This is a genomic window from Parvularcula marina (assembly GCF_003399445.1).
GTDB lineage: Bacteria > Pseudomonadota > Alphaproteobacteria > Caulobacterales > Parvularculaceae > Parvularcula > Parvularcula marina.
Genome location: NZ_QUQO01000001.1, coordinates 746,706 through 860,000 on the forward strand (window position 1 = coordinate 746,706; position 113,295 = coordinate 860,000).

The 113,295-nt window shown below is 59.5% G+C and carries 94 protein-coding genes, 2 tRNA genes and 2 rRNA genes (2 of these 98 running past the window's edge); 47 read left to right on the forward strand and 51 right to left on the reverse strand.

The features are described from left to right. The 8 genes from rpoB to DX908_RS03475 all read right to left on the reverse strand — a co-directional run. On the reverse strand, positions 1 to 2,657 hold the 5' portion of the coding sequence (gene rpoB / locus DX908_RS03440) for a DNA-directed RNA polymerase subunit beta (RefSeq protein ID WP_116391055.1). 1,432 nt of this gene lie to the left of the window's left edge; the window shows 2,657 of its 4,089 coding nt (coding positions 1-2,657); its start codon is at positions 2,655 to 2,657; the stop codon falls past the left edge of the window. 255 nt (positions 2,658 to 2,912) lie between these two features. Then, entirely contained in the window at positions 2,913 to 4,598 is a 1,686-nt protein-coding gene (locus DX908_RS03445; protein ID WP_158548453.1) for an ATP-binding protein, read from the reverse strand. Positions 4,599 to 4,892: 294 nt separating this feature from the next. Further along, a complete protein-coding gene (gene rplL, locus DX908_RS03450) occupies positions 4,893 to 5,276 on the reverse strand; it encodes a 50S ribosomal protein L7/L12 (protein WP_116391057.1) in 384 nt (127 codons plus the stop codon). 37 nt (positions 5,277 to 5,313) lie between these two features. Next, complete coding sequence (rplJ, locus tag DX908_RS03455) at positions 5,314 to 5,832, reverse strand: 50S ribosomal protein L10 (protein ID WP_438943329.1); 519 nt, start codon at positions 5,830 to 5,832, stop codon at positions 5,314 to 5,316. 523 nt (positions 5,833 to 6,355) lie between these two features. After that, positions 6,356 to 7,336, reverse strand: coding sequence for a M23 family metallopeptidase (locus tag DX908_RS03460; RefSeq protein WP_116391059.1), 981 nt, complete (start codon positions 7,334 to 7,336; stop codon positions 6,356 to 6,358). Positions 7,337 to 7,377: 41 nt separating this feature from the next. Beyond that, entirely contained in the window at positions 7,378 to 8,538 is a 1,161-nt protein-coding gene (locus DX908_RS03465; RefSeq protein WP_116391060.1) for a hypothetical protein, read from the reverse strand. A 107-nt stretch (positions 8,539 to 8,645) separates the two neighbouring features. Next, entirely contained in the window at positions 8,646 to 9,959 is a 1,314-nt protein-coding gene (locus DX908_RS03470; protein ID WP_116391061.1) for a metal-dependent hydrolase family protein, read from the reverse strand. 365 nt (positions 9,960 to 10,324) lie between these two features. Next, positions 10,325 to 10,858 carry a DUF3833 family protein gene (locus tag DX908_RS03475; RefSeq protein ID WP_158548454.1) on the reverse strand — a complete coding sequence of 178 codons (534 nt, stop codon included), beginning with the start codon at positions 10,856 to 10,858 and terminating at the stop codon, positions 10,325 to 10,327. A 260-nt stretch (positions 10,859 to 11,118) separates the two neighbouring features. Here DX908_RS03475 and DX908_RS03480 point away from each other — a divergent pair, with 260 nt between their 5' ends. The 3 genes from DX908_RS03480 to rpmG all read left to right on the forward strand — a co-directional run bounded on the left by DX908_RS03480 (position 11,119) and on the right by rpmG (position 13,654). After that, positions 11,119 to 12,150, forward strand: coding sequence for an inorganic phosphate transporter (locus DX908_RS03480; protein ID WP_116391063.1), 1,032 nt, complete (start codon positions 11,119 to 11,121; stop codon positions 12,148 to 12,150). A gap of 68 nt (positions 12,151 to 12,218) precedes the next feature. After that, entirely contained in the window at positions 12,219 to 13,388 is a 1,170-nt protein-coding gene (locus tag DX908_RS03485) for an MFS transporter (protein ID WP_116391064.1), read from the forward strand. A gap of 98 nt (positions 13,389 to 13,486) precedes the next feature. After that, on the forward strand, positions 13,487 to 13,654 hold the full coding sequence (gene rpmG / locus DX908_RS03490) for a 50S ribosomal protein L33 (RefSeq protein WP_116391065.1): 168 nt from the start codon (positions 13,487 to 13,489) through the stop codon (positions 13,652 to 13,654). 71 nt (positions 13,655 to 13,725) lie between these two features. On the opposite strand, the gene DX908_RS03495 is transcribed toward rpmG, so the two are convergent. After that, entirely contained in the window at positions 13,726 to 14,310 is a 585-nt protein-coding gene (locus DX908_RS03495; protein WP_116391066.1) for a flavodoxin family protein, read from the reverse strand. 144 nt (positions 14,311 to 14,454) lie between these two features. Here DX908_RS03495 and purQ point away from each other — a divergent pair, with 144 nt between their 5' ends. From purQ to DX908_RS03535, 6 genes are all read left to right on the forward strand, one after another. Next, positions 14,455 to 15,117 carry a phosphoribosylformylglycinamidine synthase subunit PurQ gene (purQ, locus tag DX908_RS03500; RefSeq protein WP_116391067.1) on the forward strand — a complete coding sequence of 221 codons (663 nt, stop codon included), beginning with the start codon at positions 14,455 to 14,457 and terminating at the stop codon, positions 15,115 to 15,117. Beyond that, positions 15,114 to 15,725: a hypothetical protein gene (locus DX908_RS03505; RefSeq protein ID WP_116391068.1), complete on the forward strand. Its 612-nt coding sequence runs from the start codon at positions 15,114 to 15,116 to the stop codon at positions 15,723 to 15,725. The genes purQ and DX908_RS03505 overlap by 4 nt, the downstream gene beginning before the upstream one ends. 213 nt (positions 15,726 to 15,938) lie before the next feature. Further along, positions 15,939 to 18,062 carry a M13 family metallopeptidase gene (locus DX908_RS03510; protein WP_438943312.1) on the forward strand — a complete coding sequence of 708 codons (2,124 nt, stop codon included), beginning with the start codon at positions 15,939 to 15,941 and terminating at the stop codon, positions 18,060 to 18,062. A 60-nt stretch (positions 18,063 to 18,122) separates the two neighbouring features. Beyond that, positions 18,123 to 18,887, forward strand: a complete 765-nt coding sequence (locus tag DX908_RS03515) for a glycosyltransferase family A protein (protein ID WP_116391070.1) — start codon at positions 18,123 to 18,125, stop codon at positions 18,885 to 18,887. 45 nt (positions 18,888 to 18,932) lie between these two features. Continuing rightward, positions 18,933 to 21,659 (forward strand): phosphoribosylformylglycinamidine synthase subunit PurL, encoded by a 2,727-nt coding sequence (gene purL / locus DX908_RS16705; RefSeq protein ID WP_325047966.1) that lies wholly within the window; start codon positions 18,933 to 18,935, stop codon positions 21,657 to 21,659. 8 nt (positions 21,660 to 21,667) lie between these two features. Then, positions 21,668 to 22,555, forward strand: coding sequence for an aldo/keto reductase (locus DX908_RS03535; protein WP_116391071.1), 888 nt, complete (start codon positions 21,668 to 21,670; stop codon positions 22,553 to 22,555). Positions 22,556 to 22,583: 28 nt separating this feature from the next. On the opposite strand, the gene DX908_RS03540 is transcribed toward DX908_RS03535, so the two are convergent. The 3 genes from DX908_RS03540 to hflK form a co-directional block, all read right to left on the reverse strand. Beyond that, positions 22,584 to 23,915 carry a trypsin-like peptidase domain-containing protein gene (locus tag DX908_RS03540; protein ID WP_116391072.1) on the reverse strand — a complete coding sequence of 444 codons (1,332 nt, stop codon included), beginning with the start codon at positions 23,913 to 23,915 and terminating at the stop codon, positions 22,584 to 22,586. A gap of 145 nt (positions 23,916 to 24,060) precedes the next feature. Beyond that, positions 24,061 to 25,185: a protease modulator HflC gene (gene hflC / locus DX908_RS03545; protein WP_116391073.1), complete on the reverse strand. Its 1,125-nt coding sequence runs from the start codon at positions 25,183 to 25,185 to the stop codon at positions 24,061 to 24,063. A 3-nt stretch (positions 25,186 to 25,188) separates the two neighbouring features. After that, positions 25,189 to 26,376 carry an FtsH protease activity modulator HflK gene (gene hflK, locus DX908_RS03550; protein ID WP_116391074.1) on the reverse strand — a complete coding sequence of 396 codons (1,188 nt, stop codon included), beginning with the start codon at positions 26,374 to 26,376 and terminating at the stop codon, positions 25,189 to 25,191. A 161-nt stretch (positions 26,377 to 26,537) separates the two neighbouring features. Between hflK and DX908_RS03555 the strand changes: the two genes are divergently transcribed. After that, entirely contained in the window at positions 26,538 to 27,662 is a 1,125-nt protein-coding gene (locus DX908_RS03555) for a P-loop NTPase (RefSeq protein ID WP_116391075.1), read from the forward strand. Between the two features lie 9 nt (positions 27,663 to 27,671). Then, complete coding sequence (locus DX908_RS03560) at positions 27,672 to 28,211, forward strand: SspB family protein (RefSeq protein ID WP_116391076.1); 540 nt, start codon at positions 27,672 to 27,674, stop codon at positions 28,209 to 28,211. A gap of 9 nt (positions 28,212 to 28,220) precedes the next feature. Here DX908_RS03560 and DX908_RS03565 read toward each other — a convergent pair whose 3' ends face one another. Further along, complete coding sequence (locus DX908_RS03565; protein WP_116391077.1) at positions 28,221 to 28,706, reverse strand: YajQ family cyclic di-GMP-binding protein; 486 nt, start codon at positions 28,704 to 28,706, stop codon at positions 28,221 to 28,223. 272 nt (positions 28,707 to 28,978) lie between these two features. Between DX908_RS03565 and ctrA the strand changes: the two genes are divergently transcribed. Next, on the forward strand, positions 28,979 to 29,671 hold the full coding sequence (gene ctrA, locus DX908_RS03570; protein WP_116391078.1) for a response regulator transcription factor CtrA: 693 nt from the start codon (positions 28,979 to 28,981) through the stop codon (positions 29,669 to 29,671). Positions 29,672 to 29,762: 91 nt separating this feature from the next. Here ctrA and nusG read toward each other — a convergent pair whose 3' ends face one another. The 3 genes from nusG to dnaE form a co-directional block, all read right to left on the reverse strand. Next, positions 29,763 to 30,299 carry a transcription termination/antitermination protein NusG gene (nusG, locus tag DX908_RS03575; protein WP_116391079.1) on the reverse strand — a complete coding sequence of 179 codons (537 nt, stop codon included), beginning with the start codon at positions 30,297 to 30,299 and terminating at the stop codon, positions 29,763 to 29,765. Between the two features lie 51 nt (positions 30,300 to 30,350). After that, on the reverse strand, positions 30,351 to 30,683 hold the full coding sequence (secE, locus tag DX908_RS03580) for a preprotein translocase subunit SecE (protein ID WP_233508625.1): 333 nt from the start codon (positions 30,681 to 30,683) through the stop codon (positions 30,351 to 30,353). Positions 30,684 to 30,868: 185 nt separating this feature from the next. Further along, positions 30,869 to 34,324 (reverse strand): DNA polymerase III subunit alpha, encoded by a 3,456-nt coding sequence (dnaE, locus tag DX908_RS03585; RefSeq protein ID WP_116392971.1) that lies wholly within the window; start codon positions 34,322 to 34,324, stop codon positions 30,869 to 30,871. Positions 34,325 to 34,635: 311 nt separating this feature from the next. On the opposite strand from dnaE, the gene DX908_RS03590 reads away from it, so the two are divergent. Continuing rightward, the gene (locus DX908_RS03590; RefSeq protein ID WP_116391080.1) at positions 34,636 to 36,963 is read left to right on the forward strand and encodes an ATP-dependent helicase; all 2,328 of its coding nucleotides are present in this window, start codon (positions 34,636 to 34,638) and stop codon (positions 36,961 to 36,963) included. Positions 36,964 to 36,975: 12 nt separating this feature from the next. Here the strand turns inward: DX908_RS03590 and DX908_RS03595 are convergent, their stop codons facing one another. From DX908_RS03595 to DX908_RS03605, 3 genes are read right to left on the reverse strand one after another with little or no spacing between them, the layout of a single operon-like run. After that, complete coding sequence (locus DX908_RS03595; protein WP_116391081.1) at positions 36,976 to 37,968, reverse strand: glucokinase; 993 nt, start codon at positions 37,966 to 37,968, stop codon at positions 36,976 to 36,978. Between the two features lie 4 nt (positions 37,969 to 37,972). Beyond that, positions 37,973 to 38,593, reverse strand: coding sequence for a YceI family protein (locus tag DX908_RS03600; protein WP_158548455.1), 621 nt, complete (start codon positions 38,591 to 38,593; stop codon positions 37,973 to 37,975). Then, positions 38,590 to 40,074: a leucyl aminopeptidase gene (locus DX908_RS03605; RefSeq protein ID WP_116391083.1), complete on the reverse strand. Its 1,485-nt coding sequence runs from the start codon at positions 40,072 to 40,074 to the stop codon at positions 38,590 to 38,592. Before DX908_RS03605 ends, DX908_RS03600 begins: the two co-directional genes overlap by 4 nt. An 85-nt stretch (positions 40,075 to 40,159) precedes the next feature. Between DX908_RS03605 and DX908_RS03610 the strand changes: the two genes are divergently transcribed. The 5 genes from DX908_RS03610 to DX908_RS03630 all read left to right on the forward strand — a co-directional run bounded on the left by DX908_RS03610 (position 40,160) and on the right by DX908_RS03630 (position 46,386). Next, positions 40,160 to 41,371: an LptF/LptG family permease gene (locus DX908_RS03610; RefSeq protein ID WP_158548456.1), complete on the forward strand. Its 1,212-nt coding sequence runs from the start codon at positions 40,160 to 40,162 to the stop codon at positions 41,369 to 41,371. Further along, on the forward strand, positions 41,368 to 42,471 hold the full coding sequence (locus DX908_RS03615; RefSeq protein WP_116391085.1) for an LptF/LptG family permease: 1,104 nt from the start codon (positions 41,368 to 41,370) through the stop codon (positions 42,469 to 42,471). The genes DX908_RS03610 and DX908_RS03615 overlap by 4 nt, the downstream gene beginning before the upstream one ends. A gap of 110 nt (positions 42,472 to 42,581) precedes the next feature. Beyond that, positions 42,582 to 44,921 (forward strand): LPS-assembly protein LptD, encoded by a 2,340-nt coding sequence (locus tag DX908_RS03620; RefSeq protein ID WP_158548457.1) that lies wholly within the window; start codon positions 42,582 to 42,584, stop codon positions 44,919 to 44,921. Positions 44,922 to 45,046: 125 nt separating this feature from the next. Continuing rightward, positions 45,047 to 45,448 carry a helix-turn-helix domain-containing protein gene (locus DX908_RS03625; RefSeq protein ID WP_116391087.1) on the forward strand — a complete coding sequence of 134 codons (402 nt, stop codon included), beginning with the start codon at positions 45,047 to 45,049 and terminating at the stop codon, positions 45,446 to 45,448. A 110-nt stretch (positions 45,449 to 45,558) separates the two neighbouring features. Beyond that, positions 45,559 to 46,386 (forward strand): inositol monophosphatase family protein, encoded by an 828-nt coding sequence (locus DX908_RS03630; protein WP_116391088.1) that lies wholly within the window; start codon positions 45,559 to 45,561, stop codon positions 46,384 to 46,386. A gap of 67 nt (positions 46,387 to 46,453) precedes the next feature. Here the strand turns inward: DX908_RS03630 and DX908_RS03635 are convergent, their stop codons facing one another. Then, a complete protein-coding gene (locus DX908_RS03635; protein ID WP_233508626.1) occupies positions 46,454 to 48,076 on the reverse strand; it encodes a peptide MFS transporter in 1,623 nt (540 codons plus the stop codon). Positions 48,077 to 48,220: 144 nt separating this feature from the next. Between DX908_RS03635 and DX908_RS03640 the strand changes: the two genes are divergently transcribed. Next, positions 48,221 to 48,643, forward strand: coding sequence for an HIT domain-containing protein (locus DX908_RS03640; protein WP_116391090.1), 423 nt, complete (start codon positions 48,221 to 48,223; stop codon positions 48,641 to 48,643). Here DX908_RS03640 and DX908_RS03645 read toward each other — a convergent pair. The 9 genes from DX908_RS03645 to DX908_RS03685 form a co-directional block, all read right to left on the reverse strand. Beyond that, positions 48,580 to 48,873: a CBU_0592 family membrane protein gene (locus tag DX908_RS03645; RefSeq protein ID WP_199564571.1), complete on the reverse strand. Its 294-nt coding sequence runs from the start codon at positions 48,871 to 48,873 to the stop codon at positions 48,580 to 48,582. The two genes, DX908_RS03640 and DX908_RS03645, sit on opposite strands and share 64 nt — an antisense overlap. Before the next feature lie 7 nt (positions 48,874 to 48,880). Then, positions 48,881 to 50,293 carry a dihydrolipoyl dehydrogenase gene (gene lpdA, locus DX908_RS03650; RefSeq protein WP_116391091.1) on the reverse strand — a complete coding sequence of 471 codons (1,413 nt, stop codon included), beginning with the start codon at positions 50,291 to 50,293 and terminating at the stop codon, positions 48,881 to 48,883. 65 nt (positions 50,294 to 50,358) lie between these two features. Then, positions 50,359 to 50,991 (reverse strand): hypothetical protein, encoded by a 633-nt coding sequence (locus tag DX908_RS03655; RefSeq protein WP_116391092.1) that lies wholly within the window; start codon positions 50,989 to 50,991, stop codon positions 50,359 to 50,361. 87 nt (positions 50,992 to 51,078) lie between these two features. Next, on the reverse strand, positions 51,079 to 51,501 hold the full coding sequence (locus DX908_RS03660; RefSeq protein WP_116391093.1) for a PaaI family thioesterase: 423 nt from the start codon (positions 51,499 to 51,501) through the stop codon (positions 51,079 to 51,081). A gap of 33 nt (positions 51,502 to 51,534) precedes the next feature. Continuing rightward, positions 51,535 to 51,867, reverse strand: a complete 333-nt coding sequence (locus tag DX908_RS03665) for a TraR/DksA family transcriptional regulator (RefSeq protein ID WP_116391094.1) — start codon at positions 51,865 to 51,867, stop codon at positions 51,535 to 51,537. A 12-nt stretch (positions 51,868 to 51,879) separates the two neighbouring features. Continuing rightward, on the reverse strand, positions 51,880 to 53,223 hold the full coding sequence (gene tig / locus DX908_RS03670; protein ID WP_116391095.1) for a trigger factor: 1,344 nt from the start codon (positions 53,221 to 53,223) through the stop codon (positions 51,880 to 51,882). 141 nt (positions 53,224 to 53,364) lie between these two features. Continuing rightward, positions 53,365 to 55,191 (reverse strand): sodium:solute symporter family protein, encoded by a 1,827-nt coding sequence (locus DX908_RS03675; protein WP_116391096.1) that lies wholly within the window; start codon positions 55,189 to 55,191, stop codon positions 53,365 to 53,367. Positions 55,192 to 55,194: 3 nt separating this feature from the next. Continuing rightward, positions 55,195 to 55,470, reverse strand: coding sequence for a DUF4212 domain-containing protein (locus DX908_RS03680; RefSeq protein WP_116391097.1), 276 nt, complete (start codon positions 55,468 to 55,470; stop codon positions 55,195 to 55,197). A 276-nt stretch (positions 55,471 to 55,746) separates the two neighbouring features. Continuing rightward, a tRNA-Leu gene (locus tag DX908_RS03685) sits at positions 55,747 to 55,831 on the reverse strand. Positions 55,832 to 55,919: 88 nt separating this feature from the next. Here DX908_RS03685 and DX908_RS03690 point away from each other — a divergent pair. Genes DX908_RS03690 through DX908_RS03700 form a run of 3 tightly spaced genes read left to right on the forward strand, consistent with a single transcriptional unit; the run spans position 55,920 to position 57,796 of the window. Next, entirely contained in the window at positions 55,920 to 56,645 is a 726-nt protein-coding gene (locus DX908_RS03690; protein ID WP_199564573.1) for an exopolysaccharide biosynthesis protein, read from the forward strand. A gap of 30 nt (positions 56,646 to 56,675) precedes the next feature. Then, on the forward strand, positions 56,676 to 57,236 hold the full coding sequence (locus DX908_RS03695; protein ID WP_116391098.1) for a disulfide bond formation protein B: 561 nt from the start codon (positions 56,676 to 56,678) through the stop codon (positions 57,234 to 57,236). 59 nt (positions 57,237 to 57,295) lie between these two features. Then, complete coding sequence (locus DX908_RS03700; protein WP_116392973.1) at positions 57,296 to 57,796, forward strand: demethoxyubiquinone hydroxylase family protein; 501 nt, start codon at positions 57,296 to 57,298, stop codon at positions 57,794 to 57,796. A gap of 335 nt (positions 57,797 to 58,131) precedes the next feature. On the opposite strand, the gene DX908_RS03705 is transcribed toward DX908_RS03700, so the two are convergent. Then, positions 58,132 to 60,642, reverse strand: coding sequence for a vWA domain-containing protein (locus DX908_RS03705; RefSeq protein ID WP_158548458.1), 2,511 nt, complete (start codon positions 60,640 to 60,642; stop codon positions 58,132 to 58,134). A gap of 238 nt (positions 60,643 to 60,880) precedes the next feature. Here DX908_RS03705 and DX908_RS03710 point away from each other — a divergent pair, with 238 nt between their 5' ends. The 5 genes from DX908_RS03710 to pth all read left to right on the forward strand — a co-directional run bounded on the left by DX908_RS03710 (position 60,881) and on the right by pth (position 66,801). After that, positions 60,881 to 61,981 carry a hypothetical protein gene (locus tag DX908_RS03710; RefSeq protein WP_116391100.1) on the forward strand — a complete coding sequence of 367 codons (1,101 nt, stop codon included), beginning with the start codon at positions 60,881 to 60,883 and terminating at the stop codon, positions 61,979 to 61,981. A gap of 156 nt (positions 61,982 to 62,137) precedes the next feature. Further along, positions 62,138 to 62,347 carry a hypothetical protein gene (locus tag DX908_RS16230; protein WP_158548459.1) on the forward strand — a complete coding sequence of 70 codons (210 nt, stop codon included), beginning with the start codon at positions 62,138 to 62,140 and terminating at the stop codon, positions 62,345 to 62,347. Positions 62,348 to 62,603: 256 nt separating this feature from the next. Further along, positions 62,604 to 63,269, forward strand: a complete 666-nt coding sequence (locus DX908_RS03715) for a 50S ribosomal protein L25/general stress protein Ctc (RefSeq protein WP_116391101.1) — start codon at positions 62,604 to 62,606, stop codon at positions 63,267 to 63,269. Between the two features lie 166 nt (positions 63,270 to 63,435). Beyond that, the gene (locus DX908_RS03720; protein ID WP_116391102.1) at positions 63,436 to 66,039 is read left to right on the forward strand and encodes a cation:proton antiporter; all 2,604 of its coding nucleotides are present in this window, start codon (positions 63,436 to 63,438) and stop codon (positions 66,037 to 66,039) included. 57 nt (positions 66,040 to 66,096) lie between these two features. Beyond that, the gene (gene pth, locus DX908_RS03725; RefSeq protein WP_116391103.1) at positions 66,097 to 66,801 is read left to right on the forward strand and encodes an aminoacyl-tRNA hydrolase; all 705 of its coding nucleotides are present in this window, start codon (positions 66,097 to 66,099) and stop codon (positions 66,799 to 66,801) included. Between the two features lie 11 nt (positions 66,802 to 66,812). Here pth and DX908_RS03730 read toward each other — a convergent pair whose 3' ends face one another. Continuing rightward, on the reverse strand, positions 66,813 to 67,901 hold the full coding sequence (locus tag DX908_RS03730; RefSeq protein WP_116391104.1) for an alpha/beta hydrolase: 1,089 nt from the start codon (positions 67,899 to 67,901) through the stop codon (positions 66,813 to 66,815). A 128-nt stretch (positions 67,902 to 68,029) separates the two neighbouring features. Between DX908_RS03730 and ychF the strand changes: the two genes are divergently transcribed. Together ychF and DX908_RS03740 are read left to right on the forward strand one after the other, a co-directional pair. Beyond that, positions 68,030 to 69,127, forward strand: a complete 1,098-nt coding sequence (gene ychF / locus DX908_RS03735) for a redox-regulated ATPase YchF (protein ID WP_116391105.1) — start codon at positions 68,030 to 68,032, stop codon at positions 69,125 to 69,127. Positions 69,128 to 69,134: 7 nt separating this feature from the next. Next, complete coding sequence (locus DX908_RS03740; protein ID WP_116391106.1) at positions 69,135 to 69,710, forward strand: rhomboid family intramembrane serine protease; 576 nt, start codon at positions 69,135 to 69,137, stop codon at positions 69,708 to 69,710. 49 nt (positions 69,711 to 69,759) lie between these two features. Here DX908_RS03740 and DX908_RS03745 read toward each other — a convergent pair whose 3' ends face one another. After that, positions 69,760 to 70,353 carry a hypothetical protein gene (locus DX908_RS03745; RefSeq protein ID WP_116391107.1) on the reverse strand — a complete coding sequence of 198 codons (594 nt, stop codon included), beginning with the start codon at positions 70,351 to 70,353 and terminating at the stop codon, positions 69,760 to 69,762. 112 nt (positions 70,354 to 70,465) lie between these two features. Between DX908_RS03745 and DX908_RS03750 the strand changes: the two genes are divergently transcribed. Continuing rightward, entirely contained in the window at positions 70,466 to 72,100 is a 1,635-nt protein-coding gene (locus DX908_RS03750) for a hypothetical protein (protein ID WP_158548460.1), read from the forward strand. A gap of 70 nt (positions 72,101 to 72,170) precedes the next feature. Here the strand turns inward: DX908_RS03750 and DX908_RS03755 are convergent, their stop codons facing one another. Both DX908_RS03755 and DX908_RS03760 read right to left on the reverse strand, forming a co-directional pair. After that, positions 72,171 to 72,845: a nitroreductase family protein gene (locus DX908_RS03755; protein WP_116391109.1), complete on the reverse strand. Its 675-nt coding sequence runs from the start codon at positions 72,843 to 72,845 to the stop codon at positions 72,171 to 72,173. Next, positions 72,842 to 74,344 (reverse strand): SLC13 family permease, encoded by a 1,503-nt coding sequence (locus DX908_RS03760; protein WP_116391110.1) that lies wholly within the window; start codon positions 74,342 to 74,344, stop codon positions 72,842 to 72,844. The genes DX908_RS03755 and DX908_RS03760 overlap by 4 nt, the downstream gene beginning before the upstream one ends. Positions 74,345 to 74,523: 179 nt before the next feature. Between DX908_RS03760 and gmd the strand changes: the two genes are divergently transcribed. Together gmd and fcl are read left to right on the forward strand one after the other, a co-directional pair. Continuing rightward, complete coding sequence (gmd, locus tag DX908_RS03765) at positions 74,524 to 75,597, forward strand: GDP-mannose 4,6-dehydratase (RefSeq protein WP_116391111.1); 1,074 nt, start codon at positions 74,524 to 74,526, stop codon at positions 75,595 to 75,597. Then, positions 75,597 to 76,550 carry a GDP-L-fucose synthase gene (gene fcl, locus DX908_RS03770; RefSeq protein ID WP_116391112.1) on the forward strand — a complete coding sequence of 318 codons (954 nt, stop codon included), beginning with the start codon at positions 75,597 to 75,599 and terminating at the stop codon, positions 76,548 to 76,550. The genes gmd and fcl overlap by 1 nt, the downstream gene beginning before the upstream one ends. On the opposite strand, the gene DX908_RS03775 is transcribed toward fcl, so the two are convergent. The 4 genes from DX908_RS03775 to DX908_RS03790 all read right to left on the reverse strand — a co-directional run bounded on the left by DX908_RS03775 (position 76,551) and on the right by DX908_RS03790 (position 81,717). After that, on the reverse strand, positions 76,551 to 77,828 hold the full coding sequence (locus DX908_RS03775; protein ID WP_116391113.1) for a serine hydrolase domain-containing protein: 1,278 nt from the start codon (positions 77,826 to 77,828) through the stop codon (positions 76,551 to 76,553). It abuts the gene before it with no gap. A gap of 84 nt (positions 77,829 to 77,912) precedes the next feature. Continuing rightward, on the reverse strand, positions 77,913 to 79,076 hold the full coding sequence (locus DX908_RS03780; RefSeq protein ID WP_116391114.1) for an isovaleryl-CoA dehydrogenase: 1,164 nt from the start codon (positions 79,074 to 79,076) through the stop codon (positions 77,913 to 77,915). Between the two features lie 79 nt (positions 79,077 to 79,155). Next, positions 79,156 to 80,337: a DUF1501 domain-containing protein gene (locus DX908_RS03785; protein ID WP_116391115.1), complete on the reverse strand. Its 1,182-nt coding sequence runs from the start codon at positions 80,335 to 80,337 to the stop codon at positions 79,156 to 79,158. Positions 80,338 to 80,340: 3 nt separating this feature from the next. Beyond that, positions 80,341 to 81,717 (reverse strand): DUF1800 domain-containing protein, encoded by a 1,377-nt coding sequence (locus DX908_RS03790; RefSeq protein WP_158548461.1) that lies wholly within the window; start codon positions 81,715 to 81,717, stop codon positions 80,341 to 80,343. Positions 81,718 to 81,897: 180 nt separating this feature from the next. Between DX908_RS03790 and DX908_RS03795 the strand changes: the two genes are divergently transcribed. Together DX908_RS03795 and DX908_RS03805 are read left to right on the forward strand one after the other, a co-directional pair. Next, a complete protein-coding gene (locus DX908_RS03795) occupies positions 81,898 to 83,502 on the forward strand; it encodes a carboxyl transferase domain-containing protein (RefSeq protein WP_116391117.1) in 1,605 nt (534 codons plus the stop codon). A 279-nt stretch (positions 83,503 to 83,781) separates the two neighbouring features. Continuing rightward, positions 83,782 to 85,785, forward strand: coding sequence for an acetyl-CoA carboxylase biotin carboxylase subunit (locus tag DX908_RS03805; RefSeq protein WP_116391119.1), 2,004 nt, complete (start codon positions 83,782 to 83,784; stop codon positions 85,783 to 85,785). Between the two features lie 52 nt (positions 85,786 to 85,837). Here DX908_RS03805 and DX908_RS03810 read toward each other — a convergent pair whose 3' ends face one another. From DX908_RS03810 to DX908_RS03830, 5 genes are all read right to left on the reverse strand, one after another. Next, a complete protein-coding gene (locus DX908_RS03810) occupies positions 85,838 to 86,143 on the reverse strand; it encodes a 7(1) septoil knot domain-containing protein (RefSeq protein ID WP_116391120.1) in 306 nt (101 codons plus the stop codon). Between the two features lie 60 nt (positions 86,144 to 86,203). Then, complete coding sequence (locus DX908_RS03815) at positions 86,204 to 87,640, reverse strand: O-antigen ligase family protein (protein ID WP_116391121.1); 1,437 nt, start codon at positions 87,638 to 87,640, stop codon at positions 86,204 to 86,206. Position 87,641: 1 nt separating this feature from the next. After that, complete coding sequence (locus tag DX908_RS03820; protein WP_116391122.1) at positions 87,642 to 88,784, reverse strand: tetratricopeptide repeat protein; 1,143 nt, start codon at positions 88,782 to 88,784, stop codon at positions 87,642 to 87,644. A 12-nt stretch (positions 88,785 to 88,796) separates the two neighbouring features. Then, on the reverse strand, positions 88,797 to 91,010 hold the full coding sequence (locus DX908_RS03825) for a GumC family protein (protein ID WP_116391123.1): 2,214 nt from the start codon (positions 91,008 to 91,010) through the stop codon (positions 88,797 to 88,799). A gap of 100 nt (positions 91,011 to 91,110) precedes the next feature. Continuing rightward, complete coding sequence (locus DX908_RS03830) at positions 91,111 to 91,827, reverse strand: polysaccharide biosynthesis/export family protein (RefSeq protein ID WP_116391124.1); 717 nt, start codon at positions 91,825 to 91,827, stop codon at positions 91,111 to 91,113. A gap of 488 nt (positions 91,828 to 92,315) precedes the next feature. Here DX908_RS03830 and DX908_RS03835 point away from each other — a divergent pair, with 488 nt between their 5' ends. From DX908_RS03835 to DX908_RS03860, 6 genes are all read left to right on the forward strand, one after another. Further along, positions 92,316 to 93,638 carry a sugar transferase gene (locus tag DX908_RS03835; RefSeq protein ID WP_116391125.1) on the forward strand — a complete coding sequence of 441 codons (1,323 nt, stop codon included), beginning with the start codon at positions 92,316 to 92,318 and terminating at the stop codon, positions 93,636 to 93,638. Positions 93,639 to 93,748: 110 nt separating this feature from the next. Continuing rightward, complete coding sequence (locus tag DX908_RS03840) at positions 93,749 to 94,510, forward strand: metallophosphoesterase (protein WP_116391126.1); 762 nt, start codon at positions 93,749 to 93,751, stop codon at positions 94,508 to 94,510. 133 nt (positions 94,511 to 94,643) lie between these two features. After that, complete coding sequence (locus DX908_RS03845; protein ID WP_116391127.1) at positions 94,644 to 95,060, forward strand: hypothetical protein; 417 nt, start codon at positions 94,644 to 94,646, stop codon at positions 95,058 to 95,060. Between the two features lie 146 nt (positions 95,061 to 95,206). Then, complete coding sequence (locus tag DX908_RS03850) at positions 95,207 to 96,190, forward strand: GDP-mannose 4,6-dehydratase (protein WP_116391128.1); 984 nt, start codon at positions 95,207 to 95,209, stop codon at positions 96,188 to 96,190. A 35-nt stretch (positions 96,191 to 96,225) separates the two neighbouring features. Beyond that, positions 96,226 to 96,957 carry a class I SAM-dependent methyltransferase gene (locus tag DX908_RS03855; RefSeq protein WP_116391129.1) on the forward strand — a complete coding sequence of 244 codons (732 nt, stop codon included), beginning with the start codon at positions 96,226 to 96,228 and terminating at the stop codon, positions 96,955 to 96,957. After that, positions 96,954 to 98,507, forward strand: a complete 1,554-nt coding sequence (locus DX908_RS03860) for a lipopolysaccharide biosynthesis protein (RefSeq protein WP_116391130.1) — start codon at positions 96,954 to 96,956, stop codon at positions 98,505 to 98,507. The genes DX908_RS03855 and DX908_RS03860 overlap by 4 nt, the downstream gene beginning before the upstream one ends. On the opposite strand, the gene DX908_RS03865 is transcribed toward DX908_RS03860, so the two are convergent. From DX908_RS03865 to DX908_RS03880, 4 genes are all read right to left on the reverse strand, one after another. Further along, positions 98,504 to 99,214, reverse strand: a complete 711-nt coding sequence (locus DX908_RS03865) for an acyltransferase (RefSeq protein ID WP_116391131.1) — start codon at positions 99,212 to 99,214, stop codon at positions 98,504 to 98,506. The genes DX908_RS03860 and DX908_RS03865 overlap by 4 nt on opposite strands. Further along, the gene (locus tag DX908_RS03870) at positions 99,211 to 99,834 is read right to left on the reverse strand and encodes an acyltransferase (protein ID WP_116391132.1); all 624 of its coding nucleotides are present in this window, start codon (positions 99,832 to 99,834) and stop codon (positions 99,211 to 99,213) included. Before DX908_RS03870 ends, DX908_RS03865 begins: the two co-directional genes overlap by 4 nt. A gap of 82 nt (positions 99,835 to 99,916) precedes the next feature. Further along, complete coding sequence (locus DX908_RS03875; RefSeq protein ID WP_116391133.1) at positions 99,917 to 101,173, reverse strand: glycosyltransferase family 4 protein; 1,257 nt, start codon at positions 101,171 to 101,173, stop codon at positions 99,917 to 99,919. Beyond that, positions 101,170 to 102,282 (reverse strand): glycosyltransferase family 4 protein, encoded by a 1,113-nt coding sequence (locus DX908_RS03880; protein ID WP_116391134.1) that lies wholly within the window; start codon positions 102,280 to 102,282, stop codon positions 101,170 to 101,172. Before DX908_RS03880 ends, DX908_RS03875 begins: the two co-directional genes overlap by 4 nt. Positions 102,283 to 102,415: 133 nt before the next feature. Here DX908_RS03880 and DX908_RS03885 point away from each other — a divergent pair, with 133 nt between their 5' ends. The 7 genes from DX908_RS03885 to DX908_RS03915 all read left to right on the forward strand — a co-directional run bounded on the left by DX908_RS03885 (position 102,416) and on the right by DX908_RS03915 (position 110,498). After that, on the forward strand, positions 102,416 to 103,597 hold the full coding sequence (locus DX908_RS03885) for a glycosyltransferase (RefSeq protein WP_116391135.1): 1,182 nt from the start codon (positions 102,416 to 102,418) through the stop codon (positions 103,595 to 103,597). Between the two features lie 214 nt (positions 103,598 to 103,811). Then, positions 103,812 to 104,840, forward strand: coding sequence for a UDP-glucose 4-epimerase GalE (gene galE, locus DX908_RS03890; RefSeq protein ID WP_233508628.1), 1,029 nt, complete (start codon positions 103,812 to 103,814; stop codon positions 104,838 to 104,840). Further along, positions 104,837 to 105,415, forward strand: coding sequence for an LbetaH domain-containing protein (locus DX908_RS03895; protein ID WP_116391136.1), 579 nt, complete (start codon positions 104,837 to 104,839; stop codon positions 105,413 to 105,415). Before galE ends, DX908_RS03895 begins: the two co-directional genes overlap by 4 nt. After that, entirely contained in the window at positions 105,412 to 106,308 is an 897-nt protein-coding gene (locus DX908_RS03900; protein ID WP_116391137.1) for a glycosyltransferase family 2 protein, read from the forward strand. The genes DX908_RS03895 and DX908_RS03900 overlap by 4 nt, the downstream gene beginning before the upstream one ends. 35 nt (positions 106,309 to 106,343) lie before the next feature. Next, positions 106,344 to 107,300, forward strand: coding sequence for a UDP-glucuronic acid decarboxylase family protein (locus tag DX908_RS03905; protein ID WP_116391138.1), 957 nt, complete (start codon positions 106,344 to 106,346; stop codon positions 107,298 to 107,300). 126 nt (positions 107,301 to 107,426) lie between these two features. Beyond that, positions 107,427 to 109,067: a DUF1800 domain-containing protein gene (locus DX908_RS03910; RefSeq protein ID WP_116391139.1), complete on the forward strand. Its 1,641-nt coding sequence runs from the start codon at positions 107,427 to 107,429 to the stop codon at positions 109,065 to 109,067. An 18-nt stretch (positions 109,068 to 109,085) separates the two neighbouring features. Beyond that, positions 109,086 to 110,498 (forward strand): DUF1501 domain-containing protein, encoded by a 1,413-nt coding sequence (locus tag DX908_RS03915; RefSeq protein ID WP_116391140.1) that lies wholly within the window; start codon positions 109,086 to 109,088, stop codon positions 110,496 to 110,498. 49 nt (positions 110,499 to 110,547) lie between these two features. Here the strand turns inward: DX908_RS03915 and DX908_RS03920 are convergent. From DX908_RS03920 to DX908_RS03935, 4 genes are all read right to left on the reverse strand, one after another. Continuing rightward, positions 110,548 to 110,624: transfer RNA gene (locus tag DX908_RS03920), tRNA-Met, on the reverse strand. A gap of 112 nt (positions 110,625 to 110,736) precedes the next feature. Beyond that, on the reverse strand, positions 110,737 to 111,624 hold the full coding sequence (locus DX908_RS03925; RefSeq protein ID WP_116391141.1) for a hypothetical protein: 888 nt from the start codon (positions 111,622 to 111,624) through the stop codon (positions 110,737 to 110,739). Positions 111,625 to 111,728: 104 nt separating this feature from the next. Beyond that, positions 111,729 to 111,843 (reverse strand): 5S ribosomal RNA (gene rrf, locus DX908_RS03930). Between the two features lie 107 nt (positions 111,844 to 111,950). Next, a 23S ribosomal RNA gene (locus DX908_RS03935) occupies positions 111,951 to 113,295 on the reverse strand (it continues 1,516 nt past the right edge of the window).

Consider the following 113,295-nt stretch of genomic DNA (forward strand, 5'->3'; position numbering starts at 1 on the left):
TCGGCGCCGATAGCAACAATGCCTGCTTCGTCGAGATTGCGCAGGGCTTCTTCAGAGACGTTCGGGATGTCTCGTGTGATCTCTTCCGGCCCCAGCTTCGTATCACGCGCGGCGATCTCGAATTCCTCGAGGTGGATCGAGGTGAAGACGTCGTCGCGCACGATGCGCTCGGAGATCAGGATCGAGTCCTCGAAGTTATAGCCGTTCCACGGCATGAACGCGACGAGCACGTTCTTGCCGAGTGCCAGCTCACCAAGATCCGTTGACGGACCATCAGCGATGATGTCGCCAGCGGTGACCACATCACCGATTTTCACCAGCGGACGCTGGTTGATGCAGGTGTTCTGGTTCGAGCGCTGGAATTTGCGCAGATTGTAGATATCGACGCCCGGTTTGGTGGAGTCTGTCTCCTCCGTCGCGCGGATAACGATCCGCTGGGCATCAACCTGTTCGACAAAGCCCGGACGGCGGGCGGCAATCGCAGCACCAGAATCGCGCGCCACGATGTTTTCCATCCCTGTACCGACATAAGGCGCTTCAGCCTGCAGAAGCGGCACGGCCTGGCGTTGCATGTTCGAGCCCATGAGCGCGCGGTTAGCGTCGTCATTCTCAAGGAACGGGATCAGCGCGGCGGCAACCGAAACAAGCTGTTTCGGCGAGACGTCGATATAGTTGACCTCTTCACGCGGCACGAGCATCGCGTCCCGCAGGGCCCCTGCCCGGCAGTTCACGAATTCATTGGCCAGCATGCCGTTCTCATCGACGCCGGCATTCGCCTGCGCGACATTGTAGCGGGCTTCTTCAACGGCCGAGAGATAGACAACTTCGTCCGTCAGCTTACCGTTTTCGACTTTCCGGTACGGGCTTTCGATGAAACCGTATTTGTTGACCTGTGCGTGGGTCGCCAGCGAGTTGATCAGACCGATATTCGGGCCTTCCGGCGTCTCAATCGGGCAGATCCGGCCATAGTGCGTCGGGTGAACGTCGCGGACTTCAAAGCCTGCACGCTCGCGGGTCAGACCGCCCGGCCCAAGCGCTGACATGCGGCGCTTGTGGGTGATTTCCGACAGCGGGTTGGTCTGGTCCATGAACTGCGAAAGCTGCGAGGAGCCAAAGAATTCCCGCACGGCGGCAGCAGCCGGTTTCGCGTTGATCAGGTCATTCGGCATGATGTTGTCGATTTCGACAGAGCTCATGCGCTCCTTGATCGCGCGTTCCATGCGCAGAAGACCAATGCGGTACTGGTTCTCCATCAGCTCGCCGACAGAGCGGACCCGGCGGTTGCCGAGGTTATCAATGTCGTCGATCTCGCCCTTGCCGTCCCGCAGGTCGGCCAGCGTGCGCAGAACTTCGATAATGTCCTCACGGCGGAGTGTGCGCTCCTCGTCAGAGACATCCTGGAAGCCAAGACGCATGTTCATCTTCACCCGGCCGACAGCCGAGAGGTCGTAGCGCTCTTCATCAAAGAAGAGGCCCGCAAAGAGTGCCTCTGCCGTCTCAAGCGTTGGCGGCTCACCGGGGCGCATGACGCGGTAGATGTCGATCAGCGCGGTCTCGCGGTTGCGGTTCTTGTCCGCAGCCAGCGTGTTACGCAGATAGGCGCCAGTATTGATGTGGTCGATGTCGAGCGTCTCGAAGGTCGTGATCCCGAGCTCTGCGAGCTGCTCGAGCAGATCTTCGTCCAGCTCATCGCCAGCCTCGGCGTAGATCTCGCCGGTCTCGGTGTTGACGAGGTCACGCGCCATGTAACGGCCGATCATCGCATCCGCATCGAGAAGGAACTTCTCAACGCCAGCTTCTTCAAGCTGCTTGATCGTGCGGGCAGTGATTTTCTTGCCAGCTTCGATCGCAACTTCGCCGGTCTTGGCGTCGATCAGGTCGCGGGTCGCTTTCGTGCCCTTGAGCTGCTCAGGATCGAGCGAGGTCGCAAAGCCGCCATCCATCGCCTCGTGCGTGACGGTTTTATAGAACAAGCCGAGGATGTCTTCCTGATCGTAGCCGAGCGCGTAGAGCAGCGTCGTTGCCGGCAGTTTGCGGCGGCGGTCGATACGGACATTGATGATGTCTTTGGGATCGAATTCGAAATCGAGCCACGAGCCACGATAAGGAATGATCCGGGCCGCAAAGAGCAGCTTGCCTGACGAGTGGGTCTTGCCCTTGTCGTGATCGAAGAAGACGCCCGGTGACCGGTGCATCTGGGAGACGATCACCCGCTCGGTGCCGTTGATGATGAACGTGCCATTGTCCGTCATGAGCGGCAGTTCGCCCATATAGACTTCCTGCTCTTTGATATCTTTGAGGGACTTGGACTCGGTGTCCTCATCGACCTCAAAGACGGCGAGCTGGAGCTTGACCTTGAGCGGCGCGGAATAGGTCATATCCCGCTGCATACACTCATCGGTGTCGAATTTCGGCTCTTCGAATTCGTAGGAGACGTATTGCAGGCGGGCCGTGTCCGTGAAGTCGGCAATCGGGAAAACCGATTTGAAGACCGCCTCAAGTCCGTCGCGGCGGCGCTCCTCGGGTTTCACGTAACGCTGCAGGAAAGCCTCATAGCTTTCGCGCTGAACCTGGATCAGGTTGGGCATTTCGACGGCATCGACAATCCGTCCGAAGTGCTTGCGAATCCGCTTCTTTTCGACAAAGCTCTGCGCCATAGAATACCCTTTCGCGGGAGGCGGCTCGACCTTCTGAGCTTTTCACTCGCGCGCGTGCGGTCGCGCGAAATAAAGCCCAAAAACGCCAAAAACACGTCTTCGCAAACGGGTTTATCCCGAGCGAAGACGCGCTGCCGCGTCGCCCTAATTCAATTGTTGACTACGAATGTCCGTCGCACGTGCCAAAGCCTGTCCCTCGGGGGCCTCTCCCGGGGGAAGCGCGCAATAGCGGTAACCATTGCTCAACGCAAGGGCTTAATGTGCAGCAATTTTCGCCGCACTTCCGGCCCTGCAATTTGTCCATTTTTCAAGGACAGCGAGGAGGTCGGCCTTGACCAGTGGCTTTGAGAGATAATCATCCATCCCTGCCGATAAAAGCCTCTCCCTGTCGCCCGCCAGCGCATGAGCCGTCAGGGCGATAATAGGTGTTGGATCAAGGGCCTTGGCCGACTGATAGGCCCTGATCTCCCGCATCGCCTCCATCCCGTCGAGGACAGGCATGGAGATATCCATGAGGACCGCGGTGAAATCACCGGCTTTGAAGAGATCGACCGCTTCCTGGCCATTATGCGCGAAAGTCACGTCGAACCGGTATTTATCCACAAGCGTGTCGAGGACCAGCCGGTTCACTTCGTTATCTTCGGCAACAAGAACGGCGCAGCGTGACTGGCCAGGACAGCACGCAGACACAGTCTCTTCAGCCGGAACTTCGGCCTCCTGCGAGATTTCAGGCGTTTCAGCGATAACAATCGGCAGCGAGATGTCGAGCGTGAAGCAAGTCCCTTTGCCAAGCACTGAGCTGACCGACAACGTCCCGCCCATCGCCGTCACCAGCTCTTTTGTGATCGCAAGCCCAAGTCCCGTGCCGCCATAACGCCTGGTGGTCGATGTTTCGGCCTGCGCGAAGGGCGAGAAAATGGCATTGAGCTTGTCTTCGGGAATGCCGACGCCTGTGTCGCGCACGATGATCGACAGATCGGTCATCCGTCCCTTTGGCGTCTCGATGAGAGAGACAGTCACCCCGCCCTCTTCTGTGAATTTCACGGCATTGCCGATCAGATTGATGAGCACCTGACGAAGCCGGGTCGGATCCCCGCTGACCGTCCCGATCTCGCCCTGACGCTGCACGGTCAGGGAGATATTCTTCTGATTTGCTGCCAGCCCCAGAAGATCGCCGACTTCTTCGGTGATCTCGGCCGGGTTCATCGGCACGCTTTCGAGCGTCAATTTGCCCGCCTCGATCTTCGAGAAATCGAGGATGTCGTTGATAATCTCAAGAAGAGCCTGCCCTGATCGGCAGATCGTCTCGGCCTGGCGCTTTTGCGCGGGCGCCATGTCGGAATGCACAAGCAGGTCCGCCATGCTGATCACGCCGTTCATCGGCGTTCGGATTTCATGGCTCATATTGGCCAGAAACTCGGACTTAGCTCGGTTTGCGGCATCGGCCTCGACGCGCGCGTCCTTCAGGTGCATCGCCGCCTGGATCAGCACGCTGCGGTAAGAACCGGACACAAAATAGACCAGCAGCGCCACACAGGAGAGCGCGATGCTCCGAAGCCAGATGACGTCCATCGTTTCGATTTCCGCTGGATGAACAGCCGCTCGAGCGAGGTAAACAGCGATCGCCCCCACGACAAAGATGAGCGCAAGCCTGCGCCCGATCATCAGAGTCACAGACATCACAAAGGGGATGTAGAAGAGGCTCGCAACTGAATTGGGGCCGATCGACGTCCAGTAGACAAAACTGACCATCAGGAAGATCGCACAGAACAGCGCGACAGCCCCACGCTGGAACGCTTTCTCAGACTTACGCGGCACGAACGCAGGCGCCAGCAGGCAGAAAAAGGACGTGAAAAACCCGAAGCTGATCGAGGCCGGGTAATCGGCAAAATACGGAATATTGAGGATGGAAAGAAGAAGCCCGGCTAGTCCCGCCGGCACACAAAACGCCGAAAATGCGCGGCGCCCTGCAACGAACAACGCATCGTCACGCCGGGAACACGGCCAATAAATATCGCGAAGTTTACGCCCCACGTCCCCAATCCAACTCATTACTAAGATGCAGAGTTAACGTGGACCCATTGAAATTACGTTACAGGAAGGCTGCAGAGCCAAGACGATCCTTGCATACTTCGTTAATAGCCCTCGCCTGACCATCCAAAAACAAACGAAAAAACCCCGCCGAGCGGTGCCGCGGCGGGGTTCCATCCAAAAACTGCCGTGTGGCAGAAATGGTTACTTGAGCTCGACGGTAGCGCCGGCTTCTTCGAGCTTTTTCTTGAGCTCTTCAGCTTCGTCCTTGGAAACGCCTTCCTTGACGGGCTTCGGTGCGCCTTCGACAAGCTCTTTGGCTTCTTTGAGGCCCAGGCCAGTGATGCCGCGGACTTCTTTGATGACGTTGATTTTCTTGTCGCCTGCAGAAGCGAGGATGACGTCGAATTCGTCTTTCTCTTCTGCAGCTGCGCCACCTTCGCCGCCGCCGGCCGGGCCAGCCATCATCACCGCGCCGCCAGCGGCCGGTTCGATGCCGTACTCGTCCTTGAGCAGGTCCTGCAGCTCTTTCGCTTCGAGAAGCGTCAGGCCAACGATTTGTTCAGCAAGGGCTTTGATATCTGCCATGATATTAGTTCCGTTCTTTTAGTCAGTAGGTTGAAGGTCAGGCGTCTTCTTTTTCCGCCATGGATTTGAGGCAGCCAGCAATGTTGGCGGCCGGGGCACCGATGGCACCCGCAATGTTTTGCGCCGGCGCGGTAAGCGAGCCCACGATCTGGGCAATGACTTCCTCGCGGGACGGCATTTTCGACAGGCTGGTGACACCAGCGGCATTCATGGCGGTACCCGCCATCAGACCGCCGAGAATCTCGACCTTGTCATTGGTTTTCGCGTATTCCACCACGACTTTCGGCGCGGTGACGGGGTCTTCGGAATAGGCGATAAAGGTCGGGCCCTTGAAGAGCTCAGCCGTCTGATCACCACCGTCAACGTCCTTGAGAGCGATTTTGGCGAGGCGGTTCTTGACCACCTTCACCCCGCCCCCGGCTTCACGCATTTTCACGCGAAGGTCGGACACTTCGGCGACCGTCAGGCCCTTGTTCTCCATGACCACCAGGACCTCGTTGTCATTCAGGACATTCGAGATCCATTCGACCTGTGCCGATTTATTCTGCCTAGTCAGCGGCATATCCGGTCCAGTTCAGTCTGTGCCGGGCGGGTGGCCCGGCGAGGTCAAACAGAATGTCCGCAGGCGTTGAGGTCTTCTGTGCGGGGTAGAGCACCCAACAAAAAAGGCCCCTGCCGCGGACGGCGAAGGACCCTGATCCATCAACAAACATATCCAAGCGGGCATCTTTTGATGCCGCATCAAAGCTCGGATACCCTTATCTATCGCGGGACTTATCTGGCCGGATGGCCGTTGCCGTGCGGTCTTGGACAGGGCGGCAGGATCTCTCCTGCCAGTAGAGCCCGGGCCTATGGGGAAAAAACCGCAATTTGTAAAGGCCCTTGCGACGGCGTGATTAAAGGGGGTGCGGACGCTCTCCCCTTCCGCCGCTCATGCCCGCGCACGCGGGCATCTGGTCATTCGCGGGATGCATGAAGGCTGTTTCGTCACTCTTAGAAATTGAGCGAGCAGCGCCTCTGAGGCAGATCCCCGCCTTCGCGGGGATGAGCGGGTTGAGTGAGCGTGCTAAATTCCGCCCCTACTCCATCGACAACGAGATATCCCGCCGCTCGATCACTTCACCCTCACGCAGGAGGCTGACCGTCGCGCGATACTCGCCCTTCGGCCAGCCGCCTGCTGGGCGCTTGCGCCCGGCAAAGCCCATGCGCTGGGCCTGATGGTTCGGGGCGGGATCAGCAAGGCTCGAGACCTCAAAGCCTTGCGGCCCTTCGATGCGCAGGGCCAGCCGGTCGCCTTCTTTCGCATTAATCATCCGGGCAAAGACGACCAGCGCCGGGGTTTCATCATTGAGGGTGAAGCCATCGCCCACGCCGCCCTCGATCTGGCGGTTATCGACAGCGCCTGATGCAAAGCCGAGATTGAGGATCAATGCATCTTCATAGCGCAAGGCTGTGGCGGCCTCATCGCTCCACATGCTCATCGCATCTTTACCGCAGGTGCCGAGCCCAGCCTCAATCGCGAAAGGATCGACGACCTGCCCCTCGTGACGCACGGAGAGATGAAGGTGGGGGAATTCCGCCCGCCCCGAATAGCCAACAAGACCAAGCGTATCACCGCTGGTGACGATATCACCGGGACGCACACGGACCGAGCCTTCCTTCATGTGGCAATATTGCGTCTCCCAGCCCTGACCGTGATCGATGACAACGCCATTGCCGCATTCCCGCCCGTCAATATCCGTCTGCGGACGTTCATTCGAGAAGATATCGGGCTCCCCATCGCGCACGCCCTTCACCCGGCCGGGGGCCGCCGCATAGACCGCAACGCCAGTGGCGACGCCGCGCGTATCAGGCAGGCGGAAATCCGTACCCTTATGGCCATTGTAGCTCTGCCGCCCGCAGCGGTAATCAAGGACATCGGTCCCGGGGTCGCGATCGACATATTGCTGAAGGAAGCAGGTCTGCCCCGGCACGCAATCAATCGGCAGCGACAGCACAGGCGCACCCTCGCCCGGCGGGACGGCAAGCGCGAGAAGAAAAGAAAGCGGAAGTGTGGTCATGACCCAAGCGTGTCAGCCGGATGCTGCCATCGCAAGGGGGATCAGCTTGTCTCGCCGCAGCTTGCGGGCGCGCCTTCGCGAAGGGTCATCATCTTCTCATAAGGCCGCGGGGCCGGGGTGACATTGACGCTGCCCTCCCCGCCTTCGATCCAGACCCAGTTCTCCTTCGGGAAATAGTCGATCCGCGTGAGGAGCGGCGCCGTCGCCTCGCCATTGCCGAGGATATAGCCCAGCTCCTCCTCGACCAGCGCCTGCGTGATGACTTCGCCGGGCGCCGCATCAAGGCCGATGACCGTCAGGGCACGATCCTTGAAATTATCGCGCTCGGCCGTCGACTGACCAATCGAGAGGGCAAAGATCTGCGGCGCCGTCTCGCATGAAGCACGCATGTGATCTGCAAGCCCGACAGCTCGGCGGCGGGCGCGGTCAAGGTTGCGCGGCAGCGGGCCGTCGCTTGAGGATGAGCCGATCACAAGGATCGCATCGCGGTCGCAGGGCGCCGTGCCGTTCACGGTCACATCCGCAACAGGCAACATGTCAGCGCCCGTGCCGAGCCGGACGTGGCGGGCATCGGCATAATCCCAGGACGCTTCCAGCGTTGCAGGGATGAAACTGATCTTCGCACTGACAGGTACGCTGGTTGCGACCTCACAGGTCGAGCAGCCCTCACCATTCCAGAAATTGCCCGCAGGACATGACAATGCCGGATCGGGCAGCGGTTCAGGCTCGGGCAGGAGGTCCGCAACGGGATCCATCGCCTCAACCGAGCCGATCACAATCGTGTCGGTTTCACGCGGCTTGGGCGCCGTATCAAGCGTGGTTGCGACATCGGGGATGTCTTCGGGCTCATTCGATACAGCGTCCTTGCGCTCCACCCCGGCCATCGAGGCGCCCAAGAGCGCGAGCGCGAGAATGAGAATCGCGGCGAGGAAATGCTGGCGGCTGCCCAGCGCGATCCAGAGAAGGAAGGCGCAGGCAATCGCGAGCCCCATGCACCAGGTCAGGGTATCCCCGAGGACGGGGAAAGGCTGGCGCAGGAATTCGGCAATCGCGCTGAGCGGTTCGCAGGCGCCGCCGCAGACATTCTCCGCGCCGATCCGGGCCCCCGCGACCACGACAACAGCAAGAATGACGGCGAGGAAGATGCCGACCAGCCAGCGGATGGGCGATCCTCCCTCATGACCATAATTGATGCGCGCCATAGCGTCCCCCGTTCGTGCGTATCCTGGTTAGTTAAGCACTCAACGGGGCGATATTAACCCTTTTTCACACTCCCGCGAAAGGGGCGGCAGGACACACCAGCCCGATTTCACTGCGATTTGTGGACGACCCCGTCTTTCATAACGAAATCAATATCTTCCAGCTCACGAATATCAGCCAGCGGGTCACCGGAAACGGCCACGATATCGGCCCGTTTGCCAGTCTCGATGGTGCCAATCATGTCCGATTTGCCAAGGTTTGCGGCCCCCACCACGGTCGCGGAGCGGATCGCATCCATCGGCGTCATGCCGGCTTCAACATAAAGTGCGAATTCTTCCGCATTGATGCCGTGCGCTGAGACGCCGCTGTCGGTGCCGAAGGCGATTTTCACCCCGCCCTCATGCGCGCGACGCACCATGTCCTTCATCTGCGGGCCGACCTGAAGCGCCTTTGCTTTTTGCGGCGGTGTCAGGAAACTGTCTGGCGCCGCTGCCCAGCCTGAGACCGTTTTGCCGGCAAGCGCGGTTGGCACGAGGAAGACATCATTGGACTTCATCAGGCGGATGGTCCTGTCATCGAGATAGGTGCCGTGCTCGATCGAATCGACACCGGCCTTGATGGCTGATTCGATGCCCTGCTTGCCGTGCGCGTGCGCCGTCACCTTCCGCCCCATCGCATGCGCGGAGGACATGATGGCGTCGAGTTCTTCTTCGGTGAATTGCTGTTCCGTGCCCGTCGCGGTGTTAGAAAGCACCCCGCCCGTCGCGGTCAGCTTGATGTGATCCGCACCTCGACGAATCTGCTCGCGCACCGCGTGACGGCATTCATCTGCGCCATCACAGACGGCCGATGAGGTCATCAGATGCGCAATGTCATCGCGATAACCTTGCGTGCCGTCGCCATGCCCGCCGGTGACCGAGACCGTCGCGCCGGAGGCAAAGATCCGTGGGCCGTCTATCCATCCCTTTTCGATCCCGTCACGCAGAGCGAAGATTGCATCCCCGCTGCCCGCGCCAACATCGCGCACCGTCGTAAAGCCCGCCATGAGCGTCGATTTTGCGTGCTTGGCGCCCCTGATCGCGGCATCTGCATCAGAGAGCTGGACCGCTTCGAGCCGGAGCTGGCTGTTGAACTCAAAGGTTAGGTGAACATGCCCATCAATGAAGCCCGGCATGACCGTATAGCCCGAGAGGTCATGGAGGGTGACTTTATCCTCCGCCCCCGCCTCAACTGCGTCCTCACCTTGATAGCCGGGCAGGACGGAGACGATCTGGCGGCCCTTCACAACGATGGTCTGCTCGGTCAGCGGCGCCTCTCCCGGCACCGCGAGCAGCGTGCCCGCATGAATGATTTCAATATCTTCCGCCGATGCCGCCCCGATCAGGGCGAGTGCAGCCACGGACAGTCCCCATATTTTTTTCATGTTCCGCCTCCCGAAATCTGCGGCAGAGTTTCATGAGCCCCCCTTTGGCGCAAGGGGACCGGCAGGCGCGGGTGCAGGGTTACATTTACGCAACCTCGAAAATACCGATTGCAGGAACTTTGTTTCCGTACCAACTTTATGGTGCCCGGCGATGTCGTCGGACGCCCGCGCACCGGTTAAGGCGCGCATTTTTAAGGTCCTGGTCAGATGAAATCTGGCAAATCAAAACCTGCAAAACCAAACCTCGCCAGCGTCAAACCGCAAAGCGGTTCCAACACGACCACGGCGAAACCGGCGTCCAAACCCCGTAGCAAGTAACCGGCAGCCCACTGTCGGTTGATGGCTGTTCCAGTTCCCCAAGAGCCTCAGCCATCAGCGCTCTGGACCTCCGCCGGTTTTACGATGATCTCGTGAAGCCGGCGGAAGGGAATACCGAGCACCCTAACCGTCCCCTCATTGATCAGTGTGCGCCCGTCTGGCTGGAGATAGAGAAACTGCTCCATCCGGGCCATTGGCGTGTCCGGCAGGCCGTGACGCAAATGCCCGACGCTCCCCGCTGAAGTCAGGGTGACGCGCCCGCGCTCCCCTTCGAAATATCCCTCAAGTCCGCCTTTACCGTCCGGGGTGAGAATAAAGGCCCGCTCTTCTTCCCTGCCGTCAGACCAGGTGATGGTCTGACGCAAGATGAAGCGGCCATCTTCCTCGCGGCTGCCATGGCTCCTGACCGTGAAGCGCGCATCGAGCCCGCCCGAGGCAAAGGCGAGAACGCCCTCCCCTTGCGTGTCGCCGGAGAAGAACTCTACGGGGTCAAAGGCCGGGGCCGTATCCGTCGCCAGCGGTGCGCTTGCGCAGCTTGCACTGAGCAGGATGAGCCCCGCCACCCCCCAGATTTTCGCCATGCGCATTGCCGTTCCCCCGAAAGCCGTTCCGGCATTCTGGCATGTTTGACGCGGCCTGTCTGCCCGCACGCCGCGCGGCATTTGGGGCGCATCCCTGCGCGCACAGCGTCCTCATATCATGTCTTTATACGGATTAGTTATCCTCATGGATGCATCGCGAGAGGCGCACTTTTTGCGCCTTAGCCCTTGCTTCTTTGCATCCTCCCTTCGTAAGGACGGGAAAATAAGTTCGTAAACGTCTTTTCCAGTAAGGTCGAATTATGGAACTCTTCCTGCCCGCGCTCGCCGCAATTTTGCTCTTTGCACTTACCTTCACGAATGGCGCGAATGATGTCTCAAAGGCGATTGCGACGCTAGCTGGTGCAGGTGTCACCACCGTACAAAGAGCGGTTCTGTGGGGGACGATCTGGACCGTGGCGGGCAGCCTCTTTGGCCTCGTCTGGGGCCATGCGCTGATCAAGAATATTTCGAGCAGCATCTATGTAGAAAGCCATGATTTCGTCCTCGCGGTCGCGGTCTCTGTGATCCTAGCGCCCGCTTTGTGGGTGGCACTAGCGACCTGGCGCAAATGGCCGGTCTCAACGACCCATGCGGTGGTCGGCGGTCTCGTCGGGGTTGGCCTGATTGCTTACGGCGCAAATGCCATCGACTGGGAGACTCTCGGCAAGAAGATCGCCCTGCCGCTACTTGCCAGCCCTCTCATGGCTATCGTCCTTGCCTATTCCCTGACCCCGCTGCTTGAGCGGGTCGCGCACCGCTTCCATGCGGATGGTGATGATGATCCGTTAACGGAAGGCGCTCGCAAGCCGCGCCTGACGGTCGACCATCTGCACTGGCTGACTAGCGGGCTTCTCTCCTTCTCGCGCGGGCTCAATGACACACCCAAACTGATCGCCATCACCCTGCCAGTCCTGATGCTCTCGCCCGGCGAGGTGCCGGTCTGGACCTATCTGTGGGCCGCCACCGCCATGGGTGCCGGCAGCTATCTTGCCGGACGGCGGATCACCAAAGTGCTCGGCTTTGATGTCACAAAGCTGAGCCATGCACAGGGCTTTGCGGCAAACCTGATCTCGACCGTCCTCGTTCTCGGCGCGAGCCGCCTCGGCCTGCCGGTCTCGACGACCCATGTCTCCTCGTCCTCGATCATCGGGCTCGGCCTTGTGAACAAGCGCGGGGTGAACATGAAAACCGTGCGCGCCATGGTGCTTGCCTGGATCATTACCCTGCCCGCCGCAGCGCTCTTTGCGATCCTCAGCTATTCCGCCCTTGCCGCCCTGACAGGCAGCGCCTGACGCGGCAAAGCGCACCGCCCCAACGCTTCACACTTGCCGTGCCGACTGGCGACCGGCAAAGGCGGGGCATGACCGAAACAAGCCGCATCGAGGGCAAGAGCTCCACAAATATCCGGGGACTGATCGCTGCCATCACGGCGATCGGCGTCGCCGCGGTCGGCTTTGGTCATACGCTGCCGCTCTTCTCGATCCTGCTTGAGCGCTATGACGCCTCCGACCGGCTGATCGGGCTCAACACCGCGACCATGGCACTGGCCGCGATCCTCGCCACGCCCTTCTTTCCCAAGATCATCGGACGGGTCGGCATCAAGCCCTTCATCCTTGCCTGCCTTGCGATCATGGTCGCGATCTATGGCCTGATCGGCCTTGCAGGCGAGCGCGTCTGGCTGTGGTTCCCCTTGCGCTTCGTGTTCGGTTTTGCCGGCGCCGGGCTCTTTGTCGGCTCGGAGATCTGGATCAATGCGCTGGCGCCCGAAGGCGCGCGCGGGCGGATCATCGGGATCTATTCGACCTGCCTTGCGCTCGGCTTTGCGATGGGCCCGTTCATGGTCGAGATTTTCGGCACGACAGGCTTCACGCCCTTTCTTGTCGGGATGCTGATCTTTGCCAGTGCTGTCCTGCCAATCGCCATTGCGAGCCCCCCGCCCGCCAGCCCCAAAGGGCATGTCACCGGGTTCTTCAGCCTGATCGCCAAGGCCCCGGCGACCTTTGCGTCATCCTCAGTCTTTGCCGGGGCGGAAGCGGCGATCCTCACCTTCCTGCCGATCTATGCGCTCGAATCAGGCTGGGCGGAGGAGACCGGCACCCGCGCCATCACGGTCTACGGGCTCGGCCTTGTGGCGCTCCAATATCTGATCGGGCGCGAAGCCGACCGCTTTGGCTATGGCCGTAGTCTTCTTGCCTGCGCGCTCGTCTCGCTGGTCGGCGCGGCCCTCTTTGCCATGATCGATGAGAGCCTGATCCTTCTCTACGTCGTCCTCTTCTTCTGGGGCGGGGCGATTGCCGGGCTCTATACGATCGGGCTGACCCTACTGGCCGACCGCTTCCCCAAAACCGAGGTCGAGGCGGCCAATACCGGCTTTGTCTTCATGTATGGATTGGGCGCGATCATCGGGCCCGCAGGTGCCGGCTTCGCCCGCGATCTGGGCGGGCAATTCGGGCTGGAACTCTTCCTGATCGCCGTCATGATTCTCTATGTCCTGCTGGTCGCGCGAAGATGGCGGCAGGAACTGCCCTGACCAGCCGGGAATTGGCTTGACTTCGCACTGCTTTGTCGCCATCACCCGCGGCTCGCGCCCTATGGCGCCAATGAATTTCTATTTTTCGAGAGTGACCCATGGCCAAGCCGACCACGATCAAGATTCGTCTCAACTCGACCGCAAATACCGGGTATTTCTACGTGACCAAGAAAAACACCCGCAACATGACCGAGAAAATGGTCGTGCGGAAATATGATCCGATTGCGCGCAAGCATGTCGAATTCAAAGAAGGCAAGATCAAGTAAGCTTGATCCTACCCTCTGACGAAAAAAGCGCCCTCTTGTGGGGCGCTTTTTTGTTGTTCGTTTTAACCCGATCAGAGCGGGCCGGTGCCCCAGCGGATCGCCGCCTTTGCCACCCGCTCGCCATAGGCGCGCGCGGTGCGGATATCGCCTTCGGGCGGATTGCCTTTCTCAGCTGGCGCATTGTCAGACTGCGTGCCCGGCCCGAAATAATGGCCCGTCCGGTTAAGCCCTTTGGGATCGCCCGCCGGCATGTCCGGGCCATTGGTCTCGTTCTTCATGGCGAGCGGCACCCAGATCATGCCCTGCTGCGCGGCAAGCACGGCGAATTGCTGAAGCGTGACGAATTTGTCCCCGGCCATTGAACCTGAATTGGTAAAGCCGCCCGCGACCTTGTCCTTCCAGCGATCCTCGGCCCAGACCTTGGACGTCGCATCCATGAAAGTCGTCATCGGGCCCGAGGCCGAGCCCATATAGGTCGGCGAGCCGAAGATGATCGCATCGGCATCATCAAAGCGGTCTAGATCGTCTGTGGCATCTTCTACGGGCACGAGATCGACGCTGACGCCGTCAACACTTGCGGCGCCTTCCGCCACGGCCTCGGCCACGAGTTTTGTATGTCCGTAGCCTGAATGATAGATGATCGCGACTTTGGTCATGGAGTGCTCCTTTCGCGGGACAAATGCCTGTTCGGCCAATGACGTAGAAACTTTACCGCCGCACAGAAACGGGGCTTTCAGGGAAAGGCTTTTGCGCGAAACGGAAAGATTGGCATTCCTGCCAGACGCGTCTAGGAACCGGCCATGCAAACAGCCGTCATCGTCTCCCCCGCCTCCAATTGCGATCGCGACGCCCAGGTCGCCTTAAAACAGGTTACGGGCAACGACCCGCATATGGTGTGGCATGCCGATACCGAGCTGCCGCCTGTTGATCTCGTCGTCATTCCAGGTGGCTTTTCCTATGGCGATTATCTGCGTGCCGGTGCGATGGCCGCCCGCTCCCCGATCATCCGCGAAGTGATTGCCCGCGCCGAGGCCGGCACGCCTGTCCTTGGCATCTGCAATGGCTTTCAGATCCTGACCGAAGCGGGGCTTCTCCCCGGCGCACTCCTGCGTAATGCGGGGATCGAATTTGTCTGCGGGCTGCGGACCTTGCGGGTCGAGAACACGGACAGCCCCTTCACCAAAGGGCTGAAACATGGCCAGTACCTCAAATTCCCGGTCGCCCATCATGATGGCAATTACGAAGCCGATGACGAGACGCTCGACCGGCTCGAAGGCGAAGGCCGCGTGGCCTTCCGCTATGTCGAGCAGGTCAATGGCTCCGCCCGGAACATTGCCGGTGTGCTGAACAAGCAAGGCAATGTACTGGGGATGATGCCCCACCCCGAGCGGGTGATCTCGCCATTGCTTGGCGGGGAAGATGGCGCGACCTTCTTCCGTGGGCTGATAGAGGCGATTGCGTGAATCGCGCCCTCGCCTTCGCCGCCGCCCTCTTCAGTGCGGCAGGAATGGCGAAAGCCCAGCCCGGCCCTTTTGGCCTCGACTGGTCGATGACCCCCAGCGAGGTACGGCATCTGGAGAATTTCAAACTCTACGACGCCGAAGATGATAAAATCATCATGACCCGGACGGCTCCCGCGGACAGAAGGCAAAGCCTTCATCTCTTGATGCGTGACGACGGCATTCACTCCCTGACAAGCTACACGTATTGCCCAAATGATCTCGATCTGTGCCGGGAATATTTCCACGAGGCCGAAGCCCGAATTCGAGAAAGCCATGACGCTCCTCATTCAAGCCCAACTTATGATGTTGGCATGACCTTGGGTATAAGCGTCGCCTCTTCCATGACTGCCGGGACGCCAATCCCAAAACCTCTCATGTGGCAACGCAACGGGCATTCGATCATGCTCATGATGCTCCCCCAAGGTGATGGGACGGACGGCTTCATCTACGAATCATGGGAACGCGCTGGCCCCACCGGTTGGGAAATGCTCGGAACAGCCGTTGACTTCTGGAAAGAGAACGCGCCGCCCGTTGAAGACCCACCCACAGACGAAACCGCCCCTGAATGAGAGCTTTTTTCTCCGCTCTCGTCCTTTTGCTGCGCCGTCGAAGAGCTAAGACGACGTACTGCTTCGTAAGATGTGACAAAAGGCGTCGTGCAAAGGGTGACTGGCAAGAGCAACTAGGCCCCATCAGCCTCGAAAAGCGGCACCTTTTCAAAGCGTGCCGCATTCGCTACCGATATCGAATAACGATTAAGATCGCCACACAGGAATATGGCTATGAAATCCAACTTCTTGAAATCACTGCTTCTTTTGGGCGCGGCAGGCAGCCTCGCCCTCGCCTCGGCCTCGGCTCAGGACGAGCGCGTGATCGAAACCGCCTCGCCGGATTACTGGGGTGACTGGGGCATCGACCTCACCGCCATGGATAAAACTGTCGATCCGGGCGACGATTTCTTCCTCTACGCTAATGGCACCTGGTTCAAGGAATTCGAGATTCCGTCAGACCGGTCGAGCTATGGCGCATTCCACCTGCTCGGCGAGAAATCCCAGCAGCAGACGAAATTCATCATCGAGGATCTCGCCGCCGAGATGCCCGACGCCAAAACGCCGTCCGGCAAGGTCGCTTCTTTCTACAACGCCTTCATGGATGTCGATGCGATCAATGAGAAGGGCATGGCCCCGGCTGAGCCTTACCTCAAGAAAATCGATTCCATCCGTAACCTGAAGAGCCTCGCGAAAGTTTTCGGTCAGCCGGGTTATTCGAGCCCGTTCACGGCCTTTGTCTTCACCGACGACAAAGATCCCGACACCTATATTCTTCAGATGTTCATTGGCGGGCTCGGCCTGCCGGATCGCGAATACTACACAAAAGACGATGAGACTTCCGTCGAGTTGCGCGAGAAATATGTCAGCCTGCTGACCTTCATGCTTGAACAGGCCGGTGAAGAAGACGCAGCCTCCAAGGCCGCCGACGTCATGGCGCTCGAAACCAAGATCGCCAAGGCCGACTGGGACCGCGCCGTCTCCCGCAATGCGGAAATCACATATAACAAACTCGAGGTCAAAGACTTCGAGGACATGGCGGATGACTTCCCGGTAAAAACATTCCTCAAGGAAATCGGTGCAGGCAAGGTTAAAAACTTGCTCGTTACGGAAATTCCGCCAACGGATGAAGAACTGGACGCCGCAGGCCTTACCGCCGAAGATGCCGCTAAACTCGGCGGCGGCTATCCGGAAGTCTTCCAGATCACAGCGGACACCGATCTTGACACATGGAAAGCCTATCTGAAGGCGCATTTCCTGATCGATCATGCGTCGGTCCTGCCTTCCGAGATCGATGAGGCCGTGTTTGAGTTCTTCGGCACCGCCCTTCGCGGTACGCCGGAGCAGCGCCCGCGCTGGAAGCGTGCGGTTTCCGCGACGGAGAACGCACTGGGTGAAGCCATCGGCGCGGCCTATGTCGAGCGGTATTTCCCGCCCGAGAACAAAGCCGCTATGGACGAGCTCGTTGCCAATCTGCGCACAGCAATGCACGCCAATCTCGAAGATCTCGAATGGATGGGCGAAGAAACCCGAGTTCTCGCAAAGGACAAGCTCGACAAGTTTAATCCGAAAGTCGGCTACCCTGACGAATTCGAGACCTATGCCTCGATGAAGGTGACCGATGACGCGCTGAGCAATGCGATTTCCGCTTCCGCCTTTGGCTGGAAGGAAAATATCGAGCGCCTCGGCAAGGATGTCGACAAGAACGAATGGTTCATGACGCCCCAGACGGTAAATGCCTACTACAATCCGGCCTTCAACGAAATCGTCTTCCCGGCTGCGATCCTTCAACCACCCTTCTTCAACATCTCCGCCGACCCGGCCGTGAACTATGGCGCCATTGGCGGGGTCATCGGCCACGAAATGGGCCATGGCTTTGATGATCAGGGGTCGAAATATGATGGCGACGGTGTCCTGCGCAACTGGTGGTCAGAGGAAGACCTTGCGGCATTCCGTGACCTGACAAGTGCTCTTGCCGCCCAGTATGATGAGTTCTGCCCGCTTGGCGAAGGTGAGCCTTGCGTCAACGGCAAGCTCAGCCTTGGCGAGAACATTGGTGACCTTGGCGGGCTTTCACTTGCCTATCGCGCCTATAAGCTCAGCCTTGATGGCGAGGAAGCGCCGGTGATTGACGGCTTTACCGGCGATCAGCGTTTCTTCATGGCCTGGGGTCAGGTCTGGCGGACCAAAGTCCGTGATGAAGCCATGCGGACCCATCTTCTGACAGGCCCGCATTCGCCTGGCTATTTCCGGGCAAACGGGCCGGTACGGAATATGGACGCCTGGTATAACGCCTTTGGCGTGACAGAGGATGATGACCTTTATCTGCCGCCAGAAGAACGCGTCAGCATCTGGTAAGCTGACCACAACTTACGTTAGGGAAACCCCGGCTGATCGCAGCCGGGGTTTTTTCTTGCCATGACCACACCGCCCTTTGCCGCCGTCATCACGCCCTATTACAAGGAGCCGCGCGAGGTGCTGGAGCGGTGCATGGCGTCGGTCCGGGCACAGACGGTTCCGACGCTCCATTTTATGATCTCTGATGGCCACCCCCAGGAGATCGAGACCGGCCCCCTCCTCCGCCATGTCGTGCTTGACCGGGCCGAAGAGGATATGGGCAACACGCCGCGCGCCATTGGCGCGGCATTCGCGATCAATTCCGGCGTCAAGATGATTGCCATGCTCGATGCCGATAACTGGTACGACCCGCACCATCTGGAGACGGCAATCGCCGCGGCCGCAGGCGCAGGCCGGCCGGTCGATATGGTCTTTGGCCGCCGGAAATTCTGGCGCCCCGACGGCACGCAAATGCCGATCAGCGACGAAGTCTCGAACCGTTTCGTCGACACCAATTGCTATGTGATGCTGGAAGGCGCGTTCCACTATCTGGCGTGGTGGGGCACCCTGCCGAAATATATCTCGCAAGGCGCGGACCGGGCATTTCGGCAATATCTGGGCGCGCAGAAGGGACTAGTCGTTGCAAAACTCCCTGTGCCCACGGTCAATTATGAGTGCCTGTGGGCCCCGGCCTATGAAGCCATCGGCGAGATCCCCCCGCCGGGCGCGAAAGGGTTTCAGCCGGACGACTGGAAGAACTGGGTTGCAGGGATGTCCCCTCGCGAACGTGAAATTACTGAGCGGCGCATTGGCTTTCCGCTCGATCGACTTGAGCAAGGCGATTGACGAAGCCACTTGCGCGCGGCGCTGATCCGGGGCACCTAGCGGGCCATGAGCCATTCCCCCGAAATCGTGGCCGAACACGGCCTTTCCGCGCAAGAATATGACGACATCAAGCAGCATCTCGGCCGCGAGCCGAACCTGCTGGAACTCGGCATTTTTTCGGTCATGTGGTCGGAGCACTGCTCCTATAAGTCCTCACGGCGGCACCTGAAGAACCTGCCGACGACCGGCCCGCAGGTGATCCTGGGGCCCGGCGAGAATGCGGGCGTTGTCGATATCGGCGACGGACAGGCTTGCGTCTTCAAGATGGAAAGCCACAACCACCCGAGCTTCATCGAGCCCTATCAGGGCGCGGCGACCGGCGTTGGCGGCATCATGCGCGATGTCTTCACCATGGGCGCCCGGCCCGTAGCGATGATGAATGCGCTGCGCTTTGGCGAGATCGATCATCCGAAGACGAAGCATCTGCTTTCGGGCGTCGTTGCCGGGATCGGCGGATATGGCAATTGCATGGGCGTGCCGACAATTGGCGGCGAGACCAATTTCAATGCCGGTTATAATGGCAACATCCTCGTCAATGCGATGTGCGTCGGGGTTGCCGAGACCGAGAAGATCTTCCTTTCAACCGCCAAGGGCGCAGGCAATCCGGTTGTCTATGTCGGCGCCAAGACGGGCCGCGACGGTATTCATGGCGCGACCATGGCCTCAGCTGAGTTTGATGACCAGTCAGAGGAAAAACGCCCCACCGTTCAGGTCGGCGATCCGTTCACGGAGAAACTTCTCCTCGAAGCCTGCCTTGAGCTGATGGCGACAGACGCCGTGATCGCGATCCAGGATATGGGCGCCGCAGGCCTCACCTCTTCTTCGGTCGAAATGGCGGCCAAAGGGACGGCGGCCGGTGAAGGCGGCTTTGACCTTGACCTCGACCATGTGCCCCAGCGCGAAGAGAACATGACGGCATATGAAATGATGCTGTCCGAGAGCCAGGAGCGTATGCTGATGGTTCTCAAGCCTGGCAAGGAAGATGACGCGCGAGCGATCTTTGAGAAATGGGGCGTTGATTTCGCCGTCATCGGCACGACGACCGATACCGGCAAGCTGGTCATCCGTCATAAAGGCGAGATCGTCGCGGACCTTGATGTCGGCCCGCTCGCTGATGCCGCCCCGAATTATGACCGCGAGCATCATGCGATTGCTGATGCCCTACCGCTTGCCGATCCGAAAGTGACGGTGCGTGAGCTTCGGCTGGAGCTGCATCGCGGGTCGGCGGAGCTGCCAGAAACGGTCGAGGCGCTGACCAGCGAAGTCATCGCCGGCAAGGACGCCTTCGATGCGTTCGGCGCGACCTTCGCGGGCAATGTTGCGGTTCTTTACATCCGTTCGAGCGCTGATGCGCCTGCGGATGTTTTCGCTTCCGTTGAGGCTGCAGCCCAGAACCTTGCCGAAGCGGGCATCGTTTCCAGCGCAACTGTCGAAGATCACAGCGAGACCGTCTCGCTTGCCGACCAGCCGGGCGGCGCGACGATGCTCTCGACCCTTGCGCGTTTGATGGCGACGCCGGACCTATGCTCGCGCGAATGGATCTGGACGCAATATGATCACACGGTGATGGGCGATACCGCCATTGCACCGGGATCCGATGCCGGGGTCGTCCGTGTACATGGCACCGAAAAGGGACTGGCCATTACGACCGATGTGACGCCGCGCTATTGCTTTGCGCATCCGGTCACGGGCGGCAAACAGGCCGTCGCCGAATGCTACCGCAATCTGACGGCGACCGGCGCCAAGCCGCTGGCCATCACCAATTGTCTGAATTTCGGCAATCCTGAAAAGCCCGAAATCATGAGCCAGTTTGTTGGCTGTCTTCAGGGCATGGCCGAGGCCTGTGTCGCGCTCGACATGCCGGTCGTCTCCGGCAATGTGTCGCTTTATAACGAGACCAATGGCATCGCCATTCCGCCGACCCCGGCGATCGGCGCGGTTGGGCTTCTCGACAATGTTGCGGGCGCCGTGCGCATGACAACCGCGCAGGAAGGCGATGCGCTCGTCGCGCTGGGGATCACCAAGGGCTGGCTTGGTCAGTCGCTTTACCTCCGCGAGCTTTACGGCATGACCGAAGGCGCACCGCCCCCGGTTGATCTTGATGCGGAGAAAACCGCAGGCGATCTGGTCCGCAAGCTGATCAGCGAAGCGCCCGTGACGGCGGTTCATGATATCTCTGATGGCGGTCTCCTGACAGCGATCGGTGAGCTTTGCCTTGCCTCGGGCCAGGGCGTTGCCCTGACGACGCCAGTCAAGGACCGCCGTGCCGCCTACTGGTTCGGTGAGGACCAGGGCCGCTATCTCTTCACCCTGCCCGCCGCCGAGGCCGACCGCATCGTCCTCAAATGCGCGATGGCTGGCGTGCAGGCGACCCGCCTTGGTATCCTGGGCGGTGAAGAGCTGATCCTCGATGGCCGCGACCGGCTGTCGCTTTACGACCTCGCGCAGTTCCATGCACGGACCCTGCCCGACCTATTCGAAACGGGAGAAGACCCCATGCCCATGGCCAAGGAAGAACTAGGCAGCCTCATCAAGGAAGCCCTCCCCGACGCAGAAGTTGAGCTGACCGCCCTCGCCGATGACAATGATCACTGGCAGGCGCGCATCACCTCCGCGGCCTTTAACGGGCTCAACCGGGTGCAGCAGCACCAGCTCGTCTACCGGGCCCTCAAGGGCAAGATGGGCGGCGTGTTGCACGCGCTCGCGCTTGAGACCGTGCCGACGGAGAGCTGAGCCCGGGGATGGAACTCGGCTTCGGCGCGACCGGCGCGTGGGCGGCGGGATGGTTCGATGAGAGCCGCGCCGAAGAAGTGCTCCGCACTGCACTCACTCGCGGGATCACGCATTTTGACACGGCGGGCTTCTATGCCGATGGCCGCGCGGATGAGCGGCTAGCGCGCGCTCTACAGCGCCTCGCACCCGGTGGTGCCGTATATGGCCGTCAGCTGACGGTCTCGACCAAGATCGGCAAGCGGATCGGCCCAGATGGCCGCCTGGTCCGGGATTTCTCCGAGCACGCCATCCGCGATGCGGTCGAGCGGCACACGACGCTCTTTGGCGGGCATCGCCCGGACATCGTCTACCTGCATGGACCCGATGAAAAGGAGCGGCATGGCAGTCTTCCCTTACTGCAGCGCCTCAAAGCAGACGGGCTGATCGGCGCAATTGGCGAATGCCAGGACGGACCGGGGCTCGCCGAGGCGGTGTGTACGGACGGAATTGACGTAGTCATGGCCCGTTACCATTTCCTGAACACCTCCCATCGGGAGGCTTTCCGCACAGCAAAGCGCAACGGCAAAAAGGTCATCTCTATCGCACCCTTGGCACAAGGGATGTGGCGCCGGGGCATATTTATCCCCAAGAGGCTGAGCGATGTCTGGGGGCTGGCCCGCGCGCTGATCCGAGATCCCAAAACCCTGCTCGCCGCACAAAAATCTGGCTGGATCCGGCGGGTTGATGGATGGCCGCCGGCGCATCTTGCCATGGGATTTGTCAGGATGAATGAGGCGATCGATGTCGTGCTGACGACCTCGACCCGGCCCTATCACTTGGAAGAAGTCGCGGACGGGTTCGCGCGGGACCTGCCAAGAGAGATCGCCGCGCTTTTATCCGTACACGGTGCGCAATAGACGCTGAGGCGTCCTTTGAAACAGCCAGTTAGTTGAGGCCCAGCCCCAGCGGGTTGATCGTCGCATTGAAGAGACGGTCGCCGCGGCGGACGAGCACTTTAACCGGGCCGGAATTGGCGGCCTGATAACGGCTCATATAGGTCTCGAATGCACCCGGGCTGTTGACCGTATTCCAGCCAATTTCCGAGATCACGTCTCCGGCTTTGAGATAGCCGGCGAGCGGGCTTGAGGGGTCGACATGGGTCACAACAACCCCTTCGACATCATCAGCCAGGCCATAAAGCGCCTTGGTCTGAAGATTGGCCGACTGCAGGGTCAGGCCCGACATGCGCAGCGTACCGTCGGTCTGGGCGGTCAGGGTCTCACGACGCGCAATCACGACCGCAAGGCGGACCTGCTCTCCGTTACGGATAACGATGACAGGGACTTCCTGCCCGATTGGTGCATCTGCAACCGCGCGGGTCAGATCGCGCTGGTCGTCCACATCACGATTGTTGAAACGGACGATGACATCGTCCTGCATGATCCCGGCCTGCGCTGCGGGGCCGCCGCTCGACGGCACACCGGTCACCAGCGCGCCTTTGGTATTGGCAAGGCCAAGACGAAGGCGGGTGTCTTCATTCACGTCATCAAGAAGGACGCCAAGATAGCCGCGCTGGGTCTCGCCAAATTCGATAAGCTGCTGGACAACACGGGCGGCAAGATTGCTGGGGATGGCAAAGCCGATCCCGACTGAGCCGCCTGACTGCGAATAGATGATCGTGTTCACGCCGACGACACGGCCCGACATATCAAAGAGCGGGCCGCCAGAGTTGCCGCGGTTGATCGCGGCATCGGTCTGGATGAAATCGTCATAAAGGCCGGAGTCGATATCGCGGCTTTTTGCCGAGACGATCCCGGCTGAGACCGAACCGCCAAGCCCGAAAGGCTGGCCAATCGCGACCACCCAGTCGCCGACATCGATCTTGTCTGAATTGCCGAATTTGACCGCCGGGAAGCGCCCGCCACCTTCCATCTGAAGGACCGCAAGATCGGTCAGCGGGTCGGTGCCGCGCAAGGTTGCCTTGAATTCGCGCCCGTCTTCGAGGGTCACAGTGATGATGTCAGAGCGATCAATGACGTGATTATTGGTGACGACGATGCCTGAGCTGTCGATGATGAAGCCGGAGCCGAGCGACTCACCGCCGCCCATCGGCGCTCCGCCAATGCCTGCCTGACGGCCGGAAATATTGACCACCGCCGGCATCACGTTTTTCACAAGCGAGGAGAAAGTCTCAGGCGTTGCGGATGCCGTGACCGCTGGTGCCTGCACCGCCATCATGGCTGCTGCCAGCCCGAGTGCCAAACAAATACGCCGCATGTCGCCTCCTGCCCCACAAAATAAGCCATTTCACGCTAGCCGATGAGCGCCGATCTGGAAAGGCAGGAGATTAACCCTGTTCGATTTGGGTTTGGCCCACAAAAAAGGGGGCCGAAGCCCCCTTTTCGTTCGTATATCGGTCCGATCAATTGCCAGCCTGACCGTTGAAATACTGGAAGAACTCGCTGTCCGGCGAGAGGATGATGGTCGTGCCGTCATCCTGACCGAGCGCTTGCTCGTAAGCGGTCAGCGAGCGGTAGAAGGAGAAGAACTCCCGCCGACGCGGGTCCCCTTCATTGGCCGCCCCCGTGATCCGGCAGGTGACGCCGAGCATTTCCTCGACAGCCGCCTCAAAATCGACCGGTTCTTCGACAGCGGCCTCAGCCTCTGCTTCCTCATCAGCAAGCACCTGTGAGATCGCATCCGTGCTTTCCGTATCACGCATCTCATCGGGGTCTGTCGACGCCGTCACGGTGATATCCGCCGCCACGCCCTGATAGGCATTGGCAAGGATACAGTTCTTCACCGCATCGGCCCGGCCCCGGATGATCTGTGCCTGCTGTTCGGCAGTCGCCCGGATCCGGATGACTTCCTTATCGGCTTCGGCCCGGATTTCCTGTGCACGTTCGCGGCCCTGTGCGCGGATCAGCTCGGCCTGCTGGTTATAGTCCGTGCTCATCCGGTCGTGGACCCGGCCGGCGTTCGCATCGGGGAAGTCAGCCTGACGAATGCGCACATCGATCGTGCGGATACCGAGCTTTCTGGCTTCCGCTGTCACATCCTGAGCAATCAGGCGCATGATTTCCGCCCGCTGCTCGTCGATGATCTGACGAATGCTGCGCGACCCCAGACGCTCACGCATTGCCTCGGAGAGGATCTGTGTCAGACGGCTGTTCAGATTGCTGCGCATCAGCTCAGGGCTGCCGCCCCCTGCACCCAGCGTCTGATAGTAGAGCAGAGGATCGGAGATCTGGTAGCGCACAAAGGCATCGACCAGGAGCCGTTCTTCGTTCCGCACAATGATTTCCAACGGCCGCGTCAGGTCGAACTCGAGGTTCTTGCGGTCGAAGTAAACGACATTCTGCCAAGGAAGTTTTACCTTCAGCCCGGCTTCGTCTGCCCCCGGCTCATTGATCGAGCCGCCGACCGGCGCGCCGAATTGAAGGACAAGCGCCTGCTTGTCTTCACGCACGGTGAAAAAGACAAATCCGGCAAGGATCAGCAGGGAGCCCGCAATGATGAGGGCCAGAACACGTGTAGGTCCGTTCATGACTTAGAGCCCTCCCGTCGTCGAGTTGCCGGATGGCGAGCGGCGGTTCTGCTGCCCGTCACGCACGATTTCATTGAGGTTGAGATAGGGAATGGCGCCGCCGGCCTCTTCGTCGATGACAACCTTGTTCATCCGGCCGAGCACGCCTTCCATGGTTTCAAGATACATCCGCTTGCGCGTGACTTCTGGCGCCAGGATGTATTCAGCATAGATATCATTGAATCGGCTGGCCGCACCTTGAGCTTCGCGCACGACACGCTGGCCATAGGCTTCTGCACCCAGAATAATCTGGCGCGCTTCACCACGGGCCGCAGGCACAACAGTGTTGGCGTGCTTGGTTGCCTCGTTGATCAGCTGCTCGCGTTGGGAGCGAGCATCGACCACATCACGCTGGGCGGGCAGCACCTCGGCGGGTGGGTCGGCCTTACCGAAGTTCACCCGGATGATTTCGATGCCGCTATCGTAATCGTTGAGAATACCCTGCAGGATTTCCTGCGTCTGGCTGTTCACGAACACCCGGTTCTCGGCGATGACCTGGCTGAACTGGCTCTCACCGACGACTTGCCGCAGCGCGGATTCGGTCGTCGCCTCGACCAGCTCTTCGGGGTCTTCGATATTGTAGATGAACTTAGCCACATTCGGCAGCTCGCCCGGCGCGATCGCGCCATCGCCTGCGACCTTGTAGTCCACCGTCATTTCGACATCGACGATGTTGAGGTCAGAGGTGAGCATCGAGATCTGCTGGCCACGACCAATGCTGACTGAGCGGTTCTGTGCCACTTCGACGACATCGACCGACTGGGCCGGCCAGGGCATGTGCCAATTGAGGCCCGGCCCAGTGATCGAGGAATAGCTGCCAAAGGTCGTAACGACGCCGCGCGCACCGGCCGAGACCGAGTAAAAGCCGCTGGCCAGCCACAGAAGGACGATGACAATCGCCCCGATATAGAAAATCCGCGCAGGCGGCATCTGGAAGTCCCCTGCACCGGGGCCTCCAGCACCACCGCCCTGCCCGCCGCCACGGCGCCGGAAGCGCTCCCGGCCGGAGCGGAGAAGTTCTTCGAGGTCAGGCGCCTGGCGCTCTCCCGGTCGGCGGCCGCCTTGCTGGCCTCCATTATTACCTTCCGGGCGGCCCCACGGGCCGTCACCGCCATTACTGCCCGAGCCCCCGGGCTTATCCGTCCATGGCATATGTTTTTGCGTATCCTCTCAATATCTGGGGAGCGCTGGCAGGCGAGCCCGCCGCCCCGGCAGAACGACCAGGGCATGGCGCAAATGTCGAAGTCATATATGTGCATGTGCACACCGGACGCAAACGCCTTAGCCTGCACGGTGTTGAAAGGAAGTAAGCCATGTTCGGCAAAATGAAGGATGCTGCCCGTTGGGGGGCGCTGGAACAGAAGCTGCGCCGGGTACTGGCCGCAAAATCCGTCCACAAAGGCGCATCGGTGCGGCTATCCGAAATCGGTGGTGAGGAGCGGATCTCGATCGTCCTCGCAGAAAGCCCCGACCTTGATGGCGCTGGCGCAAAAGCCCTTGAGGCCGAGCTGAACGAGGCGGCGGGCGGCATACCGGTCACCCTCGTCGTCACGTTGCACAAAGCGGCAGGCACGGCATCCGAAGCCCCAGCGCCTGAGCGCGTGGCGCGCGGCCATGATAATCCCCTCGCCCTGCCTCAACAGGGCGGCCCCGCCAATGCCAATGAGAATGTCCGGGCACGGCCGGCCAAGCAGCGCCCGATCGGCGCCAAACGCGTTATCGCGGTCGCCAGCGGCAAGGGCGGGGTCGGCAAGAGCACAATCGCAGCCCGGCTCGCCATTGCGCTCGCCAACCAGTCAAAAGGTCGGGTCGGCCTTCTCGATTTGGATATTTACGGACCGTCCCTGCCCGTCATGTTCGATCTCGAAGGGGTCAATCCGAAGGTAGATGAAGGACAGGTGATCCCGCTTGAGGCCGCCGGCCTCTCCCTCATGTCGATCGGCTTTCTGGTGTCGGAGGAAAAGGCGCTGGCCTGGCGCGGGCCGATGGTCATGGGCGCGTCAAAGCAGCTCCTTGATGAGGTGCGATGGGGGCCGCTCGACTGGCTGATCATCGACACTCCGCCCGGCACCGGCGACGCCCACCTCACTTTGCTCCAGCGCACACGGATCGATGGCGCGATCATTGTGACGACGCCTAGCCCGCTGGCGCTGGCCGACATGAAGCGCGGCGCGACACTCTTTCGCCAGATGGAAGTGCCGATCCTCGGGCTGGTTGAGAACATGGCCTGCCTGCCGGATGGCTCGCCCTCGCCTTTCGGCGACACGCTGAGCGATGAGGATCTCGCAGGTGCCGGGATGGAGCGTTTGGCTCAGATCCCACTTGATGGCGGGGTGGCTGCGCCCATCGGCCGGGCACGTCCCGAAGCGGGTCAGGCGCCCTTCGAAACCCTCGCAAGGACACTTTCGGAACTGGACCGGTTCGCCGAGCGCCGATAGGAGACGGAAATGTCAGGTGATGAAGTTGAATTCGATTACGCCTATCTCGCTCAGCATGCGCTGCGCGGGGTGGTCCGGGATGTTCTCTCTGCGACGGCCGAGCTCGGCCATCCGCCGGGGGAGCATCATTTCTATATTGAATTCGCGACCACCGCGCCCGGCGTGCAGATCGACAGCTCTCTGCTCGCGCAATATCCCGAGCGCATGACCATCGTCCTGCAGCACCAGTTCGAAAAGCTCGAAGTCTTTCAGGACCGCTTTGCCGTCACGCTGCATTTCAACAATGTGCCCGACCGGCTGGTCATTCCCTTTGACGCGGTCACGCAGTTCGCCGACCCCAGCGTCAATTTCGCGCTGCAATTCCCTGTCGATGACAGCGTCCACCAGACGCCGCCCTTCCCGACCTCAGCCGGCGATGTCGAGACGCTCGATGCGCACCGCCACAAGCCTGCCGCCCAAACGGATGATGATGACGGCCCGGATGATGATGGCCCCGCCCCCGGCGGATCGGCCGATGTCGTCTCAATCGACCGTTTCCGGAAGAAATAAGCGCGGAGCTCAGTCCCGGAAGTTTTTATACTGAAGGGGCTGCTCGAGCCCCATGCCCTTCACATGGGCGATGGCGTCCTGAAGGTCGTCGCGTTTCTTGCCGGTGACACGCAATTCGTCGCCCTGGATCGCGACCTGGATCTTCAGCTTTGAGCCTTTCAGTGATTTGACGATCTTGCCCGCAAGCTCCCGGTCGATCCCCTCGATCACCGTCACCCGCTGGCGCACGGACTGGCCGGCTGCCTGCTCGACCTTGGCATAATCAAGCTGGCCCGGCTCGATCCCCCGGCGCTGTAAATGCCCCTGCAGCACTTCATGCATCTGTTTGAGCTTCAGATCATCGTCCGCAGCGATCTTGATGATGTTCCCATCCGCCTCGACCGATGAGTTCGATCCCTTGAAATCATACCGCGTGCCGATCTCGCGCATCACATTGGCACAGGCGTTCTCGATCTCCGATTGTTCAACTTCGGACACGATATCGAATGAAGGCATTTATCTCTCCTGACCATTTCCTACTTTTTTTTCGGCCCCGGCGTTTACCACAATCCCTGCGTAAAAAGTAAATTTCCGTCCCCGGACTCTTGATTGTATCAGGAAATCGCCGTTAACCATTGTAAAGGCAGGGGCGAATTGGCGAGTCCACGATTCGGCTTTGTTACCAATGTTAAGGTTTAGGAAAGTAAATTCCCGTTATTGTTGGGTGACGATAGGGATTGGGCCGGAGCTTCCACTGTGCCCAGATTAATTCGAGGAGGGCACCCGCCTTGCGTGTACTGCTGATCGAAGACGATGGGGCTACGGCACAGAGCATCGAACTGATGCTTAAGTCTGACGGCTTCAATTGTTACACCACAGATCTGGGCGAGGAAGGCATCGACCTCGGCAAGCTGTATGACTACGACATCATCCTTCTGGACCTGAACCTGCCGGACATGACGGGCTTTGACGTCCTCAAGTCCCTGCGTGTCTCGAAGGTCAATACGCCGATCCTGATCCTGACCGGCCTTGGCGACACTGAGAACAAAGTGCGCGGCCTCGGTTTCGGTGCTGACGATTACATGACCAAGCCGTTCCACAAGGACGAACTGGTCGCCCGTATCCACGCCATTGTGCGCCGCTCCAAAGGTCATAGCCAGTCGGTTATCACGACCGGTTCCCTGACGGTCAATCTCGACGCCAAGACGGTCGAGGTCGAAGGCCAGCGCGTTCACCTGACGGGCAAGGAATACCAGATGCTGGAGCTTCTCTCGCTACGCAAAGGCACGACGCTCACCAAGGAAATGTTCCTCAACCACCTTTATGGCGGCATGGACGAGCCCGAGCTGAAGATCATCGACGTCTTCATCTGTAAGCTGAGAAAGAAACTGGCTGCTGCGACCAGCGGCGAGCACTATATCGAAACGGTCTGGGGCCGCGGATATGTCCTGCGCGATCCGGCTGAGGAAGCCGCTGCGTAAGCGCTCTCTTTCGATCACCGATCAAGAAAAAAGCCCGCTCAGAACTGAGCGGGCTTTTTTGATGCGTAGGCGATTGGCTGATCGGGATCGATCAGCCCTCTTTGTCAACCTGATTATATTCAAGCTCGACCGGCGTTGCGCGACCAAAGATCGAGACAGAGACTTTCAGGCGGGCATTCTCTTCGTCGATATCCTCGACTACGCCCGAGAAGGACGCGAACGGCCCGTCGATGACTTTCACCGTCTCGCCGATATCGTAGAGGATCGCCGGTTTGGCCGGTGCCTGCTCTTTCTCGTCGATCGTGCCGAGGATGCGGTCGACTTCCTTTTGGCTGACCGGAATGGGCTTCTTGCCCGAGCCCAGAAAGCCTGTGACCTTCGGTGTCGAATTGACGACGTGGAAGGTGTTGTCGTTCATCACCATCTTCACCAGCACATAGCCCGGAAAGAAGCGGCGCTCGGTATTGATCTTCCGGCCACGGCGCACTTCGACGACTTCTTCCGTCGGCACCATGATTTCCTCGAACAAAGCCTCAAGGCCTTTTTCTTCAGCAGCCTGGCGAATGGCGTCCGCAACTTTTTTCTCGAAGTTGGAATAGGCGTGTACGATGTACCACTTGGCTTCCATCTCGTCTTATCCTTTGTCTTCCCGGCGCGCGGGAGGGTATTCGTTGTGAACTCAGAAACTGAACGACAGCAGCATCGGCATCAGCCAGCGCAGGATCTGGTCGACGGTGAAGAAGAAGATGCTGGCGATGGTCACCATGATCAGCACCATGATCGTCGAGATCATGGTCTCATTGCGTGACGTCCAGGTGATCTTCTGCATCTCGTCGCGGACCTGGCGGAAGAACTGAACCGGGCCGACCTTGCGCTGCTTTGCTTTAGGCTCGGCGGCGCCGCCTTCAATCATCGCCGCGCCGTCACCGGCAGCCATCTTGGCTGTTTCCGGGCGGCTTGAGCCCTGCGGGGAGCTGCCCTTGGATTTACGGCGGTGTTTCGACTTCGGCATCGTTCGGGTCCTTGTCCAAAGGCGTATTTTTCAGTGAGAGCCGTCGGGCCTGCCTTCTGGCGGGGTCTTTCGGATCTCAATGTCGGGAAAGACATGTGCCTTAAAGTCGGTGGCGTCAAAGTCAAGTTCAACCCGCTGCCCGGGACTAATTTCCCCCAGAAAATCTTGAGAAAAACCCGCCCGGTTCAGTGCAGCACCACCTTGGCGACCCCATCAATGGTCTTGAGCGCCCCGCGAGTCGACGGCGTGGCCGCAATCTTGATGTCAGCGGCAAGCTCCACTTCGCAGCCGGTTTCAGCCGCCGGCAGGATCAGGATCAGATCGCCCTTGGGCCCATCGACCGAAGAGAGCCCTTCAAGCTGGCGGCGGATCTCCGGCAGGGCCTCTGGCTTCTGGACCGTGACCCTGAGGCACTCCCCGCCCTGCTGGCGTGAGAGGTCATCGAGATTCTTGATCTTCTCAGCCGTCATCCGAAGCGAGCCTTCATTCTCTTCTGCGGTGACGGAAAGGAAAATCCGCGTGCCGGGCTGGAGAAGGTCTTCGGAAGCTTCGAGGACTTCCGAGAAGGCGGTGACTTCATAATCCCCGCTGCGGTCGGAGATGCCGATCCAGCCAAAGGGCTTGCCGGATTTTGACCGGCGGCGGGTCACCTCGCGGACGACACCCGCCATGCAGATGATCTTGCGCTCGCCTTCGGAGACTTGTCCCCCCACCTTATCAGCAGAGATGACATTGGCGGTTTTGAGCGCCTCCTCATAATCATCGAGCGGGTGGCCGGAGAGATAAAAGCCGAGTGCGGTGCGCTCCTCTTCCAGCCGCTGTGGACCAGACCAGGGAGCTGCGGACCGCATTTCGGGCCGCGCAAGCGTGGTCTCGGCGGGACCACCAAAGAGCCCGCCCTGCGCACTTGTTCGCTCATCAGCCGCCGCCGCCGAATAGCGCAGCAGGAATTCGGCATTGGCAAGCACGCTCGCCCGGTCGGGATGAATGTCATCGAACGCCCCTGCCCGCGCGAGCTGCTCAATCGCGCGCTTGCCAAGCTGGCGCGCATCAATGCGTTCGAAGAAATCGTGGATGTCCTTGAACGGCCCGTTTCGCCTACGCTCCGCCGCAATCAGTTCCATCGCCTCGCCGCCGACATTCTTGATGGCGGCCAGCGCATAACGGATGGTCTGGCCCGAGGTCGCAAAATCAGCCGCAGACTGATTGACGCAAGGCGGCGCGACTTCAACGCCGAACCGGCGCGCATCGGAGACGAAGACGGACAGCTTGTCGGTGAGCGCCTTATCGAGCGACATCGACCCGGCAAAGAACTCGGCCGGATGGTTCGCCTTGAGATAGGCTGTCTGGTAGCTGACCCAAGCATAGGCGGCGGCGTGCGATTTGTTGAAGCCGTAGCCGGCGAATTTCGCGACCAGCTCGAAAATCCCGTCGGCCTTCTTCAGGTCGACATTCTTCTCCTTGGCGCCGTCGAGGAAACGGATCTTCTGCTTATCCATCTCCTCCTTTTTCTTCTTACCCATGGCGCGGCGCAGAAGGTCGGCTTCGCCGAGCGAGTAGCCCGCAAGGATCTGGGCAATCTGCATCACCTGTTCCTGATAGATGATGACGCCGTAGGTTTCTTTGAGCACATCCTCGAGCAGCGGGTGCAGGTAGTCTGGTTTCTCCCGCCCCGCTTTCCGGTCGATATAGGTCGGGATGTTGTCCATCGGACCCGGCCGGTAGAGCGACACAAGCGCGATGATGTCCTCAAGACAGTCCGCCTGCAGACCTTTGAGTGTCGCGCGCATGCCCGCCGATTCAAGCTGGAACACGCCGATCGCATCGCCGCGCTCGAGCATCTTGTAGGTTCGCTCGTCTTTGAGCGAGACCCGATTGATATCAAGATCGGTGCCCGCGACTTTGAGATAATCAAGCGCGCGCTGGATGACAGTGAGGGTCTTGAGGCCAAGGAAGTCGAATTTGACGAGACCCGCGGGCTCCACCCATTTCATGTTGAACTGGGTGGCAGGCATGGGTGAGCGCGGATCACGGTAGAGTGCGACAATCTCATGCAATGGCCGGTCGCCGATCACGACGCCCGCGGCATGGGTTGAGGCGTGCCGGTAGAGCCCTTCGAGTTTTAGCGCCGTATTGAGGAGCGTGTCGACCATGGAGTCGTTTTCGCGCTCCTCGCGGAAACGCGGCTCTCCCCGGATCGCTTCTTCGAGCGTACACGGATTGGCGGGGTTGTTAGGCACCATTTTGCAGAGCCGGTCGACCTGCCCGAACGGCATCTGAAGGACACGGCCGACATCGCGCAGAACGGCCCGCGCCTGCAGCTTACCGAAGGTGATGATCTGGGCCACACGGTCATGACCATAGCGGTCCTGCACATAGGCGATCACTTCGTCCCGCCGGTCCTGACAGAAGTCGATATCGAAGTCGGGCATCGAGACCCGTTCGGGGTTCAGGAACCGTTCGAAGAGCAGGTTGAAGCGAAGCGGATCGAGATCGGTGATGGTCAGGGCGTAAGCCACGAGCGAGCCTGCGCCCGAGCCCCGGCCCGGGCCGACCGGAATGCCGTGCGATTTCGACCACTGGATGAAGTCGGCCACGATCAGGAAGTAGCCGGGGAAGCCCATCTTGTTGATGATCCCCAGCTCAATTTCGAGCCGCTCCCAATATTCGCTTTCGGGCTTTGCCAGCTCAATCTCGGCGAGCCGTTCGCGCAAACCATCCTCCGCCATCTGACGAAGGGCTGCCTTCTCGCCCTCGAGATCGCCAGCAAAGCTCGGCAGGATCGGCGGGTGCATGGTCGGACGGAAGGCGCAGCGCTGGGCAATCTCGATGGTCGCCTCGATCGCCTCGGGCAGATCAGGGAAGAGCGCCGCCATCTCATCGCCCGACTTGAAATAATGATCCTCCGAGACCTGACGGCGGTCAGTCTCGGAAATATAGCGCCCGCCCGCGATACAGAGGAGCGCGTCATGGGCGTCATGATCGCCGCGCGCGGGGAAGTAGGGATTATTTGTCGCCACCAGTGGCAGGCCGAGCCGGTAGGCCTCCGCCGCGAGCCAGGCTTCGGACGAATAGCGCCCGCCCCTGTCGGTCACGTCAGACGAAGGGTGGCGTTGCAGCTCCACATAAAGCCGTGAGGGGAAGGCACTTGCCAGCCGGGCCAGAAGACTTGCGGCCTCGCTTGCGTGATCCTCCGCATGAAGACGGTCAACCGGCCCCTCCGGCCCGCCGGTCAGGCAGATCAGCCCTTCGGTATTCTCAATCAGCGCCTCGACCGAGATCGACACCTCGTCCTGCGCCGCCGGGTTGAGAAAGGCCCGCGACCCCAGATCCATCAGGCGCTTATACCCCGCCTCATTCTGGGCGAGCAGGACGACGGAGGCGAGCTGGCCAAAGCGGGTCCGCGCCGGGCTCTCCAGATCGGTGACGATTTTCAGCTCGATCCCGGTAATCGGCTGGACCCCGCCACCACGGAACACCTCCGCCGCTTCGAGCGCGCCATAGAGGTTGTTCGTGTCGGTGACGGCCAGCGCCGGCATCTGATGCGCCTGACAGAGCTTTGCCATGGCGGAGAGGTGGATCGCCCCCTCGGCCAGTGAATAGGCGGAATGGGCGTGCAGATGGACGAAGGGCGCAGTCATAAGCATTACCTTAGGTCAGCTTGGCCCCCGTCCGGGCCTAAGAATTATCCCCAAACGGGGACGGATCAGCCGCCGAGCTGGCTCGCGGCCAAGATGAGGCCAAGCAGCACGGCGAGGCCGGAAATGTCCTGAAGAAGTGTCTGTTTTGCGGTTTGCATGACGAGCGACCCTCTATATGTTCGATAAATGTTCCTATCCCATTTACCGAAGAAGGTCAATAGATGTTCCAAATTTGTTCTCATCCCCTTACCCCAGCCGCCTCACCCACTCGTCACTGGCGGGCGGGCCCGACGCAGCGCTAAGAGAAGGTCATGACACCCCCCTCGCTTTCCGAGCGGGCCCGCGCCGGGCTCGCCGCCACCGACATGGATGATCCGCCCTATCTGGCGCCGCTGAACCCGCCGCAGCGCGAGGCCGTGCTGACGACCGAAGGGCCGGTTCTGATGCTGGCCGGCGCCGGCACGGGCAAGACCCGCGCACTGACCACCCGTCTCGCCCACCTGATCGCGACCGGGCGCGCAGGTCCCGGCGACATCCTCGCTGTGACCTTCACCAACAAGGCGGCGCGCGAGATGAAGGAGCGCATCGGCGAGCTGATCGGCGAAGCGGTCGAGGGGATGCGCTGGCTCGGCACGTTCCACTCGATCGGCGCGCAGATCCTCCGTATCCATGCAGAAATTGTCGGGCTGAAATCCTCCTTCACCATCATCGACACGGATGACCAGATCCGGCTGTGCAAGCAGGTGATCGCCGCCGAGGGGCTCGATGAAAAACGCTGGACCGGCAGAGGGTTTGCGGGGCTGCTCGATGACTGGAAGAACCGCGGGCTGACCCCCGGCGAGGTGCCCGCCGATGAGGCGCATAAATTCGGCGACGGGCGGGCGATCAAGCTCTACCGCGCCTATCAGGAGCGGCTGATTTCTCTCAATGCCGCCGATTTCGGTGACCTCCTCGTCCATAACCTGACGATCTTCCGCAAGGCGCCGGATGTGCTGGCGCGCTATCACCGGCGGTTCCGCTATATTCTGGTTGACGAATATCAGGACACGAACATTGCGCAATATCTGTGGCTGCGGCTGCTGGCGCGCGATGCGGAGGGCAAGAGCGGCGGGAATATCTGTGTCGTCGGCGATGACGACCAGTCGATCTATGGCTGGCGCGGCGCGGAGGTTGCGAACATTCTGCGGTTCGAGAAGGATTTTCCCGGCGCGAAAGTGATCCGGCTGGAGCAGAATTACCGCTCGACGCCGTCGATCCTCGCCGCCGCTTCGGCGATCATCGATCATAATTCGAACCGGCTGGGCAAAACCTTGTGGACGGATGTGCCCGACGGCCCAAAGGTCAAGCTGCGCGGGGTCTGGGACGCCGATGAGGAAGCCCGTCAGGTGACGGACGATATCGAGGCGGAGCAGACCAAGGGACGCAGGCTTTCCGACATGGCGGTGCTGGTCCGCGCGTCCTTCCAGATGCGGTCATTCGAGGAACGGTTCAACACGGCGGGCATCCCCTACCGCGTCGTTGGCGGTCCACGATTCTATGAGCGGGAGGAGACGCGCGACGCGCTCGCTTACCTGCGGCTGGTCAGGAACCCGGATGATGATCTCAGCTTTACACGGATCATCAACAAGCCGCGCCGGGGCTTCGGGGACAAGGCGGTCCAGACGCTCAATATCGCCGCGCGGGAAATGCGGGTCAGCCTGACCGAAGCGGGCCGGCGCCTGCTTGAGACCGATGAAATGCGCGGCAAGGCGAGAACCAGTCTTGCGCGCTTCCTTGAACAGCTTCGCCAGTGGCAGGCCATGGCCGAGACGACCCCACCGAGTGAGCTGTCAGAGACCGTGCTCGAAGAGTCGGGGTATACGGATTTCTGGCGCAACCAGAAAACGATCCAGAGCGCAGGCAAGCTTGAGAACCTCAAGGAACTGACCCGCGCGGCGGGTGAGTTCGATACGCTTGAGGGTTATCTCGATCATGTCAGCCTAGTTGCCGAACGCCCTGCGGAAAGCAGCGACGGCGAGGTCTGGTTGATGACCCTTCATGCGGCGAAGGGGCTTGAATATCCGGTCGTCTTCCTGCCCGGCTGGGAGGAGGAAATCTTCCCCTCCGGTCGCTCGGTGAATGAGAACGGGCAGGACGGGCTCGAGGAGGAACGGCGGCTCGCTTATGTCGGGATCACCCGCGCGCGGGAGGATTGCCGGATCAGCTTTGCGGCCAACCGGCAGGTTTATGGCCGCTGGCAATCCGCCCTGCCCTCGCGCTTTATCGACGAGCTGCCCGAGGAGCATGTCGAGGTGATGTCCGAACCCGGACTATATGGCGTGAAGGCAAAGGAAATGCCGGCCTATTCGCGCTTTGATCAAGTGGCGGCAAGCGATGGCGGCTATGACACGCCGGGCTGGAAACGCGCGCGCAGCTCCCGCCCGCGCAATCCGGCGCCCGCGATTGACGGCTCATCCCGGCTGATTGCAAGTTCTGTCGGCGGGACCAGCCCCTTCAAGACGGGCGAGCGCGTCTTTCACCAGAAATTCGGTTATGGCGAGGTCAAGGGCGCGGATGGCAACAAGCTCGATGTCGCCTTTGAGAAAGCCGGGCAGAAGAAAGTGATCGCCAGCTTCCTGATCGCAGCGGACGAGGTTTAGGGGCGGCGCCCCTTACATCGGGGTGGCGCAGGTGCCCTGCTCGGCGCGGCGAAGCGCAACATAGGCGCCGCGCAGCGCGGCATCGCCCGCAATGATCAGATGGACCGGAATGCGGCGAAGGTAATCCGCCATCGGACTTTCGCCGATGAAGCGCTCGGTGAAACCGCTCTTGACCAGAATCTCCCGGACGCGCGGCAGAATACCGCCGGCAAGAAGGACGCCGCGGCGCGCGCCGGTCGAGAGCGCGGCGTTACTCGCCAGCGTGCCGAGGAACAAAAGGAACTGGTTGACGGTGGCGAGCGCCATCGGATCACCGGCAAGGGCCCCTTGGGTGATATCGGGCGCAGAGAACTTGCCGATCTCCTGCCCCTTCGCCGTCAGCATGGCGCGGTGGAGGCGCTCGAGACCGGAGCCGGAGACGACATCCTCGCCCGTGACGGCGCGGCCCAGCTCATCTTCCATCAACTCGATCAGCCGGTCTTCTTCATCCGTCGAAGCTGCAAGCACGACATGCCCGCCTTCCGTCGGCACCGTGACGATATTGTCGACATCAGGGACAGCAAGGCTCTGACCAAGCCCCGTTCCTGGGCCAATGACGAGAACCGGTGCATCGGCAATCGGTTGGCCCGGTTTGATCTGCAAAAGATCACCCAGCGGCGGTGAGAGCGCATAAGCGCTCAGCGCACGGAAATCATTGATGACAAGGCACTCATCAAACCCCTTGCGGTCCCGAAGCTGTGCCCGGTCGATCGTCCAGGGGGAATTCGTAAAAGCGGCATGGCCATCGGTGACCGGCCCCGCGACCGCAAAACTCGCCCGCGTCGGGTGCTCGCCGCCATGCTCGAGGAAAGCATCGAGCGCATCCAGGAATGTTGGATATTCCGCGACCTGACGTGTTTCTGTGCGGACGACATCGCCTCGCTCATCCATGAGGGCGAACCGGGCATTGGTGCCGCCAATATCAGCGACAAGGACCAGCGGGTCCTGCTTTTTGGCCGGTTCCATCCACTCACTCCATGATCAGTTGCCCTGTGACCGTGATCTGAACGTCGCGTCCAATGAGGCCGGGCATTCGCGTCATGCCAAATTCCGTGCGGTCAAGGACCATATGGCCCTCAAAACCGACGGCGCGTTCTGGACAGGTTTCGACCCTCTCGCAAGTGAGAATGAGACGAAATGCCTGCTCTCGTGCGATATTCCGGATTGTCATCGTGCCTTTGACGATCCCTGAGCCGTCTTCGGCCCATCCGGCGAGCCGGCCTTCAAAGCGCGCTTGCGGCCACACATCAGCCTCGAACCAGCCGGGCCCGAGCAGCAGATCGCGAAAGATCTCGTTCTGCATCTCGGCGCTCTTCACATCGAGAACGGTGCCAAGAACAGCGTCTCCGGTCAGTGCATCATTGACAGTGAGCTCCCCATCAAAGGCGGCAAAGCGGCCGTGGACGAGCCCCGCAGGGCTCGGCCCCGCCACAAAGGAGACCTCCGTCGTCTCCGGATTGATGGCATAGGCGCGCGAAGCAACGACTTCACGCAAGGTGAGATCAAGCTCCCCTGCCGGAGTTACCTCCGGCAGGCTGGCGCAGGCCGCAACAAGGCTCAAAGAGAGCAACGCTGCGCCGAGTGACTTCACCCTTCGTAGCCGTCGCGCACGAACTGATCGAGCAGGCGCACACCGTAACCGGTTGCCCCCTTCGGCCAGACATCGGCGTCTTTGGTCGCCCATGCGGTGCCCGCGATATCAAGGTGCGCCCACGGAATATCGTCCTCGACAAACCGCGCAAGGAAAGCAGCCGCAGAAGACGAGCCCCCTTCCCGGCCGCCGATATTCTTCATGTCGGCGATGTCGGATTTGATCATCTCGTCATGCGCCTTGCCAAGCGGCATCCGCCACAGCTCTTCGCCCGCCGTCTTCGCGGAGGACAGAAGGCTTTCCGCAAACGCATCATCCTTGGTGAAGAGCCCGCCATATTCATGCGCAAGGCTGATGATGATGGCGCCGGTCAGGGTCGCAAGATCGACCATGGCACGCGGCTTGTGGAATTTCTGCGCATAGGTCAGCACATCAGCAAGGACCAGTCGGCCTTCCGCATCGGTGTTGAGGACCTCAACCGTCTGGCCGGACATCGAGGTCACGACATCCGCCGGACGCTGAGCATCGCCGTCAGGCATGTTCTCAACAAGGCCGACAAGGCCAACGACATTGGCCTTCGCCTTGCGGCCCGCCAGCGCCATCATTGCGCCGACAACAGCCGCAGAGCCGCCCATGTCGAATTTCATGTCCCACATGCCGTCACCGGGTTTGAGGGAAATCCCGCCCGTATCGAAGGTAACGCCCTTGCCGATAAAGGCGAGCGGGGCTTCATCACCGCCGCCCTTCCATTCCATGACGGCAAGGCGCGAGCCTTTAGTCGAGCCCTGCCCGACGCCAAGCAGCGTGTTCATGCCGAGCTTGGCCATGTCAGCTTCATCAAGGATCGTGACCTTCACGCCGAGCTTTTCAAGCTCGCGGCAGCGCTCGGCATAACTTTCCGGGTGCAGCACATTTGGCGGCTCGGTGACGAGGTCGCGGGCAAAGAATACGCCTTCAACAACCGCCTTCTCGGCGTCCATTTTCTCAGATGCCTTCTCAAGGCCCGACCCGATGATCGCAAAAGACGAAAGAACCTTCTTGTCCTTCTTCGCGGTCTTCTTGCGATAGAGATCGAAATCGTAATTGCGCAGGAGCGCGCCGGTGCCCGCGGCAACGGCGAGGGCCTCACCCTTCAGCCCGCCAATTTCGAGCCCATCGATCAGAAGTGCGGCGGTTGTCGTTTTGCCGATCACCTGGGCGGCGGCTTTCCCCCCCAGCCCATGCGCGTCTTTTGCGGTGAGATCACTCGCATCGCCGAGGCCGAGAAGGACGATGATCGCATCGGCAAGGCCTTGCGGCGCCGGGACCGTCAGTGCCTCGCCGGGCTTGCCCGTGAACTCAGCGACGCGCGCGGCCCGCATGACCGCCCCGTCGGTTCGCGCATCCACATCCTTCAGGATTTTGCTGTCGAGATGGTCTTTCAGGACCGGAATGAGGATAAATCCGGTGTCGGGCAGGTCCGCGGAGAAGCTGATATTCATAAAAACGTGCTTTGCCTTTCCAAAGTGAATACTTCCATGCGCTAGGCGTGGTTGACACCATTTGCTAGTCGCCGGGGGCGCTCACGTGAAGAGCGTCATCGTTTCAAAGTCAGTTGCCACCGAATTGAACCGTCTCGACCGATATATCTTCAAGCAGGGCGCACAGCCATTCCTGCTTATTCTCCTGTGCACCACAGCTGTCATCTGGCTCACGCAGATCCTTCAGCGCGTGGACCTGATGGTCGATGATGGTGGCTCGCTGACCTCCTTTTTGAAAGTCACGGTGCTGCTGTTGCCAAGCCTTGTCGGGGTCATCCTGCCCTTCGCGCTGCTGGCGGCGGTGCTTTATGCGCTCAACCAGTTCTCCTCTGACAATGAGTTGCCAGTGATGAAGGCTGCCGGGGCCAGCCGACTGCGCCTTGCCCGCCCGATGATCTTTCTTTCCATGCTCGCAGGTCTTGCTGTCCTCTGGATCAATCTTGATCTGCAGCCGCGCAGCTACCGGGTGATGAAGGACACGATTGAGTTGGTGCGCTCTGATATTGCGCGCAGCTTCATCCGCGCCGGGGTCTTTGCCGAAGTGACGGACGGTATCACCGTTTATGCCGAGGAGGTCCGTCCGGGCGATCAGTATATCGGCCTCTTCATCCATGATGAGACCGACCCCAACGAGATCAAGACCTATACGGCCGAGCGCGGCGTCTTCCAGATGACGACCTCCGGCCCCAAGCTTCTCCTCGTGCGCAGTACGGCACAATATTACATTCCCGCGACCGGCCAGATCGACATGGTTCGCTTTTCCGAAACGGCTGTCGACCTCGCCTCTTTCCGTACGGAAGGCGAAGAGCGTCATCTCGACGGCACAGAGCGCTATGTCGGCGAGCTGCTAAACCCGGACATGTCGAGCGAATATGACGCCACTCGCGCCGGACGGTTTATCGCCGAAGGGCATTCACGATTGGCAACGCCTCTTTATGCGCCTGCCTTTGCCTTTATCGCGCTTTCGTTCCTGTTGACCGCGCCTGTTTCGAGACGAGGCCATGGTCGACAGCTTATCTATGCGATTGCGATTGCCGTTGCGTTGCGGACCGGCGGCTACATTCTGCAGAGCGCGGGCGATACGCGGCCTGTAATCAACATGCTGCAATATCTCCTGCCCTTGAGTGCGATCCTCGCAAGCCTTGTCCATCTTTCGGGCAAGTTCTGGATGATCAAACGCCGCCCTGCCCCTGATCTCAGCGCCGTGCTTGAGCACCCCGAAGAGCTGTCGGGTGACCTCAAGGAGGCGACGGCATGAGAAATCCGATCCGCCTTTATTTCACCTATCTTGTTCAGCGTACGTTGTTCGGCGTCATCGGCCTCTTTGCGGTGATCTGGCTGCTCGTCGTCTCGGTCGATCTCGTCGAAGCGATGCGCGAAGTTGGCAAGGTCGAGGATGCAGGCTTTTCCGAAGCCATCCGCATGACATTGTTCAGGACGCCGCAGCTGATCCTGACACTGTCGCCCTTCGTCTTCCTGTTTGGCACCCTCTGGGCCTTCGGGCAGATGGCCAAATCCTCCGAGGTCGCCGTGATGCGCGCCGCAGGATTGTCAGTCTGGCGGCTGGTCGCCGCACCCGTTGCTCTTTCAATCTTTGCCGGGATTACGACGATCCTCGTCTTTGATCCGGTGGCAGCGGACCTCGCCGGGCGCGCACAGACCATCAAGAATGAAATCCGCGGCAAAAAATCCAACATGGTCGAACCGCTACGCGATGGGATCTGGTTGCGTCAGGATAATGGCCGCTATGCCGCGATCGTTCATGCGAGCGGATACGATACCGACACTCAGATGCTGTCGAATGTCACCGTCTGGCGTCACACAGAAGATGGGGTCTTCATCGACCGTTGGGATGCGCCAACGGGCGAGGTTCAGGCCACGAATTTTGTCTTGCGGAATGTCCGACGCACGACCCAACATCAGGAAAAAGAGCCGATCCGCCCGGTCGAGACCCTGCCGATCTCCATCGACCTTCGGACCTTGAGAGAAGACGTCGCCAAGGAAGAGGCCCTGTCGATCTGGGCTTTGCCCGAATTTATTCGAGTCATGTCGAATGCCGGCATGTCCACGATCGAGTATAAATTGCGATATCAGGACCTGTGGTCCCTGCCGATCCGGCTTGCCGCCATGGCATTGATCGCTTGCGCCTTTGCATTAGGGATGAATGCCCGCGCTGGGGGGACAGCCGCCTTGATGGGAGTGGGCATTGCCACCGGATTTGCCCTCTTTATCCTCTCCGAGTTATCCACTGCGATCGCCCGCGCGAATATTGTGCCCATAATTATCGCCTCTTGGGCCCCAAGTCTTCTTGCGGTTGTCTTCGCAGTAACCCTTCTGTTGTATCGCGAAGACGGTTAGTAATTTTGTTCCTGGGAGACAGTTCTATGGTCTTTCGCCCTGCTGGGGAGTGGCGGAAGGAGCCGAATCGGGGCGCCAATGCGTGCCGGTGGGGCAAGGGGCGTGTCCTGATGGCCGCATCGCGCGGAGTAATTGCATTCTGTCTGCTCGGTGCGGGAAGTGCCGCGGCCGCGACGGTTGCTGTTCAGGATATTGTCGTCACCGACCGCGAAGACAAGGACAGCGTCCTCTTCACCGCCGATACGATCAGCCGTCTGGATGAGACTTCACCCGTCGAAGCCAAAGGTAATGTTCGCGCCTTTTTCGGCGAGCAGTCCCTGATGGCCGATCAGGTCACCTATAATCCAGTTACCGATATCGTCACTGCCACCGGCAATGTCGTTATCTATGACGCGGATGGTCAGATCTATTTTGCCGAAGCTGTCGAGCTGACTGGGGATCTCCGCGACGGGATCGCCACCAATTTCGGTGCCCTCATTGCTGAAGAAAACCGTCTTGTCGGCTCTTCCGTCGTGCGCCGCTCAACCGGTGTGAACACGATCGAGGATGGCGCCTTCACCGCCTGCAAGGTCTGCCGCGAAGATGGCTCTGACAAGATCCCGACATGGGAAGTCAAAGCTGTCCGCGTCACGCAGGACAAGAATGAGCAGATGATCCGGTTCCACCACGCCACCATCAAGGCGTTCGGGGTTCCGGTCTTCTATACCCCCTATTTCGAATTCCCCGACCCCAGCGTGAAACGCAAATCGGGTTTCCTTGCGCCAAGCATCGGGAACTCATCCCGCGCCGGGTTTGAGATCGAACTGCCCTATTACTGGGCGATCTCTGACTATCAGGATGTCACCTTCTCGCCGCGCTACACCGAAGAACTCGGCACGCTGTGGAAGGGCGAGTACCGGATCAACACGCATGATGGCGGGCTGATCGTTCAGGCCGGGATCATCGACCCTGAAGGCGTGGTACGGAACAATTCCGGCCAGATCGTCGTCGTCTCCGAGCAGAGCCAGTCCCAGCTCAATAGCTACATGAATAACGCTTACGGCGATGTCGGCCCACGCTTTCATGTCTTTGCCAAGGGGTATCGGGAATTTGATGGCGGCTGGACGGCCCGCTTCGATATCGATCATGTCTCTGACAAGACCTATCTGCGGACCTATGACATCGAGCCCGAGGATGAGCTGCGCGAAGCCATCGACATCCTCCAGCCTGACCGCCTTGAGAACGTTGTCAGCTTCACCAAGCTGACCGATGATACCTATACGGATATCTCAACCATTATGTTCCAGTCGCTGCGCGGCGCGGACGATAATGACTTCAACGCCCATGCCTTGCCCCGCATCCGCCATGAGCGCCGTTACGAGATGCCGGTGCTGGGTGGTGATGTGACCTTCGGCGGCAACTTCCTGATGCTGAACCGGGAAGAAGGCCTCGACAGTATGCGGGCCATCGCCAAAGCGACCTATGACAAGGTACATACGACAAAGCATGGCCACCGCCTTCGCGGCTTTGCCGAACTTCGTGGGGACGCCTATCGCTACCGGGATTCAGACCTGGGCGTTCAGGCCTGCCGCAATGACGGCCGGACATCGAACGTCAATGGCATGATCGTTGACAATTATGATCTGTGTCGGGAATTCCTGCCGCGGGACGGCACGGATGATGGCTATAGCGTCACCCGCTTCTTGCCGACCGCCGGTCTTGAATGGTCTTTCCCGCTTGCCAAATTCACCGGCAATGCCAGCTATATTATCGAGCCGCGCATCCAGCTGGTCGCAAGCCCGCAGGAAGATTTCACCGACGACATCTTCAATGAGGACTCGGCCTTCTTCGAGTTCGATGCGATCACCCTCTTTGACTGGAACAAGTCCACCGGTTTCGATCAGTGGGAAGATGGCCAGCGCATGAATATGGGCATCGCCGCGAGTGCCAATTACACGAACGGCCTGAACATCTCCGGCGCCTTCGGCCAGCAGCTTCGCACCGAAGACAGCCTGCAGTTTGATGAGGACACAGGCCTCGGCGATACCAATTCGGATTATGTCGGTGAGATCAATGCCGGTTACGGCCGGGTCTTCTCGATGACCAACCGGTTCCGCATTGATGATGAGGACGGCACGCTGCGGCGTCTTGAAACCGCGCTGCGTGGCCGGGCCGGCCCCTTCTCGACCGGTGTCCGCTATGTGCGCACCGAAGCCTTCGAGGAAATCAACGACCAGCGGGACGAAAACCTGACCGTCAGCGCCTTCTACAAGATCACCGACCGGTGGACGACTGGCGGCATCTGGCGTGAGGATCTCGACGAGGGCCGGACCACGACCCAGCAATGGACAATCCAATATTCGGACGACTGTACCATTTTCAGTCTCGATTATCGCCGGGATAACCGTCTCGCGGATGGTCTTGAGGACAATGAAAGCCTCACTTTCAATGTCGACGTGATCGGCTTCTAGCCCAAGTCCTACCTGCCTTTGACGGGAATCGCGGTCGGGAAAATCGCGCACAACCGCACAACCGGCACGTATCTTGAACTTCTCCTTCCGAGCGAAATCACACGTAACACGGAAGGAGTGTCGCTATGGTACATCCGATTGATCTTCATGTGGGCCAGCGTCTGCGCCAGCGCCGCTGCCTTTTGGGCATGACTCAGCAGAAACTGGCCGAAAGCGTCGGCATCAAGTTCCAGCAGATCCAGAAATACGAAAGCGGTGCCAACCGGGTTTCCGCTTCCCGCCTCTGGGCTCTTGCCGAAGCGCTTGAAGTGCCGGTGAGCCATTTCTTCGAAGGGCTGTCAAAAGACGACAAGGCGGATCATTTCCAGGGCGAATATGAAGTGCCTGAAGGCGATCGTCCGTCAATTGCACCGGAGGTCTTTTCCTCGAAAGAGACCATCGATCTCGTCCGCGCCTACTACAACCTCAAAGAAGGTCCGCGCCGTCGTCTCCTCGACCTCGCAAAGACCCTCGCCGGCGCCGCCTAAGGCGCTGATCAACTCTTAGTCTCCTGTTCCCAACTCAATTGCGGCGCTTCGGATCACTCCGGGCGCCGCTTTTTTTTGTCTTCCGCGCCGTCTTGGGGCAGAGGGAAGACATGACTGGATCCCTGCCCGAGCTTGGCCCGCTCTTTGACCGGCTGATCACTATTGCCGCTGGCGAAACCCTGCCCCGTTTCCGGATGGGGACAGCGATCACCGACAAGGGCGGCGCGAAGGGGCTCGCTTATGATCCTGTGACCGAAGCCGACCAAGAGGCAGAACGGATGCTCCGTATCGCTATTGAGGCGGCCTATCCGGGGCACGGGATCCTCGGCGAAGAGCATGACGAAAAGCCGGGCACGGAGGACTGGCGCTGGGTCATCGATCCGGTCGACGGTACCCGCGCCTTTGTCTGCGGCGTGCCTTTCTGGACGACCCTGATCGGGTTTGAGGATGACGCGACGCCCGTCGGCGGGATCATCTCACAGCCTTTCCTTGATGAGCATTGGCTGCGCCTGCCGGGGGAGGCGACGCTTTACCGCAAAGGAACGAGCCTCATCCCTGCCCGGGTCTCAGGCCAGACAGATCTTGGCGATGCCACGATCATGGTGACAGACCTGCGGACCGGGGAGTATTTCACCGAAGACGAAGCCCGCGCGGTCACCGCACTGACCAAAGCCTGCCGCCTTTGCCGGACAGGGCTTGATTCATATGGCTTCGGGCTCGTCGCCTCGGGACATATGGATATCGTGGTTGAGGCCGCGCTCAACTGGCATGATATCGCCGCCGTCATCCCCGTCATCGAAGGCGCGGGCGGCATTGCCTGTAGCTGGGATGGTGCGCCGATCACGCAAGATTTTGTCCGTGGGCGGGTGATCCTTGCCGCTTCTCAGGAACTCGCCGATGCAGCGGTCGCGCAGCTTCGAGATGTGCCCCTACCCTGATCGGTTTTTTGAAAATTCCCATAACGAAAAAGCCCCGGGACGCTGCCCGGGGCTTTCTTTGTTGGGATCAGTTGATCCGGTCGACCGGAACTTCTGCCGGATGCTCTTCGCCACTGCCGACGAGCGGTTCGTCGTCCTTCAGCGTCTTGGTGTGCATCAGGTAGTTGATCAGCGGCGAGATCAGGACAAGGCCGAATCCGACCGCAACCGCAATCCACCCGATCCTGGAGTAGACCTCCATGACGAGTTCGACATTGTACTCTTCCTCAAGAGCATCCGACCCCGTCGCCTGCGCGATCTGCGAAGCCACCATGTTCCCGGCGCCAGAGGCGAGGAACCATGCGCCCATGATCAGGCCGACCATGTTTGCCGGCGAAAGCCGCGTCATCGCAGAGAGACCGACCGGCGAGAGGAAAAGTTCCCCTGTCGTGTGCAGTAGATAGATCAGGAAGATGAAGATGACCGGCGTCATATCCACGCCCGACCCTGCGCCCCAGACGAGAACGAGGAAGCCGAGACCCAGCTGGACGATCCCGAGACCGAATTTCTGCGGCGCCGTCGGCTCCATGTTCCGCTTGGCGAGGAAAATCCAAAGACCCGCGAAGAGCGGTCCCAGATAGATGATGTAGAACGCGTTGAGCGACTGGAAGACCGATGCTGGCACTTCCCAACCGAACATCGTCCGATCGACGGCTTCATCCGTGTAGATGTTCAGCGACGAGCCTGCCTGTTCAAACAGCGCCCAGAAGAGGACCTGTGTCGAAATCAGGATCAGCGCGGCAAAGATCCGATCACGTTCATGCGGGGTGAGTTTCACGACCGCCCGGAAGACGATGTAGGCGTAGACGATAAACATCACCGGCCAGAGGATCGCAGCAACCTTGCCCTGATCCCGGACAAGCCACCAGACGAGCCCCAGCATCCCGGCCGTGCCGATATAGATCAGCATGTCAGGCGAAAGACCCATGAACCGTTTGGCTTGAACCTCGGCTGCGTTTTTGAGCTCACCGGCGCCTTTAAGGAGCGGCTTGCCGAGCAGGAAGACGATCAGACCGAGCAACATGCCGACACCGGCAAGACCGAAGCCGTATTTCCAGCCATAGGTCTCGCCAAGGTAGCCAGCCCAGAGAGCACCAAGGAACGAGCCCGAATTGATGCCGACATAAAAGAGCGTGAACGCCCCGTCCCGGCGAAGGTCCGTCTTGGGATAAAGCTGGCCGACCATGGCCGAGATGTTGGCTTTCAGGAAGCCGACCCCGAGGATGATGAAGGCGAGAGCCAGATAGAAAATGTTGAGAACAGCCATGTCGGGAGATTCCCCGAACTGTACCGCTTCACCTTCGACCGCCATCAGGCCGTGACCGACCACCAGCAGCGCGGCACCAATCGCAACGGCCTTGCGCTGACCCATATATTTGTCAGCCAGATAGCCGCCGATGACCGGCAGGATGTAAACAAGGGTCGTATAGGCGCCATAGAGCCCATAGGCGGCGTCCTGTGTGAATAGGAAATGCTTGGTCAGATAGAGGACCAGCAGCGCCCGCATCCCGTAATAGGAAAAGCGCTCCCACATTTCGGCGAAGAAGAGGATGTAGAGGCCCTTGGGGTGGTTACGTATCTGGAACAGCGCAATCGCCATCCCGATGCCGCCCGCAAGCGTGACCAACAGCATTATTGTTAGTGGAGACATGGAAAGCTGACGTCCTTCGTAAAAAGGGACCGCTAAAGTTCAAATCGGGATAGCAGAATGCATCCCGATCCTCGTGCCCGCGGCCCTGTTTGCCCAGTTTCAGCCATCGACCTTAGCTCGTGTGACAGAAAAATGAACCGAGAAATGACTGACTTAAGTGATTGGCAGCTAGATGCGCGCCTTGCTGCGGAAGCGAAGAGCGCAGCGGAACTCGAGCTTTGCAGGATTCTGCTCCGGGATGAGCATCGTTTCCCGTGGGTCGTGCTGGTTCCCCGGCGGGCAAATTTGTCGGAGAGTTTTGATCTGAATGACCCGGACCGCGCCCTTCTCTGGGGCGAAGTCGATGCTGTGGCCGCAGCACTGAAAGCCGTCACGGGCGCGGCCAAGATCAATATCGCCGCTTTCGGCAATATGGTCCCGCAGCTTCATATCCATATTGTGGCGCGGTCGCCGGAAGACCCTGCCTGGCCCGGCAGCGCAGTCGGCTGGGCTACGCCCGAGCCCTATTCCTCCGCGCCATCCTTCTGGGCGGATTTATTGGCGTGCCTCAATTTGAGCGAACGGTAGAGCCCGATCAGGCTGATCGCGAACCAGAAGACCTCGATCACCATGCTCGCCGCATTGAAGGTGAAGAGAAGCGAGAACGCGATAAGGACGGCGGCCAGCGCATTGGCCGCCGAATAGGCTGGCGCGTCAGACGAGAGCTTGCCCGTCTGAAGTGCCGCATAGGCCCCGATAAGAAGCGCGACGCCGACGAAACCGACGGCGTCAGGCCATGAGGGAGTCCAGCCGGTCATCTGGCCGTCAGGCCTGCATCGTCCAGCCTTCAACGCCCATCGCCGCCTGGCGCAGGGCCTCGGTGCGGGTCGGGTGCGGGTGACAGGTGCGGGCGATGTCTTCAGACGAGCCGCCGAATTCCATGACGAGGCAGGCTTCGGCGATCATCTCGCCAACGCCGGTGCCGATCATGTGAACCCCGAGTACTTCGTCGGTCACCGCATCAGCGAGGACTTTGACGAAACCGTCCGTCTGGTGATTTGTTTTCGCCCGGCTGTTGGCCATGAAGGGGAATTTGCCGACCTTGTATTTGCGGCCTTCCTCTTTGAGCTCTTCTTCGGTCTTGCCGACGGTTGCGACTTCCGGATCGGTATAAACGACGCCCGGAATGACGTTGTAATTCACATGGCCCGGCTTGCCGGCAATGATCTCAGCAACCGCAACGGCCTCATCCTCTGCCTTGTGCGCGAGCATCGGGCCCGGCGTCACATCGCCAATGGCGTAGATGCCTTTGACGCCGGTTTCATAATGGTCGTTGACCTCAATGAAGCCGCGATTATTGGTCTTGATGCCAACTTTTTCGAGGCCAAGGTTCTCGGTGAAAGGCCGCCGGCCAATGGCGACCAGCACGGCATCGGCCTCGAGCACAGTCGCTTCGCCGCCTTTGGCGGGCTCGACCGTGACCTTCGCGCCCTTGCCGGATTTCTCAACGCCCGTGACCTTGGTCGAGAGCATGAAGTCCATGCCCTGTTTCTTCAGGATACGCATGAACTGTTTGGAAAGCTCGCCATCCATGCCCGGGGTGATGCGGTCGAGGAATTCGACCACGGTGACTTTCGCGCCAAGACGGCGCCAGACCGAGCCAAGCTCGAGCCCGATGATCCCGCCACCGACAACGACCATGTGCTCTGGCACTTTGGGTAAGGAAAGTGCGCCGGTCGAAGAGACAACGAGCTTCTCGTCAATCTCGACACCGGGCAGCGGCATGACTTCCGAACCGGTCGCGATGATGATGTTCTTCGCCGAGATTTCCTCCGTTGAGCCATCATCCTTCTTCACACTGACCTTGCCGGGAGCGGAGATCTGGCCCCAGCCATTGATCGGGGTGATCTTGTTCTTCTTGAAGAGGAACTGGATACCGTCCGTCAGGCCGGTAACCGCATCATCCTTTTGCTTGAGCATGGCATTGAGATCGAGCTCGAGCCCTTTGATCTTCACCCCAAGGTCCGCGAAATGTTTATCCGCGCCTTCATAGGCTTCTGAGGCATGCAGCAGCGCCTTGGACGGGATGCAGCCGACATTGAGGCACGTGCCGCCGAACCGGCCGGTCTCGCGTTTCTCGATACAGGCGGTGGAAAGGCCAAGCTGGGCTGCACGGATCGCGGCATTATAGCCGCCGGGGCCGCCGCCAATGACGACGACATCGAAGGATTGGGACATGGAAGAGCTCGCGAAAAACTAGCGTTGGATATTCGCGAGGGAGGTAGGCCCGGTCCCGGACAGGGTCAAGCGGAGGGGGTGTCCTCGGCCATACGCTCGATCCCCGCATGGGCAAAAAGCGGATGCCGCGCCAGATAGCCCGCGATCCGGGCACTCATGGCCTCAAAGCTGTACCCGTAGAAAAAGAGGACCGTATCGGTGCTGAGCCGCCGGTAGCTGCGATAGGCCCCCGCCTCTCCCAGCAGCCCGCCGATTTCGGCGATGACTTCTTCGAGAATGTCACTTTCCGTGATCCCCTTCGGCAGCTCATCCCGGCAAAGCCGGATCGCCATGCCTTCCTGCGTGCCGAACGGGATTCGGCGATCCTCCGCCTCACTCTCCCCCTCGATAATCAGCATGGAGCCTTTGGGCGCGCCGATATCCTCTAATGCAGCGATGACGCGCGCGATGGTCGCGTCATCGGCCTGCCGGACTTCGAGTTCGAGATCACAGGCCGCGATGCTGCCATCCCTTGCGAGAAGTGAGCTGCCGCCGATGAATTCCCCCAATCCGTCGGCTTTCATCAGGATCTCAAGCGGATCCTCAAACTGCTCCCCCAGATTGATCGGCTGGATCGGCGCGTTGAGGCGCGCGACGAGATAAACGCGCTCGCCGTCCTCATCATCAATGAAATGCGTGCTTTCCTGACCCGAAAACATGCCACTCTCCCAGGGTCTCCCCCTCGGAGAATGGCAGGTTTACGTTAAATCCCGCCCAGCCAATCGTGATAAATTGAACGGCCAGCGTTAAGGTTTTGGCCAGAGGACCATCTGGGTACAGCGGAACAGCGCAATGGTCTTGCCGTCATCGGCGCGGGTAACTTCCGCATCCCAGAGCTGAGTGTTGCGGCCCAGATGCACCGCTTTTGCTTCCGCGCGGACAACCCCGTCACGGGCTGTGCCAAGGAAATTCGATTTGAGCTCAATCGTCGTGAAGCCGACTGCCCCTTCAGGCAGGCTCGCCATGCAGCCAAAGCCGCATGTACTGTCCGCCAGCGTCACCACAGAACCTGCATGAAGATAGCCATTATGGGCCAGCACATCCTGTCGGACCGGCAATTCAGCCAGCGCCCGGCCATGCTCAACGGAGAGGAATTTGAGGCCCAGCAGGCCCGGCAGATGTGACTGGCCGGCGGCTTCGAGATCCTTGGGATCAAATGATGCGGACATGGTGGCTACCTCCTGAATAAGTCAGGCTCGAGACTAGCGCCGGCAGTCGCGGCAAAGCTCGGCCATCGGATCAATTTCGAGCCGGGCTTCGGCGATCTCTTCGCCGCATTCAAGGCATTCGCCATATCCGCCCGCTTCGATTCGCACGAGCGCGCGCTCGATACGCCCAAGGTCACGGCGCCGAAGCTGTTCCTGCGCATTGGCCATCGCCTGCTGTTGCAAGGCATCCTGCCGGGAGAGGCGCCCAACCGATTGCTGATCGAGCTGGGGCGCCTTGCGCGCATCGGCCGCGGCCTCTGACTGAGAAAAAAGGCGCGCCTTCTCTTCCAGAAGACGCGCCTCGAAATTTTTCAGATCGATCGGCATGAGCCGCCGGGCTTATTCGACAAGATCGTCTTCGCCCGGATCTTTCATCAGCTCTTCCTTGGAGACCGTCTTGTCGGTCACTTCGGCCTTTTCGATGATGTGATCGATCACGCGATCTTCGAAGAGCGGCGCACGAAGCTGGGCATAGGCGCCCGGATTCTGCTGTAGATACTGGACGACCTGCTCAACCGGCACACCGGCTTGCATCGCCTGGATCTGGATCTGACGCTGCATGTCCTGATCAGGAACGGTGACTTTCGCCGCCTTGCCCATTTCTGCGAGGACGAGACCGAGGCGAACGCGGCGTTCGGCAATCTTGCGATAGTCCTCTTTGAGTTCGTCCTCGGACTTGTCCTTGTCTTCCTCGTCACGCTCTGCGCCTTCGACCTGTGCCCAGATCTGGCGGAACTCGGCGTCGACCATGCCCGGCGGCAGGTCGAAATCGTGCTTCTCGTCGAGAAGGTCGAGGATGTCGCGCTTGAGGTGCAGGCGCGACTGGCCGTCATAACGGCGCTGGATCTGCTCTTTCACACGCTCTTTAAGCTGTGCGAGATCCTCAAGACCCATGGCTTTGGCGAATTCGTCATCGATGGTCGTCTCTTTCGGCGCTTTGACGGCCTGAACGGTGACATCGAAGGTCGCTTCCTTGCCGGCGAGCTGGTCGGCGCCATACTCTTCGGGGAAGGTCACGGTGATGAGTTTCTCGTCACCGGCTTTGACGCCCATGAGCTGCTCTTCGAAGCCCGGAATGAACGAGCCCGAGCCAAGCACGAGCGGCACGCCCTCGCCTTTGCCGCCCTGGAATTCCTCGCCGTCGATCTTGCCGACAAAATCGATGCTCAGCTGGTCGCCGTCTTCGGCAGCCGCATCGACATCACGATCCGCATACTGGACATTCTCTTCAGCGATCTTTGCGACTTCCTCGTCGACTTCCTCATCAGAGATGTCAGCCGTGAGGCGGGTCAGCGCGAGGCCTTCGACCTCAGCCGGTTCGAAGTCCGGCAGGACCTCGACATGGATGTCATATTCAAGGTCGGCATCGCCATCGATGACCTTTTCGATCAGGCCCTCGTCGAGATGCGGGTGCGGCGGCATGGCCGGCTGGACCTTCGCATCGTTCAGCGCCTTTTGCTGGGCAGCGGCCATCTCTTCCTGGATCAGCTCGGACATCATGCCCTTGCCGTACATTTTCTTGAGGAAGGAGAGCGGCGCCTTGCCCGGCCGGAAGCCTTTGAGATGCACCTGACCCTTCACCTCTTCCAGCTTCGCATCGAGGCGAGTGGAGAGATGCGATTGCGGGATCACGACGCGGAATTCGCGGCTAAGGCCTTCGGCAGATTTTTCTGTGACTTGCATGTCGGTCTTTCGGTGCCGGGCCGGTCGAGGGCCCGGAAGAGTCTAGAGTTTCCGGAAAAACGAAGGACGCCCGATAGCGCTGTGGGCGCGCGGGCGCAAGGGGCAGCAATGCCTTGCCTTCAAAGCACCTTCTTTGCCCCCCTATCCGGCTGATGCTGCCGGGGGGCCGTCGCTTGCATCCTTCATCGGCTCCATGCCCTGATCGGCGATGCCATGCGGCTGCCTTGTCCCCGGCACACGGATGTCCTCGACCAGCTCGACAATGTCCTGCGGCGGCGGCGAAGTCAGGAGCGCTGTGACGATCCCCACCCCCAGCGCCAGGAACATGAAGACAAAGCCGATCCCTTCAGGTGAGACGCCGAAGAGATATTGCTCGGGCGTGCCGCCCCCGAATTTGAACCAGAAGATGTAGGCGAAGGTGGTGATGAGGCCCGTCAGCATGGCTGCAATCGCCCCTTCCTTGTTCATGCGGGTCCAGAAGATGCCAAGGAAGATGATCGGGAAGAGCGACGCCGCGGCGAGCCCGAAAGCGAAAGCGACAACCTGCGCCACGAACCCAAGCTGGGAGGCAAAAAGCCCAAGGAGGCCCGCGGCCACCACTGCCCCTGCGGCGGAGGCCCGCGCGACCCGAAGCTCGGTCTTGTCATTCATCTGCGGGAAAAGAGTCCTTCGGCAGATATCATGACTGACCGCCGATGAGATCACCATCAGGAGCCCCGCAGCGGTTGAGAGCGCTGCCGCGAGCCCGCCCGCAACCACGAGCCCGATGACCCAGGCCGGCAGCCCGGCAATCTGCGGATTGGCGAGGACGAAAATATCGCGATTGGGGTCGACCTCATTCGCCAGACCGTCCGGCGAATTGGGCCCGCGATACTGCATCACCCCGTCGCCATTTTTGTCCTCATAGGAAAGAAGCCCCGTCTTCTCCCAGTCCTTGTACCAGTGGGGCACGGGCGTCCCGCCCGCCTCACGGATCTTTTCGGCTTCCGCCTCGTAATCGATCTCGTCGATATTGCCCTCGATATAGGTCGCCTCATTAACGGTGCTGATGAAATTGAGCCGGGCAAAGGCACCGATGGCGGGCGCGGTCGTATAAAGAAGCGCAATAAAGAGCAGCGCCCAGCCAGCCGAGACGCGCGCCGCCCGCGCATTCCTGACCGTGAAGAAACGGATGATGACATGCGGCAGGCCTGCCGTCCCGAACATCAGAGCACCGGTGATCGCAAAGACATCGAACATGGATTTGTTCGTGCTCGTATATTCGGCAAAGCCAAGATCGGTCAGCGTGGTGTTAAGCTTCTCGAGCATCGCCACATCCTCACCCCGCACATTCGAGATGAAGCCGAGCTGCGGGAAGACATTCCCGGTGATGATGAAGGAGATGAAGATCGCCGGGACCGTATAGGCAAAGATCATCACGCAATACTGGACGACCTGCGTATAGGTGACGCCTTTCATGCCGCCGAGCGTCGCGTAGAAGAAAACGATCACCATGCCGATGATGATGCCCCACTCGAACGGGATGCCCAAGAAACCGGAGAAGGCAACGCCCACCCCTTTCATCTGCCCGGCGATATAGGTGAAGGAGACGAACAGCGCACAGATGACCGCGACGATCCGCGCGAAGGTCGAATAATATCTGTCCCCCACAAAGTCCGGCACGGTGAACTTACCGAATTCGCGCAGATAAGGCGCGAGCAGTAGCGCCAGCAGCACATAGCCGCCGGTCCAGCCCATCAGGTAGACCGACCCGCCATAGCCGAGGAAAGCAATCAACCCTGCCATGGAGAGGAAGGATGCCGCACTCATCCAGTCGGCAGCGGTCGCCATGCCATTGACGGCCGGATGGACGTCATGGCCCGCTACATAGAATTCATCCGTACTGCCCGCCCGCGACCAGAGGGCAATGCCGATATAGGCCGAGAAAGACAGCCCGACGAAGAGATAGCTCCAGAATGCCTGATCCATGATCTACTCTCCGAGCCCGAAACGCTTTTCGAGCCGGGTCATGGCAAAGCAGTAATAGGCGATGAGAATGAGGAAGACATAGATCGCTCCCTGCTGGGCGAACCAGAAGCCGAGCGGCGCACCGCCGATTGAGACCTTGTCGAGGATATCCCTTAAGAGGACGCCGGCGCCGTATGAAACGGCAAACCAGATCACGAGCAGCGTGATGGTGAGCCGGATCGTCGCGCGCCAATAGGCTTTAGCCTGATCCTTTGTCAGCTGCGGCTTATTCCCTGCCATGGGAGCCTCCCTCATTATCGTTCATTTTAGCCGAGGCTTTTGACACGATCCTGCACGCTCGAACACCCGGCAGGGTGAGGAAAGGATTGGACCGAGGAACGGGGGCTGGGCGGCTGGTTTGAGAAAGAAATCTGTCCGCGAGTAGCAAGCGCCTGACCAAGCGCCTGGCGGATGGCTTGCAATGCCGTCGCTGCAGAAGGTCCGCCTACGTTCTGCTGGAAATCCGGCGTGACAGCCTTGCTGCCACTCTCGCTACGCTCGATCGGCAGCGAAGGCTGGTACCGGTGGTCGGACTCGAACCGACACTCCTTGCGGAACCGGATTTTGAATCCGGCGCGTCTACCAATTCCGCCACACCGGCAAAGGTGAAGGCATGGGTTTACCCGGTTGCGCGGTTCTGTCCATAGCTCTAGCGGAGAGTTTCCCACCGCCGCCCCGAAAGGACCCCCATGCAGGACGAGACCGCCGGACAGCCCCATTATGGCTCGGTGACGAGCCTCCTGATGAAAACCCTCGACCGGCTTGCCCATGGAGAGCAGCCGCATACCGAGAAAGAGGTTCTGGGCGAAGCAGCAAGCGGTGAGAAAACCGACCCGGAGACGGCCACCAAATCGACACTCGGCGCGTTGATCGATGCCATGGATGAGCGTGCTTACGGCCTCCTTCTCCTAATCCTTGCCCTGCCCTGCTGCCTGCCTTTTCTTTACGGCATTCCGCAGATCGTCGCCGTCCCGATGATTGCTATCGCTGCCCAGCTGGCCTTTGGTCGCGAAGCGCCGTGGCTGCCGAAAGGTCTACGCTCTCGCTCTTTCGAGATTGAGGGTATGCGCAATATCGTCAGGCGGGCCTCTCGGTATCTCGGCTGGGTCGAAAAACTTGCCCATCCGCGCCTGTCCGTTCTGACCGATAAACGCGGTGCCCAAATCGTCGGGCTCCTGCTTCTCATTCCGTGTGCGTCGATCCTCGTTCCCTTGCCCAGTACCAACACAGCTCCCGGTATCGGGGTTGCGATCGCCAGTGTCGGGCTTCTCGAACGCGATGGTCTACTTGTAATTGCCGGGCTTCTCTTTGGGCTTGCCTGGGTGGCACTGCTCGTCATCGGCTTCATTTTCCTCGGCAACGAGGCCCTCGACATTATCAAAGACTTCATCCTCGGACGCGGCGAGGCCGGTTAAGACGGGCGCAAGAGGCAGAACGAGGGTCACATGCTTTCAAAGCTAGAAAGTTATTTCACGCCGCGCTGGGCGTTCATGATCGCGGGCGGGGTGAGCGCCGCCCTGCTCGGCGGTGCGCATGCCTTTGAGAATTTCGGCGGGCTTGAACCCTGTCTTCTTTGCCTTGAGCAACGTGAGATCCACTGGACCGCGCTCACGATTGCCTTTCTTGGCACCGGCGCGAGCTTTTTCGTATCCGACAAGCGGATCATTGCTGCGGTACTCGCGGTGCTCACCGCGGTCTTCCTCTGGTCGACAATCCGGGCTGGCTTTCATGCCGGGGTCGAATGGGATTTCTGGGACGGGCCGATGGCCTGTGCGGGCGGCACACCAACCGTCGATCCGGGCAATATCTCGCTCGACTCGCTTCAATCCTCTGGGCTCGCTGGCCCCCCTTGCGAAGTTGCCGCTTGGCGGATGCTGGGGATTTCCATGGCCGGCTATAACGCCCTCATCTCGCTCGCCCTTGCCGCCTTTACGGGTGCGGCGGCGTGGCGCCTTGTGAAAGATGTCTTGCCTGCCAAGGTAGAAGAAGAAGGAGCCGTCAGTTGAGCGATACCGCCAGATCATTCCCCGATGCCCCCGGCCCGCGCGTCAGCCGCCTCGAAGAGATGCTGCGCGTTGATCATGCGGGCGAATATGGCGCGGTGAATATCTATCGCGGCCAGCGGGCGGTGTTTGAGAAACTGCGCGGCAAGGAACGGCTCTCTGCTCTTCTTGAAGAGATGGAGGATGGTGAGCAGCACCATCTTGAGACCTTCGACAAACTGCTCACCGAACGGAATATCCGTCCGACACTTTTCTCGCCGATCTGGAATGCGGCGGGCTTTGCGCTCGGCGCCGGCACAGCCCTCCTCGGCGAGAAGGCCGCCATGGCCTGCACCAGCGCTGTCGAGGACGTGATCGAAAAGCACTATGCGGAGCAGATCGAGGAACTCGGCGATGAGGAGCCTGAGATCAAGGCGACGATCACCCAGTTCCGCGCCGAAGAGATCGAGCATCACGATACCGCGATCGAGGAAGGCGCCGAAGAGGCCTTCGGCTATTCGGTGCTCAAAGGCCTGATCGGCACGGGCTGCCGCATCGCCATCCGCCTGTCAGAAAAAATCTGAGGATTCGTCCGGGTGAGGTTTCTTCCCCCGTGGGGGAAGTCCCGAGCATCGCGAGGGGATGGGGGCACGTCATCCCCTGATCATCCCGGGACGGATTGCCCCCTCCGCCCTTCGGGCACCTCCCCCACAGGGGGAGGAAAGTCTCTCTTGAAAAGTTCGCGCCCCTCTATCCGCTCATGCCCGCGCAGGCGGGCATCTGGTCTTGGGAGACGAGAGTTGGGCCTGTCTCCAAACTCCGACGAGTATGAGAGTACAGCACCTTCAAGGCAGATCCCCGCCTGCGCGGGGATGAGCGGGTGGAAGGAACTGAGTTCAATGCCACCCAGCGCGTGGCCCTATTCCTTCGGATAAACGGTCATCGGTGCCGAGGCGAGTATTTTCACCCCGCCATGCAGGTAGCGCAGCTCATACTCGCCGGGATCTTTCGGCATACGGATATTCGTGGGACTGCCACTCGTGATATTGCCATAAGCGACATATTTTTTGACAGGCGAACCGGGTTCCGCAACGACAACATAGCTGCCGGGGCTTGGCTGCGGGCCGGTAAACACCACTGATGAGACTTCACCCGCGACGGCCCTTTCCGGTGGCGTGACTGTCGCACTTGCCGCCAAAACCTTCATCGGCTGGCTTGTCAGGACTTTCTTGTTCCCCTGCAGATAGCGCAGCTCATAATCGCCCTCTTCGAACGGCATACGGAGCAAAAGCGGACTGCCTTTGCTGACATAGGCATAGCCGACATAATCTCGAGCGGGCGAACCTGGTTCTGCAATCGTGATGTAATCGCCAGACCCCGCCTTGGGGCCAGTGAACGTGATCGACACATTTTCACCAGCGATTGCCTCTTCGACGGCAGTCAGCGTTGCTGTCGCAGCAACGACTGTGATCGGCTGGCTCGCAATCACTTTCTTACCGCCCTGAACATAGCGCAGCTCATACTCGCCTGCATCTAGCGGCATACGGAGCAACACCGGGCTGCCTTTGCTGACATAAGCATAGCCGAGATATTTCCCGGCCGGTGAGCCAGGTTCCGCAACGGTGATGTAATCACCGGATCCCGCTTCGGGGCCGGTGAAGGTGACGGAGACATCCTCACCCGATATCGCCTCACTTGCCGCAACGAGTGTGGCATCCGCGAGCCCGACCGTGATCGGCTGACGCGCCAGAACCTTTTTACCGCCCTGAATATAGCGCAGCTCATACTCGCCAGCTTCCAGCGGCATACGGAGCAGCACAGGGCTGCCTTTGCTCACATACGCATAGCCAAGATATTTCCCGGCGGGCGCATCAGGTTCTGCCACCGTGATATAATCGCCGGATCCCGCCTCGGGGCCGGTAAAGGCGACAGATACGTCTTCACCGGCGATTGCCTCGCTTACGGCTTCGATCGTCGCTTCAGCGACCACGACCGTGATCGGCTGGCGCGCCAAAACCTTTTTACCGCCCTGAATATAGCGCAGCTCATACTCGCCTGCTTCCAGCGGCATACGGAGCAAAACCGGGCTGCCTTTGCTGACATAGGCGTAGCCGAGATATTTCCCGGCTGGTGCGTCAGGTTTGGCGATGGTGATCCAGTCGCCGGACCCTGCCTCTGGGCCCGTAAAGGCGACGGAGACGTCTTCGCCTGCGATCGCTTCGCTCACCGCTTCGATCGTCGCCTCTGCAGGCAGAACCTTGTAATCGATACTGGCCAGCGTCCGGATCGGACGACCGAGCGTATAGCGGATTTCGTAATCGCCCGGTTCGACCGGCAGGCGAAGCTCTGACGGATTGCCTTGCGACGCGTACCGATAAGAAAGGTAGCGGCCATTATCCGCCCCTTTCTGTGAAATGTTGATGTAATCGCCGCGACGATCAGGTCCAGTCCAGTGAACCAGAACATTGGTCCCCGCCATGCCCTCTGCGGCGGGCTCGGCACGGACACTCGCCGTGACCTCGAAATTCAGCGCAATCGTCACGGTCTTGCCAGTATTCTGGGCGATCTTGACGCCTTTCTGTTCGCCCTTGAGGCCATCAGAGGGACGCTCGACCACAACATCATAGGTACCCGGATCGATTTCGATATCGACGACGCCCTCGCCTTCGGATGAGTAAACCTCATTGCCGTCGGCGTCGGTCACGGACCAGCTGAGCCCCTCCTCGATCACAAGCCCTCCTTCAAGTTCGGTTGCGCGCAGGCGTACCTTGGTGACGGTGACCACTTCGGGCTCCGTGACGACCGCCTCTTCAAGCGCCTCCCCAAGCTCGCCCGCATCGGCGGCGCTATAGAAAGTGCCGCCTGTATTCTCAGCCAGACATTTAAGCTGGGCCTGGTCATTCTCTTCGGTGACGTCAAAGCCGATGACATTGACGGTGAAATCATAGCCGCTCTGCTCGAGTTCAGCCGCAGCGCCGCATGGGTCCGGATCGCAGGTTTCAATCCCGTCACTGACGAGGATGACCGTCGCCTTGCGCTCTTTATATTCGAGGATATCTGCTGCCTGACGGATCGATTCCGCCATCGGCGTCTTGCCCTTGGGGCTGAGCTTCTGGACTTGCGCAGCGATTGCCTCGTGCGCGCTCCCGATCTCGGCGAGCTGTTCGATATCCGTGCAGTCGCCTTCGCGGCGGTGGCCATAGGCCATCAGCCCCAGCTGGCGTTCTTCTGGCAGCTCGGCAAGGAGTTCTGCGAGCACGCTCTTGGCGATAGTGATCTTCGCCTCGCCTTCGATCTGGCCCCACATAGAGCCCGAGCCATCAAGAATGAGGATTGTCCGATCCTCGCTCGTATCCTGCGCAGCGGCAGGCATGGCAATGGCCAGAACGGCCGACAGAATGACGGAAATAAAGGCGATGAAAACTCGCATTGGGCTCTCCCTTCCCATTTGGACGGCCTTATTAACCATAACCGAGCGGAAGTGCGAGTCCTGCACGTTAGTGAGCAGCTTGCCAGAACTTAAAATACAGCTCCGAACGGACTGAAATCCAAAGCAGAATCACACACGCAAAAAGAAAGTCATTCAGCCCTTGTTGACGCTTAAGTTGTGGGCAATTAATGATTCCCGCTTGACGCCTCGGGGTGGCGCCATACGGGGGAGAACGGGATTGCGCTTGCTACTGAGCATATTGAAACGGTTGGGTGTAAAACGCCCCAAGCCACTTTTGTATGTTTTAGTTGCAGCACTAATTACTGGTATTGCCGGAGCCATATTCAGTTATCACCTCTACACACATCCGGAAGGTCCAGTCGATCTGATAGAAAACTGGGGGTTCGAATTTGAGCGGGACTCGTTCAAATCGTTCCTAGCATCTTGGTGGCAAGACTGGATATTCTTTATCCTTATAGGCGCACCGGCAGCTTGGTTATTTTCCATAAATCCGGCTAATGAGCATTTTCATGCACGCCTTGGCTGGCTGTTCGCTGGCAGACACAAAACAGTAGCAGTTGAGGATCACCTCACGAACCTCGTGAGAGAAAATTCAGCATTCAATAAAGAGGCTCATGCAGAAATTTACATATCGGCCTACGATCCGGATCTGGATGCATTCAAGATTACCATCACAATCAATACTGTCTTCTGCAATCTTCTGAAGAATGAACAATATGACGAGATTATTAGCGTAGATTTGACGACGGACGGAATTGCCCCATCGGACGGGTTGTGCGGGGAAATCACCCAATTCGAAATTTGCCGCCCCAAGCCATCAGACACCAGAACAGCTCCCGAACCTCTTTCCGAGAAACTTCCGGTCAAATCGCACACTGAGGACAATAATCATTGCTCAGCAAACGGACGCATAATGGTCGATGCAGACGAGAGTGTGTATTACACCTGCTCGTTCTGGCATTGGTCAAAAATCAGTGTACCACTTTCTTTTGACCTTCTCCGCTTTACAGAAAATGTGACAATAAGTGTACGTCATGACTGCGGTGGTGAACAAAGCGGATTGGAAATCCCATTTTCACTCGACCATCCTACCAGTAATGGATTTTGGACCAAGGAAGGCTTCAAACGCAAAATTTTGCGGTACAACAAACCAATCGTCGTTGGGACATATAAGCAAGTCCAAGCTGGCGAGCGTTTCCGTTTTGTTTTCTCCTCTCCACAGAGGATTGCTCGGTTACCTCGGCTCGCCATTCAACGGCGAAAACCCAGCTTTCAGCACACGACAACAAGAATTCCTCAGAGGGAGTTTAATGCATGAAAATCCATACTTTACAAATATTTAACCACACACGCTTAAGACGACGCTGCGACAAATGATCACTCAGGGATTGCAGAAACTCGTTGCACCACTTGGCAGAAACCATTTAAGCGCTCACGCATCAAGTTTCTGAGCTACAGAACACGCGGCAAGAACATGACCAACGGACACGCTCAAAAAAATCTCTATAATGACATTATTTCGCACTTCATCCGTCAGCTGACGACTGCAACCGTTTCAGAGCAATTTAGCTGCTCGGTCGGTGGCGGAACCTGCGTGCATGGCGGCGGTACCTGCATACAAGGTGGGGGAACCTGCCTACGCGGTGGTGGCACCTGCATTGGCGGCGGCGGCACCACCGGCTGAGGGTATTTAACTCCTCCTTAACCATCAGCCCGTTTTCCACAGGCTGATTCGCGCCTGTGTCCCTTCCTCTCTGGGGATAGATTGACGCCTTGCGCGCTTTCCCCTTGCTCTTTCCCGCTTTTTCCCTTATCCGCCGCGCCTTCAGGAAACCCGGTGTGACCGGCCTTACGCTCTTTGGCCCGTCACGCCTTCTTCCGAGGACCCCCATCCCATGCCGGGAGACAGGGTTTGCGGGATGAATGAAAGGAGAAGGGCGATGTCAGACGCTTTTAAATTCGATTGTGAACTGCGCAAACGGGCAGGCACCGGCGGTAGCCGTGCTGTGCGCCGTGATGGCTGGGTCCCTGCTGTCCTTTATGGCGGCGACAAAGAGCCGGTGAATATCAAGCTGCGCTACAATCAGGTCCTCAAGGCCTATCAGACCAACCGCCTGATCGACGTTCTGTCCATCATCAACGTGAAGGACACCAACGAAGAGCAGCAGGTGATCGGTCGCGACATTCAGGTCGACCCGGTTAAAGACCTGCCGATGCATGTCGATCTGATGCGCGTCGATGCGAAAACGCGCGTGACCGTTAACGTGCCGATGCACTTCCTCAACCAGGAAACCTGCCCTGGCCTCAAGGCTGGCGGCGTGCTCAACATTGTCCGTCACGAAGTCGAGGTCATTGCCTCGGCGACCGCCATCCCCGAAGCGCTTGAAGCAGACCTCAGCAGCTCGGAAGTTGGCGACACGATCCACATTTCGGCTGTCACCCTGCCCAAGGGCGTTGAGCTGACCATCACCGACCGTGACTTCACTGTTGCAACCATTGCCGCGCCGTCGGCCATGCGCTCCAGCGAATCCGAAGAGGGTGAAGAAGAAACCCCCGAAACCGAGGTCATCAACGAGAAAAGTGATGACGACGAAGGCGAAGAATAAGCCTCTGTTTTCGGTAAAAATCCTAAGAAAAGCGGCCCTTCCGGCCGCTTTTTTTGTGCCCGACTGTCCCCTGAAAACCCCGCTTAGGCGGTCGTCACGGGAATTGCAGTGTGCTAGGCATTGAACTCGTGGGGAACGTGGGGTTCCTGTCGAAAGACGGGCATAAATGAACGAGATTTGGGCCATAGTCTTCGGGCTGTCCGTGCTTCTCGCACTGGCAGTGCTCCTGCAACCCGTCGCCAAGACGCTGCGGCTGCCGCATACGGTGCTGCTCGCACTCGTCGGTGTCGGGATCGCCTGGATCATTTCCTCTTTAGGTTTGGAGGCCGGTCACGGCAGCGCCGTGGAACCCGGTGCACTCGATCCCAATCTGGTGGGAGACGGGCATGAGCCTGTCGCCGCAGGTGGCCACGAGGAAAGCGGCGGCCATCACGGCGGGCCGATCTGGCAACAGGCCCTGCTCTCTCTAACCAGCCTGAACGTCACTGCGGACGTCATACTCTTCATCTTCCTGCCCGCTCTTGTTTTCGAGAGCTCGCTCAGCCTCGATCTGCGCAAGTTGCGTAAGGAGCTGGGCGCGATCCTTTTCCTTGCCGTTTTCGGCGTCCTGATCTCGGCGACGATTGCAGGCTTCTCGCTTCAGCAATTCTCCGGCGCCGCAATTGTCACCTGTCTTCTGGTCGGCGCCATCGTCTCGGCGACGGACCCTGTCGCGGTCATCGCGCTTTTCAAGGATCTGGGAGCGCCCAAAAGGCTGACCATCCTTGTTGAGGGCGAGAGCCTTTTCAATGACGCGACCGCCATCGTGGTTGCGACCATCTTCCTTGGCCTTCTGACCGCCAGCGCCGAGCCCAGCCTCACCGCCGCGACCATGGATTTCTTCATCGTCTTTGGCGGCGGCATTCTGGTCGGTATGGTCATCGCGCGGCTGATGATCGCCATCATGGAGCCGTTCCGAAACCATGCGATCTCGGTCGTTTCGCTGTCGCTGGTCCTGCCCTTCGTGGCCTTCGTCATTGCCGAGCATTTCCTGCATGTCTCTGGCGTCATGGCCGCCGTCGTCGGCGGGCTCGCCATGGGCAGCCATGGCCGCAAGATCATCCCGCCGCAGATCTTTGCCGAGATCGAGCATAGCTGGCACCAGATCGCCTTCTGGGCGACGGCGCTGATCTTCATTCTCGTCGGCATCGGCGTGCCCAGCATGCTGGGCGAGAGCTTCGGTGAGTATTTCGATGACGCCGTCCTGCTCTTTGTCGTCGCGACCATTGCCCGGGCAATCATCATCTTTGGCTTCATACCGCTGCTCGTGCGGTTCAAGCTGGTGGCGCCGGTCAGCCGTGCCTTCCAGGCGATCATGGTCTGGGGCGGGCTTCGCGGCGCTGTCTCGCTCGCCCTCGCCCTCGTCGTCCTCGACTATCCGGGCATTGATTATGACACGGCGCATTTCGTCGCCGTTCTCGTCACGGTCTTCGTCTTCGCGACCCTAATCCTGCAAGCGACAACTATTTCGACCCTGATGAAGATCCTCGGCCTCGGCAAGTTGTCCGCATTCGATGAAACCTTGCGTGACCGCTCTCTCGTCTGGGCCAAGGCCAGTGTGCGTGATGAGCTGGAACATGTCGTCGCAGCGCAAGGCTCAGAGCCCGCGACGTTCGAAGACATCCTCGCGCAATATGAGCCCGCCGACGGGAATGCCAGCAGCGCCGGCATCGGGGCTCAGACCTCGACCGCCGAGTGGGTGCAGGCTGGCCTCAACCTCGCCCTCGGGCAGGAACGGCAATTCTATCTCGAAGCCTATGGCGATGGCGCGGTCTCCGGTGCGCGGCTACGCGAGCTTCTCGCCCGGATCGAGGAGTCGATCGAAGCCGTCCGTAGTGCGACGATCAATGATGACAATGATGTAGAGGGCCTGCGCGAGGCGTTGGGGCGGTTCTCGCAGCATTCTTCGAACCTCAAACGCGCCATTGCCGTGCAGCGCCGGACCGGCCTTGTCAGCCTGCTCGCCGATGCCATCTCTCTGCGCTTCGGCGTGATGTCGGCGGCCCGCTCAGCTCTCAACCGGCAGGCCAATGAGGGCCTCGGCGAGATCGCGGCCCTCCTGCCCCCTAGTGCCAGCGAGAAGTTCCGTGAGCTGTATGATTACCGCGTCGAGCTGATCGAACGCGCGCATAAGGCGCTGTGGCTGCAATATCCTGAATTCGCTGCCGCCATTGACCGCCGTAATGTTGCGCGGACCGGCCAGCGCCTTGAGGTGCAGGCCTATGACCGCCTCAAAGACAACGGCATGATCGGCCAGGAAGTTCATGGCGCCCTCCTCGCCTCTCTTGGCGGCCGCGCGGGGCTGTCCAAACTGCCCAAGCTGGTCATCAAATATGATCCGCTGGAGTTGATTGGCAATGTGCCCCTGTTCGAAGGCACGACCGCCTCAGAGCGCCGCAAGATCGCCAAACAGCTCTCGACCGTCTTTGTCCTGCCCGGTGAACAGATCATGGCCGCGGGCGATCCCGGCGATGCAATGTATTTCATCGCTGATGGCGTCGTCGAAATTGACCTGCCGGACGGCACCATCGTCGAGCTGGGCACTGGTGACTTCATCGGTGAGCTGGCCCTGATCAATGACGCGCCGCGCGTTGCGGATGTCTATTCGGAAGGCTTCTCGACACTTCTGAAGCTCTCAAAGAAAGACTTCCAGCGTCTGATTGAACGCAATCCGTCGCTGGGCGAACGCATCCGCAGCGAAGCGGCCCGCCGTCAGGCCCAGAACGCCTGAGCGACGACAGGCGCAACAGGGCTTTCAAGCCCCGGACGATTTGGCTATCCCCCGCCCATGATTCTTCTTGTCGGCCTTGGCAATCCGGGCAGCAAATATGCCCGCAACCGTCACAATGCGGGGTTTCACGCGGTGGAGGCGATTGCCGACGCGCATGGCTTCTCCCCTGAGCGCAAGAAATTCCAGGGGTTCCTCCGTGAAGGGACAATCAAGGGGCAAAAGGTCATCACTCTGCGCCCGGGCACCTTTTACAATGAGGCGGGCAATGCCGTCGGCGCGGCAGCCAAATTCTACAAGATCCCGGTCGATGACATTGTCGTCTTCCATGACGAGATCGACCTCGCGCCCGGCAAGGTGCGGGTCAAGAAGGGCGGCGGGCTCGCCGGGAATAACGGCCTCAAATCAATCAACGCCCATATGGGCCCTGATTTCTGGCGGGTACGGATCGGTATTGGCCATCCCGGTCGCAAGGAAGCCGTCACCAACTGGGTGCTGGGGGATTTCTCCAAGGCCGAACACGAAGCCTATTATGACGAGGTGATCGACCGGATGGGCAGCGCCATCCCCGCGCTTCTCTCGCTTGATGACACCGGCGCCGGGCGGTTCATGTCCGGCATCGCCCAACCGGGTGCGGCCGCAACTGAGAAGAAGCCTGCCGATAAAAAGGACGCCCCCGCCCCTTCTTCTGCACTGGCCACTAAAGAGCCGGCGCAGAAGAAAAGCTCTCCATTCGACATCCTCAAGGCCCTGAAGAAGGACTGAGTGTCGCTACACTACTCCCCGGCAGGCAGGCCGTATGGCAGCTTGCCCTTGTCAGGTTCAGGCCCGGGTTTCGTCAGGATACAGCGGGCCTGCCAGAAGTCAGGATCCGCATTGACCTTTGCGAAACTCACCTCTTCGGCATGTTCAGCATCGCAAGGCTCATCAAGCGAAGCCCGCGCCTCCGCTGTCATTTCCGGCACCACACCATCCTTATAAAGCGCAGGCAGGGGCGAGCCCGTCCGCCCCGGCACGGTGAAGAATGCGCGGAGCGCATCAAGCGCCGCCGGATGATAGATCGAGCCGTGATGCTCCGTATTCCGCCGATCCGTATAGGACCAGTGAAGCCCCGCCGGTGCCTCGGCCTCCAGCGCCGCGATCACCATGTCGAGCCCCTCCTGCATCAGATAGCCCTCATTGCCCATGGTGAGATAAAGCCGCCGTTCGCCTGCGGGATAATCGGCGAATACCGCCCTCGCCTCATGACCGAGCCGCGCCTCATCCCACCACAGGGAGGGCGAGATCGCCGCATAGTCATCGAAGAGATCCGGCGTCTTCATCACCGTCTCAATGATGAAAAGCGCCGCAAGTGACTCGCCGATCAGAACATCATGACCGGATGTGCGGTAGGTCTCCTCGACCCACGGCTTGATCCGCTCTTCGAGCTCCCGGCGAAACTCTGCCGAGCCGCCCGGGCGGGCGCCAAAATATTCCTCATACGTATCAGGATCGGAGGCGACGGGCGACAGCTCATGCCGCCGGTTGATGCTTTGCACCCCGACCAGGATGAAGGGCGACATCGTGTAATTGATGTCGTTGGACTGCGCGATCCCGGCAATATGCGGGAAATCCTGTTCCGGCCCGCCATCGAGCATATAGACGACCGGATAGGCCTCCTCGCCCTCGGCATAGCTCGGCGGCAGATGGACCGAGATCACGCGCGCAGGGTAGCCGTCCGCCTCGGGCAGGGTCATGCTCTCCCCGATCACGACCGGCGCCATCGCCGCGGGCTCCGCCATCGCGCTCACGCCGGCCAGCATCGCCGCGCCCGCCAGCAGCGCAGCGGCCCCGCGCCTTATATTCATCCCCTGAAACTCTCTCATGTCGGCTTCTCCTTTTGTCCGAACTTACCCCTTTGATCCCGTCCTCGTGCCCGCTAAAGCCCCCCGAATTCGATTCATCTCAAGATATACGGCGAGCCCCGCCTGACGCTCGCCAGGAAAGACCGATTATGGGTTTCAAATGCGGCATTGTCGGCCTGCCCAATGTAGGCAAGTCAACTCTTTTCAACGCGCTGACCAAGACGGCGGCGGCGCAGGCCGAGAACTATCCATTCTGCACGATCGAGCCGAATGTCGGCGATGTCGCGATCCCCGAGCCGCGGCTGAAGAAGCTGGCCGAGATCGCAGGCTCCGCCGAGATCATCCCCTCGCGCATCCAGTTCGTCGACATTGCGGGCCTCGTCAAAGGCGCCTCCAAGGGCGAGGGCCTCGGCAACCAGTTCCTCGCCAATATCCGCGAGGTCGATGTCGTCGTTTACGTGCTGCGCTGTTTTGAAGATGGCGACATCACCCATGTCGAGGGCCGGGTCGATCCGGTGGCGGATTTCGAAACGGTCGAGACCGAGCTGATGCTCGCCGACCTTGAAAGCCTTGAGAAGCGCCGCGACAACCTCGCCAAGAAAGCGACCGGTCAGGACAAGGCAGCAAAGGAACTCCTGCCGCTGGTGGATCTGGCGCTCGCCGAGCTGCGCGAGGGGCGCCCTGCCCGCGCCGCCGATGTACCGCAGGGACATGAGAAAGCTTGGAAGGGCCTCCAGCTCCTCACGCAAAAGCCGGTCCTGTTCGTCGCCAATGTCGATGAAGGCTCCGCCGCGACGGGCAATGATTTCTCTGAACGGGTGAAGGCCTGCGCCGAGAAGGAACATGCCGCCTTTGTCGTCATCAGTGCCCGTATCGAATCGGAGGTCGCCACCCTCGATGATGACGAGGCTGCCGAATTCCTCGCCGAGCTGGGCCTTGAAGAGCCGGGTCTGAACCGCCTCATCCGGACGGGCCATGAGCTGCTCGGGCTTCAGACCTATTTCACCGCCGGGCCGAAAGAGGCCCGCGCCTGGACCATCCACAAGGGAGACAAAGCGCCCGAAGCTGCCGGTGTCATCCACACCGATTTCGAGAAGAAATTCATCCGGGCCGAGACCATCTCCTTTGACGACTATGTTACCTTCAATGGCGAGGTCGGCGCGAAAGAAGCCGGTAAGCAGCGCGTCGAAGGCAAGGAATATGTCGTGCAGGACGGCGATGTGATGCACTTCCGCACCGGGGGATAATCGCCTAATGGGGATAGAGTTCGCCGACGCACCACTCGCCTATGCGCTGCTGGTCATGATGCTGGGGGCCAGCCTTTACGGGCTGATGGCCGACCAGAGCTTTGTGATGACGGGCCTCTTCGATATGGGCGCGATCCGCAAGGGCGGGCAATGGTGGCGGTTTGTGACCTCGGCTTTCCTTCATGCCGATCTTGGCCATCTGATCATCAATGGGCTGACCTTTTATTTCTTTGCCCCGGCGGTCGAGTATCTCTTCGGTACGGAGCGGTTCTTCATCATCGCGATGGGCTCACAGCTCGGGGCGATGGCCTTCACCTATTACCGTAAGCGGACGGATATGAGCTATCGCGCGCTCGGCATGTCTGGGGCGCTGTCAGGCATCGTCCTTGCCTTTTGCGTCGTCCGGCCGATGACGGATATCTATCTCTTTTTCGTCGTCCCCCTGCCCGCGCTGGTCGTCGGGATCGGCTATGTCGCCTATTCGGCGCTCGCCATGGGAGGCCCTGGCCGCATCGGCCATGAAGCGCATCTGGGCGGCGCCGTCACAGGCGCCGTCATCGCCCTCCTGATGGCGCTGGGGTGAAACTCATCGCCCCAGCGCCATGCTCTCTCCCCAAAGGCTGACTATCCTATCAGTTCTTCGGCAGGTTTCCGGCGGGGCTTGAAATGCCGCCGTCCTTCTTCAACCCAAGGCCCCAGCAAGTTCCCTCATAGGTGAATTCGGAGTTCTGGCCGGGAGGCGCGACGGGGCCCTCCACCTTCAGCTCACAGAACATCCGAGGCCCTGCCAGAGAACGATCAAGATAGACCTCACCGCGCACCTGCCCTTTTGCGAGATCGACGTCGAAGCGAAATTTATCGTCATAGATCAGAACCGGCGCCGATCCTGCAACCGTCCCGGAAAAGACCTGGTGCCCCGTATTCACAAGAACCTGATTGCCGAAATCGATCTCTGTCACGGGGTGGTAAAGGATCTGCCCGTTCAGGTCTCCGAAAAGGTCGATGACTTCGGTACTGAGGATAGTAATACCAGTTTCGGTCACCGTCGTGGAATGTTCGATGCTTTCACTGAAGCGATGCACACCGTTACCAGAGACAGAAACCTGCTCGATCCCGCGTTTCGCAATTCCGGGGCCAGCACTGGCCGTGGAAACACTGCAGGCAACCGTCATCGCACAAGCCAGAAGAGTTGTGGCCATAAGGGCCAACGGATTATTATTGGACATCAGGAAAACTCCGTATGCTAGGTTTTGATTACCGATGATTGGCAGTAAGACACATGAGGCCGCAACGAACGGAGCAGGCCATGTCCGGCTTTGACCGGCTTTGGCCATAGGGATGACGATGACGAGCGGAGACACCCGCCTAACTTCCTGGAAGTCGATTGCGCGTTACTTCGGCAAGAGTGAGCGGACAGTCCGGCGCTGGGAGGCGGAGGAAGGTCTCCCGGTGCAACGGCATATGCACCGGTCACAGGGCAGCGTGTTCGCGATGGAAAGCGACCTCGCAGCTTGGCAGAAATCCCGGAGCGAGGTGAGCAATGCCCAGCCGCTCAGGGACGACAGGGCTGAGACGACATCGCTGATCGTCATGCCATTACAATTTCTCGGCACGAATGCCGCGCAAGATTTTCTTGCCGTGGGATTTACCGACGAGTTGATCTCCGGCCTCTCGAGGCTGGACGGATTGCGGGTCATCTCCCGCACCTCATCGCACGCTTTGTCCGCGCGATCGCTCTCCACAGCCGAGATCAGAAAGCTCGTGAATGCCGATATCCTGATTGAGGGGTCGATCCGTCAGACCGGAGAGAACCTCAAAATCTCGGTGCAGATGATCAATTGCCGAACTGATCAATCCTCCTGGTCCCAAACGACCACATGCGATCTGGACGGTATCTTCGACGCCCAGGCCGAACTGGTCGATGCCATTTCAAAAACCCTCAGCCACAGCATGTCGAATGTGACCGGTGACCCGCAAACCGTTCAGCGCAGCCGCGACCGGAACATCTGGGAAGCATTGGTTCGTGCTCGGATAGAGTCACTTCGCTGGACGCCCGCTGCGATCCGAAATGCCGCCGGGCTGCTGGAGGCCAGCATTGAGCGCTATGGCGACGACCCGGCCCTCGTCTCCGCCCTCGGGCGATGTCACCTGTTCCTCCGTGAGATCGGTTCGAATATGAGCAACCAGCCTCTGGACGCAGCAGAGGAATGCCTGACATTGCTGAGAAGGAGCGTACCTGATGAGCCCGCGACCCATCAATTGGCGGGCTGGATCGCCTATCAACGCGGCGACATACCAGCGGCGATGCATTCCCTCCGGGCGGCTTATATAGCGGATGCGGATGACCCAGACACGCTGGCCCTGCTTTCCTACAGCTATCTCCTGTCTGGCCTTGACGATCTTGCCCATCCGATTGTGGATCAGCTGATCGCTATTGATCCGCTGACGCCCCTCAACCATAGCCTCGCTGCGTGCAAGGAGCTTTTCGCCGGACGTTTCGACGCCGCGGTCGAGTCATATGCCTATATGTGCAACCTCGACCCCTCGAACAAAATGGCTCATCTCTTTCACGTCATGGCCATGTCTATCTCAGGAGAAAAACAAGCCGTCCTGAAGAAGGTCAACGAGGTCGCGGCAAGTTTCGACACAACACCGATAGATCGCCTGCTACATGCTTTCGCCAGTGGCGTCCGATCTGAAGAGATCCGATCAGCGCCCCGTATCGACATGGCAATGAAGGCGACGACCGTTGATATGTTCCCCCGACTGATGGCGCAGGCCCACGGGTTGAGCGGAAACAAAGATGCTGCGCTCGAATGGCTGTCACTCGCGGCGGATCGCGGATTCAGGAACTGGACGTTTATGACTGAAATAGACCCGAGCTTAGCGTTGCTTCGGGAAGATGAAGAATTCATCCGCCTGATGACGAGAATAAAAATAGACCAGCAAGAACTCCGCCATCAGTTTAGCTAATGCGCGAAATAGCCTTCAGAGACCTCCAGCTGTGCGACAAACTGAAATAGATCAATTGTGCAGCGCCCCCTCACACCACCGTCAGAATGTCGCTCAGCGGCTTTTTCTTCAGCGCATGGGCGGGGATGGTCGCGCCTTCCGCCGGATATCCGGTGACGAGAAGGAGGAAGGGTTTCTCCGTCTTCGGACGACCGCAGATCTCGGTCAGGAACCCCATCGGCGCCGGGGTGTGGGTCAGGGTTGCGAGCCCCGCATCATGGAGAGCCGCAATCAGGAACCCCGTCGCAATCCCGACGCTTTCGGTGACATAGTAGTTCTTGCGGTCATCGCCCGCCGCCACGCCGCCGCGCTTCTGCGCGAAAATCGCAATCAGCCAGGGCGCTGTCTCAAGAAAGGGTTTGTGCGCATCGGTGCCGAGCGGCTCGAGCGCATCGAGCCATTCCTCGCCCGCGCGGCCCGCATAGAATTCCCGCTCCTCGGCTTCTGCCGCCTCACGGATTTTCTTTTTCGTCTCGGCACTGCCGATGGCGACGAAATGCCAGGGCTGGTGGTTGGCGCCTGAGGGCGCGGTCGCGGCTGCGGCAATCGCGATTTCGATGAGGGAGCGATCAACTTGCCGGTCCGAGAAGTCGCGGATCGTGTGACGCCGCTTCATCCGGGCAAGGAAGTCCCCCGCCCGCGCGGCCATCTCCTCGGGCGGATACTCCGTGTAATCCGTCAGCGGAAAATGCTGCTCTTCCGTCATGATCCACTCCCAAGAACTGTTGGCGCAATGAAGTAGACGGCAAGCGTGATCAGCACAATGCCGAGCAGGTTGAGCCGGAAGCCCGCCGCCGCCATGGTCGGGATGGTGAGCTGCCCTGTTGCGTAAGCTACCGCATTGGGGCCCGTCGCGAGCGGCAGCATAAAGGCACAAGACGCCGCCATGGCAAGGGGCGCAGCGAGCAGCTCAATCTCCAGCCCCGTGGTGAGCGCAATCGCGCCGATCACCGGCATCAGCGCCGAGGCGGTCGCGACATTGCTGGTCACCTCGGTCGCGAAAATCACGAACGCCGTGAGGATCGCCATGACGAGGAGGATGTGAAGGCTTGCGAGCCCCGACATGGCCGAGCCGATCCACAAGCCCAGCCCCGTTGCGGAGATCGCCGAGGCGAGCGACAGCCCGCCCCCAAAAAGGAGGATAACGCCCCAGGGGATCCGCTCCGCCGTGGGCCAGTCGAGTAGCGCCCTTCCCTTATTCCCTTCGCCCCCGGCAGGAATGAGAAAGGCGAGGATGACCCCGAAAATGGCAATCCCGGCATCGGACAAACCTGAGAGCGACACGCTGCCAATCGTCAGCTCACTGAGCGGACGGCGGAAAATCCACAAACCGGCAATGACCGCAAACATACCGAGGACACGTTTCTCCGGCGTCGTCATCTTGCCCAGCGCCGCAAGGTGCTCCTCGATCACCTCCCGCGCGGCCGCACCTCCGCCGGAGCGAAGCCGGAAGGCCCAGCGCGTGAGGACGAACCACGCCGCCGGCACCATCAGCAGGACGACCGGAATACCGACCATCATCCATTGCAGGAAACCGATCGAAAAACCGGCATTCTGGTTGAGATAGGAAATCACTATCAGATTGGTCGGGGTGCCGATGGGCGTGCCCAAGCCCCCGATGGAGCAGGACCAGGCGATGCCGAGCAGAAGCGCCCAGGTCAGCGGCGCATTCTCGCGTCCCTCACCCAGCATCTCGCGTGCGACCGAGAGCGCAATCGGCATCATCATTATCGAGGTCGCGGTGTTCGAGATCCACATCGACAGTACCGCGGCGGCCAGCATGAACCCGGCGACAAGCCTGTTCGGGTGGTCCCCTGCCCGCAAGACAATGTTGAGCGCGATCCGCTCATGAAGGCGCCATTTCTCAATCGCTTTGGCGACGATGAAACCGCCCATCAGAAGGACGACAACCGGGTGCATATACTGCACAGCGGCATCTCGGATCGACAGGACGCCCGCGACCGGCAGCACCACCATGGGCAGGAGCGAGGTGACAGGAATCGGAATGGCCTCGGTCACCCACCAGACGGCCATGAGGCTGAGGAGCGACAGCACAGTCCACGCCGCCCAGGCACTGCCCACGCCATCAATCGCGGCAAGGCTGTCCGGCGGGCCGATGATCAGGATCGCCAGCGCCAGCACCGGTCCCAAGACGATGCCGATCCGCTGCCGCAATGTGCGCACATCAATCTGCGTTTCCGACATGCCTCATGCCCCTCACCCGAAACCGGCTCCTCTTACGGAAGCCCGCCCGGAACGTAATGAGCTTCCCGCAGCAAGGCAAAAAACCGCCTCATTTGAACAGCAAGGGCCCTTTCGGGGTGGCATTTCCCGCAAGGCGCGCTAGCAGCAGGGGGAATGCACGTTCGCGGGAGCAGATTGATATGTCGGATAAAGTTGCGCTTCTCACCGGGGTCACAGGTCAGGATGGCGCCTATCTCAGCCGCCTCCTTCTGGAGAAGGGCTATACAGTTCACGGGATCAAGCGCCGGTCGTCTTCGTTCAACACTGAGCGGATCGACCCGATCTATCAGGACCCGCATCTGCCGGGGACGAAGTTCTTCCTGCATTATGGCGACCTCACCGATTCGACGAACCTCATCCGCCTGATCCAGTCGACCCAGCCGACCGAGATCTACAATCTGGGCGCCCAGAGCCACGTGCAGGTCTCGTTCGAGACACCTGAATATACCGCGAACTCAGATGCCATCGGCACGCTGCGCCTGCTTGAGGCCATCCGCATTCTCGGCATGGAGAAGAAGACCAAATTCTATCAGGCCTCGACCTCCGAGCTTTACGGCAAGGTGCAGGAAGTCCCGCAAAAAGAGACGACGCCTTTTTATCCGCGCTCGCCCTATGGCGCAGCTAAGCTCTATGGCTACTGGATCACGGTGAACTACCGCGAGAGCTATGGCATGCATGCCTCGAACGGCATTCTCTTCAACCATGAAAGCCCGCTGCGCGGTGAAACCTTCGTGACACGGAAGATCACCCGCGCCGTTGCCGCGATCAAGCTGGGGAGGCAGGACTGTCTCTATCTCGGCAATCTCGATGCGCTACGCGACTGGGGTCATGCAAAAGACTATGTCGAAGGCATGTGGCGGATGCTGCAGCAGGACGAGCCTGACGATTACGTCCTTGCCACCGGCGAGATGCATAAGGTCCGCGAGTTCGTCGAGCTGGCGTTTCACCATGTCGGCACCACGATTGCCTGGGAAGGCACGGGCACGGACGAAGTCGGCAAGGACGCTGAGACCGGCAACATCATCGTGCGCATCGATCCGAAATATTTCCGGCCCGCGGAAGTCGACCAGCTCCTTGGCGATCCCTCCAAGGCAAAAGCCAAGCTCGGCTGGGAGCACAAGGTCTCCTTCTCCGAACTGGTCGAGGAAATGGTGCGCGAAGACCTCAAGGTCGTCGCCCGCGAGCATGAGACCCGCGTTTACGGCGAGGACTGATGACCGAGCAGCTCTACGATCTGGCTGGCAAAAAAGTCTATGTCGCGGGGCATCGCGGCATGGTCGGCAGCGCCCTTGTGCGGCGGCTGGAGCTTGAAGGCTGCGCCGAGATCATCACCGCGACGCGCGCTGAGGTGAACCTGATTGATCAGGCGGCGACCCGTGCCTTTCTCGAACAGACAAAGCCCGACGCCATGTTCGTCGCGGCGGCGAAGGTCGGCGGCATTCATGCCAATGATATCTACCCGGCGGATTTTCTCTACGACAATCTGATGATCGAGGCGAACCTCATCCATGGCGCGCATGAGGTGGGCGTCGGCAAGCTGATGTTCCTCGGCTCCTCCTGTATCTATCCGAAATTCGCAGACCAGCCGATCCGCGAGGACTCGCTCCTCACCGGCGCGCTGGAGCCGACCAATGAATGGTATGCGATTGCCAAGATTGCCGGGATCAAGCTCTGCCAGGCCTATCGCCGTCAGCATGGGGATGATTTTATCTCCGCCATGCCGACGAACCTTTACGGCCCCGGCGACAATTACAATCTCGAGACCAGCCATGTGATCCCGGCGCTCCTGCGCAAGGCGCACCGCGCCAAAGCCGATGGCGCGGGCGGCATGGAAATCTGGGGCACGGGCACGCCGCGCCGCGAATTCCTCCATGCCGATGACTGCGCCGACGCCTGCGTCTTCCTGATGAAGCACTATTCCGACGACGAGCATGTCAATGTCGGCTCAGGCGAAGATCTGCCGATCAAAGAGCTTGCCGAGATGGTCATGGGCGTCGTCGGGTTCGAGGGCGAGCTGACCCATGACCGGACAAAGCCGGACGGCACACCGCGCAAGCTGATGAGTGCCGACAAGCTCCGCAGTATGGGCTGGTCACCGTCTATCTCCCTGCGTGATGGCCTCGCGCAGGCCTATGAGGCGTTCCGCGCCGAACACCCGGAGGGGTAGTTACTCCGCCCCCATCGCCACCGGGATGAAGGCCGCCTGAATATCCGTCAGCACGCTGGAGAAGGCGCCGAATTCATGCGTGATCGTATTTGTTGTGAAGGCAATCGCCATGTCATGCTCTGGCAGGACCATCAGCCATGCCTGTGAGCCTTTCGAGACGCCGCCATGATTGAGGTTCAGAACCTCTCCCACGCCCGGCACATCCCAGACCCGGCGGCGCCAACCGACCGCATAGTCCTGCTCATTCACCTCTCCTGAGGCGATCCGAACAGGCGTGAAGAAATCCTCGCGAACCGCCGCTGGCAGGTAGCCTTCATCGAGCCATGCACTGCCGATCAGCACCAGAGCGGACGGCGTTGCGACCCAGCCGCCCCCGGGGAGTTTCTGGCTGAGATCCACCCGCCGCCACGGTTTGACCTGCTCAATCACAGGCTCGTCGCGCACTTCTGTCGGGAGCCCGCGCCGGGCCTGATAGGCAACCGCCTTGGTCTCGCTTTTGACGTCATCCGCGATGAGAGATTTGAGGCCCAGCTCGTCGATCAGTTCACGTTTGATCAGCTCGCGATAGGGCACGCCCGTCACTTGCGTGAGAACATAAGCCGCAAGAAGGACATCGAAGCTCGAATAGGAAAAATCCGTCCCCGGCTCAAAGAGAAGATCCGAGCTATCAAAAATCGTGATCGCCTTGTCCAGCGTCGGCACACCACGACCAAGACGGGCCGAGCGATAGGCGCCAATTGCATCCGTGTTCTCGGCATAACCCGGCAGACCCGCCGTATGGGAAGAAAGCTGGCGCAGGGTCATCGCCTCCCATGCCGGATTGGGAAGTTCAGCATAGCTGCCGATTGGCGTGTCGAGATCGACCGTCCCATCCGCGACCAGTCGTGCCAGCAGCGTCGCTGAGACCGGCTTTGATGTTGAGCCTATCCGGTATTGGGTATCGGGCGTTACGGCTTTGTCTTTGCGGATATCGCTCCATCCGGTTCCGCCGAGCCAGACGATCTCTCCGTGCACGGCAATAGCTGCCGAATAGCTCGGCAGATTGAGCGTATCCCGGCGCGCTTCAAACGCGGCCAGAGCCGCCTCTCCGGCTTCCTCGTAACGAGGGTCGAGCGCAGTTGAGAATTGCGGTGCCTCATCAGGCACCTCCATCCAGCCAAAGGGCAGACGCCATGCCTCGTTGCCGATCGAAAAGAACCCATAGATGGGCCAGGCGATCCAGAGGACGAGTGCGAGCACGGCCACAAGGCCGCCCAGCAAAAGACGTTTCACAGACATAAAGCCCCCTGCTCTGCTCACTTACCGGGCAGAACTCACATAAACTAATAAATTAGTATTTGCAAGAGGAGGCGTGAAAATGCCTTACGTCGCGTTGAACAGCTCCCTGCCGATCAGCATACGGCGGATCTCGGATGTGCCCGCGCCAATCTCATAGAGCTTGGCATCTCGCAGCAACCGGCCAGTCGGATATTCATTGATATAGCCATTGCCGCCAAGAAGCTGGATCGCATCGAGCGCGACCTGCGTTGCCTTTTCCGCCGCATAAAGAATACAGCCCGCTGCATCCTGCCGGGTTGTCTCGCCCCGGTCACAGGCCGCCGCCACTGCATACACATATGCTTTGCAGGCATTCATCGTCGAATACATGTCGGCGATTTTGCCCTGCACCAGCTGGAACTGACCGATCGGCGTGCCGAATTGCTGGCGCTCATGGACGTAAGGCATGACGACATCCATCGCGGCTTGCATCAGGCCGAGCGGCCCACCGGCGAGCACCGTGCGCTCGTAATCTAGCCCGCTCATCAGCACACGGGCGCCCTGCCCTTCACCGCCGAGGATCTGGCTCTCATGCACTTCGCATTCTTCGAACACGAGCTCGCAGGTGTCTGACCCCCGCATGCCGAGCTTGTCGAGTTTCTGGGCGGTCGTGAAGCCCTTCATCCCCTTTTCGATGATGAAGGCGGTGATGCCTTTGGATTTCGCCTCTGGTTCGGTCTTGGCATAGACGACCAGAGTGTCCGCCCCCGGACCATTCGTGATCCACATCTTGTTGCCGGTGAGGACATAATGCTCGCCGCGCTTCTCCGCGCGCAGGCGCATCGAGACGACATCGGAGCCCGCACCGGGTTCGGACATGGCGAGCGCACCTAAGTGCTCGCCAGAGCAGAGCTTGGGCAGATATTTCTTCTTCTGCTCTTCGCTGCCGTTCAGATTGATCTGGTTTACGCAGAGGTTCGAATGTGCGCCGTAAGAAAGCCCCACCGAGCCCGAGCCGCGCGAGATTTCCTCCATCGCGACGACATGAGCGACATAACCGAGCCCCGTGCCGCCATATTCCTCTGACGCGGTGATACCGAGAAGGCCCAGCTCGCCCAGCTCCGGCCACAGCTCGCGCGGAAATTCATTCTTCGCGTCGATTTCTTCGGCGCGGGGAGCCAGCCGGTCGGCCGTCCAGCGGCGCACCATCTCGCGCATTTCCTCGACCGTCTCGTCGAGACCGAAATTCAGAAAAGGCCCGTGTCCCATGGCGCTACACCTCCTGTTTATTGAGGGAGGCTTTGGAACGGGGCGGCCCGCGATGCAAGGGGACGGGCTGCCGCGCAGCCTATCCCAACAGCCCCTTCATCGGGCCGATGGCGTCGCTGTCCGGCAGGACGATCATGTCGAGATAGGTCATGGGCAGGCCCATATGCGGGCCGAGCGCCGCTTTCAGCAGGCTTTCAAGCGAATTGACCGGCGCGACATCGCGGTCCTCGTAAAGCGCGCCTTCGCCAAGGCCCGGCCAGCCGCCATGGATCTTCCCGCCCTCGACCGCACCGCCAGCGACAAAGCTGACGCCGCCCGTGCCGTGATCGGTTCCGGCGGAGCCATTCTCCCTCGCTGTGCGGCCGAATTCCGACATGGTGATGATCAGCGTGTCGTCCCAGACATCGGCCATGCCGGTGCGCAGGATGCCCATGGCCTGATCAAGATCGGCAAACAGCCGGTCGAGACGGCCCGTGATCGCATTATGGGTGTCCCAGCCATTCGATTCGATCAGCGCGATGCGCGGGCCATCGGCGGTGGACAGTGCATCGGCAGCAGCTTGCGCGGCGGGCGCCATTGTCTGTGCCCGGACAGCCTGTCGTTTCTCGCGCTGGGAGAGATCGGCCATCCCCTCCATCGGCGCGATGCCTTCCTCGATGGCTTGGGCAAACACCGGATCGTCCCGGTAGCTGTCGGCAAGGCGCATCAGGAAATCGCCATCGGCTTCGGGGAAGGTGCTGGGCGACCAGCTCCGCACCCCGGCCTCACCACGCAAGGCCAGCGGAACCGTGTAGCCAAACGCCATGCCGAGCCGAGCGTCGGCATCATCAAAACCCTGCAGCGCGCGGTTCAGAAAACCGTCATTAGCGCCGAAGGGCGTGCCCGAGCCATTCTCGATCAGGTTCTGGCCGTCAAAATGCGACCGCTCACGATAGCGGCTGGCAATCGCCGGGATCGGCGCAAGGTCGCCCGCCTGCCACAGCTTATGGAACTCTGTCAGCGCCGGGTGGAGGCCGAAGCGGCCATCCAGATCGAGCGCGCCATTCGCCGTGCCTGGTTTCGGGATCGCGATGCCCGGCCGGTAGCGGTAGTAGAGAGGATCGCTATGGGGGACGAGCGCCTGAAGACCGTCCTGCGCCCCGCGCTGGAAGATGATGATCAGCCTGCGGTCGGTTGGTGCCCGGCCCAGCGCCAGTGACGCCCCCGGCAGAAGGCTCGCCGCCCCCATCAGTTTCAGAAGATCGCGTCTGTCATAGCTCATCGCTTATCTCCTCTGGAATTCACGTGACGCAAGGATGAAGGCGATCGCCTCCTCCCCGGAAGGCGCCCCGCGGACGAGGCCTCTTGTCTCATCTGACGCGACATCGCCGAGCGTCCAGTTAAGGAAAACATCCGGGGCCAAACGGTTGCCGACCTTGGTCGCCAGCTCGCGCGCAAATTCGATCCGCCGCATCAGTGAGCCGGGCGCAACCCAGGCCTCCGCCGTATCAGGCCAGCCCTGCGGTGACGGCGCAGCCAATGGCTGTTGCCCCATCTGCATCAGGACACCGTTCAGCGCCATGGTCGTAATCTCTTCCCGCGCCAGCGCCCGCAGGCAGGCAACCACGAAATCTTGCGGGGATTTCGCCTTGGGCAGCGGGTCGGCCCAGACACTATCGAGGCCGACGACAGCCTTGGTAACTTCCGCAAGATCACCCTCGGTGTCGCGGAAGACTTTTGCGATACGGGCAACATCATCCTCAGGCGGATTGTCGGCAACGAAATGCCGGACGAGCTTTGTCGCAATGAAATGCGCCGTCGAAGGATTCCGCGTGAGGTCAAGCGCGACCTGCCGGAACTCGGCCGATCCGCCCTCCTGATAGATCTTGCCGAGCAAGGTCTTCGCCCCCGGCTCATGCAGCAGGAAGAAGAAGGAGCCCGGCCCGAAACGCTCCTCGACCTCACGGTTGAGGTTCTTCTCCAGCCGCGCGGATTGCCGCGCATAGCGCTGGTTCGGGATCGCCCAGCCGGTCAGGATCGCGGCCAGCGCCTCGACATCTTTTTGCGTATACCCCCCATCGACCCCGAGCGTATGCAGCTCAAGGATCTCACGGGCGAGGTTCTCGTTGATGTCCCGTTTCCGTCTTTTCCCAAAGGGCGAATTCGGCCCCACCGAGAGGATATTGTCGAGATAGATCAGCATCGCGGGATGCGTCTCGGCGGCAAACAACAGGTCCGAGAATTTCCCGAAAATATGGGGACGGATCGCTTCGGTCGCATAGGCCGAGGCAATCGAGCGGTTATAGCCCTTTTGGCGGCCTACGGAGAAATGATTGCCCCAGAAGGCAACCATGCGCTCGGTAAAGGGCTGCTCGCTGCGGATGCGTTCGGAGAACTGCTCGGTCAGCTCGGGCACCGCAACCTCGCGCGCGATGCGCCCGCTCATCTTCTGGGCGCCCTTCTCGGCATCGGCGGCGCCGGTAATGGCCTCCAGCCGCTCGCGGCTGCCGGTGAATTGCCGAAGCGCGGCGGGAATTTCCTGCTCGCGGCGGATCTGGGCCATCACCCAGGCCTTGGGGTCCCGCTGCAGCCGCGCCAGATCGCCCGGCCGGGGGCCAAGCCCGAAGCGGTGCGCGGCAATGAATGCGTCTTTTGAGGTCACGTGATCCTCCCCACTCCCTTGTCCCGGGTTGCTGAAGTGTCCTCCGCCCGCGCAGCCAGAGCAAGTCTGAAAGCGTTCCGTTCTGTCCCGAAACGTATCAGGCGCCGCTCGCCCCCCTCGTTGCCGCCCCCGCCTGCCGGTGATAGGGGCGCTGGAAAAGATTAGAACAAGGGGAAGCCTATGCCGGTCCTGACCAGCGGCATCGACACCAGAAGCGAAAGTTATGCCCGCAACAGTGCCGCCATGAAGGCGCTGGTCGAGGAGCTGAAGGCCCGGGCGCAAGAGGTCGCAGGGGGCGGCGGGGAGCGCTATTCCGAGCGCCACAAATCGCGCGGCAAGCTGCTCGCTCGCGAGCGGATCACGCGACTGCTCGACCCCGGCGCGCCCTTCCTTGAGATCGGCCAGTTCGCCGCCTGGGAGATGTACTCAAAGGACGTGATGAGCGCCGGTGTCGTCGCCGGGATCGGGCGCATCGAGGGCACCGAATGCATGATCGTCGCCAATGACCCGACGGTGAAGGGCGGCACCTATCATCCGATGACGGTGAAAAAGCACCTGCGTGCGCAGGAGATCGCTGCCGAAAACCGCCTGCCCTGCATCTATCTCGTCGAATCAGGCGGCGCCTTCCTGCCGATGCAGGATGAAGTCTTTCCCGATAAGGACGATTTCGGGCGCATCTTCTTCAATCAGGCGAATATGTCCGCGCAAGGCATTCCGCAGATCGCCATCGTGCATGGCTCCTGCACCGCCGGCGGCGCCTATGTCCCTGCCATGGCGGACGAAGCCGTCATCGTCAAAAAGCAGGGCACCATCTTTCTCGGCGGCCCGCCGCTGGTCAAGGCCGCAACGGGTGAGGACGTCACCGCCGAAGACCTTGGCGGCGGCGATACCCATACGCGGATTTCCGGCGTCGCCGACTATCTCGCCGAGGATGATGACCATGCGCTGGGCCTTGCCCGCCAGATCGTCTCCCGCCTCAACTGGGTGAAACAGGGCGAGGTCGTCATGGCCGAACCCACCCCGCCCCTTTATCCTGCTGAGGAGCTTTACGGCGTTGTCGAGACCGATGCGCGCAAGCCCTATGACGCGCGTGAGATCATCGCGCGGCTGGTTGATGGCTCCGTTTTTGACGAGTTCAAGCCGCTTTACGGCTCAACACTGGTGACGGGTTTTGCCCATCTCTGGGGCTATCCAGTCGGCATCATCGCCAATAATGGCATCCTGTTCTCCGAAAGCGCCAAGAAAGGCGCCCATTTCATTGAGCTGTGCTGTCAGCGGAAAATCCCGCTGCTCTTTCTACAGAACATTACCGGCTTCATGGTCGGCAAGGGGGCGGAACATGGCGGCATCGCCAAGGACGGCGCCAAACTTGTCACCGCCGTCTCGACGGCGCGGGTGCCGAAATTCACCGTCGTCGTGGGTGGCTCCTATGGCGCAGGCAATTACGGCATGTGCGGGCGCGCCTATGGGCCCCGCTTCATGTTCATGTGGCCCAATGCCCGCATCTCCGTCATGGGCGGCGAGCAGGCAGCTTCCGTCCTCGCACAGGTCCGCCGCGGCGGTCTGAAGGAAGGCGAGGAATGGAGTGCCGAGGACGAAGAGAAGTTCAAGGACGAAATCCGCGAAGGCTATGACCGTCAGGGCTCGCCCTATTATTCATCGGCCCGGCTCTGGGATGACGGGATCATCGACCCCGCCCAGACGCGTGATGTCTTGGGCCTGTGTCTTTCAGCCTCGATGAGCGCCCCGGTCGAAGAGACCAAATTCGGCCTGTTCAGGATGTGAGGATAACTAGAAAATGGAAAATCCGGTTCACCTAGTTGCCATACATCCACTGGATAAACTTGGAACTGTATTTACAGTTCACGGATGGCACGGCCAAGTTTCGCCTGGCGACCTGATTGAGATCAATAGCCAAACTTTCAAGGTGAAGGGCGAAGCTCGTCTAAGGCTCACAGAGAAGCCTCGAGAAAGCCTTAGAGATATAGTTCTCGACTTTAGTTACAGTACTGATTTATCCAAGTTGATAGGGCATGAAGTTAACTTCCATGCACAAGTAAAATCATGATCACCAAACTGCTCATTGCCAACAGAGGCGAGATCGCCTGCCGCATCGCCCGCACTGCCCACCGCATGGGGGTACGGACGGTTGCCGTCTTCTCCGATGCCGACTGCAACGCGCCGCATGTGCGGCTCTGTGACGAGGCAATCCATCTGGGCCCCGCCCCCGCCGCCGAGAGCTATCTCATCGCCGAGAAGATCATCGCCGCGGCCAAGCGAACCGGCGCTGATGCCATTCATCCGGGCTATGGTTTTCTCTCCGAGAACGCCGATTTCGCCGAGGCCGTGGAAGACGCAGGCATCATCTTTGTCGGCCCGACGGCCGAGACGATCCGCGCCATGGGCTCCAAATCCGCCGCGAAAGACCTGATGGAAGAAGCGGGCGTGCCCGTCACGCCCGGCTATCAGGGTGAGGATCAATCCCTGCGGACCTTCCGCGATGCGGCGGAGCGCATCGGCTATCCCGTCCTTCTCAAGGCGACCGCCGGTGGCGGCGGCAAAGGCATGCGGATGGTGGAGAATGCAGCAGACCTTGCCGACACGCTCGATTCCGCGCGGCGTGAGGCGAAATCCGCCTTTGGCGATGAGCGCTTCCTGATCGAGAAATATGTCCCCCATGCCCGTCACCTCGAAGTCCAGATCTTCGGCGACGGCAAGGGCAATGTCGTTCACATGTTCGAGCGTGACTGCTCCGTGCAGAGACGGCACCAGAAGATCATCGAGGAGGCTCCAGCCCCGGACCTGCCGCCCGCCGTACGCGCAAAGCTGCTCGAAGCGGGCGTCAATGCGGGCAAGGCCGTCAATTATCGCGGCGCGGGCACGGTCGAGTTTCTCTATGACACGGGCGGCCAGGATGGCGGTCAGGTCTATTTCATGGAGATGAATACGCGTCTGCAGGTCGAGCACCCTGTATCTGAAATGATCACGGGCCTCGATTTCGTTGAATGGCAGCTCCGCATTGCGAGCGGAGATGGCCTGCCCTACCGGCAGGAAGATATTGTCGAGCTGGGCCACGCCTTCGAAGCCCGTCTTTATGCGGAAGATGCAAGCCAGAACTTCGCGCCCTCCATCGGCACGCTCACGACCCTGCATTTACCGGGCGGCCGCGCGCGCATCGATTCAGGGGTCGAAGAAGGCCAGACGATCACACCGCATTATGATCCGATGATCGCGAAGATCATCACCCATGGCGCGCGGCGCAGCATTGCCCTCAACCGCCTTGTCATGGCGCTGGAGGAAACCCGCGTCGCGGGGCTTGAGACCAATGCCCCCTTCCTGCACCGGCTGGCCCAGCATCCGAAATTCGCGCGCGGTGAGGTCAGCACCCGGTTTATCGAGCATCACGGCAGTGAGCTTTTTGACGAGCCCGCGCCCGATGCACCGGTTTGGGCCGCGGCTGCCCTATTCCTCCGTCATGTACCCGATGCCCCGGCAGCGCCTGCCTTCCGGCTCAATCGCGCGGCACATGAAGTCCTCTGGCTGGAGCACGACGGCGAGCCCGCGCTGTTTCATCTCTACCAAGAGGAAGACGGCTATCGCGCGGTGCTGGAGCCTGATGCTTCCGCCGCCGCACGCCGCGAGGGACGCGAGGCCAAACCGGCGCAAAGCTTTACCTTCACCGGCAGCCGCGCCGCGAATGGCGAGATCAGCCTGACGGTGAATGGCCGACGCCTGACGGCGAAAGCGGCCCGGCACGGCAAGGGCGTGCGGATCTGGCTGGGGGCGGAGCAGTTCGATATCCGCCTTGTTGATCCCCTGACGGGCGCACAGAGCGAAGGCTCTGCCGAAGGCTCCCTCACCGCGCCCATGCCTGGCATCGTCACCCTGTTGAACGCCAAGCCGGGCGATGAGATCGCCGCAGGCGCCTCTCTCCTCGTCATGGAGGCGATGAAAATGGAGCACTCGATCAAGGCGCCCGCCGCCGGGGTCCTCAAAGCCTACCGGTTCTCACCGGGCGATCAGGTGAAGGAAGGCGACCTGTTGGTCGAGTTCGAGGCGGCGGAGTAAAACCCGCCGCAGGCGGATGAAAGGAATGCTTCTCCCCTCAAAAGGGGAAGCGTCATTTCACGCCGGGGAAGCTGTCGACGACCTGAACCTTGACGTCCGGAAACGAGGTCACAATCTGCACCTTGAAATCCGGGAAGGATTCAACGACCTGCCATTCCCCGCAGTCGTCGGGGAATGACTCAACGAACTTCACTTTGATGTCAGGGAACGAGTCGACATACTGGATTTTGATGTCCGGGAAGGACTCAACGAACTGAACCTTCCCCTTCAGCTCGATCCCTTTGAAGGAACAATCCGCCGCGGAAACGGCGCTCAAACCAGCCAAAAAGCTGAGAATCGGGTGTGCAAGCGCGATCATCAACGACCTCCGGTCTTCTGATCGCGCAACGCTATCCGATCGACGCTGTCAGGTACAGCGTCAGATCTCGACCTGCCGGGACATCCGCTCAGGCTTGGTGCCTGATTTCATTTCCTTCCGTACCCGCACTTCGCGGTTTGCCGGCATGATCATGATCGCAAGACACACCGCCGCAAAGCAGGCAATGGCCGGCGTGCGTAAAGGGTAATCAACGAAACTGTGCATGAAGGGTAGCCAGAAGGCAATCGACGCGGCCCGCTTGATCCGGACCTCATGCCCGCCCTGAAGGCGCCAGACCCGCACTGTCTCGCGCGCAGCAAAAAGGAAGAAGATCACAAGCAGCGCCCCGCCCATGATGCCGAACTCGATCAGCCATTCCAGATAATCATTATGCACATGATTGGCGTAGACTTCCGTGATTTCCGTCGTCCGGTCATAGATCGGGAACACCTCAGGGAAGGCGCCAAGCCCCGTGCCAACGAGCCAGTAATCCCCCAGAAGATGGGTTGAATTGGCCCAGATCGTCGCGCGCGACAGGCCGCTATCGGCCTCTCCCAAGCCAGTGCTGAGCCCGAAGGCATCAAGCAGCGGCTGGGCCCCCAAAAGCGTTCCGATGAAGCCGAGAAGGAAGACTGCCGGCACCGTAATCCGCCAGCGCAGGCCCGCAAAACGCCGGCGCCCGATGATCAGCGTCAGGGTCAGCAATAGTGTCGGTAATAAAAGCGCATAGCTTGCCAGCGAGCCAACCAGCACCACTCCGACAACGATGACAACGCCGAGCGTGCCGAGAAGGAATAGAGGTCCGACATCACGGTCGCCCGAATTCCAGGTTGACCGCGCGCGCCCCAGCACTGCACCGACAAAGGGCAGCGTCATCAGAAGGAACATACCCTGATGATTGATGTTGGAGAAAACCCCGACCGGCGAGCCTGAATTGGTGATCGAATAGAAATAGGCCGAACTCTGCGGGCCCTCCGCGAGCTGAAGAATGCCGAGTGCTATCGTCAGGATCCCAAGACCACTGATAGCCAGTGGTAATTTATCGGTCAGTCCACGCCATGACATGCGCAAAGAGAGGAGGAAGATGGCAAGCGGCGGGATCACCATGAAGAGACCGGCGAGTGTCTGCCCCGGCGTCAGGCTGATCGGCAAAGACGGGGTTTTCTCCCCAAGGATTGAAAAGCCCCGGGCAATATCATGCCCGCCCGGCAGGAATTGCCGCATGCCGCCCGGCAGCGGCACAAGCTGGAGGCCGACAAGGCAGATCCATGCCCCCGCAAGCGCAAGAAACGGCCGAGCAGCACCCGGAATACCAAAACTGCCCCCCGTCCAGAGGCTCGCCAGCAGGATGATGAGCCCAACAGCCTTCAGTAGCAGGTGTACGGAAAGCCCCGGCGCACTCGCCCCGCCTGCCACAACGAAAAAGGCAAGGATCAGCGGCATTCCCCAGACGAGATACGGCTTGATGGAGCGGAAAAGACGCTGTGTTTTTGCCATCTCAGCCTTCTCCCTCAGTACTGTCAATGGGCTCGATGGAGACCGATTTGACTTCAACTCGTGAAACGCGCGGGAACTGGCCAATCTCACCAACAAATTCGAGCTGCTGGAATTCACAACCGCGCGGCGGGATCGTCAGGGTGACTGGATCGGGCCGAGGTGCGCCAGACATCTGCCCCAGCGGCAGGGAAGCGACATAATCCTCCGCCCCCGCACATCTTAGTTTGAGTGAAATACCGCCATCTCCGGAGGCGCGCTGGCCGGTCGCGTCAGCATTCATCACATAGGTGCCGGGACCAAGCGCCATGACCTGGCGGCTGAAAAGAGTGCGCGCCCGCGCCAGATGGACAAGATAGAGCCCTCCGCCCCGCATGAATTCCGCGCGGTCATTCTCAACCGTCCAGTTAAAGGGCGGCAGCGCATTCCGCTCAGCAAAGCGTTCATTATACGGCCAGTTGATATCTTCGGCGGCAACACCGCTGAATTCGAGCCAGGCCAGAAGCGCAAGACCATACTGCCCTTCTCCGACAAGGCGCCGCAGGAATGCCTCCCGGTTCTGAGGGACGAGTTTGTTGACCTCATAGAGAAACGCAAAATCAGTAGACCCCTCATTCAGCCGTAAGGCCAGATCCGCCGTCCACCATCGTGCAGGTTCAAGCTGTTTAAGGATCGCCTTCTGTCCGGCTTCGGTCGCGGAAATTTCCGTCAGCGCTGCGAAGTAATCCCGTGCCCGGTCACGATCTACCCCGATCAGGGTAACAACCTCACGGACCGCTTCGTCATAGCGATCTTCCTCAACCAGCTTTTGCGCAATGAGGAGACGGGCGGAAAGAACTCGCGGATTGCGGCGAAGGGCCTCTTTCAGGGCGGCTTCCTGATTAGCGCCCCCGAAGAGCGCATAGGCAAAGAGTGGCTCACTGGCGAGGGGCGCAATCTCAAGCGCCTTGGTCAACCGATCCGTAAGGGCCGGTCCGACTTCAGGAAATTCCTCCGCTCCCAGAATGAGGTCATCGACACGTGATTTTGCATCCCCACCATATGGCAGGATCCCCTCACCGCCGCTGGGCAGCGCGCGAAGGCCAACAGCCACCATGGCAGCAAGACAAATGGCTGACAGGGCAAGTTTGAGACGAAAATTTTTCATGCGCCGGGCGGTCTATGCTTCCTCGCTCAGATCTTCCATCGGGCCATCATCATCGTCATGGAACAGATTGATCTTGCGTTTCTCGCGGCTGGAATCGGTCATCCGCTCATTGCCATATGCATAAGCCGATTTTCCGTAGGCATAGTGATAATAACCGTAATCATATCCGGCTTTGCGCACATCGAATTTGGTCAGGATGCCGCCGATGACATTTGAACGGCTCTCCAGCAGACGGCTGACCGTCCGCTGAGCGGCCGGGCGGCGGATCTGGCCTGCCTGAATGACGACGACGGCGGCCTCACAGGCTGCCCCGAGCGTCGGCGCATCGGTGAAGCTGAGGATGGGCGGGGAGTCGACGACGACGACGTCGAACATTTCTTCTGCCTGCCGAATGACATCGGCCAGTCGGGGGCTCGACAGGATCTCTGCCGGATTAGGCGGGATCATGCCCGACGGCAGGAGCGCAAGGTTCGGCTTGGCAAAGACCACATGGTCACGCAGCATCTCATCGCGTGTGAGCAATCCTGAAAGCCCGATGGATTCAGTGCCGTCCGTCTGGAAAGACGGCTTGCGCATATCGGCATCGATGATCAGCACGCGCTTGCCGGTTTTGGCGATGACGGTCGCGAGTGAGACAGAGGTACTCGACTTGCCTTCCCCCGGCCGTGTTGAGGTCACCAGCAGACTGCGCGGCGTGCCGGCGGGAGATGCAAATTGCAGCGCCGTTCGCGCGGAGAAGAAGCCCTCTGATATGCCTGATCTTGGATCATCAAGCGCCTTGATGATATTGCCTGCCCCTTCTTCCGCCTTCGGAATGACGCCGATGGGCGGCAGGCCCAGCTTGTTGCGCAGGTCTTCGGGTGTCTTGATGGTGTCATCAATGTAAGCGAGCGCATAAGATAGCCCGACCCCAAAGAAGAGGCTGAGGGCAAAGGCTGACGCAAGGCTGCGCGAGAGGTTCGGTTTGAACGGCACGGACGGCGCCTGCGCCATATCGACGATCGAGACCTGGCTCGAGCCTACGCTGCCAGCGATCCCGACTTCTTTCAGGCGCTGCAGCAGCGCTTCATATTGAGAGCGGTTGGTGTCCACTTCACGGCGGATAATGTCATACTGGATGCGGCGGTTGCGCGCGTCCTGCAGGATAGCCTTGAGCTCATCGACCCGTACACGGAGAGAGACTTCGGTTGCGCGTGCCGCGCGGAACTCGCCCTGCAGGCCAACAAGGATGGTCTGGCGCTCAGCTGCGATCTCTTCTTCGACGGAATCGATCCGCGCCTTGAGCTGGACCATCGACGGATAGTCCGGTTTGAATTCGCCGAGACGCTCCTGATACTCCGCAACCAGCTCAGAGCGGGTCGCTTTCAGGCGTTGCAGATCAACGCTTTCGAGCAATTGACGGGAATTGGGGTTGTCGCGGGCCTCGATATATTTCTGCTCGGCATCAATCCGCTCACTCTGCGCCATGGCGAGTTCCTGATTGAGGGCGATCAAGGAATTGGCATCGAGCGAGGAAGAGCTGTTCTCCTGATTGAGCTCTAGGATGCCCTGCTCTTCAGCATATTCGACCAGCCGGCGCTCTGAATCCTCAAGTGCCTGTTTGGTCGTCACCAGCCGTTCATTGAGGAAGCGACGGGCATATTCGGTATTGTTGTACTTCCGCTCGAGCGTGGTCTCGATGAAGTTCTCGGCAATTGCATTGGCGATACGGGCCGCTTCCTGCGGATTGTCACTAACGAACTGGACCCGGCCGATCCGGCTCTTGCCCTCCGGTGAGATCGAGAGGTTCTCGAGGATTTTTCCCGTTGCTTGAGTCAAACGCTGGCGGCGCGGCAAGTCCTGATCCGCATAACGAGGATCACCGGGCAGGCCGAGAACTTCTGCCACACGCTCGGCAAGCGACCGGCTGCGCAGGAGCGCAAACTGGGTCGCCATATATTCCGCGTCCGCCACAACGATCGGCTCGACACTTGCACCTTCCAGGATCTGGCTCTCCGTCTTCTGGAACTCGACGGTTGCCTGTGCCCGATAAAGTGGTGTGGAGCGCAAGGTGATGACAGTCGCCGCGAGCATGCCGAGCAGCACAATGGCTGCGATCAGGAACTTCCGGCCGACAATGACCTGCAGCGTCTCCCAGAAATTGAAATTGCCTGCCCGGTCTTCCTCCATGCCGTAATCTTCGTAGCCACCCGTGCCGTAAGGTGCAGCTACAGGGCGCGGAAACATTGCCACGTTAGAGGGCTGTCGGGGGTGCGGCTCAGGCGTCTGGTCTTCGCGGTGTGACATGTAGTTGGTTATTCCAAAGGCCGACTATGGCCGAGTTTCATCATTTCAGGAGATTGAGAAGGCCGAGAAACGGCGCTGCACGGACGAGGTCGCCATAGCGTGATTTGGCGCCAGACCCATCCACCACAACAATATCATTCCCATAGACCCGCGGATCTATGGCCTCGCCCTCCCTGATCTCATTGAGGTTGAAAGCCGCGGCCATCCGCTGGCCTTCGACCTGCCGAAACAGGATAACTTTCTTTTTGTTGGCCCCTTCGCTGGGACCACCAGCAAGTGCGATTGCCTGGAGTAGCGTTATGTTGCCTTCGAGCTCATAAATTCCAGGTTTGGTGACAGAACCGTCGACGGTGATCCGTTCACCGACGCTTTCAATGCGTTTGACCTGAACCTCAGGATCCTGAAGGTAATCCTCCCCCAGCTTAACCTCGAGGATGGCGGCAAGTTGAACGGGGGTGAAGCCTTCGGCCTCGACCTGCCCGATCAGCGGGAAGCGAAGCTTGCCGTCAAAATCGATCTGGTACTCGCCGCCGAGATCTTCGACGCCAAATACAGTGACACGCACCACATCGGCAGATTTGAGGACCTGTGAAGAGCTATCATAGAGCGCCGTGACATCTGGCGGGGTGGCCGGGTCGAACTGACTGTCGAAATCGTCAGCAGTCGAAGAACACGCCGCCAGCCCAAACATCGCCAACAGGAACGCGGCGATGCGGCGGCGAAGAACTAGAAGACACATGGCGGTCGGCTCCGGCATCAGCAATGGTTAACCTACGGTTCACATACTCTTGTTGCAACGCCGAAAGCCATTGATCGAACAGCGTTTTCAGCCGAATCAGCGCCTCACAACCTCAGCGGGCAATAGATAGACTCTCACCTGAGTCTGCCAGCCAGCCGAGAACCTGCTGCGATTCGCTCAATCCCTTTATTTGTCAACAAATCCCTGTGCCACCCTTGTCGCCGATTCGCGAACGCCCGCACAGCGGCGACATAAAAGTTTCATGCACTGCACAACTTGAATGGCGTTGCATTCACCCTGTCGTGGATGCGTAATTACCCTGTTGGGAGACTACTGACCGTGTCTACTTCGAGCCGCCTCCAGTCATCGCTGGGGTATTCGATGTTATGCAAAATCGCAGGAACGGGGCCTTCAAATAAAAGTCGGCCATTTCTTTCGATTGATGCTGGTAAGCGGCCGCGAACCCCGACATGTAACTCTTTGGACTCACTCCCGCCGGGGGCCGCATGATTGCGCAGAACCTGACATTGCTAGCGGAACGCTCCCAAGCGCCAGGCAATTGGCGCGTGCGTGTACTGCGCAGTTTCGGGCGGATGCGTTATCAGTTGCTCGGCGGCCTGCTGTTTGGGGTGATCTGCCCTATCCTATTGCGCAATCAGGGGCTTTTGGGCGTCCTCGCGCCCAATGACGTCAATTATCAGAACTCATTGCTCGGCACTTTCGTGGCGCTGATCCTTGGCTTCGTCATTCTGCGGAAGACCACAGCCCTCCCCGGCTCGACCGCCTTCATGAACGTCCTGCCGGCTTTCGTGATCTCTTTTGGCATCGTGATCGCCATCTTTTATGGCTTCCGTCTGAATTATTCGCGCTATCAGTTCCTTGCGAGCTTCCTCTTCATGGTGAGCTGGTTCTATTTCGTAATGATGATGATCGCGCGCATTCAGCGCCCTGCTTTCGGCATGGTTGCTGGTGGTCAGTCAAACCAGTTGCCGGGTATCTCAAGCATTGATGTGGTCGAGCTGAAATCGGTTGCGGATGCAGACCGGCTCGCCGGCTTGCCGATTGTTGCTGATTTCCGCAGTGGCCTTTCGGGAGACTGGGAGCGCTATCTGGCCGAACAGGCCGTGCGCGGACGGCTCGTCTTCAATGCGCGCCATCTCATTGAATCGCTCGAAGGCAAGGTTGAGCTGGAGCACCTCTCAGAGAACAGCCTCGGCCAGCTCTCGCTCGACCAAATCTATCGTCCGGCCAAGCGCTATGTCGATGCGCTCGCCGCTGCGATCGTCCTGCTTGTCGCAAGCCCCTTCCTGTTCGCGATCGGCGTTGCGATTCGGCTTGATTCTACCGGGCCCGCCCTTTTTCGCCAGACGCGGATCGGATTTCGCGGCGAGCCATTCACGGTCTACAAATTTCGTTCGATGAAAGTCGTCGCGCCTGAGGAAGAAAACCTGACGGGTGACATGACACAGTCCGGTGATGACCGGATTACCCGGCTTGGTCATATCCTCCGCAAGCTGCGCATCGACGAGCTGCCGCAACTGATCAATGTCGTCCGCGGAGAGATGAGCTGGATCGGCCCGCGCCCTGAGACGCTTCGCCTCTCGCGCTGGTATGAACAGGAAATCCCATTCTACCGCATCCGTCACGCCGTCCGTCCTGGCATTACCGGCTGGGCTCAGGTTTGCCAGGGGCATGTGACGAGTGTCGATGATGTCCGCGAAAAGCTTCAATATGACCTTTTCTACGTGAAGAATTTCTCGGTCTGGTTTGACGTGCTCATCGTGATCCACACGATCCGCGTCATGCTGACGGGCAAGGGCGCAAAATAAGACCTGCTGAAGCAGGCTTTTCATTTTCAGCTCCCGCAAATCGCACGATAAGTGGGAACAGTTCGGAAGTTGCGCGCGTTTTATCCGGGCGCTGTTGAAATCTGGTAGTTGTGCTCAGAAACCTGTTCAAAAAGGCGGAAGCCGTCACGCCCGCAGGCCCGATGGGGCCGCCAGGAAAACGGTGCTATGCCATTGGCGATGTGCATGGATGTGCCCGGCAACTCGAAGGCCTCCTCACCCAGATTCGCGATGACATTGTTCGACGCCCGCGAAAGAAAACGGCGATCGTCTCGCTTGGCGATTTGATCGACCGGGGCCCAGATTCTCGCGGCGTCATTGAGCAATTCATGACTTTTGCGATGCCGGACATTTCAACCCATGTGATCGCCGGTAATCACGAAGAAATGCTGATCACGGGGCTGACAGATGACCCTTCCGTCCTGCCGAACTGGCTGCGCCATGGCGGTTACGCCTTTTGCGAGAGCTATGGTTTGTCTGCGGAAGACCTGATGGGGGTAGATGGAGACACGGCCCGCACCCGAATCCTGGGGGTCGTACCCGAAGCACATCTCGACTTTCTGGCAGATACAGTCGAACGCGTGCGATTCGGTGATTACCTGCTGGTTCATGCTGGTGTGAACCCGGCCCGACCGCTCAATGATCAGAACAGTGCGGACCTGCGATGGATCCGTGATGACTTCCTCAACAGTGACAAGGATTTCGGTGCCGTCATCGTACACGGACACACCGTATTCGAGGATGTTGAGCACAAGCACAACCGGATCAGCCTCGATACTGGCGCCTATCGAACCGGCAAACTGACCGCGATCCGGCTCGAAGATGACGAGCAGGAATTGTTTGCCGCGTGCTGATTGTATCCCTGAAGACTCACACGTAAAAAATGCACGTTTACGGCATATTCCGGCCCCGAAATTCCCGTGTTCCGGTTTACAAAAACGCCGTTGCACGTTACGTGAATCAAAGGTTCAACGGGGTTTCAGAACTATGAATGCGATCAAGATTCTTGCGCCAGCTTTTGGCGCAGCTTTTCTGATCGGCGCGGCACATGCCGAACCGGTCGGGACCATGACTTCCGTCGAGGGTGAAGTGTTTGCACTCCGCGGCAACGAGACCATCGCGCTCAGCGCTGGCGACGAGCTTCTCGCAAACGACCGCGTGGTCGCTCGCGAAGCCGCTACTGCTACGATCGACGCCTATGGCTGCGCGTCGACGCTCAACTCCGGCGCAATGATCAGCGTCAATGACACGATGTGCGGTGCGGAGCCGATCAGCTTCGGTTACGCGCAAGCAGAAGGCTTTGCCTTCTCCAACTTCTTCATCACCGCAGCTCTTATCGCGACGCCAGCCATTATCGGCATCGCGATTTCTGAGAGCGACGACGACGATCCAGTTAGCCCGTAAGTATTGCGGCTTCTCCTAGAGTACCAAAAGCCACTCCTCTCGTAGGGGTGGCTTTTTTATGTGACCGTTTCCGCCTTATTTTCTAAGGGGATGCGGACGCGCTGTCGCAGACTCACTCTAGGCTTGTGGCGAGTAAAGGAGACCCCGTGACCAAGAGCGCTTTCATCACCGGCATTACCGGGCAGGACGGCTCCTATCTGACAGAGCTGCTCCTTGAGAAAGGCTACACCGTTCACGGTACAGTCCGCCGGTCGAGCTCGATTGCTCGCCCCCGCCTCGAACACCTCGTCTCCAATGATGAGATCTATAACAAGCGCCTGTTCCTTCATTATGCCGACCTTCTCGACATGACGGCGATGAAGCGATTGCTGGAAAAGCTGTGCCCGGACGAATTCTACCATTTTGCTGGCCAGTCTCATGTCGGCCTCAGCTTTGAGATCCCCGTCGCGACAGCTGACCTTTCGGCGATTGGCGCTCTCAAACTGCTCGAGCTATTCCGCGAGCTCGAGAAGCCGCCGCGCCTGATGCACATCGCCAGCAGTGAGCTTTTCGGTGCACCTGACGTCACGCCGCAAAATGAGCAAACAGCCGTGCGGCCGACATCTCCCTATGGTGCCGCGAAAGCTTTCGCATTCGACTGTGTACGTATTTACCGGAACACTTACGGGCTCTTTGCGACCAATGCGATCGCCTATAATCATGAAAGCCCTCGCCGCGGCGAAGCCTTTGTCACGCGCAAAATCGTCAAGGGCGTCGCTGATATCGTCCGGGGACGTCAATCCGTCCTCAAACTGGGAAATCTCGATGTCGAACGAGATTGGGGCTATGCGCCTGAATATGTCGAGGCAATGTGGCGGATCCTCCAGCAGGAGACGCCGGATGATTTCGTGATTGCCAGCGGAAAGCTCACAACGCTTCGGGATTTCCTTCGCTATGCTTTCGAGGCAGCGGACCTTGACTGGGAAAAACATGTCGAGATCGACCCGCGCTTCTTCCGTCCCAGCGAACCCAAGGCTTTGTGCGGCGATCCGGCAAAGGCCGAACGAGTACTGGGATGGCGTGCGCAGACAGGGCCAGAAGCGTTGGCAGAGCTGATGGTCAAAGCTGAGCTCGATGGGAATACGCCGTGACCGGAACAATGACTGCAAAATTACCTGCCAGTCTCATGCCTTATCAGACGGACAGTCTCATCCGCATGGGTCGGGACCATGATGGCGGGTATGTCCTTGATGAACGCAGCATTATGAACGCTGAGGCGCTGATCAGTTTCGGCATCAATGATGACTGGAGCTTCGAGGAAGATTTCCGTGCCCGGAACGAATCACCTGTCTATGCCTATGATGGCAAGGTTTCGACGGGCTATTTCGGCGCCATGCTGGTCAAATGTTTCTCAAGCCCTTCTAAGCTCCGCAACATTCCGCACTGGCTGCGCACCATCAGGGAGTATCGCCAGTTCTTCCGTGGTGACGTGCGACACATCCAGAAATATGTCGGCGAGACGGATGCGGATCATTTCGCCTCCCTGCCTGGCATTCTCGCGTCTCACCTTCCGCAATCCGACAGCAAATTCTTCCTGAAGATCGATATCGAGGGCTGGGAGTACCGGATCCTTGAGGATATTCTGAGCATCGCGCACCGGCTCACCGGCCTTGCGATGGAATTCCACGATGTCGACCTTCATCTCGATAAGATCACATCATTTGTCGAGCGGCTTCCGCTGTCCGTCTGTCATATCCATGCGAATAATTACAGCCCGATCAGCCGAACGGGGTGCCCCTACGTTATAGAGATGTCTTTCACCTCACAGCCCATCAGCGATGTTCCGGCTAGCCTGCCGTCTGTCCTTGATATGGTGAATAATCGTCATGCTGACGAAATTGCCTTCGAATTTGCATGAGCGACAATAAAGGCAGTTACCGGCACGAAAAGAATGAGCGGGCCATCTCGACCCACCATCTGGAAGGTCGGCATGGGACACTCGCCGCCCGTGGCGGGGCGATTGCAACTGCCAGCCACCTGACGTTCACCCTGATCCAGATTGCCCAGCTCGCGCTATTCTCGCGCCTGCTGACCCCGGCTGATTTCGGCATTGTCGCCATGGCGATGACGCTGACCGGTTTCATCCGCCTGTTCGCCGATATGGGCTTGCCCAATGCGACGGTGCAGCGGGACGATCTCGACCAGAATATGGTCAGTGGGCTGTTCTACATCAATGCCGGGGTAGGCCTTGGATTGATGCTGTTCTGCTGCGCGCTGGCGCCACTCGCTGCCATGATCTTCGACGAGCCGCGCGTGCTGGCCGTCATCATCGCGCTTTCCGTTATCCTGCCGCTCAATGCCTTACGTAACCAGCATCAGGCACTATTACGCCGGCAACTGAGATTCCTCCCCCTGACGGTGATTCAGGTTTCGACCGCCCTTCTCGGACTGGGCGTTGGCGCGAGCGTCGCCCTCCTCACAGATTGGGGATATTGGGCCATTGTCTGGAGCCTTGTCAGCGCAGCGGTCTGGGAGCTCGTCCTCTTCTGGCTCCTCTGTCACTGGCGGCCAGGAAAGGTCCATTCATGGACGCCGATCCGCCCCGCCATCAGTTTCGGCCTGCACATCGTCTTCTCGAACCTGTTCGGCTGGATCTGGAAACAGTCGGATAACGGACTGATCGGCTGGCGATGGGGCGCAGTAGAGCTGGGTCTCTATGCCCGTGCCTACTCCCTCCTCCTCTTGCCCCTGATGATCATTGGCGGGCCGCTCGCCTCCGCTTTCATTCCGGCGCTCAGCAGGTTGCAGGCCAAAGCCGCCGAATGGGATCACCTCTTCCACCGCATCGCCCGCGCGACATTCATTTTTGCAGGGCTGATGGGCGTCGTTCTTTATGCGAATGCGGAATATCTGACCGTCCTCGCTCTCGGCGAAGGCTTTGTGCGCAGCGGCGACATCTTCAAGGTACTCGCCCTGTCGATTTTCCCCGCAGCGGCATGGGAGATCAGCCGCTTCGTCTTCCTGTCGCTCGGGCGCGGCGATGTCATGCTCAAATACACGATGGCAGCTGGCCCCCTTCACCTGATCGCCTTCCTGATAGGCCTGCCGCATGGCGCCATCGGTGTTGCGTGGGGACTGACCATCGTCTCATGGGTATTGCTGGTGCCGATCCTATACGTCGCGGCCCATGCAGGCGGGAGATCGGTGAAGCCGTTCATATCTTCCGTCCTCCCTGCAATCCTTGCATATGGCGTCACCAGTACGGCCGGACTTTTCGTCATTGAACCGATGACGGATCTATTGCCGCCTTTTGCGGGGCTCATCTTGAGCGGGCTGGGACTGACCGCCACCTATTTCGGTACGCTGGGCGCCTGCGCGTTTGTGCATGAGGGATTGCGCAGCGATATTCGCCTTGCTTGGCGAGCAACGCTCCGTCTTCTGCCTTTTGGCAAGTCAGATCTCGCTTAATCCACAGTGCCTTGTGTACGGTGAAAATAGGCCGCGTCTTCGGGCATCTTGCGGATGAACTCTGCCGGCACGCCGCTGTAGAGTGCATGGGTTACTGTCGGCGCACCGCGGAAAACCGATCCCGCGCCAAGAACGGTCCCATCCGGCACGACGGCCCCCTTCAGGATCACCGAGCCGGTGCCGAGTAAACAGTACCGCCCGATCTCGACCGGCTTTGAGGTCTGGCGGTTCTCCACGGGGTCGATGCCGTGGGTGAGGATCTGGGTGTAAAACCCCGCTACTGTTGAAAAGGCACCGATCCGTACACGGTTCGTACAATCAACAATATGCCGCGAGGTCAGCGAGCTTTGCTCTTCCATGATGAAGTCCGGCGTGCGGTCATGCTCGTTCAGGAAATGCCGGTCCGTCGGCCCGATCATGCCGTAAATCCAGTTGAAGGTGCCGATCCGCGCCTCTTCACCGATACGGACCTCCCGCACATTGCGGATAAAGGTGAAGGCCCCGATCTTGGCACCGGGACCAAGTGTCAGTTTCTGCACCCGGAGGAAACAAGGGCCGAGCACGGCTGTCCGGTCGATCTCATATCCCAGTACCGCACGATAGAGCCTGCGCCGCAATCGCCCTGGCAAGATCATCCCCAACAAAAAAGCGAGCCCCGAGCGCCATGTGCCTGGCAGGCGCGGATAGGCTGTCTCAGCTTCGCTCATGACGCGCTCTTCTCTCTTGCTTCTGCAAGGGCAGCATCGGCCTCGGGGCTCGGGATTAGCACTTTGCGGACCCGTGCTGGCGCACCGGCTATCAAGACACCCGGAGGAAATGTGCCGTGCACGACGCTGTTTGCGCCCACCACACAGTCATTTCCGATCTGTGTGCCCGCACCGATATAGGCGCCGCGCCCGATCCAGACATTCTCTCCCACTTCGATGGGTCCTGATTTATAGCCCTGCCCGCGCACGCCCCGCCCTTCGGCCATTTCATGAGCCTGATCCCGGAAACTGACATATTCAGCAATCGCCGTATTCTTCCCGATGCGAATCGAGTCGATGGCCACGAATACACAACCCATATTGACGGTAACGTCATCGCCCCACTCAATCGTCGAAGTCAGCGAGGTCGCAAAATAGGTGTCATCGCCAATCCGGCAGTTCCGCCCGATCTTCAGCCGGCATGGCCGGTGCAGGAGGCGAATGCGGCCATAAATCGTTGTTGAAAAAGGCAGGGGACGGAAGAACACAAAACAGGTGAGATTGTACCAGACGAGCCGGAGCGTCACCGCGATCCGGTGCAGAATGTGTGAGACGGCCCTGACGGGGACGGCAAGAGACATCGTGTTTTCAATCCCCTGCACCGGTTAGGGTGCAATCTGTACGGCGCGCAAGAAATCTAGCTGATTCTGGCATCCCGATCCTTCACCCGAGCACGGCCCGGATCAGCCGATCTTCATATAAATCCCAGGCAAATTGCCGGGCGAAGTCTTTCGCGGCGGTTCCCATCCGGTCGCGCGCCGCCCGGTCCTCAACCAGGGCTTCGATGGCATTGGCCAGCGCCTCTGGATCGCGTTCGGGCACAATACTCGTCTCGATGCCGTCCCGTGCTGGCGAGCCGACCGCTTTGGTAACGACAGAAGGCAGGCCCGCCGCCATCGCCTCATAGGCAACGCCTGCCGAACCTTCCGCAACAGAGGGCAGGACGAAAAGATCCGCCTTCTTATATTCAGCCAGCATCCGCTCACGCGGCACGCGGCCGACGAAATCGAGCGGCTTGCAGAGCGGCTGCTCCACGATGTGCGCGGTCGTGTTCCCGACAATACGGAACCGGTAATCCCGCCCCCGCGCGCGCAAGATCTCCGCCGCCATGGCAAGATACTGGATGCCTTTTCTTAAATCCGCAGAGCCCGCGAACAGGATTGTCCCCGGCTCAGGCTCATTCTCGATCCCGAAGAAAAGATCATTGACCGCATAGGGTTCGATCCGCACGCGGTCCTTATCGATGCCCCAGTTTTCGATGATATCGTCCGCCACGAAATCGGAGGGACAGACAAAGCGGGTCACGACCTCTTTCATCCGTGTAAAGTGCGGATTGTCCTCATTATAGACACTGCAATAGGTGACGGGGCCATCCCAACCGGGAAAGAGCCGGCATTCCTCCTCCATGATCCGTTCGACCGACGGCGCAATCGTCATGTCGGCGGCGACTTCCAGCCCGCGATGGCGAGCTTCTTCAAGGAAGCGTCCGCCTTCGAGCGTCTGTCCGCTCATCATGGTGTAGATATGGGTTGCGTCACCATAACCTGCGGCGATCATCGCCTCGCCCCAGTCACGGTCGAAATCCTGCCGCGCTTTTGCCGACACCGCCGGGGATGTGGCCCGCGCCATGCGCATCTCATAGGCCAGCGCCGGGCGATCAAAACTTTTTGTCTTTTCCCGGATCAATTCCGGCGGCAGCCGCCCGGCGAAATTCGAGAGTTTCTTTCTGATCCCGCCGGGCAGCGGCAGTTTCGATAAGGTTCCCGCAGCCTTGCCCGAACCTGACGTGCCGCAAAGGTCCGTATAAAAGGCTTCAAGCAACCCCGCCTTCTCGAAAATCGAGGGAACAGCATAGCGATGCCGGGCGCCCATCTGCACGACGATGACCCGCGCATCGAGGACTTCCGGCGGCAGGCTCATGCTGCGTCCTCGTGTGGCTGGCCTGCGGTCGGTGCCCAATCTTCAACTTTACCGGTCGTCAGATACGCCTCCCAGCGATCAACCAGCGTTTGATAGCTGAAATGCGTCGTATAATGCTGTTGCAGGCGAACGGGATCCGCCTCGCCCTGAATGATCCGTGTGGCAAGTTTCTCATAAAGCGGCAGGAACTGGTCGAGATTGCCGTCCGTAATCTCACAATCCTGATTGGCGTAATCGGGGATCCCACCCACCCCGTTGGCCGTAAACGGCACCCCGCAAGCCATGCTTTCAAGCAAGACCAGCGGCGCGCCCTCCTTGCCCCATGTCGGCAGGAGGGTCATGTCATAGCTGCGCAAGAGGTCGACATAGGCCTGCCCGCTCGGATAGCGGCCCTTCAGCGCGATCTGCGCGGACAGCCCTTTATCTTCGATCATCGCAGCCAATCGGTCATGTTCTTCACCGGTGCCGTAGATATCGAGGCACTCCGCATAGACGGCCAGCCGATCCCAATTCTCGATCAGGTGATCGACACCCTTGTGCCGCGCCAGTCGTCCGAAATAGGCAAGCTTCAACCGGCGCCCTGGGTCAGGCGATAATTTCTCCGCTTGCGGAATGCCTGCAACCACTTCCAGTGGTTCTGGCAGCGCCGGGATCACCTCAGCTGGTTTTTTCCAGCCAAATGTCTTCCGGAAAGTCTCGCGGACCGGGCGTCCCTGCCCGACAATATCGTCAAACCCGAAATGCACGAGCGAACGCGGATCTAGCCGCCCTTCGCGCTCACCGCTCATCACTTCGAAGAAAATACGGCGCTTCACTCGGCGAAGCGCGAGTGTCAGCCCCATCGCTTTCCAGCCCGTGCCGGTAATGACGACCGCTTCGATCTCCTCGCCTTTCATCTTGTTGATGAGCGAGAGAACATGTCCGGCATCGCCATATTCAATGATGTTGTAATGGGGATTTTCCGGCAGACCGCCCAAACGATCATGGACGGGCCGAGGGGTCAGCACATCAATGGAATGCCCTTTGGCTGTCAGGCCCTCTGCCAGCCAGTGGGTATGATTCTGGATACCGCCATTGCCGTAGAGCAATCCGATCAGAACAAAGCGCATTTTATATCCCCGAAACCGCCTTTCCCCTATCGATGGCCGGAACAACTGTCCAGATTGCTAGTTTTGTAAAGCAACCACATCTAAGAGTTCTGGCATACATAGTCTGTGTATTGATTAATAAGGGAGTGTCGAGATGAATTCCGCAGCCTTGTCTCTGGGAATCGTCACGGGGTCGATCTCCCGCAAAGCAGGTGGCCTTTTCACGTCAGTCCGAGAATCCGCGCAATCCTTGGCCGGCAATGGTGTCGGGGTCAGCATTTATGGCCTCGAAGACGAATTTAGCGCAGAAGATGCTCAAGCCTGGGCGCCCCTGATACCGCAGCATTTCGCATCCAAAGGCCCGACTGCACTCGGGCTCTCACCAGCGCTAATGCGAACAATTACAAATGCCCCCCATGATGTGATGCACCAGCATGGGATCTGGCAGATGCCGTCCCGCTCGGTCACGCAATGGCATCGCCGTACCGGCAAGCCTTACATGATCTCTCCAAGGGGCATGCTGGATCCGTGGGCGCTCAATAATTCCAGCTGGAAGAAGAGACTTGTCGGCGCCTTGTTCGAGAAAGAAAATCTGCGCCGCGCAAGCTGCCTACACGCGCTGAACGCCTCTGAAGCCCAGTCGATGCGTGATTTCGGGCTCGAAAATCCGATCGCCATCATCCCCAATGGAACACATATGCCGGATACGGGGCAGAAACTTCCCCGCCCGGACTGGTTGCCGAATGACGGGCGAAAGACACTCCTGTTCCTTGGCCGGCTGCACCAGAAAAAGGGCATCATCGAGCTGATAGAAGCCTGGTCCCTGCTCAAGAAACTCGCGCCGGATGTACAACAGCAATGGCGGCTTGCCATTGCCGGCTGGGATGATGGCGGCCATCTCGTCACCATTCTCGACACGATTTCCGCTAGCGGTTTTGGCCTTGATGACATCGTCATGCCGGGTCCACTGCACGGCAGAGAAAAGGATGCCGCTTTTGTCCATTCGGATGCGTTCATCCTGCCTTCTTATTCAGAAGGACTGCCAATCGCCGTTCTTGAGGCCTGGTCATGGCAACTGCCTGTCCTGATGACAGCCGCCTGTAATCTGCCCGAAGGTTTTGAAGCGGGCGCCGCCTCTGAGCTCTCAACAGAGCCCGAGGACATGGCGGAAATCCTTCGTGATGATCTGGGAGCAGACCTTGCCCGCATGGGACTCGCCGGCCGCAAGCTCGTTGAGGACCGTTTTGCCTGGCCCTCGATCGCTGCGCAGCATGAGGCTGTCTACCGCTGGATGCTTGATGGCGGCACGCAGCCAGATGTTGTCAGGCTCGACTAGAACGTGCTTCTCTCAAACCGCGCACGCATCCGGCGTATAGCAGGATGTGCGGCATCATACCTGCACAGCATGGCTCCGAATGAGCCAAATCAGTTCCTTATCCACAGCAAGGCACGAAATTCGTTGGATTTTACGCCCTGCATGGACTTCGCAAGCTGAACAGCATATCGAAGTCCCGGTGAGGATCAGGGAGTCGGGGCGGAGAGCCTGACTCGTGTCAAATCGGGACCGGCAAAGCAGCCGGACGGGTGAGAATATGCGTGTAATTGTGACGGGCGGTGCCGGTTATATTGGATCGCATGCCTGCAAGGCCCTGGCGGAAGCCGGGCATGAGCCCGTCGCCCTCGACAATTTCACGACCGGACATCGCTGGGCTGTCAAATGGGGCCCACTGGCCGAAGTTGATCTGAATGACCGCCGCGGCGTACTCGCCGCCTTCCGTGAATATCAGCCCGATGCCGTCATGCACTTTGCGGCGCTCTCGATCGTTGGCGACTCGGTCAATCAGCCGGATCTTTATTACCGCACCAATGTATCGGGCACGCTCAACCTCTTCGAAGCGATGACCCAGACTGGTGTCGAGCGCTTCGTCTTTTCCAGCTCGTGCGCCACCTATGGCGAGACCAATGAGATGCCGCTGACCGAGGCGTCCCCGCAAATGCCGCTCAATCCGTATGGCCAGTCGAAAATGATGGTCGAGCAGATGCTGAAGGATCTGAGCGCCGCAGGCGATTGCGGCGCGACTGCCCTTCGCTATTTCAATGCAGCAGGCGCCGATCCCGATGGCGAAACGGGCGAAGATCACGATCCTGAGACCCATCTCATCCCGATCATCCTGCAGGCAGCCTCTGGGCGCCGCTCTCATATCTCGGTCTTCGGCAGCGATTACGACACGCCCGATGGCACATGTGTGCGAGATTACGTCCATGTCTCCGATCTTGCCCGCGCCCATGTTGCCGCGCTTGAGACGACGACCCGCGGCGAGTTCCGCGCCTTCAATCTTGGCACCGGTCACGGTCACAGCGTGCGCGAAGTGATTGAAAGCGCGCGCCGGGTGACCGGCCGCAGCTTTGACGTTCGCGAAGCCGAACGCCGCGCGGGCGATGCGCCGCTTCTCGTTGCGGATGCTTCCAAAGCCAAGGCAGAGCTTGGCTGGTCTCCTCAGTTCACGGAGCTTGACGATATTGTCCGCACCGCCTGGCACTGGATGGAGCGCGACACCAAGGCAGGAAGCGCCGCGTGAGTGACAGCTCACGAGACGAGTTATCCCCACCCCTTCAGGATATTGCGGCCAACCGGCGCGCACAAAAATGGTCTCGTCAGGCACTGATAGGCCGGATTTTGTGGGCGTTTGTGCGGCCCGTATTTGCACTGAGCCCGCGTCCGCTCTGGGGCCTGCGCAATAGCATCCTCCGGCTTTTCGGCGCGAAGATCGCCGCCAACGTCCATGTCTATCCAAGCGTGAAGATCACCATTCCGTGGAATCTCGACATCGGCGCAGAGACCGCGATCGGGGATGGCGCCATCCTCTATGCGCTCGGGCCGATCACGATCGGACAGCAGGCGACGATCTCACAAGGCGCGCATCTTTGCGCCGGAACACATGATTATCGAGAGGCGGACATGCCGCTGATCAAGGCGCCGATCACTATCGGCGATGGGGCCTGGATCTGCGCGGACGCCTTTATCGGACCGGGACGGAAGATCGGGAACCGCGCCATTGTCGCCGCAAGGGGAGTTGTGGTTAAGGATATTCCGGACAGCGTGATCGTTGGCGGCAATCCGGCCACCTTCATTGCGCCGAGACAGGAACCATGACCGGCGACATTCCGATTTCCGTCATCATTCCGGCAAAGAATGAAGAGGCCAATCTGCCGCGCTGCCTGTCGCGCCTCAAACGCTTCGCTGAAGTCGTGATTGTCGATTCTGGCAGTGAAGACCGGACGGGCGAGATCGCCCGGGAGTTTGGCGCCGAGATCATCCAGTTTGACTGGAATGGCCGTTATCCCAAGAAGCGCAACTGGTACCTTCTCAATCACAAACCGAAATGTGACTGGGTACTTTTTCTGGATGCGGATGAAATCATTGATGACGTCTTCTGCGAGGAAGCAGCGCGCGCCGTCGCATCTGGCACGCATGACGGCTACTGGCTGAACTACACCAATTTCTTCCTCGGCAAGCCGCTCAAATATGGCGATCCGCAACGCAAGCTCGCCCTCTTCCGCTTTGGCGCCGGCCTCTATGAGCGCATCGACGAAATGGGCTGGAGCCGGCTCGACATGGAAGTCCATGAACACCCGGTGATCGACGGGCCGATTGGCGAGATCACCACCCGGATCGAGCACAATGATTATCGCGGGATTGCCAAATTCATCGACCGGCACCGCGATTATGCGCTGTGGGAAGCCAAACGCGTTGAAGTCTTGCGTGCGCGCGGGCTTGAGAATGCAGAGCACCTCACCGACCGTCAGCGCACGAAATACAAGAATATCGACAAATGGTGGTTCCCGTGGAGCTACTTCGCCTTCACTTATTTTGCAAAGCGCGGTTTCCTTGATGGCGGGCCCGGTTTTGCCATCGCCTTCTACAAGCTGTGGTATTTTTTCTCGATCCGGCTTCTGATCCGGGAGAATATGCGCGATCAGCAGAATGAGGCGCAGGCATCTTCCGGCGCCATAACCGAGACGGCAGCAGGCCCGCAGGCCAACTGACGGCCGAATATCTGAACGAGGCAGCGGAGATCAGCATGCGTAATGTTTATGGCCGGAAACGGGTGCTTGTGACGGGTGGCGCGGGCTTCCTCGGCTCTCACCTGATCGATCGCCTGCTCGACCGCGGCGATGAAGTCCTCTGCGTCGATAATCTCTTCACAGGCGACAAGAGCAATCTCGATCACCTCGCCGGCCATCCGCGCTTTGAATTCATGCGCCACGATGTCTGCTTTCCGCTCTATGTCGAGGTCGATGAGATCTACAATCTCGCCTGCCCCGCCTCGCCGATCCACTACCAGCACGATCCCGTGCAAACGACCAAGACGTCCGTTCATGGCGCGATCAACATGCTGGGCCTTGCCAAGCGGTTGAGATGCAAGATTTTCCAGGCGTCGACGTCGGAAGTTTACGGCGATCCTAATATTCATCCGCAGCCGGAAGAATATTGGGGAAATGTCAACCCGATCGGCCCCCGCTCCTGCTATGATGAGGGTAAGAGATGCGCAGAGACCCTGTTCTTCGACTACCACCGCCAACATGGGCTGCAGGTCAAAGTCGCAAGGATTTTCAATACTTACGGCCCTCGGATGCATGCCTCTGACGGCCGCGTCGTCTCCAATTTCATTGTTCAGGCGCTCAAAGGCGAAGACATCACCATTTTCGGAGATGGCTCGCAGACACGCTCCTTCTGTTACGTCGATGACCTCATCGAGGGGTTCATGCGGCTGATGGAGACTGACGACGACGTGATCGGGCCGATCAATCTGGGCAATCCCGGTGAATTCACGATTCGCCAGCTGGCCGAGCTGGTCATCGAGATGACAGATTCGAAATCCGGCCTCGTCGAGCATCCCTTGCCACAGGATGACCCCATGCAGCGCCGTCCGGACATCACAAAGGCGCAATCCATTCTTAACTGGGAGCCTTCAGTCCCGTTGAAACAAGGACTTGAACGGACGATAGCCTACTTCCGCGGCAAACTCGCCGAATAGGGGTAGAGCCGACCCGGCATGATTGAACATGCGGCGAATCACACGCGCATCACACGAAGCCCAGCAAACTGTTGCTTTTTCAGCTAAATAATGGTGTCATCAGGGCGTTTCGCGGGGGTGTGAGTAATGGCGTCGGTCTTCCCAGGCGTGGATGAAATTCCTGCGGATGCGGCTGACCGCATCCGCTTTTTGCATATGGCGACCTTCGGGGCGAGCCGTGAGAGTGCCATCGATATTTTTGGCATCAAGGCGAAGTCCTGGCGGCACCAGTGGATCAATCGCCAATTCAATACGCCGAACACGACTGATCACGCCGAAAATGTTGCGGACATTGAGGTCTATTTCAAACCGGGCCTGCAATGGCCCTCCTCGCTTGCTGGCGGGCTTTACCATCCCGCAGGCTCGAAAATACACACTGTACGGAGCCTCTGGAAAAGCTTCATTGAAGCCGAAGACCAGCTGCGCAAGCGTGTCACGGCATCGCTCCTCAGCATCTTTTCCCTGAACCAGCAGTTCGATTCGATCGGCTCACGGAAGAATTCCTTCTTCTCTGCTGGCTTTGCCAATATGATCGAGGCGAACGCCTTCGGGAATTATCGCGATATCCTCCTGGGCGTCTCCAAAAGCCCGGCCATGGGCGGCTATCTGACCTTCGCGGGTAACCAGAAGGCAGCTTATGATAGTGAGGGCAATCCAACCCAGCTTCCCGATGAGAACTATGCGCGCGAAGTGCTGCAGCTTTTCTCAATCGGACTTTTCGAGCTGAAAACGAACGGTCAGCCGAAGACTGACGCTGAGGGCAATCCCATCGAGACCTACTCGCAGGAAGATATCCTCAATCTGGCGCGGGTCTTTACCGGGTGGAACTACCCCGATGGACGTATCGACGTCATCGCCAATGAACCCCTGGTTCTTGACGAAAGCCAGCACTCCCCGGAAGAAAAACGCTTCCTCGGCGGGGTTATCCCGGAGAACACGCCGGGCGCGCAGACGCTCGAGATGGCGATCGACATCATCTTCAATCACCCGAATGTCGGTCCATTCGTCAGCAAACAGCTGATCCAGCGTTTGGTGATGAGTAACCCGTCTCCTGATTACATTGAGGCGGTCGCGGCGAAGTTCAATAATAATGGTTCTGGTGTCCGCGGGGATATGAAAGCTGTGATCCGCCGGATCCTGACCCACCCCGAAGCGCAAGATTCAACCAACCTCCCTGGCAATCAGGTTTTCTCTGGCGGCAAGCTGAGGGAGCCGATGATGCGCCTGACCGCGATTGCGCGCGCCATGGGGACGAAGTCGACCGAGGCATTCTTCCCCATCGGCAAGCATCCGGCGTCTCTACAGGGGCTTGGGCAAGCCCCGATGATGCCGCCGTCGATTTTCCACTTCTTCCGGCCGGGCTACGCCCCTGCAGGCTCTGCGATCAGTGACCTTGGGGAGGTTGCACCGGAATTCCAGATCTCATCCGGCGCGGCGATCCCCTCCGGCATCAATTTCATCAATGACGCGATCTATGATCTTGAACTGCTGCTCGACACAGAGTTGCAGCCGATGATCGATCTTGCGCCGAATGCGGTGGATCTTGTCGATTATCTCTGCCTGCTGCTGACAGGTGATGCGATCAGCGCAAGCGATCGTGCGGCGATTGCAGAGGTTGTCGGCAATATCAGCATCAATCCGAATGATGAGGAACAGGACCTCAAGCGCCGTATGCGCGGGGCCCTTAGGCTCATCGCTGCCCATCCGAACTTTCTGGTTCAGTATTAAGACGCGAGGAAACAGGACATGACAAAGAACATATCCCCTTCCCGCCGTCGCTTCCTGCAGATGATGGGCCGTACCGGGAGCTTTGGCGCAGCGGCGCCGATGCTCACCTCGCTTGTTGCTGGCTCGGCCGCTTCGGCACAATCAGGCCACGATGATTATCGGGCAATCGTATGCATCTTCCTGTTTGGCGGGAATGACTGCCACAACACTGTCATTCCGCTCGATGAGCATCATTATAATCTCTACAATTCGGCCCGTGCGGCCGTCGCCGTAGACCGCAACGACCTCTTCGATAAAGAGATTGTCGTCTCTGGCAGTTGGGGTGGCGGGCGTCGCTTTGCCTTCAACCCCCAGCTTGGAGGCCTTCATACGCTCTTTAATCGCGGCCAGCTTGGCCTTGTGATGAATGTGGGGTCATTGATTGCGCCGGTGACGGCACAGGATGTCCAGAACGAGCACAACCTGCCGCCAAAGCTCTTCTCGCATAATGACCAGTTCACTTTCTGGCAGTCGATGGCGGTCGAGGGTGCCAAATCTGGTTGGGGCGGACGTCTCGGTGAACTGCTCGGAGGCTCGAACACCAATGCGCCGCTGATGACCATGGTTTCAACGGCCGGTCAGTCGACCTTTACGCAAGGCCGCGATCTTTCGGCATCGCTCGTCAACTCGACCGGCCCTGTCGCCGTCGACACGTTCAACGGCAGCGACGGCTTTGCTTCGCTGACGCTCGAAAACTTGCTGCAAGTGACACCAATGCGCCTTGGCGCGGAATTGACCCGCCAGACCCAGCTGGCCCTCGCCAGCGAGGAACTCGTGACATCCACGCTGAATGGTGTGCCGGCGAAACTTGTTCAGGGTGCTTCCAATAACGGCAATGGCAATGGCGCGGTTTCCGACCTGCATGAACAGCTCAACATGGTCGCGCGAATCATTGCGGGCCGTCACAATACTGGCGTCGGCCGGCAGATCTTCTTCTGCTCGCTGGGCGGTTTTGATGCCCACGGTAATCTGACCACAGTGCATCCGGGTCTTCTGCATGATCTTGGCGATGCGATGCTGAGTTTCCAGAATGCGGTGGATGCGATGGGCGCGACGCAGAACGTCACGACGTTTACCGCATCGGATTTCGGTCGGGCACTGACCACCAATGGCCGCGGCTCAGACCATGGCTGGGGCGGTCACCATTTCGTGATGGGCGGCTGCGTCAAATCCTTCAGCTGGGCGGGCGCTGCGCCGACATTTGAGCCGGGCGGCCCGGACGATGCAGGCCAGGGACGTCTTATTCCGAATATCAGTGTTGATCAGTATGCGGCAGCCATCTCTCGCTGGATGGGTGCATCGCCGAGTGATCTTGCTGATGTCGCCCCGCGGATCGGCAATTTCGACGACATTACCCTCGATCTATTCACGCCCGACGCCATCATCGCATAAAAAAAGCGAGCCTCGCGGCTCGCTTGTCGGACCTCTCTGTCCGGGGAATTGGGTGCGGGAGTAGGATTTGAACCTACGACCTTCAGGTTATGAGCCTGACGAGCTACCGGGCTGCTCCATCCCGCAACACCTCCCCGTAGGGAACGGCGTATATGCAATTTCGCGGACGGCGATGCAACCAGTTTGTCGTCATTCAGCTGAAAAAAACCGTGCAAAAATCCGACGCTATGCGCGATTTTCAGCCGTAGGCCGCCGCATCCCACCAATAAGGATCCTGGCGCATCATTTGCGCGTCTTCTTCAGACAAAAGATCTAGGAGCTTCTCATTGCCCGGCCGGCTCGCCTCGATGATTTCAGCAACAAGTTCGGCCTCAATCGGTGCTTTGGGCTTTTGACCGAACGGCCAGAGTTTGGCGAGCACCGCATCAAGCGTGCCGCCATTGTCACGCCGCAGCCAGGGCATCGCACGATAGAGCGCAAGGTGATGGGTGGTCAGTGACGCATTGCGCCGGAAGCGGGAAGTCGGAACACCATTCGGCGCCTCAAGAGCTACAGCCTCCAGAAAAGCTGCAACGACATCCGTATCAGGACGAAAGAGCCGGATCCGCACATCCCTTACTGAAGGACACGCAGAAAATTTCTCGGCCAGGTGATGCCAGTCGAGTGCGCGTTCTTGTTGAAGCACGCGCCAAGCATGGATGGGATTGCCGTCCTGATTGGTCCAGGCAAACCATTGCCACCAGGCTGACGCCAGCCATTGTGCCTGCGGCCTTACAAACATCACAACTTCAACGTCTATATCTGATGGGAGTGACGAGAGTGCTTCCGCCTGCCGTGACCAGCTTTCCTGTGACAAGAGCAAATCGAATGGTGAACGCTCCCGTGACAAAAGTGTCGTCAGGACTTCCCCAAGATCTTCAGCAGAAGGAATGTATCCAAGCGGGTGCCTGATCGAGCGCCGTTTAAGCTCATCACCTGCGAGCCAACCATCTTTCTTACTGACGACCGCATAGCGAAGCTGTTCGCCATTCTTCTTAGACCGGAGTATCTGATGCCGGCACAAAAAGGACTGGATCGCGGAAGATCCGGTCTTGGGTACGCCGACATGTAGAATGAGACGGGTCATGACACAGCTTTAGCCTGAGTGGCTTGTGTCGTCGCAAAGAATGGGAGGAAAATGAACATGAAGTGGGAGTGTCGAGAGCTATAACGAACAAACCATCTCAGCAGGCCTGGCGACGACCTACTCTCCCACGTCTTGAGACGAAGTACCATCGGCGCTGCGGGATTTAACGACTGAGTTCGAGATGGGATCAGGTGGGGGCCCCGCGCCATAATCACCAGGCCGGCAGAAACGGTTTGTTCCGTTCACGAGAGTTTTAATATCCGTACAATTCAGCGTCAGGACCATCTCTTTGAGGAGACGGGCCGTTCGCCACGCATGAGTTAAGTGCGATCAAGCCTATCGAGCAATTAGTATCCGTCAGCTTCACGCATTGCTGCGCTTCCACACCGGACCTATCAACGTGGTGGTCTTCCACGGCTCTCAAGGGAAATCTGGTATTGAGGGCGGCTTCCCGCTTAGATGCTTTCAGCGGTTATCCGTTCCATACATAGCTACCCAGCTATGCCGCTGGCGCGACAACTGGTCCACCAGAGGTATGTCCACCCCGGTCCTCTCGTACTAAGGGCAGCTCCTCTCAAATTTCCTACTCCCACGGCAGATAGGGACCGAACTGTCTCACGACGTTCTAAACCCAGCTCACGTACCGCTTTAATTGGCGAACAGCCAAACCCTTGGGACCTGCTCCAGCCCCAGGATGCGATGAGCCGACATCGAGGTGCCAAACAATGCCGTCGATATGGACTCTTGGGCATCATCAGCCTGTTATCCCCGGCGTACCTTTTATCCGTTGAGCGATGGCCCTTCCACGCGGGACCACCGGATCACTATGGCCGTCTTTCGACTCTGCTCGACTTGTCAGTCTCGCAGTCAGGCTGGCTTATGCCATTGCACTCAACGAGCGATTTCCGACCGCTCTGAGCCAACCTTCGCGCGCCTCCGTTACCATTTAGGAGGCGACCGCCCCAGTCAAACTACCCACCATGCAGGGTCCCGGAACCGGATAACGGTCCGCGGTTAGATATCAATGACAACAAGGGCAGTATTTCACCAACGGCTCCCCTAAAACTGGCGCTCTAGGTTCAAAGCCTCCTGCCTATCCTACACATGGTGTCACTAATACCACTGCAAAGCTGTAGTAAAGGTGCACGGGGTCTTTCCGTCTGACCGCGGGTACTCCGCATCTTCACGGAGAATTCAGTTTCGCTGAGTCTGCGTTGGAGACAGTGGGGAAGTCGTTACGCCATTCGTGCAGGTCGGAACTTACCCGACAAGGAATTTCGCTACCTTAGGACCGTTATAGTTACGGCCGCCGTTTACCGGGGCTTCAATTCGGTGCTTGCACACCTCCTCTTAACCTTCCGGCACCGGGCAGGCGTCAGACCCTATACGTCGTCTTGCGACTTCGCAGAGCCCTATGTTTTTAGTAAACAGTCGCCACCCCTATTTCTGTGCCCCTCATCTTCATGATGAGGCTCCCTTCTCGCGAACTTACGGGAGTATTTTGCCGAGTTCCTTCAACGCAGTTCTCTCAAGCGCCTTGGTATACTCTACCAGTCCACCTGTGTCGGTTTAGGGTACGGTCTAATGAAGAGGCTATTTCCAGGGACCCTTACCAATGCCACCCAATCCAATAAGGATGACAAGCTCTCGGATCCGTCACACATCTTCTGG

Bases quoted from the DNA above. Each gene is read 5' to 3' on its own strand.
- DX908_RS03595 (WP_116391081.1), bottom strand. From the start codon at position 37,968: ATGGAACCGGCCAAAAAGCAGGACCCGCTGGTCCTTGTCGCTGATATT.
- purQ (WP_116391067.1), top strand. From the start codon at position 14,455: ATGCAAACAGCCGTCATCGTCTCCCCCGCCTCCAATTGCGATCGCGAC.
- DX908_RS03700 (WP_116392973.1), top strand. From the start codon at position 57,296: ATGCTGCGCGTTGATCATGCGGGCGAATATGGCGCGGTGAATATCTAT.
- rplL (WP_116391057.1), bottom strand. From the start codon at position 5,276: ATGGCAGATATCAAAGCCCTTGCTGAACAAATCGTTGGCCTGACGCTT.
- DX908_RS03780 (WP_116391114.1), bottom strand. From the start codon at position 79,076: ATGGGACACGGGCCTTTTCTGAATTTCGGTCTCGACGAGACGGTCGAG.
- DX908_RS03625 (WP_116391087.1), top strand. From the start codon at position 45,047: ATGGTACATCCGATTGATCTTCATGTGGGCCAGCGTCTGCGCCAGCGC.
- DX908_RS03885 (WP_116391135.1), top strand. From the start codon at position 102,416: ATGAATTCCGCAGCCTTGTCTCTGGGAATCGTCACGGGGTCGATCTCC.
- DX908_RS03635 (WP_233508626.1), bottom strand. From the start codon at position 48,076: ATGTCTCCACTAACAATAATGCTGTTGGTCACGCTTGCGGGCGGCATC.
- fcl (WP_116391112.1), top strand. From the start codon at position 75,597: ATGACCGAGCAGCTCTACGATCTGGCTGGCAAAAAAGTCTATGTCGCG.
- DX908_RS03690 (WP_199564573.1), top strand. From the start codon at position 55,920: ATGCAGGACGAGACCGCCGGACAGCCCCATTATGGCTCGGTGACGAGC.
- rpmG (WP_116391065.1), top strand. From the start codon at position 13,487: ATGGCCAAGCCGACCACGATCAAGATTCGTCTCAACTCGACCGCAAAT.
- DX908_RS03900 (WP_116391137.1), top strand. From the start codon at position 105,412: ATGACCGGCGACATTCCGATTTCCGTCATCATTCCGGCAAAGAATGAA.
- DX908_RS03655 (WP_116391092.1), bottom strand. From the start codon at position 50,991: ATGTTTTCGGGTCAGGAAAGCACGCATTTCATTGATGATGAGGACGGC.
- DX908_RS03515 (WP_116391070.1), top strand. From the start codon at position 18,123: ATGACCACACCGCCCTTTGCCGCCGTCATCACGCCCTATTACAAGGAG.
- DX908_RS03750 (WP_158548460.1), top strand. From the start codon at position 70,466: ATGACGATGACGAGCGGAGACACCCGCCTAACTTCCTGGAAGTCGATT.
- DX908_RS03665 (WP_116391094.1), bottom strand. From the start codon at position 51,867: ATGCCGATCGATCTGAAAAATTTCGAGGCGCGTCTTCTGGAAGAGAAG.
- DX908_RS03910 (WP_116391139.1), top strand. From the start codon at position 107,427: ATGGCGTCGGTCTTCCCAGGCGTGGATGAAATTCCTGCGGATGCGGCT.
- lpdA (WP_116391091.1), bottom strand. From the start codon at position 50,293: ATGTCCCAATCCTTCGATGTCGTCGTCATTGGCGGCGGCCCCGGCGGC.
- DX908_RS03560 (WP_116391076.1), top strand. From the start codon at position 27,672: ATGTCAGGTGATGAAGTTGAATTCGATTACGCCTATCTCGCTCAGCAT.
- DX908_RS03805 (WP_116391119.1), top strand. From the start codon at position 83,782: ATGATCACCAAACTGCTCATTGCCAACAGAGGCGAGATCGCCTGCCGC.
- DX908_RS03760 (WP_116391110.1), bottom strand. From the start codon at position 74,344: ATGTCGGAAACGCAGATTGATGTGCGCACATTGCGGCAGCGGATCGGC.
- DX908_RS03565 (WP_116391077.1), bottom strand. From the start codon at position 28,706: ATGCCTTCATTCGATATCGTGTCCGAAGTTGAACAATCGGAGATCGAG.
- DX908_RS03605 (WP_116391083.1), bottom strand. From the start codon at position 40,074: ATGAATATCAGCTTCTCCGCGGACCTGCCCGACACCGGATTTATCCTC.
- DX908_RS03835 (WP_116391125.1), top strand. From the start codon at position 92,316: ATGATTGCGCAGAACCTGACATTGCTAGCGGAACGCTCCCAAGCGCCA.
- DX908_RS03915 (WP_116391140.1), top strand. From the start codon at position 109,086: ATGACAAAGAACATATCCCCTTCCCGCCGTCGCTTCCTGCAGATGATG.
- hflC (WP_116391073.1), bottom strand. From the start codon at position 25,185: ATGAACGGACCTACACGTGTTCTGGCCCTCATCATTGCGGGCTCCCTG.
- DX908_RS03825 (WP_116391123.1), bottom strand. From the start codon at position 91,010: ATGTTTCCGCGCCCTGTAGCTGCACCTTACGGCACGGGTGGCTACGAA.
- ychF (WP_116391105.1), top strand. From the start codon at position 68,030: ATGGGTTTCAAATGCGGCATTGTCGGCCTGCCCAATGTAGGCAAGTCA.
- DX908_RS03880 (WP_116391134.1), bottom strand. From the start codon at position 102,282: ATGCGCTTTGTTCTGATCGGATTGCTCTACGGCAATGGCGGTATCCAG.
- DX908_RS03705 (WP_158548458.1), bottom strand. From the start codon at position 60,642: ATGCGAGTTTTCATCGCCTTTATTTCCGTCATTCTGTCGGCCGTTCTG.
- DX908_RS03865 (WP_116391131.1), bottom strand. From the start codon at position 99,214: ATGAGCGAAGCTGAGACAGCCTATCCGCGCCTGCCAGGCACATGGCGC.
- secE (WP_233508625.1), bottom strand. From the start codon at position 30,683: ATGCCGAAGTCGAAACACCGCCGTAAATCCAAGGGCAGCTCCCCGCAG.
- DX908_RS03870 (WP_116391132.1), bottom strand. From the start codon at position 99,834: ATGTCTCTTGCCGTCCCCGTCAGGGCCGTCTCACACATTCTGCACCGG.
- DX908_RS03830 (WP_116391124.1), bottom strand. From the start codon at position 91,827: ATGCCGGAGCCGACCGCCATGTGTCTTCTAGTTCTTCGCCGCCGCATC.
- DX908_RS16230 (WP_158548459.1), top strand. From the start codon at position 62,138: ATGACCAACGGACACGCTCAAAAAAATCTCTATAATGACATTATTTCG.
- DX908_RS03755 (WP_116391109.1), bottom strand. From the start codon at position 72,845: ATGACGGAAGAGCAGCATTTTCCGCTGACGGATTACACGGAGTATCCG.
- DX908_RS03855 (WP_116391129.1), top strand. From the start codon at position 96,226: ATGCCTTATCAGACGGACAGTCTCATCCGCATGGGTCGGGACCATGAT.
- gmd (WP_116391111.1), top strand. From the start codon at position 74,524: ATGTCGGATAAAGTTGCGCTTCTCACCGGGGTCACAGGTCAGGATGGC.
- DX908_RS03680 (WP_116391097.1), bottom strand. From the start codon at position 55,470: ATGGCAGGGAATAAGCCGCAGCTGACAAAGGATCAGGCTAAAGCCTAT.
- DX908_RS03630 (WP_116391088.1), top strand. From the start codon at position 45,559: ATGACTGGATCCCTGCCCGAGCTTGGCCCGCTCTTTGACCGGCTGATC.
- DX908_RS03740 (WP_116391106.1), top strand. From the start codon at position 69,135: ATGGGGATAGAGTTCGCCGACGCACCACTCGCCTATGCGCTGCTGGTC.
- DX908_RS03485 (WP_116391064.1), top strand. From the start codon at position 12,219: ATGACCGAAACAAGCCGCATCGAGGGCAAGAGCTCCACAAATATCCGG.
- DX908_RS03540 (WP_116391072.1), bottom strand. From the start codon at position 23,915: ATGCGGCGTATTTGTTTGGCACTCGGGCTGGCAGCAGCCATGATGGCG.
- DX908_RS03810 (WP_116391120.1), bottom strand. From the start codon at position 86,143: ATGATCGCGCTTGCACACCCGATTCTCAGCTTTTTGGCTGGTTTGAGC.
- pth (WP_116391103.1), top strand. From the start codon at position 66,097: ATGATTCTTCTTGTCGGCCTTGGCAATCCGGGCAGCAAATATGCCCGC.
- DX908_RS03715 (WP_116391101.1), top strand. From the start codon at position 62,604: ATGTCAGACGCTTTTAAATTCGATTGTGAACTGCGCAAACGGGCAGGC.
- DX908_RS03815 (WP_116391121.1), bottom strand. From the start codon at position 87,640: ATGGCAAAAACACAGCGTCTTTTCCGCTCCATCAAGCCGTATCTCGTC.
- DX908_RS03620 (WP_158548457.1), top strand. From the start codon at position 42,582: ATGGCCGCATCGCGCGGAGTAATTGCATTCTGTCTGCTCGGTGCGGGA.
- DX908_RS03535 (WP_116391071.1), top strand. From the start codon at position 21,668: ATGGAACTCGGCTTCGGCGCGACCGGCGCGTGGGCGGCGGGATGGTTC.
- hflK (WP_116391074.1), bottom strand. From the start codon at position 26,376: ATGCCATGGACGGATAAGCCCGGGGGCTCGGGCAGTAATGGCGGTGAC.
- DX908_RS03925 (WP_116391141.1), bottom strand. From the start codon at position 111,624: ATGACCCGTCTCATTCTACATGTCGGCGTACCCAAGACCGGATCTTCC.
- DX908_RS03845 (WP_116391127.1), top strand. From the start codon at position 94,644: ATGAATGCGATCAAGATTCTTGCGCCAGCTTTTGGCGCAGCTTTTCTG.
- DX908_RS03720 (WP_116391102.1), top strand. From the start codon at position 63,436: ATGAACGAGATTTGGGCCATAGTCTTCGGGCTGTCCGTGCTTCTCGCA.
- DX908_RS03640 (WP_116391090.1), top strand. From the start codon at position 48,221: ATGACTGACTTAAGTGATTGGCAGCTAGATGCGCGCCTTGCTGCGGAA.
- DX908_RS03470 (WP_116391061.1), bottom strand. From the start codon at position 9,959: ATGAAAAAAATATGGGGACTGTCCGTGGCTGCACTCGCCCTGATCGGG.
- DX908_RS03480 (WP_116391063.1), top strand. From the start codon at position 11,119: ATGGAACTCTTCCTGCCCGCGCTCGCCGCAATTTTGCTCTTTGCACTT.
- DX908_RS03775 (WP_116391113.1), bottom strand. From the start codon at position 77,828: ATGTCTGTGAAACGTCTTTTGCTGGGCGGCCTTGTGGCCGTGCTCGCA.
- DX908_RS03785 (WP_116391115.1), bottom strand. From the start codon at position 80,337: ATGAGCTATGACAGACGCGATCTTCTGAAACTGATGGGGGCGGCGAGC.
- DX908_RS03860 (WP_116391130.1), top strand. From the start codon at position 96,954: ATGAGCGACAATAAAGGCAGTTACCGGCACGAAAAGAATGAGCGGGCC.
- DX908_RS03460 (WP_116391059.1), bottom strand. From the start codon at position 7,336: ATGACCACACTTCCGCTTTCTTTTCTTCTCGCGCTTGCCGTCCCGCCG.
- DX908_RS03510 (WP_438943312.1), top strand. From the start codon at position 15,939: ATGAAATCCAACTTCTTGAAATCACTGCTTCTTTTGGGCGCGGCAGGC.
- DX908_RS03465 (WP_116391060.1), bottom strand. From the start codon at position 8,538: ATGGCGCGCATCAATTATGGTCATGAGGGAGGATCGCCCATCCGCTGG.
- DX908_RS03820 (WP_116391122.1), bottom strand. From the start codon at position 88,784: ATGAAAAATTTTCGTCTCAAACTTGCCCTGTCAGCCATTTGTCTTGCT.
- purL (WP_325047966.1), top strand. From the start codon at position 18,933: ATGAGCCATTCCCCCGAAATCGTGGCCGAACACGGCCTTTCCGCGCAA.
- DX908_RS03905 (WP_116391138.1), top strand. From the start codon at position 106,344: ATGCGTAATGTTTATGGCCGGAAACGGGTGCTTGTGACGGGTGGCGCG.
- DX908_RS03695 (WP_116391098.1), top strand. From the start codon at position 56,676: ATGCTTTCAAAGCTAGAAAGTTATTTCACGCCGCGCTGGGCGTTCATG.
- DX908_RS03590 (WP_116391080.1), top strand. From the start codon at position 34,636: ATGACACCCCCCTCGCTTTCCGAGCGGGCCCGCGCCGGGCTCGCCGCC.
- DX908_RS03555 (WP_116391075.1), top strand. From the start codon at position 26,538: ATGTTCGGCAAAATGAAGGATGCTGCCCGTTGGGGGGCGCTGGAACAG.
- DX908_RS03660 (WP_116391093.1), bottom strand. From the start codon at position 51,501: ATGTCCGCATCATTTGATCCCAAGGATCTCGAAGCCGCCGGCCAGTCA.
- DX908_RS03745 (WP_116391107.1), bottom strand. From the start codon at position 70,353: ATGTCCAATAATAATCCGTTGGCCCTTATGGCCACAACTCTTCTGGCT.
- tig (WP_116391095.1), bottom strand. From the start codon at position 53,223: ATGCAAGTCACAGAAAAATCTGCCGAAGGCCTTAGCCGCGAATTCCGC.
- nusG (WP_116391079.1), bottom strand. From the start codon at position 30,299: ATGGAAGCCAAGTGGTACATCGTACACGCCTATTCCAACTTCGAGAAA.
- dnaE (WP_116392971.1), bottom strand. From the start codon at position 34,324: ATGACTGCGCCCTTCGTCCATCTGCACGCCCATTCCGCCTATTCACTG.
- DX908_RS03475 (WP_158548454.1), bottom strand. From the start codon at position 10,858: ATGGCGAAAATCTGGGGGGTGGCGGGGCTCATCCTGCTCAGTGCAAGC.
- DX908_RS03615 (WP_116391085.1), top strand. From the start codon at position 41,368: ATGAGAAATCCGATCCGCCTTTATTTCACCTATCTTGTTCAGCGTACG.
- DX908_RS03730 (WP_116391104.1), bottom strand. From the start codon at position 67,901: ATGAGAGAGTTTCAGGGGATGAATATAAGGCGCGGGGCCGCTGCGCTG.
- DX908_RS03645 (WP_199564571.1), bottom strand. From the start codon at position 48,873: ATGACCGGCTGGACTCCCTCATGGCCTGACGCCGTCGGTTTCGTCGGC.
- DX908_RS03675 (WP_116391096.1), bottom strand. From the start codon at position 55,191: ATGGATCAGGCATTCTGGAGCTATCTCTTCGTCGGGCTGTCTTTCTCG.
- DX908_RS03795 (WP_116391117.1), top strand. From the start codon at position 81,898: ATGCCGGTCCTGACCAGCGGCATCGACACCAGAAGCGAAAGTTATGCC.
- DX908_RS03495 (WP_116391066.1), bottom strand. From the start codon at position 14,310: ATGACCAAAGTCGCGATCATCTATCATTCAGGCTACGGACATACAAAA.
- DX908_RS03875 (WP_116391133.1), bottom strand. From the start codon at position 101,173: ATGAGCCTGCCGCCGGAAGTCCTCGATGCGCGGGTCATCGTCGTGCAG.